This window comes from Alteromonas sp. C1M14, from assembly GCF_018860965.1.
GTDB lineage: Bacteria > Pseudomonadota > Gammaproteobacteria > Enterobacterales > Alteromonadaceae > Alteromonas.
Genome location: NZ_JAHKQF010000005.1, coordinates 57,672 through 173,014 on the forward strand (window position 1 = coordinate 57,672; position 115,343 = coordinate 173,014).

The 115,343-nt window shown below is 45.7% G+C and carries 109 protein-coding genes, 10 tRNA genes and 1 pseudogene (2 of these 120 cut by a window edge); 62 read left to right on the top strand and 58 right to left on the bottom strand.

All coding sequences use genetic code 11. From position 1 onward, the window contains the following. The 3 genes from KO501_RS03970 to KO501_RS03980 all read right to left on the bottom strand — a co-directional run. A protein-coding gene (locus KO501_RS03970; protein WP_216028361.1) for an efflux RND transporter permease subunit crosses the window boundary here: on the bottom strand, positions 1 to 2,423 show its 5' portion. The gene continues 691 nt to the left of window position 1, outside the view; the window shows 2,423 of its 3,114 coding nt (coding positions 1–2,423); the start codon lies at positions 2,421 to 2,423; its stop codon lies off the left edge, out of view. Beyond that, the gene (locus KO501_RS03975; protein ID WP_216028362.1) at positions 2,416 to 3,462 is read right to left on the bottom strand and encodes an efflux RND transporter periplasmic adaptor subunit; all 1,047 of its coding nucleotides are present in this window, start codon (positions 3,460 to 3,462) and stop codon (positions 2,416 to 2,418) included. Before KO501_RS03975 ends, KO501_RS03970 begins: the two co-directional genes overlap by 8 nt. Before the next feature lie 122 nt (positions 3,463 to 3,584). Further along, positions 3,585 to 5,342 carry an ABC transporter transmembrane domain-containing protein gene (locus KO501_RS03980; protein ID WP_216028363.1) on the bottom strand — a complete coding sequence of 586 codons (1,758 nt, stop codon included), beginning with the start codon at positions 5,340 to 5,342 and terminating at the stop codon, positions 3,585 to 3,587. A 265-nt stretch (positions 5,343 to 5,607) separates the two neighbouring features. Between KO501_RS03980 and rpsP the strand changes: the two genes are divergently transcribed. The 5 genes from rpsP to KO501_RS04005 all read left to right on the top strand — a co-directional run bounded on the left by rpsP (position 5,608) and on the right by KO501_RS04005 (position 9,885). After that, positions 5,608 to 5,859: a 30S ribosomal protein S16 gene (rpsP, locus tag KO501_RS03985; RefSeq protein WP_216028364.1), complete on the top strand. Its 252-nt coding sequence runs from the start codon at positions 5,608 to 5,610 to the stop codon at positions 5,857 to 5,859. Between the two features lie 26 nt (positions 5,860 to 5,885). Further along, entirely contained in the window at positions 5,886 to 6,407 is a 522-nt protein-coding gene (gene rimM, locus KO501_RS03990; RefSeq protein WP_216028365.1) for a ribosome maturation factor RimM, read from the top strand. A 1-nt stretch (position 6,408) separates the two neighbouring features. Beyond that, positions 6,409 to 7,170 carry a tRNA (guanosine(37)-N1)-methyltransferase TrmD gene (gene trmD / locus KO501_RS03995; protein WP_216028366.1) on the top strand — a complete coding sequence of 254 codons (762 nt, stop codon included), beginning with the start codon at positions 6,409 to 6,411 and terminating at the stop codon, positions 7,168 to 7,170. Positions 7,171 to 7,188: 18 nt separating this feature from the next. Then, positions 7,189 to 7,548: a 50S ribosomal protein L19 gene (gene rplS / locus KO501_RS04000; RefSeq protein ID WP_216028474.1), complete on the top strand. Its 360-nt coding sequence runs from the start codon at positions 7,189 to 7,191 to the stop codon at positions 7,546 to 7,548. A 195-nt stretch (positions 7,549 to 7,743) separates the two neighbouring features. Further along, positions 7,744 to 9,885 carry a TonB-dependent siderophore receptor gene (locus KO501_RS04005; RefSeq protein WP_216028367.1) on the top strand — a complete coding sequence of 714 codons (2,142 nt, stop codon included), beginning with the start codon at positions 7,744 to 7,746 and terminating at the stop codon, positions 9,883 to 9,885. 115 nt (positions 9,886 to 10,000) lie between these two features. Here the strand turns inward: KO501_RS04005 and KO501_RS04010 are convergent, their stop codons facing one another. From KO501_RS04010 to KO501_RS04055, 10 genes are all read right to left on the bottom strand, one after another. After that, positions 10,001 to 10,684: a tetratricopeptide repeat protein gene (locus KO501_RS04010; RefSeq protein WP_252728154.1), complete on the bottom strand. Its 684-nt coding sequence runs from the start codon at positions 10,682 to 10,684 to the stop codon at positions 10,001 to 10,003. Continuing rightward, a complete protein-coding gene (locus KO501_RS04015) occupies positions 10,684 to 11,544 on the bottom strand; it encodes an SDR family oxidoreductase (RefSeq protein WP_216028368.1) in 861 nt (286 codons plus the stop codon). Before KO501_RS04015 ends, KO501_RS04010 begins: the two co-directional genes overlap by 1 nt. A gap of 1 nt (position 11,545) precedes the next feature. After that, positions 11,546 to 12,217 carry an iron-containing redox enzyme family protein gene (locus KO501_RS04020; protein ID WP_216028369.1) on the bottom strand — a complete coding sequence of 224 codons (672 nt, stop codon included), beginning with the start codon at positions 12,215 to 12,217 and terminating at the stop codon, positions 11,546 to 11,548. Next, a complete protein-coding gene (locus KO501_RS04025; RefSeq protein ID WP_216028370.1) occupies positions 12,214 to 13,686 on the bottom strand; it encodes an AMP-binding protein in 1,473 nt (490 codons plus the stop codon). Before KO501_RS04025 ends, KO501_RS04020 begins: the two co-directional genes overlap by 4 nt. Then, positions 13,670 to 14,359 (bottom strand): thermostable hemolysin, encoded by a 690-nt coding sequence (locus KO501_RS04030; RefSeq protein WP_216028371.1) that lies wholly within the window; start codon positions 14,357 to 14,359, stop codon positions 13,670 to 13,672. Before KO501_RS04030 ends, KO501_RS04025 begins: the two co-directional genes overlap by 17 nt. Before the next feature lie 104 nt (positions 14,360 to 14,463). Beyond that, entirely contained in the window at positions 14,464 to 15,165 is a 702-nt protein-coding gene (locus KO501_RS04035; protein ID WP_216028372.1) for a hypothetical protein, read from the bottom strand. After that, the gene (locus KO501_RS04040) at positions 15,162 to 15,920 is read right to left on the bottom strand and encodes an FTR1 family iron permease (RefSeq protein WP_252728155.1); all 759 of its coding nucleotides are present in this window, start codon (positions 15,918 to 15,920) and stop codon (positions 15,162 to 15,164) included. The genes KO501_RS04035 and KO501_RS04040 overlap by 4 nt, the downstream gene beginning before the upstream one ends. Beyond that, positions 15,907 to 16,272 (bottom strand): cupredoxin domain-containing protein, encoded by a 366-nt coding sequence (locus KO501_RS04045; protein ID WP_216028373.1) that lies wholly within the window; start codon positions 16,270 to 16,272, stop codon positions 15,907 to 15,909. The genes KO501_RS04040 and KO501_RS04045 overlap by 14 nt, the downstream gene beginning before the upstream one ends. After that, positions 16,256 to 17,548: an ATP-binding protein gene (locus tag KO501_RS04050; protein WP_216028374.1), complete on the bottom strand. Its 1,293-nt coding sequence runs from the start codon at positions 17,546 to 17,548 to the stop codon at positions 16,256 to 16,258. The genes KO501_RS04045 and KO501_RS04050 overlap by 17 nt, the downstream gene beginning before the upstream one ends. A 1-nt stretch (position 17,549) precedes the next feature. Beyond that, positions 17,550 to 18,215, bottom strand: coding sequence for a response regulator transcription factor (locus tag KO501_RS04055; RefSeq protein ID WP_216028375.1), 666 nt, complete (start codon positions 18,213 to 18,215; stop codon positions 17,550 to 17,552). Between the two features lie 200 nt (positions 18,216 to 18,415). Here KO501_RS04055 and KO501_RS04060 point away from each other — a divergent pair, with 200 nt between their 5' ends. The 3 genes from KO501_RS04060 (at position 18,416) to tyrA (ending at position 21,416) form a co-directional block, all read left to right on the top strand. Continuing rightward, the gene (locus KO501_RS04060; protein WP_216028376.1) at positions 18,416 to 18,940 is read left to right on the top strand and encodes a maltose acetyltransferase domain-containing protein; all 525 of its coding nucleotides are present in this window, start codon (positions 18,416 to 18,418) and stop codon (positions 18,938 to 18,940) included. Between the two features lie 211 nt (positions 18,941 to 19,151). Beyond that, complete coding sequence (locus KO501_RS04065; RefSeq protein WP_216028377.1) at positions 19,152 to 20,243, top strand: 3-deoxy-7-phosphoheptulonate synthase; 1,092 nt, start codon at positions 19,152 to 19,154, stop codon at positions 20,241 to 20,243. A 27-nt stretch (positions 20,244 to 20,270) separates the two neighbouring features. Then, on the top strand, positions 20,271 to 21,416 hold the full coding sequence (tyrA, locus tag KO501_RS04070; protein ID WP_216028378.1) for a bifunctional chorismate mutase/prephenate dehydrogenase: 1,146 nt from the start codon (positions 20,271 to 20,273) through the stop codon (positions 21,414 to 21,416). Between the two features lie 100 nt (positions 21,417 to 21,516). On the opposite strand, the gene pheA is transcribed toward tyrA, so the two are convergent. From pheA to yciH, 3 genes are all read right to left on the bottom strand, one after another. Continuing rightward, positions 21,517 to 22,701, bottom strand: a complete 1,185-nt coding sequence (pheA, locus tag KO501_RS04075) for a prephenate dehydratase (RefSeq protein ID WP_216028379.1) — start codon at positions 22,699 to 22,701, stop codon at positions 21,517 to 21,519. Positions 22,702 to 22,939: 238 nt separating this feature from the next. Then, on the bottom strand, positions 22,940 to 23,740 hold the full coding sequence (locus KO501_RS04080; RefSeq protein WP_216028380.1) for a response regulator: 801 nt from the start codon (positions 23,738 to 23,740) through the stop codon (positions 22,940 to 22,942). Positions 23,741 to 23,803: 63 nt separating this feature from the next. Next, positions 23,804 to 24,127: a stress response translation initiation inhibitor YciH gene (gene yciH, locus KO501_RS04085; protein ID WP_216028381.1), complete on the bottom strand. Its 324-nt coding sequence runs from the start codon at positions 24,125 to 24,127 to the stop codon at positions 23,804 to 23,806. Positions 24,128 to 24,334: 207 nt separating this feature from the next. Between yciH and KO501_RS04090 the strand changes: the two genes are divergently transcribed. From KO501_RS04090 to KO501_RS04210, 25 genes are all read left to right on the top strand, one after another. Next, complete coding sequence (locus tag KO501_RS04090; RefSeq protein WP_216028382.1) at positions 24,335 to 24,640, top strand: STAS domain-containing protein; 306 nt, start codon at positions 24,335 to 24,337, stop codon at positions 24,638 to 24,640. Positions 24,641 to 24,659: 19 nt separating this feature from the next. Continuing rightward, a complete protein-coding gene (locus KO501_RS04095; protein ID WP_216028383.1) occupies positions 24,660 to 26,309 on the top strand; it encodes a fused response regulator/phosphatase in 1,650 nt (549 codons plus the stop codon). Positions 26,310 to 26,413: 104 nt separating this feature from the next. Further along, positions 26,414 to 26,848: a TerB family tellurite resistance protein gene (locus KO501_RS04100; RefSeq protein ID WP_216028384.1), complete on the top strand. Its 435-nt coding sequence runs from the start codon at positions 26,414 to 26,416 to the stop codon at positions 26,846 to 26,848. A gap of 69 nt (positions 26,849 to 26,917) precedes the next feature. Beyond that, positions 26,918 to 29,011: an EAL domain-containing protein gene (locus KO501_RS04105; RefSeq protein ID WP_216028385.1), complete on the top strand. Its 2,094-nt coding sequence runs from the start codon at positions 26,918 to 26,920 to the stop codon at positions 29,009 to 29,011. Positions 29,012 to 29,216: 205 nt separating this feature from the next. After that, positions 29,217 to 29,480: an EF-hand domain-containing protein gene (locus KO501_RS04110; RefSeq protein ID WP_216028386.1), complete on the top strand. Its 264-nt coding sequence runs from the start codon at positions 29,217 to 29,219 to the stop codon at positions 29,478 to 29,480. 61 nt (positions 29,481 to 29,541) lie between these two features. Continuing rightward, complete coding sequence (locus KO501_RS04115; protein WP_252728156.1) at positions 29,542 to 30,987, top strand: HAMP domain-containing sensor histidine kinase; 1,446 nt, start codon at positions 29,542 to 29,544, stop codon at positions 30,985 to 30,987. After that, positions 30,987 to 31,577, top strand: coding sequence for a hypothetical protein (locus KO501_RS04120; protein ID WP_216028387.1), 591 nt, complete (start codon positions 30,987 to 30,989; stop codon positions 31,575 to 31,577). The genes KO501_RS04115 and KO501_RS04120 overlap by 1 nt, the downstream gene beginning before the upstream one ends. Further along, the gene (locus KO501_RS04125) at positions 31,574 to 32,914 is read left to right on the top strand and encodes a sigma 54-interacting transcriptional regulator (protein WP_216028388.1); all 1,341 of its coding nucleotides are present in this window, start codon (positions 31,574 to 31,576) and stop codon (positions 32,912 to 32,914) included. Before KO501_RS04120 ends, KO501_RS04125 begins: the two co-directional genes overlap by 4 nt. Positions 32,915 to 33,113: 199 nt before the next feature. Further along, entirely contained in the window at positions 33,114 to 34,877 is a 1,764-nt protein-coding gene (aspS, locus tag KO501_RS04130; RefSeq protein WP_216028389.1) for an aspartate--tRNA ligase, read from the top strand. A gap of 2 nt (positions 34,878 to 34,879) precedes the next feature. Beyond that, positions 34,880 to 35,317, top strand: coding sequence for a dihydroneopterin triphosphate diphosphatase (nudB, locus tag KO501_RS04135; protein WP_216028390.1), 438 nt, complete (start codon positions 34,880 to 34,882; stop codon positions 35,315 to 35,317). Continuing rightward, positions 35,314 to 35,832, top strand: coding sequence for a crossover junction endodeoxyribonuclease RuvC (ruvC, locus tag KO501_RS04140; RefSeq protein ID WP_216028391.1), 519 nt, complete (start codon positions 35,314 to 35,316; stop codon positions 35,830 to 35,832). Before nudB ends, ruvC begins: the two co-directional genes overlap by 4 nt. Before the next feature lie 29 nt (positions 35,833 to 35,861). Next, positions 35,862 to 36,479 carry a Holliday junction branch migration protein RuvA gene (gene ruvA, locus KO501_RS04145; protein WP_216028392.1) on the top strand — a complete coding sequence of 206 codons (618 nt, stop codon included), beginning with the start codon at positions 35,862 to 35,864 and terminating at the stop codon, positions 36,477 to 36,479. A gap of 12 nt (positions 36,480 to 36,491) precedes the next feature. Then, the gene (gene ruvB, locus KO501_RS04150) at positions 36,492 to 37,496 is read left to right on the top strand and encodes a Holliday junction branch migration DNA helicase RuvB (protein WP_216028393.1); all 1,005 of its coding nucleotides are present in this window, start codon (positions 36,492 to 36,494) and stop codon (positions 37,494 to 37,496) included. A gap of 381 nt (positions 37,497 to 37,877) precedes the next feature. Continuing rightward, positions 37,878 to 38,279, top strand: coding sequence for a tol-pal system-associated acyl-CoA thioesterase (gene ybgC, locus KO501_RS04155; protein WP_216028394.1), 402 nt, complete (start codon positions 37,878 to 37,880; stop codon positions 38,277 to 38,279). Beyond that, entirely contained in the window at positions 38,269 to 38,949 is a 681-nt protein-coding gene (gene tolQ / locus KO501_RS04160; RefSeq protein ID WP_216028395.1) for a protein TolQ, read from the top strand. The genes ybgC and tolQ overlap by 11 nt, the downstream gene beginning before the upstream one ends. Before the next feature lie 21 nt (positions 38,950 to 38,970). Continuing rightward, positions 38,971 to 39,390 carry a protein TolR gene (gene tolR / locus KO501_RS04165; RefSeq protein ID WP_216028396.1) on the top strand — a complete coding sequence of 140 codons (420 nt, stop codon included), beginning with the start codon at positions 38,971 to 38,973 and terminating at the stop codon, positions 39,388 to 39,390. Between the two features lie 8 nt (positions 39,391 to 39,398). Then, complete coding sequence (tolA, locus tag KO501_RS04170) at positions 39,399 to 40,202, top strand: cell envelope integrity protein TolA (protein WP_216028397.1); 804 nt, start codon at positions 39,399 to 39,401, stop codon at positions 40,200 to 40,202. A 20-nt stretch (positions 40,203 to 40,222) separates the two neighbouring features. Then, positions 40,223 to 41,563, top strand: coding sequence for a Tol-Pal system beta propeller repeat protein TolB (gene tolB / locus KO501_RS04175; protein ID WP_252728165.1), 1,341 nt, complete (start codon positions 40,223 to 40,225; stop codon positions 41,561 to 41,563). 36 nt (positions 41,564 to 41,599) lie between these two features. Next, positions 41,600 to 42,166, top strand: coding sequence for a peptidoglycan-associated lipoprotein Pal (gene pal, locus KO501_RS04180; protein ID WP_216028399.1), 567 nt, complete (start codon positions 41,600 to 41,602; stop codon positions 42,164 to 42,166). Between the two features lie 11 nt (positions 42,167 to 42,177). Beyond that, positions 42,178 to 43,008, top strand: coding sequence for a tol-pal system protein YbgF (gene ybgF, locus KO501_RS04185; RefSeq protein WP_216028400.1), 831 nt, complete (start codon positions 42,178 to 42,180; stop codon positions 43,006 to 43,008). Positions 43,009 to 43,272: 264 nt separating this feature from the next. Then, a tRNA-Lys gene (locus KO501_RS04190) sits at positions 43,273 to 43,348 on the top strand. Positions 43,349 to 43,393: 45 nt separating this feature from the next. Further along, positions 43,394 to 43,469: transfer RNA gene (locus tag KO501_RS04195), tRNA-Lys, on the top strand. 281 nt (positions 43,470 to 43,750) lie between these two features. After that, complete coding sequence (gene nadA, locus KO501_RS04200) at positions 43,751 to 44,812, top strand: quinolinate synthase NadA (RefSeq protein WP_216028401.1); 1,062 nt, start codon at positions 43,751 to 43,753, stop codon at positions 44,810 to 44,812. Positions 44,813 to 44,913: 101 nt separating this feature from the next. After that, positions 44,914 to 45,003 (top strand) — tRNA-Ser (locus KO501_RS04205). A gap of 361 nt (positions 45,004 to 45,364) precedes the next feature. After that, the gene (locus KO501_RS04210; RefSeq protein ID WP_216028402.1) at positions 45,365 to 46,471 is read left to right on the top strand and encodes a Fic family protein; all 1,107 of its coding nucleotides are present in this window, start codon (positions 45,365 to 45,367) and stop codon (positions 46,469 to 46,471) included. A gap of 386 nt (positions 46,472 to 46,857) precedes the next feature. On the opposite strand, the gene KO501_RS04215 is transcribed toward KO501_RS04210, so the two are convergent. The 8 genes and pseudogenes from KO501_RS04215 to KO501_RS18535 form a co-directional block, all read right to left on the bottom strand. Next, positions 46,858 to 47,031, bottom strand: coding sequence for a hypothetical protein (locus tag KO501_RS04215; RefSeq protein WP_216028403.1), 174 nt, complete (start codon positions 47,029 to 47,031; stop codon positions 46,858 to 46,860). 10 nt (positions 47,032 to 47,041) lie between these two features. Then, on the bottom strand, positions 47,042 to 47,833 hold the full coding sequence (locus KO501_RS04220) for a SprT family zinc-dependent metalloprotease (protein WP_216028404.1): 792 nt from the start codon (positions 47,831 to 47,833) through the stop codon (positions 47,042 to 47,044). Then, positions 47,833 to 51,135, bottom strand: a complete 3,303-nt coding sequence (locus KO501_RS04225; RefSeq protein WP_216028405.1) for an HsdR family type I site-specific deoxyribonuclease — start codon at positions 51,133 to 51,135, stop codon at positions 47,833 to 47,835. Before KO501_RS04225 ends, KO501_RS04220 begins: the two co-directional genes overlap by 1 nt. Next, positions 51,128 to 52,177, bottom strand: coding sequence for a PDDEXK nuclease domain-containing protein (locus KO501_RS04230; RefSeq protein WP_216028406.1), 1,050 nt, complete (start codon positions 52,175 to 52,177; stop codon positions 51,128 to 51,130). The genes KO501_RS04225 and KO501_RS04230 overlap by 8 nt, the downstream gene beginning before the upstream one ends. Then, entirely contained in the window at positions 52,177 to 53,424 is a 1,248-nt protein-coding gene (locus KO501_RS04235; protein WP_216028407.1) for a restriction endonuclease subunit S, read from the bottom strand. The genes KO501_RS04230 and KO501_RS04235 overlap by 1 nt, the downstream gene beginning before the upstream one ends. Beyond that, a complete protein-coding gene (locus tag KO501_RS04240; RefSeq protein ID WP_216028408.1) occupies positions 53,414 to 54,943 on the bottom strand; it encodes a type I restriction-modification system subunit M in 1,530 nt (509 codons plus the stop codon). The genes KO501_RS04235 and KO501_RS04240 overlap by 11 nt, the downstream gene beginning before the upstream one ends. 160 nt (positions 54,944 to 55,103) lie before the next feature. Next, entirely contained in the window at positions 55,104 to 55,508 is a 405-nt protein-coding gene (locus KO501_RS04245) for a DUF6088 family protein (RefSeq protein ID WP_216028409.1), read from the bottom strand. 199 nt (positions 55,509 to 55,707) lie between these two features. Continuing rightward, positions 55,708 to 55,794 (bottom strand): annotated as a pseudogene (locus KO501_RS18535) (integrase); the annotation flags it as partial. A gap of 1,344 nt (positions 55,795 to 57,138) precedes the next feature. Between KO501_RS18535 and KO501_RS04250 the strand changes: the two are divergent. Continuing rightward, positions 57,139 to 58,857, top strand: coding sequence for a GGDEF domain-containing protein (locus tag KO501_RS04250; RefSeq protein WP_216028410.1), 1,719 nt, complete (start codon positions 57,139 to 57,141; stop codon positions 58,855 to 58,857). Between the two features lie 183 nt (positions 58,858 to 59,040). Here KO501_RS04250 and KO501_RS04255 read toward each other — a convergent pair whose 3' ends face one another. Together KO501_RS04255 and tpx are read right to left on the bottom strand one after the other, a co-directional pair. After that, positions 59,041 to 59,397 (bottom strand): hypothetical protein, encoded by a 357-nt coding sequence (locus KO501_RS04255; RefSeq protein WP_216028411.1) that lies wholly within the window; start codon positions 59,395 to 59,397, stop codon positions 59,041 to 59,043. Positions 59,398 to 59,754: 357 nt separating this feature from the next. Further along, positions 59,755 to 60,249 carry a thiol peroxidase gene (gene tpx, locus KO501_RS04260; RefSeq protein WP_216028412.1) on the bottom strand — a complete coding sequence of 165 codons (495 nt, stop codon included), beginning with the start codon at positions 60,247 to 60,249 and terminating at the stop codon, positions 59,755 to 59,757. A 161-nt stretch (positions 60,250 to 60,410) separates the two neighbouring features. Here tpx and KO501_RS04265 point away from each other — a divergent pair, with 161 nt between their 5' ends. Then, positions 60,411 to 60,839, top strand: coding sequence for a CBS domain-containing protein (locus KO501_RS04265; protein ID WP_216028413.1), 429 nt, complete (start codon positions 60,411 to 60,413; stop codon positions 60,837 to 60,839). A 56-nt stretch (positions 60,840 to 60,895) separates the two neighbouring features. Further along, a complete protein-coding gene (locus KO501_RS04270) occupies positions 60,896 to 61,507 on the top strand; it encodes a TetR/AcrR family transcriptional regulator (RefSeq protein ID WP_216028414.1) in 612 nt (203 codons plus the stop codon). A gap of 7 nt (positions 61,508 to 61,514) precedes the next feature. On the opposite strand, the gene KO501_RS04275 is transcribed toward KO501_RS04270, so the two are convergent. The 7 genes from KO501_RS04275 to asnS all read right to left on the bottom strand — a co-directional run bounded on the left by KO501_RS04275 (position 61,515) and on the right by asnS (position 71,929). After that, positions 61,515 to 64,673, bottom strand: a complete 3,159-nt coding sequence (locus tag KO501_RS04275) for an efflux RND transporter permease subunit (RefSeq protein WP_216028415.1) — start codon at positions 64,671 to 64,673, stop codon at positions 61,515 to 61,517. A gap of 1 nt (position 64,674) precedes the next feature. After that, a complete protein-coding gene (locus KO501_RS04280; protein ID WP_216028416.1) occupies positions 64,675 to 65,826 on the bottom strand; it encodes an efflux RND transporter periplasmic adaptor subunit in 1,152 nt (383 codons plus the stop codon). Between the two features lie 120 nt (positions 65,827 to 65,946). Then, positions 65,947 to 67,035, bottom strand: a complete 1,089-nt coding sequence (locus tag KO501_RS04285; RefSeq protein WP_216028417.1) for a sensor domain-containing diguanylate cyclase — start codon at positions 67,033 to 67,035, stop codon at positions 65,947 to 65,949. Positions 67,036 to 67,047: 12 nt separating this feature from the next. Further along, a complete protein-coding gene (locus KO501_RS04290) occupies positions 67,048 to 67,626 on the bottom strand; it encodes an ABC-type transport auxiliary lipoprotein family protein (protein WP_216028418.1) in 579 nt (192 codons plus the stop codon). After that, positions 67,616 to 69,268 carry an intermembrane transport protein PqiB gene (gene pqiB, locus KO501_RS04295; RefSeq protein ID WP_216028419.1) on the bottom strand — a complete coding sequence of 551 codons (1,653 nt, stop codon included), beginning with the start codon at positions 69,266 to 69,268 and terminating at the stop codon, positions 67,616 to 67,618. Before pqiB ends, KO501_RS04290 begins: the two co-directional genes overlap by 11 nt. Further along, positions 69,265 to 70,341, bottom strand: a complete 1,077-nt coding sequence (locus KO501_RS04300) for a paraquat-inducible protein A (protein ID WP_354667809.1) — start codon at positions 70,339 to 70,341, stop codon at positions 69,265 to 69,267. Before KO501_RS04300 ends, pqiB begins: the two co-directional genes overlap by 4 nt. 190 nt (positions 70,342 to 70,531) lie before the next feature. After that, positions 70,532 to 71,929: an asparagine--tRNA ligase gene (gene asnS / locus KO501_RS04305; RefSeq protein ID WP_216028421.1), complete on the bottom strand. Its 1,398-nt coding sequence runs from the start codon at positions 71,927 to 71,929 to the stop codon at positions 70,532 to 70,534. A 266-nt stretch (positions 71,930 to 72,195) separates the two neighbouring features. On the opposite strand from asnS, the gene KO501_RS04310 reads away from it, so the two are divergent. Further along, on the top strand, positions 72,196 to 72,570 hold the full coding sequence (locus KO501_RS04310) for a hypothetical protein (RefSeq protein WP_216028422.1): 375 nt from the start codon (positions 72,196 to 72,198) through the stop codon (positions 72,568 to 72,570). A gap of 18 nt (positions 72,571 to 72,588) precedes the next feature. On the opposite strand, the gene KO501_RS04315 is transcribed toward KO501_RS04310, so the two are convergent. From KO501_RS04315 to bioA, 5 genes are all read right to left on the bottom strand, one after another. Next, positions 72,589 to 73,560: a calcium/sodium antiporter gene (locus KO501_RS04315; protein WP_216028423.1), complete on the bottom strand. Its 972-nt coding sequence runs from the start codon at positions 73,558 to 73,560 to the stop codon at positions 72,589 to 72,591. Positions 73,561 to 73,729: 169 nt separating this feature from the next. Beyond that, positions 73,730 to 74,248: a DNA starvation/stationary phase protection protein Dps gene (gene dps / locus KO501_RS04320; RefSeq protein WP_216028424.1), complete on the bottom strand. Its 519-nt coding sequence runs from the start codon at positions 74,246 to 74,248 to the stop codon at positions 73,730 to 73,732. 245 nt (positions 74,249 to 74,493) lie between these two features. Beyond that, a complete protein-coding gene (locus tag KO501_RS04325) occupies positions 74,494 to 74,760 on the bottom strand; it encodes a hypothetical protein (RefSeq protein ID WP_216028425.1) in 267 nt (88 codons plus the stop codon). A 160-nt stretch (positions 74,761 to 74,920) separates the two neighbouring features. Next, positions 74,921 to 75,451, bottom strand: coding sequence for a DUF2937 family protein (locus tag KO501_RS04330; protein WP_216028426.1), 531 nt, complete (start codon positions 75,449 to 75,451; stop codon positions 74,921 to 74,923). A 14-nt stretch (positions 75,452 to 75,465) separates the two neighbouring features. Continuing rightward, entirely contained in the window at positions 75,466 to 76,797 is a 1,332-nt protein-coding gene (bioA, locus tag KO501_RS04335; protein WP_216028427.1) for an adenosylmethionine--8-amino-7-oxononanoate transaminase, read from the bottom strand. Between the two features lie 38 nt (positions 76,798 to 76,835). Between bioA and bioB the strand changes: the two genes are divergently transcribed. From bioB to bioD, 4 genes are read left to right on the top strand one after another with little or no spacing between them, the layout of a single operon-like run. Then, positions 76,836 to 77,936 (top strand): biotin synthase BioB, encoded by a 1,101-nt coding sequence (bioB, locus tag KO501_RS04340; RefSeq protein WP_216028428.1) that lies wholly within the window; start codon positions 76,836 to 76,838, stop codon positions 77,934 to 77,936. Beyond that, positions 77,936 to 79,093 (top strand): 8-amino-7-oxononanoate synthase, encoded by a 1,158-nt coding sequence (gene bioF, locus KO501_RS04345; RefSeq protein ID WP_216028429.1) that lies wholly within the window; start codon positions 77,936 to 77,938, stop codon positions 79,091 to 79,093. Before bioB ends, bioF begins: the two co-directional genes overlap by 1 nt. After that, a complete protein-coding gene (locus KO501_RS04350) occupies positions 79,090 to 79,884 on the top strand; it encodes a methyltransferase domain-containing protein (protein ID WP_216028430.1) in 795 nt (264 codons plus the stop codon). The genes bioF and KO501_RS04350 overlap by 4 nt, the downstream gene beginning before the upstream one ends. A 3-nt stretch (positions 79,885 to 79,887) precedes the next feature. Then, positions 79,888 to 80,562, top strand: a complete 675-nt coding sequence (bioD, locus tag KO501_RS04355; protein ID WP_216028431.1) for a dethiobiotin synthase — start codon at positions 79,888 to 79,890, stop codon at positions 80,560 to 80,562. Here the strand turns inward: bioD and pepE are convergent. After that, the gene (gene pepE, locus KO501_RS04360; protein ID WP_216028432.1) at positions 80,539 to 81,252 is read right to left on the bottom strand and encodes a dipeptidase PepE; all 714 of its coding nucleotides are present in this window, start codon (positions 81,250 to 81,252) and stop codon (positions 80,539 to 80,541) included. The two genes, bioD and pepE, sit on opposite strands and share 24 nt — an antisense overlap. 96 nt (positions 81,253 to 81,348) lie before the next feature. Between pepE and KO501_RS04365 the strand changes: the two genes are divergently transcribed. Further along, entirely contained in the window at positions 81,349 to 81,825 is a 477-nt protein-coding gene (locus KO501_RS04365; protein ID WP_216028433.1) for a low molecular weight protein-tyrosine-phosphatase, read from the top strand. 312 nt (positions 81,826 to 82,137) lie between these two features. Further along, positions 82,138 to 83,478, top strand: coding sequence for a class II 3-deoxy-7-phosphoheptulonate synthase (locus KO501_RS04370; protein WP_216028434.1), 1,341 nt, complete (start codon positions 82,138 to 82,140; stop codon positions 83,476 to 83,478). A 47-nt stretch (positions 83,479 to 83,525) separates the two neighbouring features. Here KO501_RS04370 and KO501_RS04375 read toward each other — a convergent pair whose 3' ends face one another. Both KO501_RS04375 and KO501_RS04380 read right to left on the bottom strand, forming a co-directional pair. Beyond that, positions 83,526 to 83,741, bottom strand: a complete 216-nt coding sequence (locus KO501_RS04375; protein WP_216028478.1) for a DUF3820 family protein — start codon at positions 83,739 to 83,741, stop codon at positions 83,526 to 83,528. A 5-nt stretch (positions 83,742 to 83,746) separates the two neighbouring features. Then, positions 83,747 to 85,534 (bottom strand): ABC transporter ATP-binding protein/permease, encoded by a 1,788-nt coding sequence (locus KO501_RS04380; protein WP_216028435.1) that lies wholly within the window; start codon positions 85,532 to 85,534, stop codon positions 83,747 to 83,749. A gap of 165 nt (positions 85,535 to 85,699) precedes the next feature. Between KO501_RS04380 and moaA the strand changes: the two genes are divergently transcribed. Further along, on the top strand, positions 85,700 to 86,668 hold the full coding sequence (gene moaA / locus KO501_RS04385) for a GTP 3',8-cyclase MoaA (RefSeq protein ID WP_216028436.1): 969 nt from the start codon (positions 85,700 to 85,702) through the stop codon (positions 86,666 to 86,668). A 5-nt stretch (positions 86,669 to 86,673) separates the two neighbouring features. Further along, positions 86,674 to 87,219 carry a GNAT family N-acetyltransferase gene (locus KO501_RS04390; RefSeq protein WP_216028437.1) on the top strand — a complete coding sequence of 182 codons (546 nt, stop codon included), beginning with the start codon at positions 86,674 to 86,676 and terminating at the stop codon, positions 87,217 to 87,219. Between the two features lie 2 nt (positions 87,220 to 87,221). On the opposite strand, the gene KO501_RS04395 is transcribed toward KO501_RS04390, so the two are convergent. From KO501_RS04395 to KO501_RS04410, 4 genes are all read right to left on the bottom strand, one after another. After that, positions 87,222 to 88,850, bottom strand: coding sequence for a response regulator (locus tag KO501_RS04395; RefSeq protein ID WP_216028438.1), 1,629 nt, complete (start codon positions 88,848 to 88,850; stop codon positions 87,222 to 87,224). Positions 88,851 to 89,072: 222 nt separating this feature from the next. Continuing rightward, positions 89,073 to 89,148, bottom strand: a tRNA-Val gene (locus tag KO501_RS04400). 19 nt (positions 89,149 to 89,167) lie between these two features. Further along, a tRNA-Val gene (locus tag KO501_RS04405) sits at positions 89,168 to 89,243 on the bottom strand. Positions 89,244 to 89,266: 23 nt separating this feature from the next. After that, positions 89,267 to 89,342: transfer RNA gene (locus KO501_RS04410), tRNA-Val, on the bottom strand. A gap of 260 nt (positions 89,343 to 89,602) precedes the next feature. Between KO501_RS04410 and gltX the strand changes: the two genes are divergently transcribed. The 10 genes from gltX (at position 89,603) to KO501_RS04460 (ending at position 96,817) form a co-directional block, all read left to right on the top strand. Next, a complete protein-coding gene (gene gltX, locus KO501_RS04415) occupies positions 89,603 to 91,012 on the top strand; it encodes a glutamate--tRNA ligase (protein ID WP_216028439.1) in 1,410 nt (469 codons plus the stop codon). A gap of 90 nt (positions 91,013 to 91,102) precedes the next feature. Beyond that, positions 91,103 to 91,178: transfer RNA gene (locus tag KO501_RS04420), tRNA-Ala, on the top strand. A gap of 65 nt (positions 91,179 to 91,243) precedes the next feature. Further along, a tRNA-Glu gene (locus KO501_RS04425) sits at positions 91,244 to 91,319 on the top strand. A 71-nt stretch (positions 91,320 to 91,390) separates the two neighbouring features. Then, positions 91,391 to 91,466: transfer RNA gene (locus KO501_RS04430), tRNA-Glu, on the top strand. 73 nt (positions 91,467 to 91,539) lie between these two features. Further along, positions 91,540 to 91,615 (top strand) — tRNA-Glu (locus tag KO501_RS04435). A 174-nt stretch (positions 91,616 to 91,789) separates the two neighbouring features. Beyond that, positions 91,790 to 92,701 carry a M14 family metallocarboxypeptidase gene (locus KO501_RS04440; RefSeq protein ID WP_216028440.1) on the top strand — a complete coding sequence of 304 codons (912 nt, stop codon included), beginning with the start codon at positions 91,790 to 91,792 and terminating at the stop codon, positions 92,699 to 92,701. Between the two features lie 123 nt (positions 92,702 to 92,824). Beyond that, a complete protein-coding gene (locus KO501_RS04445) occupies positions 92,825 to 92,983 on the top strand; it encodes a hypothetical protein (protein ID WP_216028441.1) in 159 nt (52 codons plus the stop codon). 71 nt (positions 92,984 to 93,054) lie between these two features. Then, entirely contained in the window at positions 93,055 to 94,005 is a 951-nt protein-coding gene (gene dusC, locus KO501_RS04450; RefSeq protein ID WP_216028442.1) for a tRNA dihydrouridine(16) synthase DusC, read from the top strand. Between the two features lie 116 nt (positions 94,006 to 94,121). Beyond that, positions 94,122 to 95,543, top strand: a complete 1,422-nt coding sequence (locus tag KO501_RS04455; protein ID WP_216028443.1) for an amidohydrolase — start codon at positions 94,122 to 94,124, stop codon at positions 95,541 to 95,543. Further along, positions 95,540 to 96,817, top strand: coding sequence for an amidohydrolase family protein (locus KO501_RS04460; RefSeq protein WP_216028444.1), 1,278 nt, complete (start codon positions 95,540 to 95,542; stop codon positions 96,815 to 96,817). The genes KO501_RS04455 and KO501_RS04460 overlap by 4 nt, the downstream gene beginning before the upstream one ends. A gap of 70 nt (positions 96,818 to 96,887) precedes the next feature. On the opposite strand, the gene KO501_RS04465 is transcribed toward KO501_RS04460, so the two are convergent. Further along, complete coding sequence (locus tag KO501_RS04465) at positions 96,888 to 97,490, bottom strand: arylesterase (RefSeq protein ID WP_252728171.1); 603 nt, start codon at positions 97,488 to 97,490, stop codon at positions 96,888 to 96,890. 83 nt (positions 97,491 to 97,573) lie between these two features. Here KO501_RS04465 and KO501_RS04470 point away from each other — a divergent pair, with 83 nt between their 5' ends. Further along, positions 97,574 to 98,269 carry an ABC transporter ATP-binding protein gene (locus KO501_RS04470; RefSeq protein ID WP_216028445.1) on the top strand — a complete coding sequence of 232 codons (696 nt, stop codon included), beginning with the start codon at positions 97,574 to 97,576 and terminating at the stop codon, positions 98,267 to 98,269. 1 nt (position 98,270) lies between these two features. After that, positions 98,271 to 100,796 carry an FtsX-like permease family protein gene (locus tag KO501_RS04475; RefSeq protein ID WP_216028446.1) on the top strand — a complete coding sequence of 842 codons (2,526 nt, stop codon included), beginning with the start codon at positions 98,271 to 98,273 and terminating at the stop codon, positions 100,794 to 100,796. 14 nt (positions 100,797 to 100,810) lie between these two features. Here the strand turns inward: KO501_RS04475 and KO501_RS04480 are convergent, their stop codons facing one another. Both KO501_RS04480 and folX read right to left on the bottom strand, forming a co-directional pair. Then, positions 100,811 to 101,713, bottom strand: coding sequence for a TIGR01777 family oxidoreductase (locus tag KO501_RS04480; RefSeq protein ID WP_216028447.1), 903 nt, complete (start codon positions 101,711 to 101,713; stop codon positions 100,811 to 100,813). 11 nt (positions 101,714 to 101,724) lie between these two features. Beyond that, positions 101,725 to 102,090, bottom strand: a complete 366-nt coding sequence (folX, locus tag KO501_RS04485) for a dihydroneopterin triphosphate 2'-epimerase (protein WP_216028448.1) — start codon at positions 102,088 to 102,090, stop codon at positions 101,725 to 101,727. An 82-nt stretch (positions 102,091 to 102,172) separates the two neighbouring features. Between folX and KO501_RS04490 the strand changes: the two genes are divergently transcribed. Next, positions 102,173 to 103,216, top strand: coding sequence for an AI-2E family transporter (locus tag KO501_RS04490; protein WP_216028449.1), 1,044 nt, complete (start codon positions 102,173 to 102,175; stop codon positions 103,214 to 103,216). On the opposite strand, the gene KO501_RS04495 is transcribed toward KO501_RS04490, so the two are convergent. The 10 genes from KO501_RS04495 to KO501_RS04540 form a co-directional block, all read right to left on the bottom strand. Then, a complete protein-coding gene (locus KO501_RS04495; protein ID WP_216028450.1) occupies positions 103,208 to 104,536 on the bottom strand; it encodes an ATP-binding protein in 1,329 nt (442 codons plus the stop codon). The two genes, KO501_RS04490 and KO501_RS04495, sit on opposite strands and share 9 nt — an antisense overlap. Then, complete coding sequence (locus KO501_RS04500) at positions 104,533 to 105,207, bottom strand: response regulator transcription factor (protein WP_216028451.1); 675 nt, start codon at positions 105,205 to 105,207, stop codon at positions 104,533 to 104,535. Before KO501_RS04500 ends, KO501_RS04495 begins: the two co-directional genes overlap by 4 nt. Next, positions 105,207 to 105,485 carry a PepSY domain-containing protein gene (locus KO501_RS04505; protein WP_216028452.1) on the bottom strand — a complete coding sequence of 93 codons (279 nt, stop codon included), beginning with the start codon at positions 105,483 to 105,485 and terminating at the stop codon, positions 105,207 to 105,209. Before KO501_RS04505 ends, KO501_RS04500 begins: the two co-directional genes overlap by 1 nt. A gap of 212 nt (positions 105,486 to 105,697) precedes the next feature. Continuing rightward, entirely contained in the window at positions 105,698 to 105,997 is a 300-nt protein-coding gene (locus KO501_RS04510) for a YciI family protein (protein ID WP_216028453.1), read from the bottom strand. A gap of 7 nt (positions 105,998 to 106,004) precedes the next feature. Further along, positions 106,005 to 106,814, bottom strand: a complete 810-nt coding sequence (gene trpA, locus KO501_RS04515) for a tryptophan synthase subunit alpha (RefSeq protein ID WP_216028454.1) — start codon at positions 106,812 to 106,814, stop codon at positions 106,005 to 106,007. After that, the gene (gene trpB / locus KO501_RS04520) at positions 106,801 to 107,994 is read right to left on the bottom strand and encodes a tryptophan synthase subunit beta (protein ID WP_216028455.1); all 1,194 of its coding nucleotides are present in this window, start codon (positions 107,992 to 107,994) and stop codon (positions 106,801 to 106,803) included. Before trpB ends, trpA begins: the two co-directional genes overlap by 14 nt. A gap of 22 nt (positions 107,995 to 108,016) precedes the next feature. Continuing rightward, positions 108,017 to 109,414 carry a bifunctional indole-3-glycerol-phosphate synthase TrpC/phosphoribosylanthranilate isomerase TrpF gene (gene trpCF, locus KO501_RS04525; protein WP_216028456.1) on the bottom strand — a complete coding sequence of 466 codons (1,398 nt, stop codon included), beginning with the start codon at positions 109,412 to 109,414 and terminating at the stop codon, positions 108,017 to 108,019. A 1-nt stretch (position 109,415) separates the two neighbouring features. Then, the gene (gene trpD, locus KO501_RS04530) at positions 109,416 to 110,441 is read right to left on the bottom strand and encodes an anthranilate phosphoribosyltransferase (protein ID WP_216028457.1); all 1,026 of its coding nucleotides are present in this window, start codon (positions 110,439 to 110,441) and stop codon (positions 109,416 to 109,418) included. After that, entirely contained in the window at positions 110,434 to 111,048 is a 615-nt protein-coding gene (locus tag KO501_RS04535) for an aminodeoxychorismate/anthranilate synthase component II (protein WP_216028458.1), read from the bottom strand. Before KO501_RS04535 ends, trpD begins: the two co-directional genes overlap by 8 nt. A gap of 1 nt (position 111,049) precedes the next feature. Beyond that, positions 111,050 to 112,642 (bottom strand): anthranilate synthase component 1, encoded by a 1,593-nt coding sequence (locus tag KO501_RS04540; protein WP_216028459.1) that lies wholly within the window; start codon positions 112,640 to 112,642, stop codon positions 111,050 to 111,052. A gap of 270 nt (positions 112,643 to 112,912) precedes the next feature. Here KO501_RS04540 and KO501_RS04545 point away from each other — a divergent pair, with 270 nt between their 5' ends. The 4 genes in view from KO501_RS04545 to scpB are tightly spaced (at most 22 nt apart) and all read left to right on the top strand, a layout consistent with a single transcriptional unit that may run on beyond the window. Continuing rightward, positions 112,913 to 113,758 (top strand): PHP domain-containing protein, encoded by an 846-nt coding sequence (locus tag KO501_RS04545; RefSeq protein WP_216028460.1) that lies wholly within the window; start codon positions 112,913 to 112,915, stop codon positions 113,756 to 113,758. A gap of 12 nt (positions 113,759 to 113,770) precedes the next feature. After that, positions 113,771 to 114,391, top strand: a complete 621-nt coding sequence (locus KO501_RS04550) for an L-threonylcarbamoyladenylate synthase (RefSeq protein ID WP_216028461.1) — start codon at positions 113,771 to 113,773, stop codon at positions 114,389 to 114,391. Between the two features lie 22 nt (positions 114,392 to 114,413). Continuing rightward, a complete protein-coding gene (locus KO501_RS04555; protein ID WP_216028462.1) occupies positions 114,414 to 115,244 on the top strand; it encodes a ScpA family protein in 831 nt (276 codons plus the stop codon). After that, positions 115,231 to 115,343, top strand: partial view of an SMC-Scp complex subunit ScpB gene (scpB, locus tag KO501_RS04560; protein WP_216028463.1) — the 5' portion only. Its footprint extends 523 nt past the window's final position; the window shows 113 of its 636 coding nt (coding positions 1–113); its start codon is at positions 115,231 to 115,233; its stop codon lies beyond the right edge, outside the window. The genes KO501_RS04555 and scpB overlap by 14 nt, the downstream gene beginning before the upstream one ends.

Here is a 115,343-nt window from a genome sequence, read left to right on the forward strand (position 1 = left end):
ACTTTAATCGCGCGACGTTGAGCTTGGCGTTCTAGTTCTGCCGCCACACCTTCTTCTGTGATATAAGCAACACTAGAAAGGGGGACAAGAGCGCCGGATGTTGACTTAACATACAGGCTAGTAAGATCAGAAGGGGCACTGGTATTACGCTCACTAGATTGCAGCATAATAGGAATGGCTTGGTCACCCACGTTTAAGTCGGCAATATCGTCGCCATTAACGGCCGCTCTTAGGGTCGCGGCGATGTCACTAAGTGGCACCCCAAGCTCTTCTGCTCGTCGTCTGTCAATATTCACCCGCAACTGGGGTTGGGTGGGTTCGTAGCTAATGCGAGGGCTACCAAGTTTAGGCATCTGGGTTTCAATGGCAGCGGCAAATTCCACGGCTGCATCGTAAATTTCATCATAACTGCTGCCGGTGAGAGCGACTTCTAGTCCGCCCCCTTGTCCGCGGAGGTTCAGGCTATTGCCGCCAAACGCGTTTCCTGGCGCACCGGGGATAGCTTGTAACTTGGGACGAATTTGCGACACAATATCTTGTAAGGATTGATCCCGCTCATCCCAGTGCTTCAAAGGCACAGTGACAAAGACAATGTTGGGATCCCAGCGACCCACCACGGTATAAATGGAATCAACGGTGCCGTTTTCTACAAACGGATAAAGCACTTCTTCCATTTTATGGGCCTGACGATCCATAAAATTCATGCCTGCGCCATCGGGTCCTCGGGCAAAAATGCGAATGGTGCCCCTGTCTTCACTGGGCAGTAATTCATTGTTAATGTGCTGCGCGGTAAACCAAGCACCGGCTGCGGCAATTAAACTGAGTAAAACCACCACCACGCCATGCTTTAACGACCATAATAACGAGCGTTGATAAAGGTGAAGGCACCCATTACCGAAGCGCCCCAAGGTTTTGTTAAACGTACTTTCTCCCTGTTTTTTCTTTACCGGAAGCCGCGCTGTCAGCGCTGGAACTAGCGACAAGGCCACAAAGGAAGAAATAATCACAGCCCCTGCTAGTACGCCGCCAAATTCACGGAATAATCGACCTGCTGTGGAAGGTAAAAATGCAATGGGAATAAACACAGAGGCTAAAACCGCGGTGGTTGCCACTACGGCAAAGAAAACTTCCCTTGTACCGATAACGGCAGCAGCACGGGCTCCTAGTCCCATACCTCGACGACGTTGAATATTTTCTGATACCACAATGGCATCATCGACAATCATGCCGGTGGCCAGCACCAGCGCCAGTAACGTAAGAATATTCACCGAAAAGCCCAGTAGCCATATCACGCCTAAGGCCCCCGCTAGAGAAACGGGGATGGACAAGGCCGGAACAATGGTAGCACGCCATGAACCGATGAAAACCAGTAAGGTAAATACCACCAGTATTACGGTAATGCTCAACGAGGTCACCACTTCACTGACAGAATCACGAATAAATTCTGCATCATCGGCGGTGACCACGATGTTCATATCGGTAAAGCGTTTATTTAAGTCGTTGACCATGGTCATGACTTCATCGGAAATTTCAATGGTGTTAGAACTGGCCTGCCGGATGATCCCTAAACCAATTACTGGCTTGCCGTCTAAACGCACAGTACTGGTACTGTCCGCTGGACCAAAATACACGCTGGCCACGTCACGAATTTGAATATCGCCGCTAATCACAATGCTGGCCACATCGTCAGCTGTGACGGAAGTGGCATCGGCGCGCACGATTAAGGATTGATCCGTAGACTGAATGCTGCCCGCGGGAACATCAAAGGGAGCTAATTCAAGGGCCGTGGCCACGTCTGTCATGGATAAATTAAAACTGGTGAGGCGCAAAGGATCCACAGAGACCCGTAAGATCCGTGCGCGGTCGCCAACCAATTGTACGTCTGCCACTCCGGGAATACTTAAAAACAGTGGAGCCAGATCTGTATCTACCCGTTCAGTTAGGGTTTCCATATCGAGGGTATTACTTGATACGGCAAGGCTAACGACAGCCTGTGCATCATTGTCGGCGCGAATAATGGATACCTGTTCTACATCTTCAGGAAGTTGACGCTGGACACGACTGACAGACTCGCGGGTTTCATTGGCGGCATCTTCTAAATTGATGCCTGGACGAAATTCAACTCTTACTCGGGCAGAGCCTTCTTCACTTTGGGCATAAATATTTTTTACGCCACTGACCCGGGCCACGGCACCTTCAAGGCGACTAGTGACTTCCGAGTCTACGGTTTCTGGTGAGCCGCCTGGATATTCGGCCGTTACTGTGACGGTGGGGGTATCTACATCTGGGAGTTCTCTTACTTCAAGACCATTGAGCGCAGCAAAGCCGGCGATAATAATCAGTAAATTAAGAACAACGATGAGTACCGGACGGCGAATGGAAACCGACGGCAAATCGCCGACTTGCTGAGAATGTTTAACCATTTTGTACACCCTGAGCAAGTTCGGTGGTTATTTGTTGCCCTTCGCGCAATCGCTGGATGCCCTCGGCTATTAGCATGTCGCCAGGCGCTAGGTCGCCGGAAACCAGAATTACGCCTCGTAATCGCTGGTGGACATTAACATCTACCCGTTTGGCCTTGTTGTTTTCTGCGATCCATACGTAAGCGCCGGTAGCGCCCCATAGTAAAGACGCTTCAGGGACCGCAGCAAACTCATTGCCATTAATTGCCAGCTTAACCCTAAAGCTCATGCCCGGGCGAAAATTGTCGCTATTATTGTCTAAAATAGCGCGAGCCCGTAAGGTACGATCTACTTCACTAATACGGGAGTCAACTTCTGCAATTTTAGCTGGCAGGGTTTTGGTTCTGTTACTCCAGGGCTCTAAGGTGACGGTGGGTTCATTGAGCAATACATTTAGCGCAGCTTCTGGCGCGCGAAAATCAATAAAGAGTTTGCTTCGGTCATCCAGTGTGGTGATGGCCGTGGTGGTTGTAATGCGGTCGCCCACTTCCACATCCGTTAAGCCAACCACACCGCTAAATGGGGCCGCGATGGTGCGATCTTCTAAATCTGCTTTTGCTTCTTCTAGGGTGACTTTGGCGAGGTCACGAGCAGTTTCTGCAAGATCCAGTTCGCTTTGAGGAATCGCGCCTTTTTGACGACTTTCCTGTAAACGCTTGTACGTGCGCTCTGCATCTAACAGTTGTAGTTCGGCACGGCGTACCGCTACGGCTTGTCTACGATCGTCCAGTTTAACCAGTACCTTACCTTTTTCGACATATTGTCCGGGTACAAAATTAACCGCTGTTACTTCATCGGCTACCGCCGGGTAAAGCACAATAGAACGCACCGCTTCGGCTGTGCCAACGGCTTCCACATCGCGTTTTTCGTATTGAAAAACCACTTCGTCTAACACCACTAATTTGGCTTGTTTATCACCAAAGTATTGGGCATTGGAAAGATGGCTGGCTGTCGCAAAAAGCAATCCTATTGCACAAATTGCTACTGTTTTTAATCGCATTGTATTGTGTTCCACTGGAGGGGCGTAAATTTATCGTCTTCTATTAAGCTGAAACGTAAAATTTACACCGCTATTATTTTATTAACATTATATTTGCCTAAGCCTATACCACCATAGGGGCATCAGGTTAGCAATTGCAGTTCAGCGTACTCACGGTACAGGATATCGTTTTCCATGAGTTCGTCGTGTTTTCCTGTATTTATAACGTTTCCTTTGTCCAGAACGATTATTCTGTCAACGTGTTTTACCGTTGCCAGTCGATGGGCGATGACAATACTGGTTCTACCTTCCATTAATTTATTGAGTGCCTCTTGCACCATTTTTTCACTGCGAGCGTCTAGTGCGCTGGTGGCTTCATCTAACAAAAGGATAGGGCGATCAGCCAGTAATGCGCGAGCAATAGCGATACGTTGTTTTTGTCCGCCAGACAGTTTAACCCCTCGTTCTCCTAGTTGGGTGTGGTATCCATTTTCTAACTCTTCTATGAATTCGTGAGCGAACGCAGATTTTGCGGCTTGTCGCACATCTTCTTCACTGGCGTGATTATTGCCGTAACGAATGTTGTCTAACACCGAAGCGGCCAATACCACGGGTTCTTGGGTGACGATAGCAATGTGGCTCCGTAAGGTGGTTAATGACAAGTCAGTTACCGGCGTTTGATTTAATAAAATGGCGCCGGATTGCACATCGTAAAACCGGAGTAAAAGTTGGAATAAGGTGGTTTTGCCCGCGCCACTTGCGCCCACCAAAGCCACCTTCTCTCCTGGCGCAATGGTCAGTGAGAAGTGCTCAAATAAAGGGGTATGTCCGTAATTAAAGGCGATATCTCGCAGCGTAATTGCCGGAGGGGTTGCGGCTATCTTGTCTTCATTGATGGGGCCAGGTTTAATATCCGGTTCAGCGGCTAACAATGCTAACAGTCGTTCGCTGGCTCCTACTCCTCGTTGTACTTCACCGATCACTTCGCTTACCGTGGCAATACTGCCTCCGGCCATCACGGCGTAAAATAGAAATGCGGATAATTCGCCGGCGGTCATGGCACCAGTAAAAACTTGTCTGGCGCCAAACCAGGCAATCATCACAATGGCACTTAAACTAAATAACATAATAAGACCAATAAGCAGGGCGCGATAATGGATCCGCTTTTTCGCCGTGGACATGACAGACTCCACGCCCTCGATAAAGGCGTTATTTTCTTGCTGTTCGGCGGTAAAGGCTTGTACGGTCATGATTTCATGTAAGGTTTGGTCAATATGGGCACCCAGGTCGGCGATCCTATCTTGGCTTTTTTTCGCGTACAGTCGCACTTGGGGAGCCAACAGGCGGATCGGAATAAGAATGGTGGGCACGGCAAGCACAACACACAAGGTTAACGCTGGGCTGGTAAAAACCATTAGTAATAAAGCACCACTTAAGGTGATAACAGAGCGAATAGCCATGGATAAGCTCATGCCCACAACGGTTTGGATAACCGTGGTGTCGCTGGTAAAGCGAGATATCACTTCACCGGTGCGTAACTGGGCAAAAAAGGAGGGGGGAAGGGTCAATAGATGTTGAAATACCGAAGTTCGAATATCAGCACTAATCCGTTCGCCAAGCCAAGTCATTAAATAAAAACGAAAGTAGGTTGCTATGCTAGCAACGGCGGTAATGACCATAACTAAAATAACGGCGCGGTTTAGCATGTCTGCGTTGTTGTGTATAAAGCCGTTGTCTACGGCCATTTTAATACCTTGGCCAAGCACTAACCATGCGCCGGCAGCAACCAACAGGGCGGCAATGGCGCCCACTACTTGCCATGGGTAATGTGCCAGTAATGAACGCACCCAGCGCAGAACGTCACGTGTTGAAATGGTTGGGGATTCGGTTTCTAAAGACATGCTGTAAATTAGCCTTTTCTATATAATGGTTCGGTTAGCCTTATCTTACGGTAGATACGCTTCTTGGTTCTAAAGATGAGACCATTTTAATATTGAATCGGATCAAAGCCGTGGGCCTCGTTAATTGATGCCTATTTGGTAATCAAACCTTGCAATTCTTATTCTTCTGCGTATAATTCCGCGGCCTCCTAACTGGCGCCTGTTCGCAGTGTGTTTTGGTAGGGGGTAAAGTTAACAGTATCGCTACAACGAGTTTGAGGCACTTATGGTTACTATTCGTTTACAGCGTGGTGGCGCGAAAAAGCGTCCATTTTATCAAGTAGTGGTTGCTGACAGCAGCCGTGCAAGAAACGGTCGTTTCATTGAAAACATCGGTTTCTTCAACCCAACAGCACAAGGTCAAGCAGAACGTCTGCGTTTAGATCTTGAGCGTGTTGAATACTGGGTTGGTGTTGGTGCGAGCTTATCTGAGCGCGTAACTACCCTGGTAAAAGAAGCTAAAAAAGCGGCAGCGTAAGCTGTCCATAATTCTGGTAGGTATAGATGAGTCAAGCGTCTGAGAAAGTGATTATTGGCAAAATCGGTGCTCCTTATGGAGTGAAAGGTTGGGTCAAGATCAACAGCTATACCGATACGCCGGAAGGTATTTTTGGTTATGCACCTTGGCAACTTGGTGATGGCAAAGAATACCAAATTGATCAATGGCGCCCGCAGGGTAAAAACCTGGTTGCGAAAATTGAAGGTATCGAGAGTCGAGATGACGCTGAGCGCATCAAGAATCTGGATGTTTCCATTGACGAAAACCAGTTGCCTGAACTTGAAGAAGGCGAATTTTACTGGCGGGAGCTCACCGGCATGCAAGTGGTAACTACGCAAGGTTACGATTTGGGTGTGGTGAAAGATGTATTCAACACAGGTGCAAATGACGTTTTGCAGGTCCGCGCCAAGGTGAATGATGCATTTGGTCAGAAAGAAAGATTAATACCCTTTGAGATGGATTCCGTCATCAAATCGGTAGATAAAGAAGGCGGTGTGATTACGGTAGATTGGGATCCGGGGTTCTAAAGTGACCGCGGACAAATGGTTCGGCATTATCAGTTTGTTTCCTGATATGTTCGCACCCTTCATGCATCAAGGCGTGGTAGGGCGAGCAGTTAAGTCAGGCATTCTTGATGTCGAGATGTTTAACCCACGTGATTACACCCACGATCGTCATCGTACTGTGGATGATCGCCCTTACGGCGGTGGTCCGGGTATGTTGATGATGGTAAAGCCTTTAACAGACGCCATTACCGCAGCTAAACAAGCTGGCGGTGAACATGCAAAAGTGATTTACCTGTCACCACAGGGAAAGAAGCTTGACCAGGCAGGGGTGAAACACCTTGCCGAAAATGACCGTATGATTTTTATCTGCGGTCGTTATGAAGGAATCGATGAGCGCGTTATCGAATCTCACGTTGACGAAGAATGGTCAGTAGGAGATTACGTATTAAGTGGAGGAGAATTACCTGCACTGGTGCTTATGGATGCAGTGGCTCGACTCGTACCAGGTGTACTGGGTCATAAAGCCTCTGCCATCGAAGATTCCTTTTCTGATGGACTGCTGGATTGCCCGCATTATACGCGGCCAGAAGTACTTGAAGGTAAAGCCGTTCCTCCTGTGTTGTTAAGTGGAGATCACGAAAAAATCAGACAGTGGCGACTCATGCAATCGTTAGGTAGAACCTGGCAACGTCGCCCTGAGTTATTAAACCACCTAGCTCTGACTGAGGAGCAAGTGAGATTATTGGAATATTTCAAGTCGAACTTGCAGCAAGATGACAGTTAACTAGGACGAGAGGATATGATGAGCAAAGTCAGTCAAGATATCATCAAAAAAATTGAGCAAGCACAGCTTAAATCTGATGTTCCTGAGTTCGGCCCAGGTGACACAGTAGTTGTTAAAGTTCGCGTTACCGAAGGTGACAAAGAACGTCTTCAGGCCTATGAAGGTGTTGTTATCGCTAAGCGTAACCGTGGTCTTCACTCGTCTTTTACCGTTCGCAAAATTTCTAGCGGCGAAGGCGTTGAGCGTGTTTTCCAAACACACAGCCCGGCAGTTTCTTCTATTGAAGTGAAACGTCGCGGTGCGGTTCGTCGTGCTAAGCTTTACTATCTGCGTGAGCGTTCAGGTAAATCTGCACGTATCAAAGAAAAGCTTAACTAAGATTACTAATCCTTGCGTTATTGTTAACTTCGAAAGAGCCCGCTTAAAGCGGGCTTTTTTGTGCCTGTTCCACCGTCTTTTCTGTTTGCCTAATACACGAATCTGAATGAAAATAGTTACTATTTAATTTATTGTTTTATTCCATTATACTACCGCAACTTTTTTAGGATTGATTGATTCGTAGTTGGAATAGTAATGATAAACAAAAGACTTTTTGCTCTTTCTCCCCTTGTACTGGCGATGAACCTACATGCCCAGACTGCGCCGACAGACACAGACAGTACACAAAACGCTGAACCTGATGATATTGAGATCATTCGTATTGTAGAAAGTCGAATTCAGCGTATCAGTTCAGGGGCAACAGGCTTAGGGTTAGATAGTTTTGATACCCCTCAGTCAGTCTCGATAGTGGAACAAGATACAATCTCCAACTACAACTTAAGTGATATCAATAGCTTATTTAAACAAGTAACTGGCATCAATATCGACCAAACAGAAACGGATCGTACTTACTTCAATGCCCGTGGCTTTGATATTACCAGTATGCATGTGGATGGCTCCGGTATTCCCTTTGGCGATATTTTCGTAGGAGATCTGGATACTGCCATCTACGAAAAAGTGGAATTTATTCGTGGTTCCAATGGCTTGATTACGGGCTTAGGTAATCCTTCCGGTACGGTAAATTATGTGCGTAAGCGCCCCACCAATGAAACTGAAGCCAGCGTGGATTTTACGTTAGGGCGCTGGGCGAACATGCGTACGGTGGCTGATGTATCTACTCCTTTAACCGAGTCGGGTAGTTGGGCGGCCCGAGCGGTGGTGGTACATCAAGAGAAAGAAAGCTGGTTAAATTTGTATGAGAACGATCGCACCGTATTATATGGCGTAGTAGATGGGCAACTCACAGATGATGTGACGTTGACCTTTGGTTATACCTATCAGGATAATAACAGTGACGGGGTAACCTGGGGCGCGGTGCCTCTTATTTATTCAGACGGAACCAATTTGTCAGCGGATACATCCACCACCACAGCCATGGACTGGACGTATTGGGACACCTTAAACAAAACCGCTTTTGCTGAACTAAGCTGGTATCTCACCGACGATTTAAACTATACCTCAAAGCTCAATTATATCCGCTACGAGGATGACTCCGAACTGTTTTATACCTATTCATATGCTGGCGTTGGAGTAGATAGCGAAACCCAACTCGGTTTGTACGGCTACCCAGGTAAGTTTACCAGTGATGATAAAACCTTGATTTGGGATAACACCTTACAAGGGTCTTTTGAAGCTTGGGGCCGTGAGCATACCTTTAACTTAGGTGTAAGTTTAGCCAATTCCGATACCAACGACTACGATTATGGGGCACTCAGTGGCTTTGACGCTATGCCAGCTCTGCTTAGCTGGACGGGTACAGAAGTGAGTCGCCCTGAATGGGCCGACCCGTATCAAGCGGGCTACACCGATGTGACGTTAAATCGTTTTTACGGGGCGGTACAACTTGCCGTTACCGATAATTTAGATTTGGTGTTAGGAGCCAGTTTCGTGGATTACGAAAACGAAGGGGAATCTTGGGGCGCTTCTACGTCGACCACGGAAGATGGTAGTAGCCCTTATATTGGCTTTACTTGGGAAGCCATGGAAGATCTTAACGTCTATGGTAGTTACAGCGATATCTATCAGCCCCAGTACTACTTAAATGAAGACTTAGAGCCGTTAGGTTCCGCGGAGGGCCGAAGCTACGAGATGGGCGTTAAGAAGCTATTTGCTGATAACTTCTTACTGAGTGTCGCCTTGTTTAGAACAGAACAAGAAAATCTGTACGACTTTATTGGCTATGGCGATGGCGACGGCGTAGATGACGATGATTACTCAGATGACTTTAACTACTCTTTATATCGTGGCGTGAGCGTCGAATCCAATGGTATTGAGGTGGAAGTGTCGGGGAATCTGACTCGAGAAATTATGATCCAAGGTGGTTTTACCGCCTTAACCATGGACGATGAAAACGGGGATGAAGCCCGCACATTTATTCCTCGTAGAACCTTGAAACTGCTAGCGGATTACTCTCCTCAATGGCAAGAAAACCTGAGTATGGGACTATCTTTGCGTTGGCAAAGCGAAACCTATTTAGATACCGACTACGGCCGTATTACCCAAGATAGCTATGGGCTGGTAGGCGGTTATGTGAATTATGCCTTTAACGATAAACTCTCTTTTAGCTTGAATTTAGATAATATCACTGACGAAAAATACTATAGCTCAGTGCGTACCGATCAAAGTTATTATGGCGCGCCCGCAAATTATAGTTTGACCATGCGTTTAGATTACTAATTTTTTTACCTATAAAAGAGGGTTTCCCGATTAGGGAAACACATTACTACCGGCTTTTGCCTGCATTGGCCATGGCCGGTAGCTTTTTATGTTTCTTACTTTCTCCATTTCATGGCTAGACTTTTTCCTTCAGCTTTTTTTCTAACGCCGCAATGTCACTTTGACGTCCCTCATCGGCCAGGGGACGGTTTTGCCGTGGTGGTGCCATTTTCGCTTTTTGAAGATATTTAGCGGCGTTTGCATAGTCTTTGTTATCAAATAAAAACTCGGCATAAAAGTAATTGGGATCAATGCCATGGGGATTAACCTCTAAGGCACGTGTTAGCAATTGGGCGGCTTTTTTATCGTCGCCAAAGCTAATGGGCCAGCCCGGTAATTTGTGATATAGCACGCCTAAGCTTGTCATTGCCGATCCCGTTAATGCATTTTCATCAATATGCATAGCATGTTCAAAACTTTTACGGGCAGCCTTCGCATATTTAAGGGCGCTTAATCCGCCTAATGCCCCTGCAGTACTCGACTGAATAATGCCTTGCCATATCAGTAATTCGGGGTTGTTTGGATCTGTTAATACGGCTGATTTTGCTTGCTTAAGTAAGGCCTTAAAGGCGCTTTCCTTATCTTCCGAGCCATAGTTAATTTGTGCCCACCGCTGTTGTAATTGCAGTAAGGGGGTTGTTTGTGCAATTAAGGCCACCTTAGCGGAATCCACCGTAGCGCCGTCATGGCTCACCTCTGTGGCCTGTGCAGTAACCACATTAAGTAACAAAAATGCCGCGCAGATAGTGAGATGTTTCATCAGGAGGTTCCTTTTTTTTGTTCACCCGCTAGATGCCCGTTGGTGTGCTCTTCCACAGGATGAGGTTGCACACTTTTAGCATGGCTAAAGGTGTATTTTTTAATTGTGTCTAGTTGCTTAGCCAGGGCTTTATCTACTAAGGAAGGGAAGAGGGCGTTGAGTTTCGTAAAAAATCGTTCCGATAGACCGAGTTCCCGTCGCGACACATTATTGGTTAACAAGGTGATAAGTGCATCGGCTACGGTTTCAGGGCTGTCAACGGTGTTTTTAAGTGCTTTATTCATTGCGTTTACCCGACTATCGTTGATAGCGGTATTGGTGGCCCTTGGGGCGAGGTAATGAAAATGGAGCTGGGTATTGGCGTGTTCCCGAATCATGGCTTCCGTCCATCCCTTAATACCAAATTTGGTCGCGCAATAGACGCTGTGGGCGGCAAAACCAATACCACCTAATGCGGAGCCTACGTTCACTACATGGGCTTGGGGCTGGGCGCAAAGTTGCGGCATCATTTCCTGGGTTAATAGCATGGGGGCGGTAAGGTTGGTATTGATAATCTTAGGGATGGCCGCTTCACTAAATTCTCCCACTTGGGTAATCCCAGCATTGTTAATGAGTATGCTGATTGGTAGGCGCTCACAAACATGACTGATTTTTTTGCGCCCACAGGGGGTAGTAATATCGGCTTGTATAACCTTGTGGGAATGATTTAGCAGGGCGCTTAGCTGTTGAAGTTTTGCCTCATCTCGCCCGGTTAATACCAATTGTCCCCCCTTTTTATCAATGGCTTTTGCCATTGCGGAGCCTATGCCGCCGCTAGCACCGGTAAGTAGCACGACCTGATTTTCCCAATTTATCGCCATATTAAGCCACCTCGCTCAGGCCATGATGGGGAGACAAATCGTAAAAAATGTTGCCATATAATCGATAAAACATGTTGGCGCTATGGATGATCATGGCTTGTTCTTTGGGGTCGGTGATCTTGTCCATTAACCCTTGGAAAAAAACGATATGGTCTTGATCTAGGGCACCATGAGAAGTGAGGTAGCTAAACGCTTGTGGCGGTAACGCCAGTTTTTGTCCAATGTGTTTCGCTGCATTGTCAGCAAGGGCGATGCTCGTCCCTTCGAGTACAAACACCATGCCAAAAAAATAGAGGGGGTGTTTTCGGGCAATGGCATCAAAGGCATAGGCGACCATCAGCTCGGTGGCGTAGGAGGGCTGGCTTGTGCGGACCTGGTTTTTATCTATGTTGCATGCAGCGAGATCATTGAGGATCCATTCCTGATGTCCCATTTCTTCTTCGATATATTCACCGACGGCTTCCCGCAGCCATTCTTTTTCATCATCGAGTTTTGCGCCGGTGGCCATCATAAGGGGTACGGTGTATTTCACGTGGTGAAACGCCTGTTGCAAGAAGGCAATATAGTCATCAAGGGTGATGTCGCCGTGAAAGCAGCGCCGAATAATCGGGGCATCAAGGAGATATTGTCGGGCGGTTTGGGTTTGCTGTTGTAATTGGTTGTAAAAACTCATCGTGATTCTCCATCAACGGAATATTCTTTGGCATAAAGGGCGGCTATTTGGGCATGATAAAAAGAAAGGGTGTGGGAACGTTTTATCTTTCCCGTTTCTGTTAGCAGCCCGTTTTGGGCGGTGCAAGGGGGGATCACAGTGAATCCCTGAATGTGAGCGTAATCAGGTAGCCCGGTATTGACTCGGGCAATGGCGGTGCGGATTTCCTCTGTTGTCATAGAGGATGTCCGCGGACATATCAGTGCCACACAGTAAGGCTGGGCTTCACAGTAAACCAGTACTTGATGAAAGCTTCCTATGGCGAGTAAAGCCGACTCGACCCACTCAGGGGAAACATTGCGGCCAAAACTATTTACCATGATATTTTTCTTGCGCCCATGTAACCACAGTACGTCATTTTTTATAACGCCGAGATCGCCGGTTTTAAGCTCCGTTGGGTAAAAAGAGTCAGGTTCATTTAAATAGCCAAGAAAATGATTGCCCGTAATAACAATTTCTCCCTCTTCTATGCGTAATTGATTGTGTCCTATGGCTTTACCCGCACTGCCTTGCAAATTGTTATCAGGGGTATTTAAGGTGGATACGGATACGGCTTCAGAAAGGCCATAGCCTTCATAAACCGGTAACCCAAAATGGTGGGCCTGTAGGAGTAAACTAGGGGCAACGTGGGCGCCACCTACCGCGATAAACAAAAGTGACGCAGGGGGTTGCCAACCGGTTTGGCAGGCATGCAACAGCACCATAAGTAGGTCGGGTACAAGGATCAGGGAATGGGCACAGCTGCTTTTTATACAATCAAGTAATAACGGGGGATGCAGGAGTCTGCTGCCTTCAAACCCCAGTTCTTTTAATGTGGGTAAGTGAATGGTTCCCCCTCGCAATAAGGGCACATAAATACCTGCAATATTCTCAAGTAGGGTAGAAAAGGGCAGAACACTTAAGTGGATTTTGGCTTCAGGGGTGATGGTTTCATTTATCCCTTTAGCCACCTGCCATTGGGACTGTGTCGACAAGCAAACCCCTTTGGGCGTGCCGGTAGAGCCAGAGGTAAAGGTGATTTTGTGTGTGCCTTTGGGTATTTGTACGGCCAGTGTGGGCTGCAGGGCAATGGCAACAATGTTGTCGTACGGGGTTGGCCTATACTCTGTGTTGCTGACGTTGGCGGCGTTGATGGGCGACGTTAGTAAGTAATCGCATTGACTCTCTTTAAGGATATGTTGCTTTTGTGCTTGGCTAAAAAAAGTGGGAATTGGCACACAGCAAATATTGGCCTGCTGGCAAGCAAGATCACACATTATCCATTCAGGGCTGTTGTCAAAAGCAATGGCAAGTCGGCGGACGGGTTGCGCCTCTAGCCACCGGGCAAGGGTTGATACCGCAATTTTCAGTTCGCCATAGGTTAGTGACGATTCACTCGTGGTGATGGCGAGAGTGTTGTCGTGGGTATGGGTATTAAGCCACATAAGCATTGATTTCTCTATTTGAAGAAGACAGGGTTGGGATAAGCTGTGACACCTGATGCAGCCGCGGGCATGTGGCGATACGATGTTCGATGTCTGTGAGCAACAGGGCACACACTTTAGGCTGGGTATGGTAGTAGCGTCCCCAGTGGTCTTGGGTGGTTGCTAAGCGCTGGGGATCGGCCTGTGCCAGTACAATGAGATTTAGCCCTGCACCTGCAAAGAGTTGTTGAAGTTGTGTTGTGGCACTAAATATGAGGCATTGAGTACCTTTTTCCTTGAGAACAAAATAGAGCGAGAGCAATAACGATAAGGTATACCGCGGCGCGCGACTAAATAGATTACCTATTTCCGTAATCTGTTCACGGCAAAAGGTCATGCCCTGTACCTTCAGTAAGCTTTCTATGGGTAAATCAAGGTATTGTTCAACAAAGAGTGGGGTGGGGGTTTTGTGCTTAGGATCCGCGCCATGGCGTATGCCTAATGCCCCATTGAATGTGTGTTTTTTTATCGCAAATAGCACAGGCATAAATTGGCTAATACGAGCACCATAATGGTTAAAATAGCCATGGGTGATAAACCCTTCGATATCCTGCCTGAGTGAATGGGTTTCACTGGCCACCAATAAAGTGGCGGCGTTTGCTTGAACCGACGGTAACGGATAAGCCGAGAATGTTGTCATTGTGCTACTCACCATTAAATTCATAGGGTGAGTATGGGGTGACAACCTTAAGAGAACCTTAACATCTCGGTGAGCTTACAAAATAAATGGTATTTTTGCGGGCATTAAAACTCATATTCTAAAGACATGCGCAATGTATGATCTTTGCTGTCACCATTTAATCCTGTGATAAAACCGAGTTCCCATTTTAACTGCTCTTGTTTGTCGAAGCGCTTGATCCCCATAAAAGCAGGGCCGACACCGATATAATCTTCGGCGATGTACACTTCGACGGCAGGCTGTAATTCGGGGATCCAGCGATAACGAAATTTGGCTTTAAATTCACTTTCCCATTCATTGGGTACGGTTTGCCCCCATTCGTACAAAATATTCACATTGGTGGTGAGACTGAATTGGCCGAATTCTTTTTCTGTGAGTAAGCCCGCTTTGGCTTCCCAGTCATCGGAGTCTGGTCGTTTTTCTATTTCAAACAGGGTGCCCCAGTCTGCCCAGTACTTTCCTTGTTCCGTCATCATCCAACGTAATTCGAGTTCGTAGCCTGAAACGCCAAAGTCATCATTTTCATCTCTGGAGCCTACAATGTAAGCCTCTAAAATCAGGTATTCCGACAGGGCATGACCAAAGGAGAAACGCTGCAAGAGGACATTTCCGTCATCATTTTGGCGGGATGTGAGACGCCACTCGAACTCTCTTTCAAAGGGTAAAACGTAGGGGTGGTATACCTTATCGACGGTGAAGTTATCTGCCCGCACGAATGAAGAAAATAATATCAGCATGGATATGAAAAGGGTTAAAAGGGACTTCATGAGGCCTCCTTGTCAATGGAACGGACAGATAGCGGGGTAAGATGACGTATGACATAGGGGAGTAGCAATGCGATAAAGAAAACGCAAAGGTAGCTGATAGAAGGCGTTGCTTCGTACCCAAATAATGCATTGAGCAAGTGGCCATATTCACTTTCGTCACTGAGCAATTGGCTTGTGTCCCAAGCTTGGACGGGCGCAGGTAACAAATCAATTTGTTCAAATAGGGTAGCAATACCTGCGGTTTGTGCTGCCACAAACCAGGTGGTGATAGGGAAGGTGAACTTTTGCTTAAGCAGGGTAAAAAGCACCACATGAAGCAAGATGGCGATACTACTACTGATCCCCAAACCAAGAATACTGCCAATGAGTAATTTGCTGTCTGTGTAGGATGACAATGCGGAGAAAAAATACACCATAAAATGCAAACTGTTAGGGACTCCGATACCCAGCACGAGTAGGTTAAGCCCCCAATGCCGCGCGAAACCTTGATGATGTGACATCCATGCCATGGCACACATGCCAAGCCAAGCCCCGGCAAAGAAAGCCACTTTAAGTAATTCAAAGCCAGTGCCTTGGGCGAATTGAGAAATAAGGCTCAGGTAATTGTAGATGGCAAGGGCCACGGCCAGGGTAATGGTTAAGCGCCACAGCAGTGGTTTAATGGAAATCCCGGGCATGGCGAGTAACAGGCTGATTAATAACCCGATGGGGAGCATGTCTCTTAGGAACAGTACAACGGTATTAATTAACATCATTTATCCCGTTATCAGGTTTTACAATGACTTTGCCCACCGCGCTATTGGGGTGAAATTCACCAAAAAAGGGGTAGTCACCGGGTTTGAGCGGGCCTATGTATATCGAGCCTGAACTGTTTTGGAAAATGACTTTTTCTCTATTAAGAGAAAAGCTATCAATTTCTTCTGGGGTAGGATCATGGTTGATAAAATAAAGTTTTACTTTTTGATTAGCAGGCACCGTTACTTCTCTGGGAAAGAAAAGATGATCCCTAATGTTTATGGTGATTTCCGTCATCCCAAACACCGTTCGTGTTAAGAGCCCCAAGATTAGAAAAAGATAAACTTGCGTAAGTTTAGTGTGTGTTTTCATGTGCAAAAATCATGTTCACTGCTAACCCACCCAGCGCGGATTTGTTCAACGTTATTTGCCCATCGTGTAACGCCACTATTTGCGAAACAATGGCGAGCCCCAAGCCGCTACCTGTGGTATTGCCGGTATTTTTTGCCCGTTGAAAACGACCAAGTACTTTTTCCTTATCCTTGTCGGCGATGCCAGGCCCCGAATCATCAACGGAAAGTTTAATGCCCTGTTCATGGGTGGTGATAGAAACCACGATTTGTGCCCCTTCAGGAGAGTATTTACTGGCATTGGCAATGACATTTTGCAGCAAAGTGTAACTGGTGAAATGGGTGCTCTTTAGCCAGGTATCTTGCCCTTCTAAGGAAATCTCCTGCTGCTTTTTCTCAATTTGGTTGTAAAGGTCGCTAATGACCTCTTGTGCGAGATGATAGAGGTTTACCTCTGTCATTTGCTCGGCAAAGGTATCAGGGCTGGTGCGACTTAATAGTAAAAATTGATTCACTGTGTGGATCATACGATCGGTATCGGCTTGTAAGGGTGAAAGTAGCTCCCCTTTTTCTTCTAAGGCGTTGGCAATATTGTGAATGCTGATTTTCATGACACTTAACGGAGTGCGCAATTCATGGGCAGCATTTGCGGCAAATTGTTGTTCTCGTTCAAATGCCAAATGCAGTCGCTTAAACAAGGAGTTTAGGGTTGTCATCACCGGCTTTAGCTCGTTGGGTGTTTGCTTAAGTTGTATTTGAGAAAGATCTTGCCGATTCCTTTTGGCCAATTGTAAGGAAAGCTTTTTAAGGGGCGCGAGCCCCCAGGTAATGCCAAAAAAGAGTACAGAGGCCAGAATAGGTACGCTGATAATAAATGGGTATATGGCTGCGGTTGTTAAGGCGTCGGTTATGGTGAAACGATCTTCTTGTGGTTGAGCAATCATGTACCAGGTGGCATCAGTGGCGTTTTGATAGGTATAAACCCGCCAGCGCTTTTCTAAAAAATTCTTCTCGGTAAACCCGGGTTTAAAGTCGGCTAACGGATGCTCATACGCGGGGGATGAGGCGTTGATTAATGTGTTGTGTTGCCAAACCTGGAAGAAAAGCCGACCGTGTGCCGTTGATTCGCCGTCGCCGTGAATAGTAGCGATGGCTTGGGTTAATTCTATAAGCTCGTCATCCAGCAATTTGTTTGACAATGCCAGTGTTGCCCGATAACCATGAAGGGCAGCGCTAAAGATAACAAGAACCAAGGAACTCACTAGCGTTAGGGTGAGAAAGCGGCGAATAGATAGCAAATCAGTGTCCGTTGTTTTGAACGCAATAACCCACGCCGCGGACGGTTTTGATAAAACTATCTGGCAGTTTTTTTCTGAGATTACTAATATGCACTTCTATTGTGTTACTGGCCACTTCTTCTCCCCACTCATAAAGCTTACTTTCAAGTTGATGCTTGCTTAATACACGACCTGAATTTTCTAACAATGCTTTCAAAAGCATCATTTCGCGGCGAGACAAATGCAAAGGCTGACCGTCAAGGGTGACATTGTTGTGCGCGGTGTCAAAGGCGATGGCATTTATTTGGATAATACTGTTAGATGCCGTATTCACGCGCCTTTCTAATACACGCAATCGTGCAAGTAGCTCATCCATGTCAAAGGGCTTTGCCAAATAGTCATCTGCGCCAGCATCAAGGCCTGAAATTTTGTCCGAGGTTTTATCCCGTGCAGTTAAAATTAAAACTGGGATGAAATTATTTTTTTGTCTGATGTGGGCCAGTACTTTGCGCCCGTCAATATCGGGAAGACCAAGATCGAGAATAACCAAGTCGTTTTGGTTTGAAGCAATGGCATTAAGGGCGCTTTTGCCATCGAATACACAATCTACAGCATAGTTTGCATGCCTTAAAGATTGGGACAATGCGGCAGAAAGTGGGCCATCATCTTCTACTAACAACACTCTCATGGGTGGCCTTCATCAGATATCAGTAAGATTAAACTAGCACTTTAACCTTAAGGCAGTCTTAAGAAAATGCAAAGATCATGTTACTTATACTCTGCTATTTGCAAAAGTCGAGAAGTAAGCTCGCGCTAGCAGGCTATTCAGACCGGAGCACGGGGTTCTATGGTAAAATACTAATAGACAGCTAAATGCACCGAAGAAGCATGAATACACAGACACAGGAATGGGAAAATATTCCCGCATTCAAAGCAATGGTGAGTGCTCAGTGGTATTGCACTCAAGATCCTCAGCTTAAAGCGTTACGGAGCACCGCTAAGGGGCGTTGCTACGAATTAAATAAAGCACACGGCAATGCTAAGGCCCTTTTATCATCCTTATTGCCTCGGGTTTCTGATGTTAACCTCGGTGAGCACTTTCATTGTGATTACGGTTTTCAAATAATTTGTGATGATTTCTTTACCGCTGGCGATTATTTGACCATCCTTGATGGTGCAAGGGTTGAAATAGGGCGGGGATGTACTATAGGTAATGGCGTTGTCATTAGTACTGTGAGTCACCATGAATTACCTCAAAAACGGTTACAAGGCTGGCAGAAGGCCCTTAACGTGATGATAGGTAATCATGTAACTATCGGAAATGGCACGAGTATTTTACCTGGCGCCCGAATTCCAGATTATCAGGTGATCCCTGACGGGGCCGTCATTACGGCTAATAGTTTTTCTGAATGAGTCTGATAGAGCCCTAGAAGGGAAAAAAAAGCATTTCTTTGTTGCGTCTATTATCAAAAATTGATAAAAAGTCAACGAGTTCGGCTGATAAAAAATAATTCAGTGTGTACATAAAAGTTTACATGGGTGGGAAGCCAAATAATTTCTACCTTTCTGTTGTATGAAGGACGTCACAGGCCGGCCTTCAGATTAAGTAAAAAAAGAGAATTTCATGATCAAGGACACCGTTAATAACGTTCATGTCAGTGCCGAAAAAGTATTGATAACCCCCGATGACCTGGCAAAAGAACTGCCCGTTTCCGAAAAAGCGTTAAGTGCGATTTCAGAATCGAGAAAGGTTATTTCTGACATCATACACGGGCGAGATCACCGTATGCTGGTGGTGTGTGGCCCCTGTTCCATTCACGATATTGATGCCGCAAAAGATTACGCCCTGCGTTTAAAAGAGCTGCATGAATCCTGTAAAGACACCTTGTTTATTGTTATGCGGGTGTATTTTGAAAAGCCTCGTACCACCACCGGTTGGAAAGGGTTAATCAACGACCCTCATATCGACGGAACCTTCGATATTGAAACCGGATTACGCAAAGCCCGCGAATTACTGATTTGGTTGGCCGAGCTTGAGATCCCCGTGGCTACAGAAGCGCTGGATCCTATCAGCCCTCAATATCTGGCTGAATTATTTAGCTGGAGCGCCATTGGCGCTAGAACTTCTGAGTCGCAGACGCACCGTGAAATGGCCAGTGGTCTATCTATGCCCGTAGGCTTTAAAAACGGTACCGATGGAAGCTTGGACATTGCCATTAATGCATTGAAATCAGCTGCATCTGGCCACAGTTTTATGGGCATCAATAAACAAGGTCAAGTGGCAGTGATCACCACTAGTGGTAACCCAGATGGGCATATCATTTTACGGGGTGGTAAACAGCCTAACTACGATTCTGTTTGTGTGTCTGAATGCGAGGTAGACTTGGAAAAAGCCGGGCTTACCGCTGGTTTAGTGGTGGATTGTAGTCATGCTAATTCGAGCAAAGATTATCGCAGACAGCCCCTGGTGGCACAAAATGTGGTAAATCAAATCCTTGAAGGAAATCAGTCAATCATTGGGATCATGCTTGAAAGCCATGTTAATGCGGGCAATCAAAAAGCGGAAGGGAAAACGCCGGAAGAGTTGGATTACGGAATTTCGATTACCGATGGCTGTATCGACTGGGCGACCACCGAATCTTTGATCACACAAGCCAGAGATAAATTGATTACTGTGTTACCATTACGTCAAAATAAACGTACCGCTGTTGCCTGATTAAACAGCGATTTTTAGAGTCGCACTATGACGGATCATTCCAAACGCCTAAGTGAAATAAGGGCAGACATTGACGAGCTCGATTCCGAGCTCGTTTCTATTCTAGCTCGTCGCGCTAAGTTAACTACCCAAGTGGGACAAATTAAAGCTCAAACCGGTATGCCTGTTTATGTGCCTGAGCGTGAGCGAGAGCTTATTGCTTCAAGGCGGAATGAGGCGGAAAAAGCCGGGGTGTCTCCTGAGCTGACAGAAGATTTGTTACGCCGGATCATGCGGGAATCTTACCATACCCAAAATAATCGCTATCGCTGTATTAACCCCGCCATCGAGCAGGTGGTTATTGTTGGTGGTGCAGGGGCGTTAGGTAAGGTGTTTGTGAGTCTTTTTGAAAAATCCGGCTACCCTGTTGCCGTTATCGAAAAAGACGACTGGGGCAAAACAGAAACAGAAGCATTACTGGCACGGGCCAACCTCGTGGTGGTGGCAGTGCCTATTACTTTAACTGAATCTGTGATTGCAACTTTGAATCATTTACCTCAAACCTGTGTGCTTGCCGATATCACCAGTGTAAAGGTTAAACCTTTACAGGCCATGCTGGCACATCACAAAGGCCCAGTAGTTGGGCTTCATCCTATGTTTGGCCCAGATGCGCCGGGCATGATTAAACAAGTTGTGGTGGTGTGTGACGGGCGAGGGGAAAGCCATTATCAATGGTTGGTAGAGCAAATGCGTACTTGGGGGGCGACCATTCATCATAGCAGTGCTGAAGAGCATGATAATGCCATGGCGTTTATTCAAGTGATGCGTCACTTCAACACCTTTGTCTACGGCGCGCACCTGCAAAGCGAAGCTCCCGATTTAGAGACATTAACGGTGTTTAGTTCTCCGATATACCGTTTGGAACTGGCAATGGTAGGCCGGCTGTTTGCCCAATCCCCTCGGTTGTATGCTGATATTATCTTTAATAACCCCGATAATTTTGCCCTTTTACGGCGTTTTCACACCCGTTTTGGCGAAGCGCTATCTCTACTTGAAAATAACGACAAAGACGGTTTTATTCGTGCTTTTGATAGTATTGGCGAGTGGTTTGGCGATTACGCAAAAAAATGTTTGGTAGATAGCAAGCAACTGCTGCTAAAAGCTGACGATGGTCAAATGCTAAGAAAGCCTTAAAACCGCAACCAACTTGATATACGGGCACGTTCGCTATACTTAAACCGGTAACAATAAACGGAAAGTGAAAGCAAACGTGCCCAGTGTTAGGGCGACGTGGTTAGTCTTCTGCCAAAGCGTTAGCCGCAGCCACTTTGGTGGGGCTTACTTCTTCGCTTGGATAACAACCTAATACCTGAAAATGGCGGGTGATCTTCTTCAAGCTTTCAATGGCATTTTGCACTGGGCCATCGGCTAAATTGCCATCAAAATCGATATAGAACATTTCTTCCCAAGGGTTTCCTGGAATAGGGCGAGATTCTAATTTCGTCATATTTAGTTTGTTATCTTTTAACACCGTGAGGGCTTCTACCAAGGCCCCCGGCTTTTGCACGGTAGACATGATCACGGTGGTTTTAGCTGGCACTTGCAGCGGTACCTTCACCGGCGTGCGAGAAACCACAAAAAAGCGACTGTGGTTTTCTTTTTGGTTGGCTAAATTTGATTTGATTGCCATCAGACCATACAGGTTACCTCCAGCTTCGCTGCCAATGGCGGCAATATCATCACGTTGAAGCTCACTGACTGTCAGCATAGCCGATGAGGTACTGTCCATGGTTTTGACTTCCACATTGCCTAACTCGGCCAAAAAATGACTGCATTGAGCAAACACTTGAGGGTGGGCATACAAGGTTTTGATATTGGCCAAATTGGTTTCTTTTGCCACCAATAAGCTGTGTCGAATTGGGTGGGTAAGCTCGCCAATAATACTTAACTGGGTGTGCTGTAACTGGTCGTAGACTTCATTGATACTGCCAGAGCTGGTGTTTTCAATGGGCAGTACGGCATAGTCGGCTTCGTTCTTCTCTACTTTTTGCACGATTTCAGCAAAGCTATGACAGCCCATTTCCATTAACTCGCCGGGCCGACGAGAGAAGTATTTTTGTGTGGCCAGGTAGCTATACGAACCTTTGGCACCTAGAAAAGCGACTCGATTTAGGGGTAATGTGCTACCCGGGTTGGCGCGTTGTGCCAACATGGCTTGCTGATTAAGTACGCTATCTTCAATAATTACGTGGAAGATTTGAGTTACATAGTGGGGGTCTAAACCGGCGTTTTTGCCTTCTTTAATAAGACGTACCAGCAATTGCTCTTCACGTTTTACATCACGTACGGGAATGTGTTCACGAATTTTGGTTTCAGCAACTTCATTGGTAAGTTGGCGTCGCTCGGCTAGCAAGGTCAGCAGCTGGCTGTCTAGCTCAGTGATACGGTTTCTGATAGCACCTAAAGGGGTTTCTGACATAGTTTTACACTCATATTCATGGCAAAAAAAAACCTCCCGAGGGGGAGGTTTATACACACAAGGCATCCTCCCTCAATTGAAGGTGATAAAACCAAAAAAGAATGCAAACGTGTGATGGATATTCATTATCATACCCCGACTTTAAGGCGCTACCTTATAAGTGTCAATGATTTTTTACAGGTTGGCTGAACATTTTTAAGGGCAAAGCGTTCAACCAAACTGTGTTTCATGCTAGGTCTTATTCGCCTAACAGTGCCGCAAGCATTGCTCTTACTTCTGTGGGTTCAAAGGGTTTGTCGCATAATGCGTTAACCCCAGTTTGCTGAATATTGGCCATGTGCACGCTGTCTGCGGATTCTGACGTCACCATGATAATAGGGATATGGGCAGTGTCGGGGTTAAAACGAATAAATTCAGATAGTTCTCTGCCATCCATTTCCGGCATATTGTAATCGGTCACGACTAAATCATAAGGGGCGTCTTTGATATAGGTTAACGCCATGGCACCGTTTTCAGCTTCGGTGATCTTTTGCAACCCCATGGATTCAAGCACTCGTCGAATGTGATTACGGGCCAATCGACTGTCATCCACTAACAGTACCCGCACTTCATTGACGTCAAACAATTCCAGTTCTAGTTCGTCATGATTAATAAGATCAACGCTGGCGTTAAGGGCGCGATTTAAATGCAGTGGTTCAAAGGGCTTGGGCAATATTGCCGCCACTCCCGCTTGTTTAAATTCTTCTAACTTACTCATGCGGTTTTCACTCGAAACCAGCATAAAAGGAATCGATGCTAATTGGCTTTGTTCCTTGATGAACTTAAGCAATTCTATCGCGGTGCCGTCTTCAAAATACATGGCACTGACAATAAGATCAGCGCCATGGGAGGTAATGGCTGATTGCGCCTCGGCGAGGGTGCTTGCAGTATCAATCTCTTTGACATCCTCATTCAGCAATAAGTTAGTTATAATTTTTCTTTGCGTATCTGAAGGCTCGACTAACACAATGTGCAAATCTGAGATTGATAGCTTTTCCATTTTTGGTTTCTCACTTAAAACATCACAAACAAAACCCGTGATCTAGTGTAGTCAAAGATTTCGCTAACCACCGGCAAGTTTAACGGTAAATTTTTTTTGTTGCAGTAAGGCTTTCAGTTTTTCTCTGTCATCAGTTTGTACTTCTATGAGGCCGTCTTTCACTGCGCCACCACATCCACACTTCTTTTTAAGTTCTGTACAGAGTGTTTTTAACGCTTTGGCGTCCATGTCGAGACCGTGGATCACCGATACCCCTTTTCCTTTTCGGCCCTTGGTTTCACGATGAATACGTATGATGCCATCATTGGATACTGAACGGGTTTCAGCGTTACTTTTTTGACTGATACGGCCGCCGTCGGTGCTGTAAACTAATTTAGAATCTTGCATGGCTTGTCGACATCTCCTGAATAAATGGGGTATTTGTGAACTAAATTATTATATCAACTTGCGATTATCGCAAAAGTCAGCTTAGTTCTAATAGGGTTAGTATCAAAAATTAAAATTACCCTTGTTGTCGATACATGTTTAAAAGCGCTAACTTTAATAATTAATGTGGGCGACGTAAATAAGAAGCACACCACAATGGAGACTGCTATGGCAATATCAACCTATCTAGCTGACGATAACGTAACATGGGTCATTCAGCTAGATGAGAAATTCGATTTTGACAAAGTCCAAGCATTTCGAAGCGCTTATTCCACGTTACCTGAGGGGATCACTACCATTGATGTGGATCTAGGTAAAACGGAATACATGGACAGTTCTGCCCTTGGCATGCTGTTAAATATGCAAAAGTCTTTAGGTGAACTTGGGTTGACCTACAACATTTCTCATTCTCGGCCCCAAGTGGGACGAATTTTGAAGATTTCCCGGTTTGATAAAAAATTCAATATTGTATAACGCCAACGACTAGCCTTGTATGCGCATATTAATCGTTGATGACGAATCTCTAAACCGCTTCTTGTTGCGCCATATGTTAGAGCAAGAGGGTTACACAGATTGTTTTGAGGCAAGCGACGGACAGGACGCAATCAATAAAGCGGCAGCACTACAACCTGATCTTATTTTGCTTGATGTGATCATGCCTGGTTTGTCAGGCTATGCGGTTGCGCCGCAACTAAAACAAAATAACGGTAGCATGTATTTACCGATTATTTTTATCACTTCCTTAGACGATAAAGCCAGCTTAGCCCGTTGTTTAGAGGTTGGCGGTGACGACTTTGTTTCCAAACCTTTTGACCGGGTTATTCTGGCCGCGAAAATTCGCGCACACGGGCGGATCCGAGAACTCAGCCGTGAAGTTGAACAACAAAATGCGGTACTTCGCTATCACAGACAGGCTGTGGATAGAGAGCACGCCATTGTTGAGAATATTTTTAATAATGCGGTGGTGAACAACCCCCAGGTTGAGCATTTTTTCGATGTTATTATGTCGCCCGCCGCCAAGTTTAATGGCGATGTGTTTTTGTGTGAAGTTAGCCCCGCTGGTGGTGCTTTCTTTTTAATGGGAGATTTTACCGGCCATGGTTTAGCGTCGGCTATTGGCGTATTGCCCGTGTCTAATGTCTTTAAAAACATGGTAAAACACGGCATGTCGGTAGGCGAGGTGGCAACTGCTATAAATAAAATTCTACTTGGACTTTTACCCGCCGACATGTTTTTAGCCGCAATTATCATGGAAATTGATGTTAGCGGATGCCGTTTTTCCGTGTGGAGCGGTGGCATGCCTCAGGTTTTACTGAAAAATCCAGACACTGGAGCAATACAGTGTTACCCATCTCGTCATATGGCTTTGGGTATTCTTGAGGTGGCAGAATTTGACGACGGGCACGATGTTATAGAAGCTGAGCAAGGACAACAATTACTGGTGTATACCGATGGCATCATGGAAGTGATGGACGCTAACGGCAACATGGCAGACGAAGAAGGAGTGAAGCGTTGGTTTAGCGAAAGCGCACTGGCTTCAGCGACGGGACTGTATGAAAAAGCGGTGCAGTATCGAGGAGAAGGAGAGCAGGCAGACGATATGTCCATTGTCTTGTTTACCTGTAAAAGCCTAAAAGCCTTACATGATCAACACAAAACTAATGAGCTGCCATATACAATCACATTAAACCTTTGCGGTGCAGAATTACAAAATAAGCGGATCATCGACTCTCTTATGGACATGTTGAGCACCCAAGTGGGTATTTGTCGAATTCGCTCTGATTTATTTACAGTGTTGTCTGAATTATTTAATAACGCCCTTGAACACGGGGTGCTCGCGCTAGATTCATCCATGAAGCATGATCCTAGTGGCTTCGCAGAGTATTATTCCGAAAGAGAAAAGCGCCTTGCACGGCTTGAGATGGGCTGGATTTGTTTTGTTATTCGTTTTTTACCTCAGCAAGATGCGCTAGAAATTAACCTAAGAAATAGTGGCGAAGGCTTTGATACCCGCTCGGCCCAATCGGTGGGCTCTTTTGCAAGCTACGGACGGGGTATTAGCCTGATCAGAGAGTTGTGTGATGACGTTACTTATTCAGAAGGGGGGAGTCAGGTTCAGGTGAAAATGTCGATGAAAAAATGATCGTTTAGTCGTTTTATCTTTTATTACTAGGGGTTTTATCTCATCACTGCAAACGTTTGACGCTAAATGGCGTATAAACAACCGTATTGTGTATGGGAGAGATCATGTTTAAATCTGTTTTTGAATTATTTCGCAATAAAACAACGACTCAGGAAGATCCACGCGCGCTTGAACTGGCCACGGCTGCCTTAGTCAGTGAAATTATTCGCGCCGATAGAGAAACGGATCCAAGAGAAATCTCCGCTTACAAAACACTCCTGGCCAACCACTTTTCGTTAAGTGATCAAGAACTCAAACTTGTGATGGACGAAGGACGGGATAAGGCAGAGCAAGCTGTTGACTTTGTTCAGTTTACTAAGGTTGTTAATCAAAAGTGTAATAATGATGAAAAGCAGGCTATTCTACTGGGCTTATGGGAGGTCGCTTACGCCGATAAGTCCATTGCGCCTATCGAGGAGCATATGATTCGACGTATTGCCGACTTGTTGCACATACCACACAGCCAGTTTATTAAGGCAAAGCTATCTGTCACTGAATAGCAGCCGAACCAGCACCTGGGTGCCATATACTGGTCTTAACAACATAAAAGGATTGTTTTGTTTAGATCCATGAAGTTGCCCTTGGCACTGAGTGTTGCAGGCGCGATTGCCGTATCAGCCATCATTATCTTTTTACTGACGTTGAAAGAACATGAAGAACAAGTCGTTGCGCTGCATACTGAGCAAATTCATGCTCTCGGCGAGCTTATTTCTGAGCATATTGGGATCACCATGGTCTCAGACTCATATCATAGCGCCGATATTGATAATGAAATTAAAATGTTGGCAGCCAATAAAAATTTGTTGTGTGCCCATGTTCTTGATGGACGCAAACAAATACTTGCCGGTGCCTTCTTTCAGATCGATCATCCATCTTCTTCACTGTCTGCCCAAAGTCTCGAATCGTTCTTAAAATTGCCAACGGGTATCTATGAGCGGGAAGGTAAGCTGATTGCCGTTAACGATATTGGCGATGTCGCGTTAGGCTTAGGTAGTGTGGTACTAATTAGTGATCTTGCCCTGTATGTTAATAGCAGCCGTAGCGCTATGTTAAAGCACATCTTGCCCTATGTTATTGCCATTACGTTAGTGGCGATTATTGCCACAGTATGGCTGCTAAGTTGTTTTTTAAGACCTCTTCAAATGTTAAGTCAATTTACTCAGCAAATTGGCCAATCAAAAGACTACACTCTGCGTTTTCTTAATCAATATAAATATGAAATCGGAGCCTTAGGCAGCCGTATTAATAGCTTTCTTGACACCATAGAAGTCGAACTCACCATCAACCAAGAGCAAAATGCCACCTTGGTAGAGCAACAACAGACCATGATGCGTCTGGCAAATTATGACAGTTTAACCGGTTTGCCCAATCGCCAGTTCGTGGTGGACAATTTGCGACTAGAGTTGGCGCGGGTGCGCCGAACCAATGACGATTTGGCGTTGGTGTTTTTTGACCTTGATGGGTTTAAAGGTATTAATGACTCGCTGGGTCATGAAACCGGTGACCTTATTCTTATTGAAGTGGCGGATCGGGTTGTAAATTTATTGCGAGAGGGCGATCTGGTAGCCCGACTTGGTGGTGATGAGTTTTTAATTATTCCTGACAGAGAAGTGTCTGCAACCAGTCTAAATAATCTCGCTTCTCGCCTAGTGCAAGCCTTTTCTGAACCCTTTATGTTACGAGGTTTGGCGCTGAAAGTTGGAGTGAGCGTGGGGATCGCAAAAGCCAGTGATGCCGATTATGAACTCAGCCAACTTATGAGCAATGCGGATTTAGCCATGTATCGCTCGAAAGCTAAAGGCCGCGGCACCTATACCTTGTTTACGGTAGACATGGTGGAATCCTATAAACGAAAGATGTCCATTGCCAACAGCATTGATAGTGCTATTCGTAGTGACGAGTTCTTAGTGTACTACCAACCTAAAATAGACCGGAATGGAATGATCGTGGGTCTTGAAGCCTTGTTACGATGGCAACATCCGGTATTTGGGTTGGTGATGCCGAGTGAGTTTATTCCCATTGCTGAAGCGGGCGGTAAAATTTCCGCCATCACCCAATGGATGCTTGAACGAGTGTGCATGGAATTGCCTGATTTACAGATGCTGCTAACACATAAGTTTAAAATAGCGGTAAACCTGTCAGGCCACGATTTACGTCATACCGCGTTATTTGATGATATTTACGAACTGTTCGAGCGGTATCAGGTTAATCCTGATTATTTTGAGTTTGAAGTTACAGAGTCGGCTTATTTGCAAAACTTCGCCATTGCCGATAAGTTTTTCAAACGCCTGACTAACTTAGGTTGTACCGTGGCTTTGGATGATTTTGGCACCGGTTATTCTTCGCTAAGTTATCTGACTCGCATCACCATTGATACCCTCAAGATAGACCGCCAGTTTATCCGTGAATTGGAATCTTCAGAGCGTTCTAGGCTGGTTACTTGCACCATCATTGATTTAGCCAAACGTCTTTCGCTTACTGTGTGTGCCGAAGGCATAGAGCAAACAAGCCAATGGCAGTATTTGAATGAGCATGGGTGTGATCATGTGCAGGGCTTTTTGTTCAGCAAACCCATCCCTTTATCTGAATTATTGTATATATCTCAGGATTTCGGCGCACTACTGCACACGCCACCGTTAGAAAACGATGAAAAAAATACCTAGGTGGTGTTCTTATTGTCGGTTTTTAGATACAACTATATTCACCTCCCCCTAATCTATAGTCTTAAGTGATTGATATTTAACTGTTATAAATTTTGGCATTAGTTGTGCTTTGTTAGCTGTGATTATCGTGAGCTAACACATCATACAGACGACTTTTTTATGATTGCCTGTGGTTCACGCTTTTATAGACACAGGAGTTATCATCATGAAACCCGTCAAAAAAGTTTTTTCTATGCTGCTTACCATTATGGCTATTCAAGCCGGAGCTATGGTTTCTGCCTATGCAGATGAATCTCTGCTGGCCGCTTTGGATGATGACATGGATGGCTACATTTCGTTGAAAGAAGCCGTGGCAGACACCCGCCTGTTACGTATATTTAGTCGAATCGATAGAAACGCTGATGGGATGATCAGTGTGGAAGAACTTGAAAAAAGCGACTATTCAGAAATTATCACGATGAATCAATAGAGTATTCCTCTTTTCACCGACTGTACTGGACAATTAGTACGGTATTCTATTGCGACAGACTATGGGGTGTGCGATCCTGAAAGACCGGATTTTATTTAGTGATCGAATTGTGCGTGTTGGCTCGCTTAGACAACTGACCTTAGGCAGTTTTATTCTTGCGCTTGTTCCTCTTATTACTCTGCTATGGCAGAGTCAGAGCGATCTTGCAAAAGTAGGTCGAATGACCACTGTTGAAACCCGTTATGTGGTTTCTGTGGTGGGGCACTTGCAGAGCCTCGATGGCGCGGCCATCGATTTAGAGCGCACACTGCGACAATACGTGATCATTCAAAATGCCACGGTGGCCGACCTCACTGACAATGCCATTTCTCAATTTGCCAGTGCAAAAAATAAGTTGTGTAGCAAACTGTCAGCCAGCGAAAACTGTGAATTGCTAGAAAAGCAAATTGAACAGTTACGCAACTTTAGAACCATCAACGACAAACTGTTACTTAATGCGTACTTAGCCTCCCTTAGTAATGGCGTTCAAGCCATGCGTACCGACGTAGAAAGCGCGATTCAATCTCGATTAAGTGAACAGCAAGAAGACATGGCCAGTATGCAAGCCAAGCAAGCTTGGTCCACGGCTATCTTGGTGAGTATTTCCTTACTACTCATTTTGTTGGGTAGCCAGTTAATTGTTAATCCGGTCAGAAAAGTAAAACAAATCATTCAAATACTTGCTCATCAACGAGGTGAACTACCACCGTTGTCCACCCGAGCTCCCCACGAACTCATTGGCGTTGAGCGTGATCTACATTGGCTAGCTGAACGATTACAACAACTAGAGCACATTCGTACTGCATTATTGCGCCATGCCGCCCATGAACTGAAAACCCCTTTGGCGAGCATTAAAGAAGGGTGTAGTTTGTTGTCAGAAAATGTTGTCGGAGAGCTTAATCCACAGCAAATTGAGGTATTATCTTTACTCACATCAAGTACCCAGCGTTTAAATACACTGGTGGAAAAACTCCTTGATTATAATTTGCTGCTGCAACAGGCCCAGCCAAGCTTCACTAAAGTTAATCCTGGCGATTTGGTGCGAGATTGTATTGAAGATTACGCCCTTGCGTTACAGGACCGCGAAGTTTCTGTGGACGTGCAGGCAGATAGCATTGTCGTAGATGTGGAACTTTACCGACGTATTTTGGATAATCTAATTTCCAATGCGGTGGCCCACGGTGCAGTGGGTAGACCCATATCAGTCAATATTTATATGCGTGAAGACATTGCCATTCTTGATGTGGCAAACCGAGGTAAGAAGATACCTGAGGAAAAAGTCACCAAATTGTTTGAACCTTTCACTCGGGGAGACGATCCGAGAAATGATAATGTCATTGGCACTGGATTAGGATTATCCATTGTGTCTGATTGCGCACGGTTAATGCACGGCGACGTCGCGGTGGTGGAAGTCGAGGATGCAGACGTGTGTTTTAGAGTGAGTATTCCGCAAAAGGAACGGTATTAATGAGAATAAAAATATTGCTGCCCGTGGTCTTTGTACTAGGCGGATGTGCAGCGATAGACAATAAAAGCGATACATCTGTTCAACCTGTTGAGACGAATGTAATTTACCAGCCTAAGGATGATGAACCACTGTGTTTAGTGAACGAAGCTTCACAAACCTTTGAACGCGCATGCGATCTGTCCTACTGGATAGGTATGTGGGTAGAAGCGGCTCATGCGCCTTGGCCACAAAGAAAGGAAAGAATAGCTGCATTGTCAGATTCTACCGAGGACACCATCACAAAAGTGGTGTTGTCGTTACCGGTAGATACACCTTATCAAAGTCGTTTACGTGCTCAACATTGGCTAGGCACGCTTACTGACGTGCTGAACCCTGATATTGCACCGGTTATTAATACCCTGGTTAAAGATCCTAACGGCGAAATGCTAGAGCTGGAATCTGCCATGGTGATATTAAATAGAGTGAATACGGACAAGCAAAAGCAGTTAGAGATGTTAGAACAAGAATTGAAATTACAAACCGAAAAGATGGAAGAGTTGTTAAAAATAGAAGCAACGCTAATGGATAAAAACAGGAGTAATCAACCATGAGCGAATCGACAGTACGACATGCCCGATTATTGCTGGTGGATGATGACAAAAGCTTGTTGCGTTTGCTTACGATCCGTCTGGAAGGTGAAGGATATCGCGTCACTGCTGTAGAAGATGGCCAGGCGGCTTTAAGAAAAATCCGCAGCGAAGATTTCGATGTAGTGTTATCTGATTTAAGAATGCCGGGCCTAGACGGGCTGAGTTTATTTGAAGAAATCATGGGGGTGAGAAAAGACATCCCGGTTATTTTGATGACCGCCCATGGTACGATTTCAGATGCGGTGGCAGCCACCCAACGGGGTGTTTTTGGCTTTTTGCCAAAACCGGTGAATCACGATGAGCTAAGAACCCTGTTGCAAAAAGCACTCAGTCAGTCTTTAAGTGTGCAACCTGAAGAATGGTGTAAAGACATCATTACCCGTTCGACCGATATGTCCAATGTATTGGATCAGGCGTACCGTATTGCCCAGCGTGAAGTAAGCGTGTTGATCAGCGGTGCCAGTGGTACGGGTAAAGAACTGTTGGCCAACGCTATACACCGAGCCAGTACACGTAAAGACAAGCCTTTTATTGCTATTAATTGCGGTGCGTTACCAGAGAACTTACTTGAGTCTGAGTTATTCGGTCACGCCAAGGGCGCCTTTACCGGCGCCGTGCATGCCAATGCGGGTCTATTTAGAGAGGCCGATGGCGGTACGCTGTTTTTAGATGAAATTGGTGATATGCCAATGACATTACAGGTTAAACTGCTGCGGGCGTTACAAGAGCGGCAAATTCGCCCTGTCGGCAGCGGTAAACACATTGATATTGATGTGCGAATCATCTCGGCTACCCACAAAGATCTGCAAAAAGAAATGGAAGAGGGCACCTTTAGGGAAGATTTGTACTATCGGTTAAACGTGGTTAATCTGCAGCTTCCGTCATTAAAAGAGCGCAGTGAAGACATTCCACTCCTTGCCCGCTCTTTATTGCAACAAAGCGGTCAGCGTCATAATGTGAACGTAAGTCAGTTTTCCGATGATGCCATGCAATTATTGGTTAAATCAGAATGGCCAGGGAATGTCCGACAATTGGTTAATGTGGTTGAGCACTGTGTGGCATTAACTCAAACCCCCGTTATACCGCTTCATTTAGTCGAGCAAGCTTTATCTGCTTCCCGTCAAAGCTGGCCCACGCTGACCGAAGCAAGGGATGCCTTCGAGCAAAAATACCTGCATAAATTACTGAAAATGACAGATGGCAATGTAACCCGTGCCGCCGAATTAGCAGGAAGAAACCGTACAGATATGCACAAGCTAATGAAGAAGCATGAGCTTGATGCCAGCGATTTTCGATGATCGCACCGTCAAAGCCTTAATTGTCATTGGGCTTTACTCCGCATTTGTTTATACTATGCGACCTTAAATTTAGTCTCAAAAACTAGACAAGCCGGTAGCTGAACTGTAATGCCTGAACACACAAGTACACTTGGTTCAGGTTGTTACCCATGGTACCGGCGTCATATGTCTTAAATATATTATTCAGAGGTCAGGGACCATGCGCACAGATTACTGTGGGAATATCGATTCATCTTATGTTGGCCAGGAAGTAACACTTTGTGGTTGGGTTAACAAGCGTCGTGACTTAGGCGGCGTAATCTTTATTGATTTACGTGACCGTGAAGGTCTTGTACAAGTCGTATTCGACCCTGATTTGCCTGATGTCCTAGACGTCGCCAATACCTTACGTAGCGAATTTTGCGTCAAGTTAACCGGTAAAGTCCGTCCTCGTCCAGAAGGGCAGATTAATAAACAGATGCGAACCGGAGAAATTGAAATTCTCGGCTTGTCGCTAGAAGTTATTAATAAGTCCGCGGTGCTACCCCTTGACTGGAATCAGGAAAACTCCGAAGAACAGCGCTTAAAATATCGCTACTTAGATTTGCGTCGTCCGGTAATGACCGAGCGGTTAAAATTTCGTGCCCGGGTAACCGGTGCAGTTCGTCGTTATTTAGAAGACGTGGGCTTTTTAGATATTGAAACGCCAATCCTGACAAAAGCAACCCCTGAAGGGGCGCGGGATTACTTAGTGCCAAGTCGTACCCATAAAGGTGAGTTCTTTGCGTTGCCCCAGTCTCCACAATTGTTTAAACAATTGCTGATGATGTCGGGCATGGACCGTTATTATCAAATCGTAAAATGCTTCCGTGATGAAGATTTACGTGCCGACCGCCAGCCAGAATTCACCCAAATCGATATCGAAACCACCTTTTTAGACGCCGATGGCGTGATGGCCATCACCGAAGGTATGATCCGTGATCTGTTCCAGAAAATGCTGGATGTGGATTTAGGGGAATTTCCTCGCATGACCTATCAAGAGGCCATGACGCGTTTCGGTAGCGACAAACCGGATTTGCGTAACCCATTAGAATTAGTCGACGTGGCTGACTTACTATCAAGCGTAGAGTTTAAAGTATTCAGCGGCCCTGCAAACGATCCTAAAGGCCGTGTGGCGGTGATCCGCGTGCCAGGTGGTGCCAAGTTATCGCGTAAGCAAATCGATGAATATACCAAGTTTGTGGGTATTTACGGCGCGAAAGGGTTGGCATGGTTGAAAGTGAACGAACAAGGGAAAGGTCAAGAAGGGCTACAATCGCCTATTTTGAAGTTCCTATCAGAAGATATCACCGATGCCTTACTGAACCGCACTAACGCTGAAGCCGGCGATATTTTGCTGTTTGGTGCAGACTCGGCCACCGTGGTGACTGAAGCCATGGGTGCATTACGTTTAAAATTGGGAGAGGATTTCGAGTTGCTAGAAGGCGATTGGAAACCTTTATGGGTAGTAGACTTCCCCATGTTTGAAGAAGTGGATGGCGCACTGTACGCATTACATCATCCCTTTACTTCTCCCCGTGGCGTCACAGCAGATGAACTGCAAGAGGCGCCTCAAGGTGCGTTATCCGATGCCTATGATATGGTGTTAAACGGCGTGGAATTAGGTGGTGGCTCGGTGCGTATCCATGATGAAAAAATGCAGTCTGCTGTGTTTAGCGTCTTGGGTATCGACGAGGAAGAAGCACAAAACAAATTTGGCTTCTTATTAGAAGCCCTTCAGTTTGGTGCGCCGCCTCACGCCGGTCTTGCTTTTGGTTTGGATCGCTTGGTCATGCTAATGACAGGTGCGAGTTCTATTCGTGATGTGATGGCATTCCCAAAAACGACCACGGCAGCGTGTCCGCTAACCAATGCGCCTAGTCCTGCTAATCCACAGGCATTGGAAGACTTAGCGATTGCCACTATTAAAAAATCCGCCGAATAAATATGGCGTTAAAACGGCCTGAATCGGTTCTGGTGGTGCTCTACGACGAGCACCACCGGGTGTTGTTATTACAGCGCGACGACGATCCGGATTTTTGGCAATCGGTCACCGGAACCATCGAAATCGGTGAAGCGCCCAAGCAAACCGCTATTCGTGAAGTGGCTGAAGAAACTGGCATCGTTTTGTCGCCTTTGCAGCTTAAAGATTGTCAGCACATAAACCGCTATTTAATACGTCAACGTTGGCTTCATCGCTACCCTCCTGGTACCCGCTTTAATACTGAGCATGTATTTTGCGCTCAAGTGTCTTGCGAACATCCACTTATACTCACAGAACACCTTGCCTATAAATGGGCTGATAAAGCGCAAGCCATTACGCAACTTTGGTCACCATCTAACCGATTGGCCGTAGAAGCATTTGTGCCGAGGGGGAGAACATGATTATACTGGGTATAGATCCAGGTTCTCGGATTACAGGGTACGGTGTGATTGCCCGAAAGCAGGGTAAGCTTGTTTATTTAGGCAGTGGATGTATACGTCTAAAAAGTGATGTATTAGCTGAGCGTCTTGCGCAAATCTTTGCTGGCGTTAGCGAAGTTATTCGCGAATTTTCGCCATCGCAATTTGCCATCGAACAAGTTTTTATGGCGAAAAATCCAGATTCAGCATTAAAGCTGGGTCAGGCAAGAGGGGCTGCGATTGTGGCGGCAACTCAGTCGGCCATGCCCGTAGCGGAATATTCGGCCAGACAAATTAAACAAGCGGTGGTGGGAAAAGGCAGTGCCGAAAAAACGCAGGTACAGCATATGGTAAAACATCTGCTGAAATTGCCCGGTACACCCCAAGCCGATGCAGCCGATGCATTGGCTGTTGCATTATGCCATGCTCATACTCAGCAGAGCCTGATAAATATGGCCGGACAGGTCAGCAAAACAGTACGTGGTCGGCTTCGTTAGCCGCCCACTAACCAAGGTATAAGATACGTATGATTGGCCGAATTGAAGGGCGTTTGTTAGAAAAGCAGCCACCGGAAGTCCTTATAGATGTTCAGGGCGTGGGGTATGAAATCCACATGCCAATGACCAGTTTTTACCAGTTGCCAGCCGTTGGCGAAAACGTCGCTGTGTATACCCATTTCGTGGTACGTGAAGATGCACAACTGCTGTTTGGCTTTGCCGACAAAATGGAACGGGGTCTTTTTCGGGAGCTGATTAAAGCTAATGGCGTAGGGCCCAAGTTGGGGTTAACCATTTTATCGGGAATGTCGGCAGCACAATTTTTAATTAGTGTACAAAATGAAGATATTTCTGCCTTGGTGAGTTTACCAGGGATAGGTAAAAAGACCGCTGAACGGTTGGTGGTTGAACTGAAAGATCGACTCGCCAAATTTGGTCAGCAGCAAGCCATTGCCGTTCCATTTGAAATGGGAAATAAACAAACCGATGCCATTGTGCCGTTAAATGATGCCAGAGAAGAAGCGCAAAGCGCGCTGGTTGCGTTAGGTTATAAACCGGTACAGGCAAACAAGCTTATTACAGCGGTGTACGAAGAGGGTATGGAAAGCGAAAATTTGATCCGCGAAGCATTAAAGGCGGCTATTTAGTGAGTAACTTATATGATTGAAGCGGATCGCCTTATCGCCCCTGTGGCAACCACTGAAGATGAAGTCATCGACAGAGCCATACGGCCTAAAATGCTGTCAGACTATACGGGGCAGCCCCATGTCTGTGAGCAAATGGAAATATTTATCCAAGCTGCCAGAAACCGAGAAGATGCGTTGGATCATCTGCTTATTTTTGGTCCGCCAGGATTGGGTAAAACTACCCTTGCGAATATTGTCGCCAATGAAATGGGGGTGAATATAAAAACCACCTCTGGCCCAGTATTAGAAAAAGCAGGGGACCTAGCGGCACTGCTTACAAACCTAGAAAAAAACGATGTGCTTTTTATTGATGAAATACACCGTTTGAGCCCAGTGGTAGAAGAAATTCTTTATCCGGCGATGGAAGATTATCAATTGGACATCATGATTGGGGAAGGGCCGGCTGCGCGCAGTATCAAGCTTGATTTACCGCCATTTACCTTAGTAGGGGCGACAACACGCGCCGGTTCATTGACCTCACCGCTACGAGATCGCTTTGGCATTGTTCAGCGGTTAGAGTTTTATTCTGTAGCCGACCTCACCACCATCATTCAGCGCAGTGCCAGTTACTTGAATCTCGCCATGGATTTGGAAGGAGCGAAAGAAGTTGCGAAACGCTCTCGAGGCACGCCACGTATTGCTAATCGTTTACTTCGACGTGTACGGGATTATGCTGAAATAAAAGCCGATGGCAAGGTACACGGTGATATTGCTGCAAAAGCGCTGGATATGCTGGATGTAGATAAAGAAGGCTTTGACTACATGGATAGAAAGCTACTGACAGCAATTATTGATAAATTCGATGGTGGCCCGGTAGGTCTGGACAATTTGGCGGCAGCCATTGGTGAAGAAAAAGAAACCATTGAAGATGTTATTGAACCGTTTTTAATTCAACAGGGTTTTTTACAGCGTACGCCAAGAGGACGAATTGTTTCACAGCGGGCTTACTTGCACTTTGGTTTTGATCCGGCTTCTTAGACGGCTTTAACTTTTGTTTAGGCATAAAAAAAGCCCGCTCAAATTGAGCGGGCAAAACAACAAGTGTTGAAGGAAATAAATCCAGGGAACTCATGTCAATCAGGAGAGAACTCATGTGAGTCGTTGATAAAACGAATCACTCTGTTCGACAGATGGGTGCATTATATACACGCTTTGACCGCTGGCAATTGAGTTAAATTTGTCTTTTGGATTAGAAAAACTAATTCGTAAATAGAGTGTTAAATTGTGCGCTGAATATCTATCTCTTACCGCAGAAATAGTGCGTTTTGGCGCTAAAAGCTGACCATTTGGATATCTCATGGGTGACCATTAATTAGGACGCAGCTAATTATATTTTCACATTAAAGGTTTTTTTCAAAAATGAAGCATCGTTTTTCTGTTCGGGTTTATTATGAAGACACGGATGCCGGTGGTATTGTCTATTACGCAAACTATTTAAAGTTTATGGAACGGGCTCGCACCGAGTGGTTACGTGACCTTGGTTATGAACAAGACAGGTTAATGGAACAATCCGTGGCGTTTGTCGTCAAACGGGTTGAAATGAATAATCATGCTCCTGCTCGATTCAATCAATTGTTGAGTATTGAATCGCAAATTGTAGAATTGAAGGGTGCGAGTATGACATTCAGACAAGAAATCAAAGATCTGCAAGGCCAGCGCTTGGTTTCTGCAGATATAAAAATTGCATGCGTAGATCCGACGGTAATGAAACCGCGGAAACTGCCCGCCACTTTGTTAGGGGATTTATCTAGTGGACTCTGATTTAACGTTTATTGGTCTTTTTCTACAAGCGAGCTTTGTTGTTCAGCTTATTATGTTGTTGCTATTGGGCGTGTCTGTGGCTTCTTGGACGTTTATTTTTCAACGCACTAAAGCCCTTAGTGCCGCCGAAAAAGAAATGCGCCAATTTGAAGATAAGTTTTGGTCGGGGGCCGATCTTAACAAGCTTTACCAAGAACTCTCTGCCAGAAGCGGTATTAGCGGTATGTCCAGCATATTTTGTTCTGGATTCAAAGAATTTGTGCGTTTGCGCAAAGGTAACACAGCGGTGGAAGGAATTGTCGATGGTACGTATCGTGCTATGAGAGTCTCTATGTCTCGCCAAGTTGAAGAGCTAGAAAATCGTTTACCCTTTTTAGCCACTGCAGGTTCAATTAGTCCATATATTGGTTTGTTCGGAACGGTATGGGGTATCATGAATGCCTTTATCGCCTTAGGTAAAGTGCAACAGGCCACATTGGCCATGGTGGCACCAGGTATTGCCGAAGCTCTGATTGCTACCGCTATTGGTCTATTTGCTGCAATCCCCGCGGTGGTGGCGTATAACCGCTTTAGTTACAAGGTGGAAAAAATAGAAAATAGCTACGGTAATTTCATGGAAGAATTCTCTGCGATTCTTCATCGTCAGGCTTCGTCTGCGCAAGCTCAGTAATTTACCTTTCGGAGGCAAGCCATGTATATACGTAAAAGGCGTCGTCCAGTATCTGAGATCAATGTCGTACCCTACATTGACGTGATGCTGGTTTTGCTTGTTATCTTTATGGTAACAGCCCCGCTCATTTCTCAAGGCGTGAAGGTAGAATTACCCAAGGCCAGTGCGCAGCCCATAGATCAAGAAGATATTCCACCGCTAATCGCTTCGGTGGATGTGCAAGGCAATTATTTTCTTAATTTGGGTGATGAAGACACAGCACTTGGCACACAGGAGCTGACCGAATTAGTAGCGGCAAAACTTGAAAAAGAGCCTAATACACCGGTTGTCGTAAAAGGCGACGGTCAAGTGGCATACAATGAAGTTATACAACTTATGGTATTGTTGCAAAAAGCAGGTGTCCCCTCAGTGGGTTTAATGACAGACCCAGTGGATGAATAAAAATCACTATGTCTAAACTCTCTTCTGACCAGCAGGCTATTGTCAAAGCGGTAGGCGTGCATTTGGCTATCGCTGCGGTGTTGCTGATTAGCGTCACTTTCTCTCCAGAACCGGTTATGCTTTCCAGTGAAAGCAACGCCCCTGTGATGCAGGCGACGTTTATTGACGCCCAGGCCATTGCGGATAAAAAGCGGGCTGAACAAGCGGCGCAGGCACAGGCCCAAGAAGCCCAGCGACAGCGTCAAGCCAAGGAAGCTGCGGCGAAAGAACGTCAGCGTAAAGAAACCGCAGCGCGACGGGCCGCAGAGAAGAAAGCGGCGGATAAAAAACGCCGTCAAGAAGCCGAGCGTAAGAAGCAATTGGAGCTGAAACAATTAGCCGCTCAGCAGGAAAAAGAACGTAAAGAAAGAGAAGCCAAAGCCAAAGCCGAGGCCGCGCAAAAAGCAAAAGAAGCCAAAGAAAAAGCAGAGATGGACAAGATCCTGCAAGAGCAACTGGAAGCAGAGCGAGCAGCGCAGGCTAAACGACGGCAACAACAGGTATTATCTGAGGTTGACCGGTACCGGGCGTTAATTACCGCGACCGTTCAGCGTTATCTTATTGACGATGATAGCTTTACCGGTAAAGAATGTCGGCTGAATATACGTTTGGCGACATCAGGGTTTGTAACCCAAGTGACCCGCTTAGAGGGTAATGACGCACTATGTCGTGCAGCAGAAAGTGCCGTACGCCGACCAGACAAACTGCCTATGTCTGATGATCCGTCGGTTTACGAGCAAATAAAAGATATCAACATAACGGTGAGATTGTAGTGACGATGAGACCAATCAGGATGTTTGTTGGCGTGTGTTTATTAGTGATAACTAATATGGCACAGGCTTCGTTAGAAATTGTAATCACCGAAGGCGTGGACAGCGCACGCCCCATTGGTGTGGTGCCCTTCAAGTGGGAAGGGAGCGGAACAATGCCAGAAGGTATTGCTGATGTGGTAATGGCCGACTTAACACGCAGTGGTAAATTTAGTCCCATAGCCCTCAATAAAATGCCGCAGCAACCTGCCACTGACAAACAGGTAAACTATTCGGCCTGGGCGTCCTTAGGGGTTGATACTATCTTAGTGGGAACGGTTGCCCAAACTGGTGCCGATAAATATCGGGTTTCTTTCGAACTTATCGATGTGCTTAGAGGCCAACTTACGGGTGGCAGCACTCAGGGTATGCAAAATGGCGAATTAGTTAATAGTGCAGACCATATTATCGATGCTCGCCAAGCCATTATTAGCGGCAACGATTTTCGCCAATATGCGCACCGAATTAGCGATGTTATTTACGAAAAATTGACAGGCGAGCGAGGTGCTTTTTTAACCCGTTTGGCGTATGTTGTTGTGCGCGATAGGGAAACCAATGCGTTGCCCTATCAACTGGTTATATCGGACTATGACGGTGAGAACGAAACGCGGTTATTGTCTTCGCCCGAACCATTGATGTCACCCTCGTGGTCACCGGACGGAGAAAAGCTTACCTATGTGAGCTTTGAGAATAAGCGTCCACAAATTTTTATCCAAGACATCTATACGATGGAACGGACAAAAATAACCGATTTTCCGGGAATAAATAGTAGTCCTATTTTCTCTCCCGACGGTAAAAAGCTAGCCATGGTACTGTCTAAAGACGGGAATCCGGAGATTTATGTGATGGATTTGGCAACAAAGAAATTGCAGCGAATCACCCGTAACCGCTCAATAGATACTGAGCCAGCATGGACGCCAGATGGGAAGAGCTTAATTTTTAGCTCGGAACGGGGTGGTAAACCACAGATTTATAGCGTAAATTTATCATCAAGGAAAGTGAGACGACTTACTTTCCAGGGCGAACAAAACCTTGGTGGTACCATTACACCGGACGGTAAACAGATGGTTTTGGTAAACCAGACCCAAGGTAATTACCATATCGCTAAACTTGGATTGGAAAATGGCGGTATACAGGTGCTGACGAAAACCTATTTGGATGAGTCACCCAGTATTGCCCCGAATGGAAGCATGATTATATACAGCACCCTTCATAATGGCACTCAGGTATTATCCCTTGTGTCGCTGGACGGTCGCTTTAAGGCTAGGTTGCCAGCCACAAATGGACAAGTTAAGTCGCCGAGTTGGTCACCATTTTTGTTTTAATACAGATTTACATTAAAAAATATAAGGATTAAGAGGATGCAAATGAATAAAGTGATGAAAAGCTTCATTATCGCCTTGCCAGTGGTGACTATGATGGCTTGTTCATCTGGTCCATCTGAAGAAGAATTAGCGGCTGAGCGTAATCGCGTAGCCCAAGAACAAGCTGAAGCAGAACGCCAAGCCCTTGAAGCAGAGCAAGCCCGTGTTAAAGCGGAAGCCGCTCAGCGTATGGAGCGTCAACAAGAAATGGTTGAAGAGCAAATGGCTGCTTTGAAAAAAGAGCAAACCGTTTACTTCGACTTTGACCGCGCCACCATCAAAGGTGAGTTCCAGTCTCTTTTAGACAAGCATGCCGAGTTCCTTGTTCAGCATCCTGATCAAAAAGTGGTTATCGAAGGTCACACTGACCAACGTGGTACACCAGAATATAACATTGCCCTTGGTGAGCGTCGTGCACAAGCGGTAGAAACTTACCTGATGAACGCGGGTGTAAGCAGCAGCCAAATCTCAACGGTTTCTTATGGTGAAGAAAAACCTGCTGTGATGGGCTCAACTGAGTACGCGATGGCGCAAAACCGTCGTGGCATTGTTGTTTATCAATAAGGGCCAACGTTTTGGTTAAGCCATATTTCCAGGGCGTCACCTTGTGTGCCGCCCTTTGTGTTTCAGCATCATTGCAGGCGCAAGCGCCAGTTTATGATGTGGGCGATACACCCACTCAGGCTCAGGCCGCGGTGGGAGTAGATGGACAAAGTTCACTGGAACAGCGCATTGTTGTTTTAGAACGCATCGTAGAAAGCCGTACGCAAATGCAGCATCGCTTGCAACAACATCTCGATACCATGCAAGGCGAGATAGACGAGCTTAGAGGCGCGGTTGAAATCAATACAAACCAACTTGAAAAAGTGTTGGAGCGCCAACGGGAATTGTATCTTGAGATCGACAAGCGTGTTGAAGCGTTAAAGCAGGGCAGTGTAGCGAACAACGCGGTGAGTACGCCTACAAATTCGGGGATGACACCTTCGCCAGCGCCTGGGGCAACACAGAGTAGCTCAGCGAGTAGCGTTACCCAAGATGAGGGGGAAGCTTACGAGGCAGCGGTAAACCTGATTTTAAAATCCAGAGAGTATGACAAGGCCATTCCAGCCTTTCAGTCTTTCCTAGGTGAATTTCCTAACAGCGAATATGCACCAAATGCACATTACTGGTTAGGGCAATTACTGTTCAATAAACAGAAATGGTCAGATGCATCAGAACAATTTAATATTGTTATAAATAAATTTTCTGATTCTGCGAAACGACCCGACGCGTTACTTAAACTTGGTGTTATTTCTGAGCGACAAGGAAATAAAACCGAGGCGCGAACACTTTTTGAACAAGTGATTCAGGAATATCCCAATTCATCAGCCACTAAATTAGCGCAATCTAGATTAAGTGGATTATAAAAAAACCTCCTTTACGGAGGTTTTTTTTATTTTTTTATAAATTTTAGCAACCGGCGAAACCAGCTGATTACTAAAAATTGTTTTATTTTGTGGGTGAGGGCATCGTTTTCCAGGTGGTTTACTGAACGAATTGCTTTCATTTTGAGCGTTTAAACAAGAAATTAGCGAAAAGTGAAAATAAATGCTGATTTTGGGTTGCGCCGCCTCAGAATATGAGTAATATATGCCGCCGTTGCCACAGAGTGGTAACAAACGAAAAGCAATGGGTCGTTAGCTCAGCTGGTAGAGCAGTTGACTTTTAATCAATTGGTCGCTGGTTCGAATCCAGCACGACCCACCACTTTTCTCAAGTCTTTGAGAATACGCTTTTCACGCAACCTAAGATGGGTCGTTAGCTCAGTTGGTAGAGCAGTTGACTTTTAATCAATTGGTCGCTGGTTCGAATCCAGCACGACCCACCATCTTAGAATGCTTCTACTGCAGATTATCAAATAGCAATCGTTTCATCTTCGTTCTAAATCATCCCATTGCATTATCTTCCACGTTTATACTTTGTCTATCCCATAGTAAATAGTCTTTCTTAACAAGTGATCGAAAGAAAGGTACGCGCAGGGCGAAAACCCAACTTTCTGATCTGTAGCCCTTGAAACATAAATTTCTATTCCTATCTCATGGCTATGTAATTTTTATGACAGTGGGGTATAATCCGCCACCTTATTGTCGATAATTCAGGCTATTTGTTATGTCTATTGCTTTCAGAGTCGATCAAGTCGATTATCCGTTTCCAGCGAAACCTGCGCCGTTAAGTGCCCAGCGTAAAGCCGAACTTAAAAACGAGATAAAACAACTTCTACAGGATCGTAACGCCGTTCTGGTAGCACACTATTATACCGACCCCGAAATCCAGGCTTTAGCGGAAGAAACCGGCGGTTGTGTGGCAGACTCGTTAGAGATGGCCCGATTTGGCCGTAATGCACCAGAACAAACCCTTATCGTAGCGGGTGTTAAGTTTATGGGCGAAACAGCCAAAATTTTAAGCCCAGAAAAAACCGTGCTAATGCCTACCTTAGAGGCAACCTGTTCTTTAGACCTTGGATGCCCTATAGAGGTCTTCAGCGAGTTTTGTGACGCTCACCCCGATCACACGGTGGTTGTGTACGCTAATACTTCAGCAGCAGTTAAGGCGCGTGCAGACTGGGTGGTAACGTCTAGTATTGCATTAGAAATTGTTGAACACCTAGATGAACAGGGTAAACCCATTATCTGGGGGCCGGATCGTCATCTTGGTTCTTACATTGCCAATAAAACCGGTGCTGATATGCTGATGTGGCAAGGTGAGTGTATTGTTCACGATGAATTTTCTGCACAAAAGCTTAGCGACATGAAGGCGGTATACCCTGACGCCGCCATTTTAGTACACCCTGAATCACCCGCTAGCGTGGTAGATTTAGCCGATGCTGTAGGTTCAACCAGCCAGCTAATCAAAGCGGCTGAATTAATGCCTAATAAAACCTTCATTGTGGCAACGGATAAAGGCATTTTTTACAAGATGCAGCAATTGATGCCAAACAAAACCTTTATTGAGGCTCCAACGGCCGGTAACGGTGCTACGTGTAAGAGTTGTGCTCATTGCCCTTGGATGGCAATGAACGGCTTACAGGCCATCTACAACAGCCTTACAGAAGGGGTAAATGATCACGAGATCCATGTGGATGAGCAATTGCGCCAAAAAGCGTTAATTCCATTAGATCGAATGTTGTCGTTTTCTGAACAGTTAAAGCAAAAACAACCGGCAAACGCTTAATATTGCAGCAGTTGGGAATTTTTTAACGGTGAGTACTTGATTCAACGTGAGACTTTCCCTACTATACGCGCGCTTCAACGATTTAGCGAAGCAAAGAATTTGGAGAGGTGGCTGAGTGGCTGAAGGCGCACGCCTGGAAAGTGTGTTTAGGGTTAAACCTAACGAGGGTTCGAATCCCTCTCTCTCCGCCAAATAACAACAAAGCCCCGCATGTCGGGGCTTTCTTGTATCTAAATCTTAGTAAAGAGAATCACTCTGTCACAGAACTCTGTCACATAATTGAAAAAGGTGGCAGAAACCCCTGCAAAAATCTCACTCTACCTACCTTTATAAATACAAAAACTCATCAAATTACTTTTACGACAAGCCAATCTGGTTAGCCATGCTGAATATATCTGAGGCCTAGGGTAATAGCTACTAAGACAGGATGGTAATATCGAAATATGATATGAATATCTGCATTATTCGCATCATAATTGGATGTGATTGTGGGTTTTATTCGTATCATGCTATGATTTGAATAGGCTGTTATTTAAATCAAAAGGCGACAAGATGTGGATCTGGCAACAAGCTGACTGGCCAAACTTTACCTGGGATGCAAACGTCGTTGACCCCAAGTTACGAGACATTCGCTTTCACCAAGGAATGTTGTTGGGCAAGATGTCGAGCCAACCTAAAGACCAAAAGCAAAGTCTGTTAGACACGCTATTGGCGAACATTATTCATTCGAGTGCCATTGAAGGTGAGAAGCTCAATGCTTTTTCTGTTCGCTCGTCCTTGGCGAATAAGCTCGGTCTTGCTGAAGAAAAACCATTTCCAACCACTGAACGCACTGATGGCCTTGCAGAAATAATGTTAGATGCGGTGGAGAATTTAGAGTCGCCACTCTCACTTGAGAGAATATTACAATGGCATAAACGACTGTTTCCTGAAGGTTACACCATGTTTAATTCTGTGATAGGGGGGCAGTTGCGCGGCGACGAGCCTATGCAGGTTGTGTCGGGTAGGGTTGATAAACCCACGGTACATTTTGAAGCGCCTAGCCGAGATGTGCTTGAGTCCGAACTAGGCGTGTTTATTCGATGGTTTAATGACTCTCGTGAGGATCCAGCTTTAGATCCATTACTTAGAGGCGCCATAACACACCTTTGGTTTGTGACTCTCCATCCTTTGGATGACGGCAATGGCAGGATCACCCGCTTACTTACTGATTTGGCGCTAGCCCAGGCTGAGCGTCAATCTGTCCGTTTTTATGCAATGTCAGTGGCGATTTTAGCCAACCGTAAAAGCTACAACAAAATATTAGAGCAATCCCAGAAAGGCGAACTTGATATTACCGCTTGGCTTATGTGGTTTTTAAACACCTTAGGCGAATCATTCACTAATGTGCTCGAAGAAATCGACCAAACGGTTTTTAAAACTAACTTCTGGCGAAATGTCGAGCAAACGCGACTGTCCTTAGAACAAGTAAAAGTGCTTAATCGAATGCTTGATGGTGATTTTGACCAAGGCATTAATACGTCGCAATACCATAAAGTGGCGAAAGTGAGTAAGCCAACCGCATCTCGTCATTTAGCGGCGTTGGTCGAGCTTGGTTGCTTGGTAAAAAGTGAAGCCGGGGGCAGGAGCACTCGGTATAAGCTCGCGCACTTGAGTTAAAAAAACACGAACATTAAGAGAATATGCCAATAGAACTAGCGACAGTTTTCAACTAGCTGTGCGAGTACTTTAATGTATGAAACTAAAACTACTTGAGAAGCACGGTTTTGCGTACCTTCATTTTCCCCAGTTTTTTGACGTTTGAAACTAAACTTGTCAACGCCAAACAACTTTTCTGGCTGTATTCAATGTACCAATAACTGCCGTTCACGTTTTGAAATTTGAATGGCAGCTGTGTACGTTAAGGAGACGGTCGCTTTAACTCATTTTTGGATATTTATTGGTTAGATCAAACATTCAAATCAAGTATATCTTCACTGGTAGCTTTACAATAAAAAATACTATAAATGAATATATATTTAAGATCTGAGTGCGGTCAGTTTCACCTAATTATCCACAACTTCAATCGTTATATGTTGAGCACCAAGATAGGTGCCTTCATCTACTTCATAGCGCAAGGTTTCATCGCAATGTGGGCAATCAAAGGATTCATTTGGCTCAATACATTCATCTTCTAGCCAGTCCCAGCCAATATGTTTTTCACAAGTCGGGCATCTCATTTAGCAATATTCACTCATTCAAATACAACTCCGCCATCCCATCTAAGCGGGCTTTCACTTCTTTCCAGTTTGGCATCACGCTGGTTAACAAGCGCCAAAACTTATCGCTGTGGTTGTGCTCTGCGATATGGCAAAGCTCGTGCAAGATGACGTAATCAATACACTCTTTTGGGGCTTTAATTAGATGAGGGTTTAGCATTAAATTGCCTTTAGCCGAACAACTTCCCCATTGCTTCGTCATGGGCAAAACTCGAAAGCTTGGAATGCCTTTAACCCAAGTTGCTTGAGGTAATAACTCGCATAGTCGTTCATGGAAGATCCGCTCTGCACGTACTTTGTACCAATTGCGCACCATGGCGCGAACCATTGCAGTTTTATCTTGGTTAAAGCGGGTGAGCGTGACCAGTAATTTGCCTCGGGTCATTTTAATGGTGGGCAAGGCTTCGGCATCTTCTACAATTTTTAGTACGTAACGACGGCCAAGGTAGAATTGCATTTCACCACTCACATAATGTTTAGGCTGAACATATTCTAAATGCTCTCTAAACTCTTTTAGCGCAGCATAAATCCATGACGCACGTTTCATCACCGCATCGTGAATATCCGCTCTTGCTGCATCTTCTGGCGCATTAACCACGACTTCACAATTAGGGTGAACCTTTATCGTGATTTTCCGTTTTTTCTTGTTTCCATTCGCATCTAATGCATGAGGCTTGCGGATAACTTCATAGCTCACCGCTTCATCACCATAGACAAAACTGTACGATTCAAGGTTACTTTCGTTAGCGTTAACTGACGTCATTAATGATGTCCAGCAACGCCTAAGCGAGTAATTTGGATCACTTCTGTGATAATCAATTGCGCTGCATCCATTCCCACCACTTTAAACAAAATAGGCAATAATTGACGACGAATTTGGTTCTCAATTTCTTGTGGGTTAATTGAGTATTCAGCGACCGCGGCAGTGACCACTTGGTCGATCTCAACCGCATACTTAAATCGATCATCTTCTGATAAAGGCGTGCTTTGTGTGCCACTTTTCAAGGCAGAATCGTGTTTTAAGAACAAACCAAAATAAGACTGAACGTGACGCTTTACCTTCGGGTCTAGATGTTCAAATCGATCGTTAGGTATGCCTTCTACTTTGCGCTCTTTCACTTGCTCTTCAAAATCTGCAAACAGCAGGTATTGCTTTACAGGTGCATCGAACATTTCTTTGGTTTGAGCGATGGCTTTTTTTAAGAGCTTAGAAAAGTATTCCTGTGCGTAGGGGTCATCCGCTAAGTCTTGCTCAATCATTTTAGTGATACGGCCAGTGATCTGATCTTTTTTATTGCGGGCTTCATCGTCACTCATTTCCTCCGGCTTATTAGGCGTTTTACCCATATTGCCAACAAGATAAGCCCCTTTCGATTCTTGAATGTCTACACCACCAATATGTTTATTTAACATGGTGCGAATACTTTCTGCATACTCATCATAATCAATGGTTTCTTCTGCATCTTCTCTGACTTGTTTGCGTAACTCTGCCATCGATTTCAGCGTTTTTTTGTATAAGTCGCGCTTATCATCAAAGCTCTTATCTTCAAAATAAGAAGCCGATTGCAGTGCTACTTTTAAGCAGTTAGAAAAGGCAGTTAAACAGTCATAAAAATCTTGTCGTTTCTTAAGGTTGGTATCGGTTAATTGACCATCGATCGTATCAATTTTTGGCGCGAGCACTTGCCTTAATGCTGGGCCATCTTGCTTGTTCGCTACCGACGAGAATATGTCCCACAACTCACTGTATAAACCGGGCAGTTTTTTATACTCGGTATCCATACGGCTATATAAACCTTTCAGATCCTCAATATCAAAACCACCTTGAGTACGCTCTGCTAAATCTTGATAATCGGCAATGGTGGCGTCTAATTCTTTCAAAATGCCACGATAATCAATGAGGTAACCAAATTCTTTTTTCTGGTGTAAGCGGTTCACACGAGCAATCGCTTGAATAAGGTTATGTTGCTTTAATGGTTTATCGATATACAGCACGGTGTTACTCGGCTCATCAAAACCCGTCAGAAGCTTATCGACCACGATCATAATATCTGGGCCATCATCTTTAGCGAACTCTTCAATAATGTGCTTGGTATAAGCTTTTTCATCTTGCCCATAATCCGAGTTAAGCACATTGTCTTTCCACCAATTTTGTACAATATCTTTGGTTTCACCATCGACGCTTTCATGGCCTTCACGTGTATCTGGAGGCGACATGGCAACCACCGATGTTACTTTGCCAATCTGATCTAATAGCTTTTTGTATTGAATGGCTGAAGCTTTAGAGTCACAAGCCAATTGGCCTTTTAAACCTTGTTGCTTGAAATTTTGGAAATGGTCAGAAATATCATGCGCAATTAACTCAATACGGCCTTCGGTTTGATAAATTTGGCCTTTTTGCGCGAATTTCTTCTTTAAATCAGTGCGTTGTTTTTCCGAAAGGGTATCGGTAATGCGATCAAACCACGCATCTAGCGCTTTATCATTGGTGCTCAGTTCAGGTACGCGCTCTTCATACAATAATGGGGTGACGGTTTTATCTTCAACCGCTTGCTGCATGGTATAGGAGTGAATGATTTTTCCGAATTTATTTTCCGTTTTATCATCTTGCAGTAAAGGCGTGCCCGTAAAGCCAATATACGCCGCTTTAGGCAAGGTTTGTTGCATGCGGATGTTGTTCTCACCATTTTGGCTACGGTGTCCTTCATCGACCAATACAATGATATCTGGACTGTCGTTATAGCATTCTGGCATTTCTACCGCAGTACCAAATTTATTGATGATAGAGAAGATAATGCGTTCGTTGCCTTTGCCAATTTGCTGTGCAAGACGGCGACCTGTTGTTGCCATGGCCGTTTTGCGGTCTTTTTCTGATAGTGCGCCACCAGAGGCAAAGTTACTAGCCAATTGGTCTTCTAAATCAACCCGGTCGGTTACCACGACCACTCGGCACTTAGCTAACGCTTTAATCCAAATGAGCGCTTTAGATAAAAACACCATAGTGAAAGATTTACCAGAACCCGTGGTATGCCAAATTACACCACCGTTACGTGCGCCTTTCTCATCAAATGAAGTGACTCGTTCAATTAAGGCTTTAATGCCGAAAACCTGCTGATAACGGGCAACAATTTTGCCTGCTTTTTTATCAAACAAAGTGAAAAGTTGCGTCATTTCAAGTAAGCGGTCATGACGAAGTAAAGACACCAGTAATCTATCTTGGTCGGTGACAGCCAAATCACCGCCTGCAATTAACGATAAATACTCAGAACGGACTTTATCTGGGCGATGAGCAAACAATTTATCGAGTTGTTGCAATGAAAGGGGCGTATTTTTTAAGCGAGAAAACGTACTTTCGGTGATCTCTTCTTCTTTCCACTTTGCCCAAAATTTACTTGGTGTGCCGCAAGTACCGTACAACGCATCATGGCCATTCACAGAGATTAACAACTGGCTATAAGCAAATAAATGGGGAATTTCATCCACTTTTTGGTTACGTATGTTTTGTGAAATGCCTTCTCCAACGGTGGGCTTTCCTTCATGGGAGGAATCGGGTCGTTTCGCTTCAATCACCACCCAAGGAAGACCATTTACAAAACAAACAATATCGGGAATGCGTTTGCCTGTGCCATGTGTATTTTCAACTTCCAACTCTTCAGTGAAGTGGAACTGGTTATTTTCAGGGTTATCCCAATCAATCACTTGAATGGTTGGAGTGGCTTTTTTGCCATCAACAAACTCAGTCACACCAATGCCGTAAGTGAGCGCGTTATACAGCTTTTCATTGGCGGCTTTTAACCCTTCATTCATGGCTGGGTTGGCCAGTTCATTGACGATTTTATCAATCGCAGATTCTGATAACAGACGCTCTTTTCCCATAAACGAGTAAGTCTTGTGTTTGAGCACACCACGCAATACATCCGCTAAAATCACGGTAGCAAGGTTGCCTCGCTTAATAACACATTCATTGGGTGGAATGAATTGATAGCCAAGGTTAGTTAACACCGTTAATGCTGGGATTTTAGCGCTTTGTTCTTCGCGGAAATTGGGTAAATGTGTTTTAGTCATTTGAGCGTCCTTGTTGCTCGAGTAGGTGCTGACGTTCTTTTTCTAATTGCTGGCTAAGTTCTTCTTCACTTGGCAGCTCTGTCATGTATTTAGAGGCAAACAAATGTTCACTGCCATTTAATACAGAATATTTTGCGACGGTATGGTTATTCTCGGTACAAAGAATTAAGCCGATGGTTGGGTTGTCATCAGTGCGGCGTTTTTTCTCTTCATACATGCGCACGTACATATCCATTTGGCCAACATCCTGATGGGTGAGTTTGTGCATCTTCAAATCAATTAATAAAAAACATTTTAGGTGAAAGTTATAGAACACTAAATCAATGTAATAATCACCATCATCGGTGCTAATACGTTGCTGACGCTCAACAAAAGCAAAGCCTTTACCCAGTTCGAGCAAGAATTTTTGTAAATTATCAATCAAGGCTTGTTCTAATTCACTTTCTTGTAAACCCGCACTAGGCAAACCAAGAAAATCAAATATATATGGGTCACGCAAATAATCTTTAGCGCTAAGGGCAAGCTCGGAGGTCTTTTGCTTAGCTTCATCAAGTACTGGTTTTAAGTCTTGCTCTTTTGCTTGAGTGGCAAGTAAGCGCTCATAATAAAGCGTACCGATTTGACGCTCTAAGGCACGAGCTGACCAAGCTTGTTCGACGGCTTCTTGCATATACCACAAACGTGCTTGTTCATTTTTAATGCGGATTAAAGTGCGGTAATGCGTCCAAGATAAATTGTGACGCAGTGCGTCACGATTTGGAAATGCAAGATAAAATAAACGCATATTACGCAAATTTGAAGCATCAAATCCTTTACCAAACTCTTGCGTTAATGCAGTCGAAAGTTGCTTTAAAACTTGTTTGCCATATTCTGCGCGTGCTTCACCTTGTTGTTCATCTTCCACAATCAAGCGGCCTATTTGCCAATAGGTTTGCACCATGGTGCTATTAACCGTTTGCAATACTTGTTTACGCCCATCACTTAGCAGCTCACGAATATTGCTGATCAATGCATCGTTAGAGTGTGAAAGCGGTTTTGTCATTAAGCCACTTCCTCTGTGTCTATTTTTACTCGGCGTTTACCTGTCAATAATTGCTGCATCAAGGCTTTTTTCTCTTGCTTGAAGTGGGCAAGTTTGGATTCCAATAATTCGATTTCTTTATCGGCAGCCGTTAGTACAGAAGCGATTTTTTGTTGTTCTTTTAAAGAAGGGACTTGAACTTTGATCTGAAGTAGGTCTTTTGGATTTACTCTTCTAGCCTTTCGTCCGCCATTCGCTAAGCCAAGATTAGAAGTGTAAAAATCGTCTCTTGAGACAAACTCGATAAACCACTTAGGTTCTACAGCTTCGGAAAAGTCAAAAGCAGGTAAATCGAGGGTCGATTCAAATCCATCCAAATGTTCAGGAATGATTCCAAAGGCTCCATTCAAAAAGTCTAATTTGCTATAGATAAATTGCCCCGATTTTCTTTTGTAGTACTTAGTTGAAGAACTGCCCAAACGCTTTTCTTCTTTCTGCGTAACGCCGCGACCGTAAAGCTTTACTGTGAGCTTTCTCGCGAGTTCACCGTTAGTACCTGCAATACGACTTTCAGTTATCAACTTTGATATAGGTTGGGAGTTCCATTCCCCCTCAAACTTCTTACCAGTCTCAGGCCCATCTTTTGGTGAAGAGTACAAACGCTTCTTACCCGTCAAAAGCTGCTGCATTAAGGCTTTTTTCTGCTGCTTGCTGGTTTCAATCAGCTTTTCTGTGGTGGTGATCGCTTTATCCCAAGTTGAGAGGATTTTGGCGATTTTTTGTTGTTCTGGGAGGGGCGCCAAAGGCAACTCTATAGAATAGAAATCTTTATGATTCAGATCTGGAATTGTACTTGCTCCAGCCTTAGTCAGGATTAAATGCTGAACCCGATTAGTTCTTAAATAATCGACTAAAAAGTATTTATCGAGTTTTTTCCTGTCAAAATCCATCAGAAAGAAGTTATTGTGAAATACACCATCAACATCAGTAACAATTATCCCTGTATTGCCAGTACGAGTCATAAGTACATCATCTTTACAACAAATAACTCTCTGCGAAGGAGTCTCTACGTACTCACGAGCTTGTTGTTGATTTTTTATAGATTGAATTGTTATATATTCTCTCGATGTCACCGTAGGCGTTGTTAAACGATCCGAAATAGCGATTTGTAGGCCTTGTCTTACTTTCATCACATCAGCAAGCTTCACTCTAATCCAATCGGTAGGAATTTCCCCGAGGTGTGAGGGCAAATATTTATTACTTGCCATAACCCAACTCCTCTAGGTAACCCGCCATTTCCGCTTCCAATTCAGCTAGCTCACTTTGCAAGGCCAAACGCTCTGTGCGTACTGCCACCAAATCAATTTCTTCCTCTTCTTCAAAGGTATCGACATAACGTGGAATGTTGAGGTTAAAGTCGTTTTCGGCAATTTCTTCTAACGTGGCTAAATAAGCGTACTTATCGACATTTTCACGGGCTTTATAGGTATCGACAATTTTTTGAATATTGTCAGGCGTTAACTGGTTTTGGTTTTTACCTGACTTAAACTCGCGAGAGGCATCAATAAACAGCACTTTTTTATCGTCTTTTTGTTTTTTGAACAACAAAATCGCCGCAGGAATGCCAGTGCCGAAGAAGAGTTTTTCAGGTAGGCCAATCACGGTATCAAGTAGGTTTTCTTCAATCAATTGTTTACGTATTTTGCCTTCACTGGATGCGCGGAAAAGCACGCCATGAGGCACTACCACGCCCATGCGGCCACTTTCTGGTTTAAGCGTTTCAATCATGTGAGAAATAAACGCGTAATCCCCTTTAGTTTTGGGCGGAACACCACGGCGGAAACGGCCAAAGTGATCGCTTTGTGCATCTTCATGGCCCCATTTATCAAGGCTAAACGGAGGATTAGCGGTGACGATATCAAAGTGTAATAAACCACCATCTTGTGCCAGTAATTTAGGGTTGCGAATAGTATCGCCCCATTCAATGCGGTGGTTATCTTCCCCATGCAGGAACATGTTCATTTTAGCCAGTGACCACGTAGAGCCAATCGCTTCTTGCCCAAATAAAGCATATTGCTTAGAGCCTGAGTTTTTCTGAACTTGTTTGCCACATTTCATTAATAATGAGCCAGAGCCACAAGCTGGGTCGCAAATGGTATCGCCTTGTTGTGGCTCTAAAATAATCGAGAGTAAGTCCGATACTTCTGGTGGGGTATAGAATTCGCCTGCCGATTTACCGCTACTGGCAGCAAAGTGTTTAATTAAGTATTCATACGCATTACCAATCACATCCAATGAACCGACACGGCTAGGGCGTAGGTTTAAGGTGTCTTTGCCAAAATCTTCAAGCAGGTGACGCAAAATGTCGTTCTTTTGTTTTTCATCACCCAGTTTGTCGGTATTAAAGCTGATGTCTTGAAACACGTTTTTCAGTTTGCCACCGTTGGCTTCTTCAATGGCGTGTAGGGCTTGATCGATACGTGAACCATTACCCGCTTCAAAGCGATGTTCGTACAAATCCCAAAAGGTGGCACCCGTTGGAATTTTAAATGACTGGCTTTCCATCATGGCGGCAATTAATTCAGGCGAATCACCATATTCAACGGTAAATTCATCCACTTTATCTTGGTGTACATCCGAGATGTATTTTAAGAACAACATGGTCAGAATGAAGTCTTTGTAAATCGATGGGTCAACGGTGCCACGGAAGGTGTCACAGGCAGACCACACGGCTTTGTTTACTTCTGCTTGAAAAATTGGGTCTTGATTGATTGGTGCGTTTGGCATGAATGGTACTCAAATAGATTACATTGTTTTAATTAGTGACTCTGCTACGCGTTTAAAAAAGGCAAAACAGGTATCAAAATCATGAGGTTCGGTGTTAAACACCATTGGCGTGACAAAGTCTTGAAAGCGTTGGCGAAATGTTGTTTTAGTTTTTTCATCGTTAACTCGGCGAATTCAGTACTCGATTGCCAACTACCAGCTTGCGATTAAACTGTTTTGGATCCCAAGAGTAATGAATAGATGATGGGATTTGGGTACTTTCTCCTGACAAGCTTTGCAAAGATAGGCTGTCTATTTCAAAATCGACGCCTTTCATTTTTAAGATTTCACGCATCAGGGCATCGCTGCCACCTGGGTTGGTGGGCATAGGTCTTCCGGTTAGGCTGTTCATACGGGCTTTAGTGTACAGTCCATAGCCAAGTTTTATCAACTCGCCTTGCTTAACCAGTTGCCTTAATGCACGACCGATTTGATCGTAGCTAGCAAAACCATCAAAATCTTTGCGTTCAAAAACATAGCGTCTGGAACGCTTTATTTTTTGATAAACACGATCAACAGCCGTCATTTGAACCTCCTAGCTATTTACAGTTGATTCAATATAACTCAACACGGTAACAATAGGAATAAATACGGCAAACAACTCAATATAGATACGGCATAATAAAGAGAAACATTTAAATTAACTTATTGTTTATAATGGAATATTAAAGAATTCAATTATTATGACATATAAAAAATGTGACTAATCACCTATATTAAACTCCGATTTCAAGCCGAGTACGAATACGCCAGATGTCTTCGAGCTTGAAGGGCTTTTTCTGCCCAGTTAGATGACCTTTCTTCGTCCACATCATTGACCTCCAGTCTAACTTAGAAGTGGCCTGATTTTGGGGCAGAAACGAGCTATATTTGAACGCCCTTTTTTGTCTCAAGGAGCCTCTAGCGCTGTTAGACTGCTCCGTACGTAAAGCTGCGGTTGGCTTAGAGCGATTTTTTCATAGCCATGAGTCACTGGTTGGCACTCTTCATATTTTTCTAATATTGCAAAAAATGCCTATGTCTGGTCTGACAGGTTAGTAGTTATTCTAATGAAATGACACTGAACTCTATTCTGATAAACCGCTATTCGAGGCTAAGGATAGCAGTGTTTGAGCGATTTAATTCCAGCTATTTTTTTCGCTAGTGGCATTCTGATCATTGCCTTTCTTACATATTTTAGTTCAGATTTTACACGTACAGGGTAGTATTTGGGCTCGCGTTTTTGCAAAGTAATTCCATCTAATTTCGATGACGGAACAGGAAAAAAGGAGAAATACCTTATGCGTGAATTAAAGGCTAATGATATTCAGAAAATTAGTGGCGGTGAATTTACCGCAGAACATGGGGTTGGTATTGATTCATTTTCTTATGCACTAAAATAAGATGCTTGTCTTAATATTATTTTAAGGGAATGTAAAAAGTGATGGCGCGCTCCGTATTAAACGCATTATGTTGGGCTCTCATACTTAGCTTACTACCATTTAGCTTTTTTTTCTGGGTGTTAGGGTCGTATTTAGGGCTATTGGCGGTACCTGTTTTTTATCTTGTCGTAAAAAAGCAGCCATATATTTATACAAAAAACGGGGTTTATTATTTTCGTAATAAACCCTTTAAAAAGCCCCAAGATGTACTTGCTTTAAAAAGCATTAACGATCTCGATATTGTTTTTGACTCTGAAAAAAACGTTAGCCAGGTATGGGAGGCGATTAAAAAAATACAGGCCAACGGAGGGGCTGTAACCTAATTTCTATTTGTTGGTGTACTTTATAAGGGGCTGCTACCTATACGGCGTGTCTTTTTTCTTGTATCTGACACGTAGGTGAATACATTCTAACTGTGTACCATACAAACTGGCGCTTGAGGCAAAAACAACTAAACTGTATGAAAAACATATGCGTTTTTCATTTTGATGTTGTTAAAGCCGTGATGCCATAATGGGTAGTTCTGCGTTACGTGTATCGGCTTTTTTCTAAATCTTACTGCAAACGCTGAATTGGAGTAGTAATTTATTGCGTGTTGTCCTATCGTTAAGTTCAACGAAGTTTGGGCAAGTTTACCGGCTTCTTTGTCACTTTTGGCTAAATGTGAATATTTACTAATCTCGTATCTGTCTATGGTTACTCGAGGCGTTAAACTTGTTTGCTTGTAAATGGAATATGAAAAGTGGATCGCTAGGTGCGGGAATAATAATACTGTTAATGGCTGTGCTGTTAACCCCCGTGGTTTATGCCGATACCAATGATACACTTGAGGTTGCCTTCAAATTACGCAGTGCAGATCCCGCAGAATCATCAAAGTTGCTGGGCACCTTAAATCGTGACTCATTGACCAACGCTCAGCGCGACAAATACGATTTTTTACAAGCCTATTCCAAGTATATCAATAACGATTTTGAAGGTGCCGTTGCGGCACTTGAACAATTAGCCGTTAATGCATCGTCCATGGATATGACAATGACTGCTAAATCGTTTTTACTGGCGTTAAGCGGAGGGGTACAGCAATGGGAAAGAGCCTTCGACTTAATCGAAGAAATATTACCTAATATCGATAAACTAGAAAGCATTGATGCACAAGAAAGTGTGCATATCGGCATCATTAATTTTTATTTGCAAGCTGATGAGCACGAAATGAATGCGCAATACATCAAGCCTTTGCTGAATAAACCTTATGGCCTTAGGTTTAAATGTAACGCCTATTTGCAATATTTTGGCTCGCTGCTTGAGTCCGTTCCCTTAACGATCACCGAGCAAATGTTCAAGGAAGGGATTGCTGAATGTACCGACCTAGAAGAACCGGTTATCAAACTTGCATTACAAGGAATGCTGGCCCGTTTTTATTTTTATTCAAAAGATTATGATAAAGCTATCGCGGTGATTGACCGTTATTTACCTGCAAGTGAAAACCTGGTTTATAAAGCTGTTGTCCATGAGTTTTACGAGCTGAAAAGCCGTCTTAGTGTTGTCGATGGGGATACAAAAACAGCCCAATTCTATGCCCTTAAAATCATAAAAGACTCACCGCCTGATGCCATATCCATCTCTATTATTGAAGCGCACAAAGTTTTGTATGAAGTCGCTCAGCAGGAATCTCGTTATAAAGATGCTTTGTTCCATTTCAAAAATTATTTTCAAGCTAAATCACGGAACATGAATAGTGAGAACGCAAAGATGTTAGCTATTCAGAAAGCGAAACAAGAACTGAATGATAAGTCGTTGCAAATTTCATTGTTAGACAAAGAAAATTCATTATTAAAAACCCAAGCTTTACTGGCTGAACAGTCGGCAAATAACAGAACGTTAGTAATCTTTTTAATGTTGCTTGTTTTGTGCTTCATGGGCGCGTGGCTATATACAAGACGCGTTAACTATCGAGTATTACAGAAAATGGCGAGAACCGATGGTTTAACCGGTATCGCAGATCGGCGCTATTTTACTTCGGCAGCAAACCAAATTATCGAGCGGGCTAAGCTCGAAAATAAGGTGGTGGGGTTTATCATGTTTGATTTAGATGATTTTAAATCCATTAACGACCAATATGGTCATGCCGCCGGAGATAAAGCACTCACGTTATGCGTAGAGGCGGTAAAAAAGGTTCTCCGTGAAAACGATTTATTTGGTCGTTTAGGGGGAGAAGAGTTTGGCATATTGCTATTAAGTTGTGATACCTCGTTGGCGTTTATACTTGCAGAAGAGTGTCGGCAAAAAATAGTGGTATTGTGTGAGCAAGAAAACATCGAATATCCATTGTCTGCTAGCTTTGGGATCAGTTGCTCTGATAAGTGCGGTCTTAGCTTTAACTCACTGTTTGAATGTGCCGATAAGGCGTTGTATCAGGCGAAACATTCAGGCAAAAATAAAGTGAAAGCTCACCACTAAACGCATGCCCATTTGTGGGAATCTATAGGGAATCTTTAAGATTTGCAGCCCTGTGGTAAACCTAATTACATCGCGCTGAATAAATCAAAACCCACCGTATTTACGGTGGGTTTTTTTCTGCCTTGTGATGGCTTTTATCTAACAAAATTATTCGATAAGCGCCCTATAGAGGCAAGAATGTGATTAAAGAATGGAAGAAGAACTGTCAGTTTGGTATGCCTTAAGCAGTTTACCGTTCTCATCCCATTCAAACACCGTGTCTTGATTAATATTTTTTTGTGTAGGTAGAGCAGGGATCAAAACATAGTGGTAGCGCCATACTTCAACATTGCTGTAGTTTTCTTTTTTGCTGGGTTCGCCTAATTGTTGAATAACGTCAAGTTGCTTCGTTGAGCTTGTATTGAAGGCGTCTAATTGAGCCTCGCTAACGTTCATACCAGTTTCATAATCAAGTTTACTTATTGCGCTACAGCCAGAAAGGATTGAGGAAGACAGTATTGCAGTAAGCAGAAGTATTTTTGGAGAAAATGAAGATGACATAAATTATTCCATTATAGATATAAAAAAAGAGCACAAAAAATGCCCTAAAAGTTCAATTTAGTGCTTATCTAGCACTAAAATAGTATTAAATAGCATTTCTCTATATGAAACAATCAAGGTTATTGTAAAGACGTGCTTACAAATCTGTTCTCAACCCTAAACAAAGCGAACTTTCTACATACTCCACTAAAAAGTTAACCGGTATTATTATCGTTATTCCGCTAATCATAGGCCTGCCAATGGCGTCGCCGGATCACACACAAAAACAATACCTAGTAATCATGGCGGCAGTTAAAAATAATGGATAAAAAAACCGGCGAGACGCCGGTTTTGTGATTTAGCGGGTTACTTGAACGGTTAGAGCGCGGCTAATGCGGCGTCGTAATCCGGTTCGTCTGTGGTTTCAGCAACTTGTTGGGTATAGATAACTTTACCGCTGGTGTCGATAACCACAACGCTACGAGAGAGTATGCCGGTGAGTGGTCCAGTCGCAAACTCAACGCCATAGTCTTTACCAAAAGATGAGCGGAAAGTAGAACCGGTTGTTACGTTTTCGATGCCTTCAGCGCCACAAAAACGACCGGCTGCAAAGGGGAGGTCTGCCGACACACAGATAACAACAGTGTTGTCTAAACCGGCGGCTTTTTCATTGAATTTACGAACTGAGGTGGCGCACGTTCCCGTATCTACAGACGGAAAGATATTAAGTACAACATTCTTTCCCGATAACTCACTTAAGCTTACGGTTGAAAGGTCGGCGCTAACCAGTTGAAAGTCGGGTGCTTGACTGCCCACTGCAGGAAGTTCACCGAGGGTTTCAAACTCATTGCCTTGAAGCGTAACTGTTGCCATGAATATTCCTTCATAGATTGATGAATGTATATTGTATATGGATGGTTAAGTAATGAATTTCAACCTGAAATGTCTAAAATTTAAAAAAAACCGTTTTTTAACGGCTCTGTGTTTGTAATTATATAACCAGGGTAACTGTGTGGCATGCTAGGAAAGCATTTATGAGCGTCAACGAAATCATGAGCAAGCGTGTGGTCAGTGTTAGGATGGATGACAGCCTGCATACGTTAAAAGAACTTTTCGAAGCTACCGGCTTCCACCATCTTTTGGTGGTGGAGGGGAAAAAGTTAGTGGGTGTTATTTCAGATCGGGATTTATTGAAATCATTAAGCCCTTTTATCGATACACTTTCAGAACGCACCAAAGATAGAGCGACCTTAGAGCGTCGAGCTCACCAAATAATGAGCCGTGATATCGTTGCCATTAAAGAACACAGTAGTATTATCACTGCTATCGCCTTTTTCAATCGTCGCACCGTTTCCTGCTTACCTGTGATCAATCAGGCGGGTGAGCCTGTAGGAATACTCTCATGGCGGGATATTTTGCAGTATATGGAAGAGATGGTGCTGAAAAAGAAAACGCTCTCGTAAATATAATATTACCCGTTGAAGGTTTTCAATCGAAGCAGTATGGATTTGCATTACAGATGACAAACATTAGCCGAACGCGTACAGATATTAATCGAGATGCGATTTTATGTGCGGCCCGAAGTGCTTTTCAGACTTATGGCGTAACCGGTACCAGTATGGATAAGCTTGCGGAAATCGCTCAGTTATCTAAGCGCACGGTATATAATCACTTCGCGTCGAAAGAAGAAATTGTCATGCATCTTATTCGGGCTCTGTGGAGCAAAAGCATGGCTGCCGTGCCCGTTGTTTATAACGCCAATACCGACTTACATCAGCAGTTGTCTGAAATCTTACTTGCTGAAATTAATCTATTGACGACTAATGAATATCTGGCGCTGGCCCGGGTAGCCTTTGGGCACTTCTTTTATCATCCTGCAAAGTTAAAAGAAGAAATTGAGCACCTTAGTGCCCAAGAAACCGTTTTAAAACGTTGGTTGTTGGCCGCTACCAACGACGGGCGTTTACAGCTAACGGATATTTCTCGTGGCGTGACTATCTTAGCCAGTCAAATTAAAGGTCAGTGTTTTTGGCCGCAGATGATGCAAATTCAAGATCCCTTAAATGATAACGAGAAGCAGAAAATTGCCAACCAAACCGCGGCCGTGTTTTTAAGTTACTTTGCCAGCTAACTCACCGTTATTTACTTGCCGGTATCACCGTATTATCTGGTTTAGCCTTGCGTCGTAAACGGCCGATTGTGTGTCGAAAAACAAAAACGAAGCCGTTACCTATATCAATCAAGATCAGGTATAAACAGGGCACAAGCACTAACGTAACGATGGTGGCGTACAGTACGGCAAAGCCCAGCGCAATGGCCATAGGGATCACCAGTGATGCTTGCAAGCTCGTTTCGAACATAATAGGCAGTACACCGGCAAAGGTCGTAATAGAAGTTAGGGTTATGGCCCTAAAGCGCGCGGAACCGGCATCTTCCACAGCCTCTCGAGTACTGTATCCTTGGGCTCGGCGTTGATTAACGAAATCGGTCATCACCAGTGAATCGTTAATGACCACGCCGGCAGCGGCTATTAATCCGAAAAACGACATGGTACTTATATCGTAGCCCATGATGAAATGCCCAAATGCAGCACCGGTAAAACTAAAGGGGATCACTGACATAATGATCAAGGGTTGTCCGTAACTTTTAAGAGGGACAGCCAGTAGCACATACACCATGATCATGGCAGCAACGAAGAAGAACATTTGCTCGTTTTGTTGGGCCATTTGTTCTTCAATATCTCCACCAAGTTCTGTCATTACCGAGGGATATTGGGCTTTAAGCTCAGGCAGTAGGGTGTCTTTAATTTCATCGACAACAGTGCCAGGCTCTACTTTTTCTTCGTCAATATTGCCCCAGATGTAAACGCTGCGATAGCCTCCTTCTCGGCGTATATAGCTGATACCCGGTTTCTCTTCTAAATTCACCACATCGCCAAGCATAACCTCTTTACCGCCAGGGGTTTTTATCACGCTGTATTTTAGATCCGCCAACCGCTCTCGCGTAAAGGCGGGGTATCGCACCATTACTTTCACTTCTTCGCCGTTACGAATAACCCGTTGGGCTTCGCCACCATAAAAACTGGCGCCCACCTGGGCAGCCACATCTTGTAATGTGATCCCCAAATCATAGGCAACGGGTAACAAGGTCATTTGAATTTCTTTATTGGTTGGGTCAATGGTGGAGCTAATATCAAATAACCCATCCTTTTGTTGCAGCATGGCAATAAATGTACGTCCGGCGGCGTTCAATGTGTCCAAATCCGGCCCGAAAAGTAAAAAGCCAAATTCACCATCATCTCCATTACTGTTGATATCATCCAGTACCACGAAGGATTTCATCCCTGGGATTTCAGGAATGGCCTCCCGCCAGCGTCGGGCCAGTTCGAAGGTATCAAATACCCGTTTATCTTCATCCACAAGGGGGACAACGATTTTTCCACTGGTACGCTCTTCGTTAAAGGCAAGGACATCACGGATCATGCCATCACCACCAAACTCCCGTTTAATCTTGTCTTCTTCAGACAGGATCACGCTTTCGATGGTTTTGAGCGCATCGATAACCGCGGTATCAGAGACGTTTTCGTTCATCTCTATTTCAATGGAAGGAAAGTCGTGTGGTACTTTGGAATTTGGCACAATACGTACATGATCGCCAGCGACTAAGCCGCAAGCCAACATAAACATCGCCACAAATAGCATGAGCACCGCCCAGCGCCACTCAAGGGCCTTCTTAACCGTATTCCGATAGGGGCCATTTACAAATCCATTAAATCTACTGTTGAAGCGTGCACGCCAACTGTCCGGTTTTACGGGACTGAACCGAGTATGGGCAATGTGAGCAGGAAGAATAAGCTTAGATTCCACTAGGCTGAAAACCAAACAGCAGATAACCACAATAGAGATATTGTAGAAAAACGGGCCTTCCATTCCGCTACTCATAACAAAGGGAGCAAATACGGCAATGGTGGTTAATACGCCAAATGTTGCTGGCGTGGCGACCCGTTTAGCGCCACGAATGACATTGTCAACGCCACCCCCTTTACTTTCTATTTCTGTGTAGGCACTTTCGCCGATGACAATGGCATCATCCACCACGATCCCTAGCACCATAATAAAGGCAAACAAAGAAAGTAAATTAATACTGACACCGAAAATCGGCATCATCATGACCGCGCCTAAAAAGCAAATAGGTAAACCTAGCATTACCCAAAACGCCAGCCTGAAGCGTAAAAACAAGGTAAGCATCAAGGCCACCAAAAAAGCCCCCTGCAATAAGTTTTTAAGCATCATGTCTAATCGAGCATTGAGGTAGTACGTTAAGTCCACCATGGTTTCTAGGGAAACACCTTGGGGCAGTTCTTTGTTTTTGACTTCCATGTACGCTTTTACGGTTTCTGCCACAGGAATAATATTTTGCGATTTGGTGGCACGCACAGAAATGTAAATGGCATTATGGCCTGAGTACTTAAAGTATCGCTCACCTTCGGTAAATGCATCTTTGATGGTGGCAACGTCTCCTAATTTCACTTGGGAGCCGCCAGTGCCTATTTTCACCGGGATCGCCGCAAACTCGTCGCCGTTGTAATATTGATTTTCCACTCGCACTGAAATAATGCCTGAATGGGTACGCAATTGTCCGGCGGATATATTGGTGGAGTAGGCGCGAACGGCGGTGGCAACATCATTAATGGATAAGTTATATTTGCGCAGCATATCCGGTTGGATTTCGATGGCAATTTCGTCATCGGGGTAGCTCATTTCAACAATTGAAATGGTATCCAGTTGCAACAACTCGTCTTCTACTTCTTTGGCGATATCTTTTAATTGGCCTAAAGGAAGATCGCCTACCAGCGGGATCTCAATGACCTGTTGATTAAATTCTATCTGGGTAATATTAACCGGTTCCATGTCGGCAGGAAATGTGGCGATGCCATCCACTCTGGCTTTGATTTTATCCAGAACCTTTTGTAGATCTTCGTTTTCATCGATATCCAGATGAACATGGCCAGAGTTGCGAAAGGCACGAGATACAATTCGGTCGATTTCAGAAACATCTTTTAATGCCTCTTCAATTTTTATCAATATACCTTCTTCGATTTCTTGGGGAGATGCCCCAGGATAGCTAACATTAACGCGAACATAATTGGTTTCGATATTAGGAAACATTTGCCGCTGAACGGACGCGTAAGCAAACAGGCCCATAATAATGATAAAGCCCATAAGCAGATTGGCAGCCACGGTGTTACGGGCGAACCATGCAATAATTCCGCTGTGTGTATCGTGTTCTTGATGCATGTTAGCCTCTTTGATCAGCTAGGGTAGTTGCAACCAGTTTTGAATCGCCTGCAATCACTTTGACTTTCATGCCATCAAGAGGATAATCGGGAGGAGTCATGACTATTTTTCTGCCATTAATATCGCCCCGAATAAACATGTATGTCCCTTCTTCACGGATAACCTGAATCTCACTGGTCACCAAGTCGCCTTCTTCATCAAGCAACCAGATCTTTGAATTGTTCACCAGCTCTTGGGGTACACGAAAAACGTTTTCTAGGGTTTTTCCGGCAAATTTTATATTGGCGTAACTACCAAATTTCACCAAGGGTTTGCCAGAACGCATTCCGTAGGGGTCGTCAATACGTGCCACAAGGTGGCTCATTCGCGTAGCTTGATCAACCACCCCTAAATCTCGATTAATGGTGGCGGCAATGGCTCTGTTATCGACGGTAACCACCGCTGAGGTATGGGCGAGATTACTGGGCAGGAAATGCTGGTCAAAACCGGCCACCGGAAAATTGATTTCTGCGCTTTCAACGTTGTTGAGCGTCGCTGCAATGGTGCCGGTGGTCACAAAGTCGCCCGTTCCTATGTCTCGACTGATAATCAAAGCATCGTAGGGGGCGGTAATGGCACAATTATCTAAATCTCGCTGAGCGATACGTAACTGGGCCTCAGCCGACTTAACCGCTGCTTGGGCACTCATCACTTGTGGTTTACGTAAATAAAGGTCTGTGATGCGGTTTTGCGGCATACTTTCGGCTTCTTTTTTGGCCACTTCTGCTTGGGCTTGTTCTTGAATTAATTGGGCTTGGGCAGATGAAAGGTTTGCCTGAGCCTGCAACAGCGCTGCTTCATAGGCATCTTTCTCAATGGTGAAAAGTACGTCGCCCCGTTTTACGAGGCCGCCAGGCACAAAGTTTGGGTTCCAGGAAACCACTTCACCTGATACTTGAGCGGCTAAATTGGTACTTTCTAACGGAATGATTTCGCCGTACGAAGTAAGCGAAACAGTATAGTTAACGGGTTGGAGTTGTTGCACTGTAACCAGTGGCCGAGTATCAACCTCTTCTGCTTGAGTTTCTTCTTTACCTGCTGCGGCGATGACTTCCATGCCTGCATATCCGCATACTAAAACGACAAATGGGACTACGATTTTTTTCCATTGCATAGCGTTGCTTCTTCCGGTTTATCACACGGCATCATCATAAAGGGAAGGTTATGAAAAGTCTGATGTGATTTGTAACATTCTATTTATTATTATCGGTAACGCATTGCAGCAAATTTAATTTTATTGCTTACTGACTACCGTGTTCCGCCCGAGGTGCTTAGCCTCGTAAAGGGCATTATCAGCTAAAGTTAATGCTTGATCCAGTGACACATTTTCATTTATTTCACATACACCAAAGCTCGCGGTGATGGTGACTTCAACATCATTTAGCCAAAATGAGGTCTTAGATAAGGTAACCCGAAGTTTATTGGCCAAGTATACGCCGTCAGACTCAGTGGTTTCCGGCAGAATAATCAAAAATTCTTCGCCTCCCCAACGAGACACCATATCTTGCTGGCGAATATTTTGCCGTAACAAGGACGAGGTGCGCTCGAGTACAATATCGCCATGAGCATGTCCGTAGGTATCGTTAATTTGCTTGAAATGATCCACATCGGCAATGACTAATGTCATGGGTTTGCCACTGCGCTGGTGGCGCTTTAATTCGTGCACGAGCAATTGGTTAATACCGCGTCGGTTAGGCAGGTTGGTTAATGGGTCGTGCAAGGCCTGCTGTTCAAATTGTTCGCTAATGGTACGCATCATCTTGTATGTGCGCTGGCGGCTATATTCGTAGAAGGCAGAAAGAAATGACACGGTAATAAAAGAGTAGATTAGCCGAGTTTTGAATGCATGATCATACTCGGTAAATAATAAGGCATCGTTGGGAAACAGAAGAATAATGGCAATTAATAGGGTGAAACAAGTCATAATGATTATGCCTCGTTTAAAACCACCGAAAAACATGGCTACGGGCGGTAGGATATATATCCAAAGTGGCCCCGTGTTATTTACCCCGCCGGTGACAATCAGAAAGGTTTCAAGCATCATCAAACACGAAGTAAGTACATAAATAGCGATGACTTGGCCGTATTTATTGCGGTAGTGCGCTTGGATCTGCCCAGACAACATAAATAGAAATGAGGCGACCAATAAGCTTGCGCCCAATAACCAGGCAGCTGCGGCCATGGCAGACAACCCTAAAATCAGGGTAATGCTGAAACCTACCAACGAAAATAGATTCATCACTAAAATTCGACGATTCGTTTCTTCATCAAATTTTGGGTCACAACCACGATGTAATATCTTGGTAGCCGACAGTTTAAACATAGCTTACATTTCTCAGTTTTCTGTTTGCATGTCCTTTGCAATCGCCGTGGCAACATCAAGGGTTAGGGCTCGCATTTGTTCCACAGTACGAGCAAACCCATCAGCTTGTTGCGGGCGACGAAAATCAAAATTTTTGATTTGCGGGTTCTGATGCATATCATTCCACCAGTATTGACCCTTAATCATTACATTGCCATCAAATGTAGCCACAAAATCGTCAATTCTGATATGTAAGCTTATTACAGGGTACATTTCTGAATACATATCGTCGGGCATAACAAAAATCTGCCCCGCTTCCCACAGTGCATCTCGTAAGGCGTGGGCAAAGCCCGTGCTCATTGGCTCAGCCCAAACATGGTTTTGAGAAAAATAAAGGGTGGACGGGCCGGTTTGCATGGTAAGAGAGCGCTGTTCGAGGTAATCAGGTAACAGTATTTGTTGTATTTGCACGTAATGTTTTGCTGTTGTTATTGACGGTGCAACAGACGACGAAGGCGAATGTAAAACATAGTACTGCAAAGACACCGGCGATGAACTACAGCCAGCTAACAACGTAATGCAAAAAATAAGCGAAAGAGTTTTAATTGTCATGATGTTGGCCTTTTGCTGCTGCCCGTGGTTGCCGATCTTCGGTGCTGTTGTCTGAGAAAATTAACCCATTGGGTTTTTGGTTAAGCTGTAATAGCAGGGGCTGGATATTACGTAAGGTTTCTTGCATGGCATCCACCGTTTCTTTTATTTCGCCTTTGCTCAAGCCCCCTTCTGAGTAGTTTTTCACTAATGCAGACACATTGACTAATACGGCATTTAAATTCTCGTTTAGCGCTTTGGCATCGATATCAGCCATAAGAACATCAAAGTCGTTGCTGGCTGTTTCAACCCGATTAGCAGCCCCTTTAATGTCGGTGATAACGCTGGTTACGCTGGTAATGAGGTCATCAAGGGGCAAACTGTTGATCTTATCTAAGATTGCATCGGCTTTTTGGGTGATCTGAGTAAATTCATTGGAAACCGTCGGAATAACTTCAATTCCGTTAATCGAGGCCACTTGAGAGGGGAGGGCATTGTTATCGTGTTGTAGGTCGACAAAAAGGCCACCGGTGAGAACATTGCCCATGCGTAGGGTTGCTCTAAGATCTCGCTGTATCCACTGATGAATGGTGTCTTTTACAGCATCGAGGCTTTGTTGTGTGTCTTGCTGAGTGACTTTTCCTGGATAGATTCGAATGAGCACAGCGATGGGGTAGTTCTCATCTAGAATATTGCCGTTGATCAAATCGATTGGGTTGATTTTGGCCACTTCACCGACTTCGATGCCACGGTATTCTACCGGCGCGCCTTTGGTTAATCCTCGCACGGTTTCGTCAATTAGCAATAAATACTCTGCATAGAGTTTATAGCGGGCATTGGACGCTTCAATGTTGTCAGAAAAAATACTAAATGATGCATTTTCACCCACCGGCGAGCCAGAATCCGCCCCCGCAGGGATGCCAAAGGTTACTCCGTTAGCTAGCAAGGTTTCCAGCGAGCCGGTTTCCACTTTTACCCCGCTGGATTTTAAGTGTAGCTTTACGCCACTGACATTCCAAAAACGGGTATTTTGGGTAATCAGTTTGTGATAGGGCGCTTCAATAAAGGCACTGTAATAAACAACCCGTTCATCGATATTAAATTTCGCCTCTTCAAACTCACCCACTTTAAAGCCTTTATAGATGATGGGATCACCGGGCTTGTATGCAAATTTGTCATTACTTTTTAAGGTTACATGTAATCCGGGTGTGCCAGACGGTGTGACTGGAGGGCGTTCTAGGGCGGTAAAGTGAAACTGTTCCTGGCCGGTTGCATCGGCGGTCATGGCAATATAAGAGCCTGAGAGCAGGGTGTTTAGTCCCGATACCTCAGAAAAACTGATGCGCGGTGCAACCACCCAAAACTGGGTGTTTTCCGTAAGCAATCGCTCTGCACTGGCATCAATACGCGCGGTTACCAAAACGCCGTCTAGATCGGGCTTTAAGGCAATTTTTTTAACTTGCCCGATTTCTAAATCTCGTACTTTAATTGGGGTTTTATTTACCTCAATACCACTGGCCGATTTTAATTCCAGAGTAATGAGTGGACCCTGATTTTTCCATTGATACCACACCATCCAACCGCCAATGAGAATAGCAACAATGGGAATGATCCAAACTTTAGAGATATGTGTTGTTGATTTTATATTGGCCTCTAGGCTCATGTAATTTCTTTCCTGTTCTGCCAAATCAGGCGGTTATCAAATGTCATAGCCGCAACCATTGTCACAAACACAACCCCGCAGAATGCTAATGCGGCGGGGCCTGGGTGAATAGAGATGGTGTTCCCCAACTGGACTAATGCAACCAGTACGGCGACCACAAACACATCGATCATCGACCAGCGTCCAATCCCTTCTGTCAGCCTATATAGGCGGGTTCGTACCCGAGAACCCCGTTCAAGTCCTTTTTGAACGCTAAGATTCAACCACGTTAGAATGAGTATTTTTGCTACAGGAATCAATACGCTGGCAAAAATTATAATCATAGCAACGGGGTAATCCCCCGACTCCCATAAGGTAATTGCGCCGCCTACTATGGTACTTGGTTCGTCACGGCCAAATAACTGTGTATGCATGATGGGTAAAAGATTCGCTGGAATATAAAGCAAGGTAGCGGTGATCAGTAACGCCCAGGTGCGTTGAATACTTACCGTAATACTGCGCTCTGTGATGGGTTTAGGCGTAGGTACCTCACCATACAGCCAGTAGGCATAACGGTTAATATCAAAATGAATAACACACGCTGTCATGCAGGCTGAGAATGCCACAAACGCATAAAAAGACAGGCCAATGGTGATATCGGCCATAGAAGATATTTTAATTAAACTGACCAGCGTGCCGACTAAAAAAATTTCCGCCATGCTCCAAGGAAGCAGCAACTTTACCCAAAAAAAGACATGGGTTAAGAACCGGGGTTTCAGGTTCATTTTGCGAAAATGACTTAATACGATCATGCCCATTAGCACCATGCCGGGGAACACCAAGGTGGCCAGCCCCGTTATAATGGCAAGAGAAAGGTAATCTTGATTGAATAAGGCTGCAAAGCTATCTGGCAGGGCGATTTGATGTTGAATGCCGCTGCTTCTAAAAGACAGAAAGTTAAAGGGCAAAGAAAGCCCTAGAAATATTAACGCACTAATCGCCAGCGCCAGTACCGATTCATTCTGGTTTTTTCGGTAGGTCAGTAAAGTATGACCACAGGTCGGGCAAACGGCACGCTGTCGATGCGTTAACACAGGTACGTCCACCTTTGTTAAGCATTGTTCACATTGAATGGTAGTAAAAGCGACATCGTGCATAAATGGTTAAATTGATTCCGTGAATGGTCCAATGTACACAATCAGTAGTTGGGCTTCAATCTTTACCTAACGGGAATTCCGCTTTTGGGGGGCAACAAAAAAGCGGCTAAGTAGCCGCTTTTATTGATTAATAATTGGCGTTCCCTGGGGTGCGAGGGAAAGGGATAACATCACGGACGTTCTGCATGCCGGTGACGTATGCCACTAAGCGTTCGAAGCCCAAGCCAAATCCTGCATGGGGAACGGTGCCATAGCGGCGCAAATCTCGGTACCAGCTGTAGTCTTCTTTACTTAGGCCCATTTCTTCTAACCGGCGGTCGAAAACATCCAGTCGTTCTTCACGCTGAGAGCCGCCAATGATTTCGCCAATACCCGGCGCTAGAACATCCATGGCCGCCACGGTTTTTTCATCATCGTTAATGCGCATATAGAAGGCTTTAATGTCCTTCGGATAGTTCTGCATAATGATAGGCGCGCCAACGTGCTCTTCGGCAAGGTAACGTTCATGCTCTGAGGACAAGTCCACGCCCCATTCCACAGGAAACTCAAACTTTTTGCCGCTATTTTGTAAGATTTCAATGGCGTCGGTGTAATCCATGCGTACAAAGTCAGAGGAAACTAACGCTTCTAAACGATTGATGACATCTTTATTAATACGTTGGGCGAAAAACGCCATATCATCTGCCCGTTCTTCAAGTACAGCCTTACAAACATACTTAAGCATGTCTTCTGCTAATTGGGCAACATCGCTTAAGTCGGCAAAGGCGACTTCGGGCTCAATCATCCAGAATTCGGCTAAATGACGTGAAGTATTGCTGTTTTCCGCGCGAAACGTTGGGCCAAAGGTGTAAACTTTTGACATAGCTGCGCAGTAGGTTTCTACGTTAAGTTGGCCCGATACGGTTAAGTAGGTTTCTTTTCCGAAGAAATCCTCTTTGTAATCTACATCACCTTTGTCGGTGCGAGGTAAGTTCATCATATCCAAGGTGGATACCCGGAACATTTCGCCGGCACCTTCAGTATCGCTGGCAGTAAGGATAGGTGTGCTTATCCAAAAATAGCCATGCTCGTGGAAGAAGCGGTGAATTGCCTGTGACAAGCAGTTACGCACACGAGTAACCGCACCAATAACATTGGTACGCGGGCGAAGGTGAGCGTATTCACGTAAATATTCGATGGAATGACGTTTAGCAGCCATGGGATAAGTATCAGGATTCTCAACCCAGCCAAGAATCTCTACGGCGATGGCTTCTAATTCAACAGCCTGGCCTTGGCCTTGTGAAGGTTTGACTTTTCCTTCTACTGAAAGGGAACAGCCGGCAGTAAGGCGCTGGATATCTGCGTAATTTGACAGAGAATTTAACGCGATCACTTGAACGGGGTTAAAGCAACTACCATCGTGCAGAGCAATAAAAGAAAGTCCGGCTTTTGAGTCGCGGCGAGTACGCACCCAACCTTTGACCGTCACCGTTTCGCCAACTGCGTACTTACCATCAAGCACGTCGACAACGGGCGCATGCGTCATTTGAATGTCTCCATCTTACCTATTGAAATATTGTATGTTTTTTGAGTAATGTGAAAAAATAACTCAAAATTGCTAAAAGACACGTTAAGATTGCCGTTAATAGATTTACGCCACTGCCCATGGCAATACAAGGGGAAATCAGTGAAATTCCTCTTGCCGCAACGCAGTAGGTATCCAAAGTGTCTATTCGTATGTATAAACGAAGGGCTAGTATACTGATTCAGAAACGGGATACCAGCGAACTTTCTTTAACCAAGAGCATATTTATGGTGAATCCGGCAAATCAAGACAGGCGTCAAAAGCCCCGAGGAAAAGATGGGCTGTATCGTTTTATCGTGACGATTAATCTAACTTGCTGGCTGCTTTTGGTGTGTGCACTGGTGGTTTTTCATTTTGCTCGGCCAGATTTTGTCTCTGGTGTGCAAAACTATTGGGGGGTAGCAGGCAGAACAACGTGGTCGGCGCAGCACGTCAATGCATTGATATGGTTGCTGCAGATCAGCTTAGGTCTAACCTTATTTACCATGCTGATGCGGGCGCGACGCACCCGTCGCCAAGAAGACCATTACGGCATTAATCTATTTATACTGGCAGGCATTTCTGTCATTAGCTTGCTTACCCTAAACCTGAATGTGACCTAATGGGTAACCTCACAGAGTCTAACTAATAAAGGAAGATTGAATGAGGTACCAGGTGTATATCAGGTAACCTAGCACCAGCACACCGCCTTCTACGCGGTTTAGTCGGCCTTGTCTTTTTATACCAATACAAAATACGAACAGCGCCACCGAGGTGCCTACCATAATAAGCACATCACGATAGAAGAAACTCGGTTCCACTACCATAGGTTGGATAGTACCGGCAATGCCCACAACGGCAAGGGTATTGAACATGTTCGAGCCGATAACATTACCCAAGGCCATTTCGTGTTCGCCTTTTTTTACCGCCATCAAGGATGATGCTAATTCGGGTAGCGACGTACCCAAGGCGATAATGGTTAAACCGATAATGGTATCGCTAACGCCAAAGTGTGTGGCGACTTCTACGGCTCCCCATACTAAAATACGGGAACTGGCTACCAATAAAGCCAAGCCGGCTAATAACCAAATAATATTGGTTTTTACAGAGGTTTCTTCACTATTAATTTGTTCACTGTATTCAGCGGCAAGATTGTCCCCGTCGCCTTTTATGCCTGTCCATATGCTCCAGCCCATCAGTAAAATAAACAACCCTAATAATGAAAATGCATCGTCTTTTGACACATTTAAATCAATTAATTGCCAACTGGCGAAAAATGTCAGACCAAGCAGAATGGGGAGTTCTCGCTTAATAATATCCGAGCGCACAGCAATAGGACTGAACACAGCGGTTAAACCCAACACTAAGGCGATATTAGCAATGTTAGAGCCGTAAGCATTGCCCAGGGCTATGCCTGAATTGTCTTGAAGGGCGGCGAAAACCGAAACAATGATTTCCGGTGCTGATGTACCAAAGCCGATGATGAGCATACCAATGAGCAAGGGCGACAAGCCAAAGTGTTTGGCCAAACCTGCCGCGCCATCGACAAACTTTCCTGCACTCCATAATAAGACAGCTAATCCCGCGATGATGGCAATTGAAGCTAGGAGCATAGGGTTTCCTTAGATAGAGCAGTAATTTCTGGTGGCTAAATTACCATAAATCTGCACAGTTTTGATAGATAATTGCCCATAAGTAAAAGCGCCACAAAAGCCAATCATAAGCTTTTGTGGCGCTCCACCGTGTCCTGAGTTTTTACCGCAAGGCCTGCTTGCGATGCGACTACTTATCGTTTTTTAACGATCCTGACGCTGATTCAATGTGCGCTCTTACAAACCACTGGAATTGCTCTAATTCAGCCAATTGACCGGTGATCATATCTTCTGAAACCGCATCGATTTCTGAGAGGGTTTCAATGGCTTTACGGTGATCGCCATTGACACCATTGTAAACCGCATCAAGGGCTACAAGATGGTCAGTGACCATACCTTTACCAATGTTGTAGTCGTCCCAACTGCGGCCATCAACGATAGCCTTTGGCGTGCCTTTAGGTACGCCACCAAGGGTAGCAACTCGCTCAGCAATGGTATCTGTCATTGCACGTACCGCATCAACTTGTGGGTCCAGCATTTCATGAACACCAATAAAGTTAGGACCTACCACATTCCAGTGAATGTGTTTTAATGTCAATTGTAGGTCGAGCAGGGCGACCAAACGTTGTTCTAAAACCTGTACCGTTTTTTTTGCATCATCGCTACTTAGACCCGGAGCGGTGAATTCAGCCATAGTACTGTTGCTCATAATTCCTCCTAAGATTGTGAATATCTGCAGTCGTTAAAAAAACGACAATGTCAGTAGAGTAGAAGTTGCAACGGTTGTGCCAGCGGTTTTGTTGGGTGATTAAGTTATTATATATCAGTGGGTTGCGTGTTTTGTTTGAGCGAAGGTTAATGTAATTTGCGCCATCGTTTTAGGTAAAAATTGCAAAACCCTGTAATAAATATAGTGGGGTATCGGCAGCCCATGGTGGCGCTGCCAAACAACTATTAACGACTCAGCTTTTGATTAAAAGCGCGTAAGGCATTAACCAAGTTAGCCAATTCGTTAGCACTGCCTTCAAACATATTTGGCTTAGCAAACGCGGCGCCTTTTCTGGCCGTGTTAAAGGCTTGGCGAATATCAAAAGCGGACGTGCGCTCTACCAACCGATGCCATTCATCTTGCAGTGACGAAGGGATTGCATGCCGTTTGGCGAGGATATTGTCTCTTATTTGCAACAGTTGACCAATGAGTAACGTATTTTCATTCAACATAACAATCACCTATTTTCGGTTGTTGATTAGAAAAATCCTTTAATATCAGGTGCAAATCAAATGTTAGTGTCGGCGCCTAAGACATAGGATTGGTATCGTAATAGGAATGTTTGCAACTTGAATGCCAAACAGAAATCTCACGGCCACAAGGCTTCTCTGTTTAGCTAAATCGTAGCCGACCTTGGCGGTGTTTATGCCATTGGTACACTCGTTTGCAACCCCAAAAAGGCGAAGCCAACACGATGTTTAATAGCAGGGCTAACAGTAAGCTATAAAGTACCGAGGGGATGGTTAGCGGCAGTGCAGGGGTATAATTGTCCAGCACATTCGTCAGGGTTTGATAGCGCTTGGGTGAGAAAATATAGCTGACACGCTGAAAATAATGCCCGTGATTAAGGATGTTAAGCCCAGCCTGAGTATCACTGAGGGTGACAAGCAGTTGGGCTTTAGCTTGGGCATCTTGGCGTACAATAGCATCCCTATTGCCACTTAAATAGGCCACAAGTTCCTCGGCGGAGTCGAAGCCATATTGGGTAGCAAGGGCGTTTAATCCTTCCACTTGCTGATAGGTAGCGTCATAAAATCCAGTAAGATATTGGCGATAGTGGTCAATCAGCACGGGTATTTGTAAGCAGGCTACGAACAGAGCGGCAAAGAATAGTTTGTCGATGAACCGTGTAAGCCATTGCATGAAAAAACCTCGCGCTATAGGTTTGCCAAAATGTCATAAATGCCGGACGTTAGGGTGCTAAGTTGCTCTTGAGTAATAATGTAAGGGGGCATAATGTATACGAGCTTGCCAAAGGGCCTTATCCATATCCCTTTTTCTACGCATTGCTTTTGAATACGGCCCACATCCACAGCCGAGCGTGTTTCCACCACGCCAATGGCACCGAGTACTCGCACGTCCTGTACCGCCGATAAAGAGCGACAGACCGTCAATTCTGCTTTTAGTTGGGTTTCGATGGCGGCAACCTGATTGCGCCAGGCCCCTTGCCCAATAATGCTTAAACTGGCATTAGCCACGGCACAGGCTAGGGGATTACCCATAAAAGTAGGACCATGCATAAATACCCCAGGATCACCCTGGCACACTCCTTGAGCCACGTCTTCGGTACACAAGGTTGCCGCTAAAGTCATGTAGCCACCAGTGAGGGCTTTTCCTAAACACATAATGTCAGGACTGATTTGGGCATGGTCGCAACCGAATAATTTTCCCGTTCGACCAAACCCTGTGGCAATTTCGTCACAAATTAACAGGACATCATAAGCATCACACAGTTGGCGGCAGCGCTTTAAGTATTCAGGGTGATAAATTCGCATGCCTCCGGCACCTTGAACAACGGGCTCGATAATGAGGGCGGCTAATTCATGATGATGACGTTCGAATAGCTCTTGCAGCGGCAGAATGTCGTCTTCGCTAAAGGTTTGATCAAAACGGGTTTGCGGAGCCGGCGCAAATACCTGTTTATTTAGAACTCCGCTGAATAAACTGTGCATGCCATTGATAGGATCGCATACCGACATCGCTGCAAAAGTGTCACCGTGATACCCATTTCGAGGGGTGAGCACTTTGTGTTTTTCTTTACGCCCCTGACACGCCCAGTATTGCAGCGCCATCTTCAACGCCACTTCTACCGATACTGAACCCGAATCGGCCAGAAAAACACGATTTAGGCCTTCTGGCGCAATAGTTAATAAGGTGCGACAAAGTGACACCGCCGGTTCATGGGTTAGTCCCCCAAACATGACATGGGAAAAGGCATCCACTTGTTGTTTAGCGGCTTGATTAAGCACCGGATGATTGTATCCGTGAATGGCGGCCCACCAACTCGACATACCATCAATTAGGGTTTTGCCGTTTTTCAGTTCAATGGTAGCGCCCTTAGCACCGGTAACTTCATAACAGGGCAGCGGATCAATTGCAGAGGTATAGGGGTGCCAGATATGTTGGCGATCAAATTCGATATTGCTCAAAATATAACCATTAGTAAATGTTGAGAAGTGGTCAGGGTTGACAACTACGATGTCACGCATAGACTAAGCCAGTATTTATTAATAGTAAAGGATAGGGCATGACCATCGCTGCCAACGTACCACACCTCTCGGCGGATATTCGGCATAATTGGACTTCTGATGAAGTTCAGCAACTTTTTTCTATGCCATTCAACGATTTACTTTTTAAGGCGCAAACTGTTCATCGGCAGTATTTTGATCCAAATGAAGTGCAGGTAAGCACACTGTTATCGATTAAAACTGGCGCGTGTCCAGAAGACTGTAAATATTGCCCACAAAGTGCCCGTTACGATACAGGGCTAGAGAAAGAACGCTTACTGGAAATTGAAAAAGTAATAGAGCGGGCCAAAGAAGCAAAAGCCACAGGCTCCACCCGTTTTTGTATGGGGGCAGCTTGGCGTAACCCTCGTGAAAGGGATATGCCTTATGTCACCAAAATGGTTGAAGAAGTGAAAAAACTGGGGCTTGAAACCTGCATGACCCTGGGGATGCTTAGCCGTGAACAGGCCATTGCTCTTAAACAAGCGGGTTTAGATTATTACAATCACAACCTTGATACATCGCCGGAATTTTACGGCGATATTATTACTACCCGAACCTATGATGATCGCCTAAACACCTTACAAAACGTACGGGATGCCGGCATGAACGTATGCTCTGGTGGCATTGTGGGCATGGGCGAGTCTGCCTCTGATCGCGCGGGACTATTAATACAACTGGCGAATTTGCCTGAGCACCCTCAAAGTGTGCCTATCAATATGTTGGTAAAGGTAGAGGGAACGCCGTTAGATAATGTGGACGATCTTGAGCCTTTTGAGTTTATTCGTACCATTGCTATCGCCCGAATTATGATGCCTGCGTCACACGTTCGCCTTTCTGCTGGTCGTGAAAACATGAACGAACAGATGCAGGCACTGTGCTTTATGGCCGGCGCAAACTCTATTTTTTATGGCTGTAAATTACTGACTACCTCGAACCCCGATACTCACGAAGATGTATTGTTATTTAAAAAATTGGGGATCAATGCTGAACGCACCCGTGATTTTTCTGATGAAGCCCATGAACAAGCCTTACAGGAAGAAATCGCCGCCCAGCCTAGTGCTGCGGATTTGTTTTATGACGCCACAGCAACGAAAACGCCGTCAGTGACGGAGGTGTAATGGCATTTGATTTTATCAGTGCCAGGGTAGCGGAAAAAAGTGCCGCAGGTTACTTGCGTGCTCGCACCTGTGTCGAATACGAAAAAGACGGCATTATTTGTGTGGATGGTGCCCACTACCTCAATTTTGCCAGCAATGACTATTTGGGCATGCGACAACATGAAGGTGTGTTGCAAAGCTGGGTAGAAGGCTTAGCCCAATTTGGTGCTGGTAGTGGCGCTTCACCGCTGGTAACGGGCTATACCCAGGCTCATGCTGCGTTAGAAGGCTACCTTGAAAGCCATTTAAACCGCGACGCGGTGTTGTTGTTTAACTCGGGGTTTGCCGCTAATCAGGCCATTTGCCAGGCGTTATTAAAAGACAATACCCGGGTGCTCGCCGACAAATACATGCATGCCTCTTTTATTGATGGGGCGTTGGCTTCCCAAGCCCCTTTTCGCCGTTTTGCTCATAACGATATGTCACATCTTGCTACCTTGTTAGAAAAAGGGGAAGGCGACTGTTTAGTGGCAACCGAAGGGGTATTTAGTATGGACGGCGATGTGCCCCCAGTGTCCGAGTTGGTTTCATTGTGTCAAACGCACAACGCTTGGCTGATGCTAGACGATGCACACGGTTTTGGCGTGTTGGGCGAAAACGGGTTAGGCACAGCCGAGCTCGATGGACTGTCCCAGCATGCGTTACCTGTTCTTATGGGCACGTTTGGTAAAGCGGTAGGCACTGCCGGTGCGTTCGTTGCTGGTAGTCAGGCTTTTATTAATTATCTAATTAATGAGGCGCGGCATTATATTTATTCCACGGCCATGCCGGCGGCACAAGCCGTGGCCACCTTGTATTCTCTTACGGCCATCGCCGCCGGAGATGAAAGGCAAAAGCTGTTTGACAATATCGCTCTTTTTCGTCGGTTAATTAAAGACAGTGGGTTAACGGTAGCTGCATCTGACAGTGCCATACAGCCCGTACTAACCGACGGGCCAATGCAAGCCATGGCACTGTCGAAGGCCCTTCGGGAACGAGGCATTTGGGTACCGGCTATTCGTTATCCCACCGTACCTAAAGGCACCGACCGCCTGCGTATTACCTTAAGTGCCAGCCATAATGAGCAGGATATTCGCGCCTTGGTCGACGCATTACAATTAGCTCGAGATACCCTATGAACCTGCTTCAAGGTAGCCAACCCCAGGAGCATGATCATCGCCGACAAGCCATTGCAAAACGTTTTGGTCGGGCGGCACTAAGCTATGATGAAAATGCAACGGTACAATCGAAAATAGCCCAGCACACCCAGTCGTTAATGGTAAATTTGTGTGACCAACGCATTGTAGATATAGGTTGTGCCACCGGGCGTGAAACCGTAAAACTTGTCGCGGCCAACAATCAGGTGGTGGGGGTGGATATTTCCCCGGCCATGGTAAGCGCGGCAAGCCAGCGTTATCCGCAACTGACTTTTGTACAGGGTGATGCCGAGAGCTTGCCGTTTCCCGCCGGCTCCTTTCAATGTGTGTATTCTTCCATGGCTTTGCAATGGGTTGCCTCACCGGCTCAGGCGATCAGTGAAATTTCCCGAGTGTTAGGTGCCGGTGGAACGGCTCACCTTGCCATCATGGTTGCTGATTCTCTGCACGAGTTAGTGATAGCAAAGCAACGGGCCAATATGGCACCTACGGTGAATCAGCTGTTTACGCCGCAACAGTGGATGGCAGCGCTGCTAGCCTCGCCACTTGCCGTTCACTTTAATCAAGTGCGGCAATACGAAGATTATCATCGCAATATTCGCAGTTTGTTACGCTCCATCACAAAGGTAGGAGCCGGACTGTCGTTAGGGAACACCCAAAGCTCACCACTTCGTCGCCAGCAATTACAACAGTTAGAGCATGTTTTTGCCAAAGATGAACAGGGTAACTTAAAGGTGACCTACCAAGTTTTACATTTAATATTGGAAAAATAATTCATGGCCAGTTATTTCGTCACCGGTACCGATACTGAAATCGGTAAAACATTTGTGACATCTCAATTATTGCGCACTGGCGCAGACGCGGGTTTATCCACATTAGGCTATAAGCCAGTTTCTGCCGGTTGTGAGTTAATTGATGGGGTTTACAGTAATGAAGACGCCCGCGCCATTAAAGCAGCATCGTCTGTGTCTGCGCCTTTAGAGCAGATTAATCCCATTGCCTTATTGCCGCCCATTGCCCCTCATATTGCTGCACAACAAGCCGGCGTGACCATCACCGAAGACGCCATTGTTCAAGGTTATCAGCAATTGCAAACCTACCAGCCTGACTTATTGCTGATGGAAGGCGCGGGGGGCTGGAAGTTGCCTTTAGCCGAGAACCTGTGGATGCCTGAGGTTGTCAAAGCCTTGTCGTTAGAGGTGATCTTAGTGGTGGGCATGCGCTTAGGGTGCCTTAATCATGCACTGCTTACCGCCGATGCCATTTTACGTGATGGCTTGAAGCTAAAAGGCTGGGTGGCTAATCAGCTTGATCCGGCCATGCCGGTGTATACAGAAAACCTACAAACGCTAAAAAACAGTATGCCCGCGCCCTTATTAGCCGAGCTACCGTTTAATCCGTCGAAGGAAAGTCTGCAAGGACTTAGCTCACTGGTGCAAAAACTCGCTTAAATCGTCACCCTCGTGCATGTCCTTTTTATGCTCGCCCAAAAAAATCACACCGGACTTTCCTTTTAGCGATAAGGCATTGTCACTCAATAGCAGCGCACTGCCTTCACGAATTCCCAATACTGGGGTGAGGGGGTTTAATGCGGTGAATTCTGCTAACCGTTGATCGCGGGTTTCGCCATTAAACCCCGGCGGCTGATAATTAGAGTAGTGAGGGTTAATTTGGCACTGCACAAAGGCCAAGCTGTCGAAAGAGGGCGGTTGGGTAATGGGCATATCGTTAGTGGTACGTATTGTGGTGCCACAGATATTCGAACCGGCGCTCCAGCCAATATAAGGAAGCCCTTTGGCCACTGCCTGTTTGAGGGGGGCCATTAATTCAAATTGATACAAGGTGGCCAGCAGATTAAAGGTATTTCCTCCCCCCACTAATACAGCTTGTTTGTTTTCATAGGCAGCATGAATTGCTTGCACCGGATCACTTAATGTATGTAGCCCTGTTATCTTGCACTCAGGTAGCGCATGGCGCACTTTTTGTGTGTACTCATCCCAGCTGATGGTAACACCGGCGTATGGAACAAATAGAATGTCGCGAATAGTGCCTAAGTGTGTAAAAATGTGCGGCCTTCCGTGGGCAAGGTATTCTTCATCATCGGCTCGCGAGCTGCTGAGCATAAGAACATGTGCTGACATTGGGGCTCCGTAAATCAAAAAAGACACCTATAATACGCCATTGGATCGCCAATGTTTAGTCTGGGTGATTGTGTATATTGTTTATAAAGGTTAGCTATGACTAAAAAAACGTCAGTATTGTTTGTCTGTTTGGGCAACATTTGTCGTTCTCCCACTGCGGAAGCTGTATTTCGACATAAAGCGCTTGAGGCAGGTCTCGATATCGACATTGATTCGGTAGGCACCCACGGATACCACATTGGCAGTCCGCCGGATAAACGATCTCGGGCCACCGGAGAACAACGGGGATATTCTTTTGATGGTCTTAAATGTCGCCGTTTAGACGATGAAGATTTCGTCAAATTCGATTATATTCTAGCCATGGATAGCAGTAATTATGACAACCTGCTAAAGCTTTGCGAAGACGACGAAGCGAAGCATAAAATACGTTACTTCCTTGATTTTGCACAAGGCGATGAAAAAGAAGTGCCAGATCCTTATTACGGCGGTAAGCAAGGGTTTGAACTGGTGTTAGATCTTATCGAAAAAGCTTCGGACGGATTAATCAAACACTTACAGTCTCAGTCTACATAGGCAAGGGAACGTATAGGTAAACGGTTTGGCCGCAATTGAGTACAATTTAACAGCACGACCCTTGGGGACGGCTATTTTTGTGTTAATATTCACTTCGGTGTTTGAAGTGATACAACGAAGCAGAAATGCACTCTTATCGGCGCGGGCCATGAGTACTTAATCCAACCTTTCTAGGCCAGTCGTGACAACTTCCAACCAACACCCTACTTTTTATAGGCCTAGTGCCTTTGATACCAAGGAGATGGTGTCACTCAATCGTCCATGGGACATTTATCTGTACGGGCCATCGCTGTCAATTAATGAGGAGAAAGCGTGAACAACTGGCAACCCGACAGCTGGAGAAGTAAACCAATTCTGCAGCAACCTGAATACGACAATCAGGAACAAGTAAACGACGTTGAAAATAAGCTAAGTTCTTATCCACCTTTGGTATTTGCTGCGGAGACACGAGAGCTACGTAGACAACTTGGCGAAGTGTGCCAAGGTAAAGGCTTTTTGCTACAGGGTGGCGATTGTGCCGAGTCGTTTTCTGAATTTAACGCGCCAAAAATTCGCGACACCTTTAAAGTTTTGTTGCAAATGGCCATTGTGATGACCTTTGCTGGGCGTTGTCCAGTCACCAAAGTGGCGCGTATGGCAGGGCAGTATGCTAAGCCCCGTTCTTCAAATTTTGAAACCATTGATGGTGTGACCTTACCAAGCTACCGTGGCGATATTATCAATAGCTTTGAGTTTACCGAGCAAGCCCGTCGCCCTGATCCATCACGCCTGTTAGATGCTTACCATCGTAGTGCGTCCACCTTGAACTTATTACGGGCCTTTGCCCAAGGTGGATTAGCAGATCTAAACGAAGTGAATCGATGGAACATGGCGTTTGTTGAACACAACCCGTTAAAAGATCGCTACAAGGATATGGCCAGCCGTATTCAAGACGCCATCGAGTTTATGAAGGTTATCGGGCTAAATGCATTAAATACGCCAGCGCTCCATGAAACAACCTTGTTTACATCACATGAAGCCTTGTTACTGAATTACGAACAGGCTTTAACGCGCACAGACACCCTTACCGGTAAGCCTTATAACTGCTCTGCCCATATGGTGTGGATTGGTGAGCGGACCCGTCAATTGGATCATGCGCATATCGAATTTTTCCGTGGTATTCACAACCCCATCGGGGTAAAAGTGGGGCCGACCATGGATGAAGATGAACTGATCAATCTAGTTGATGTATTAAACCCATTAAATGATCCTGGCCGTCTTACCTTGATCACCCGAATGGGTGCCGATAAGTTAGAGAAAAACTTACCCCGTTTGCTGCGCCGCGTGAAAGCGGAAGGCCGAGAAGTGGTGTGGAGTTCTGATCCTATGCATGGCAACACATTTAAAGCATCTAGTGGCTATAAAACCCGTAACTTCGATGCCATTTTAAGTGAAATACGCCAGTTCTTTGCTGCCCATAAAGCAGAAGGCACCCATGCAGGTGGTGTGCATCTTGAAATGACCGGTCAACACGTCACCGAATGTACCGGTGGTGCGTATGCCATTTCAGATGATGATCTTAAACAAGCTTATAAAACCCAGTGTGATCCCCGTTTAAACGCCGATCAAGTACTGGAAATGGCCTTTCTTGTGGCCGATCATTTGCGCAAGTAAGTGTGACCTACCCAATACGCTGGTGATTTACATCGCCAGCGTATTGTTCAATCGTCTGTAAGTAACGGCGACGCAAGTGCTTCTAAACCATTCAATTTAATTTCATAAATCAATGCCAACTGTTTTCCTAACGTTCCCTGGGGAAAGCCTTGTTTGTTAAACCACACTAAATAAGGCTCTGGTAAATAAAATAGTTTTCGGCCAGCGTATTTGCCAAAGGGCATGGTGGTATTGACCGCTTTTTTTAATGCTGCGGGATCCATCATCGCTATTCCTTATTACTTTGTTGCATGTGCCACAGTTTTGCATAATCGCCATGGGTGGCAAGCAAGTCAGCGTGAGTACCTTGCTCGGTAATTTCACCGGCGTTCATTACCAGTATGTTGTCAGCGTCGGTAATGGTGGATAACCGATGCGCAATAACTAAGCTGGTATGGTTGGATGCTAGTGCCGTTAAGGCATGTAAGATTGCGTGTTCAGAGCCGCTATCTAATGACGAGGTAGCTTCGTCGAACACCAGTATGGGGGCGTTTTTTAACAGTGCCCGGGCAATGGCGACCCGCTGCTTCTCGCCACCGGATAGTTTTAATCCTCGCTCGCCCACGCGAGTATTGGCTTTGTCGGGTAATTGGGCAATAAACTCAGACAAGTGAGCCGTGTTAATGGCATTTTCGATGTCAGCATCGCTGGCATCAGGAGCGCCATAGCGAATATTTTCGTAAAGGGTATCGTTAAACAAGACGGTGTCTTGAGGCACAATGCCTAGCTGCTTTCGAACGGAAGCTTGATTTACCTGCGCTATGTTTGTACCGTCAATAAAAATGCTGCCTGCGGTGGTATCGTAAAAGCGAAATAACAATTTGATGATGGTGGACTTTCCTGCACCGCTGGCACCCACAATGGCGGTTTTTTTCCCTGCGGGCAGGGTAAAGTTTAATTTTTTCAAAATTGGGCGCTCGGCAGAGTAGCCAAAGCTAACATCACGAAATTCGATTTGTGCGCGGGTGACGGTTAGGTCAGGGGCTTGGGGATCATCTTGTACACTTGGCTTGGTGGCCAACAGGGTAAACATGTTATCGATATTGGCCATGGCGCCACGGATTTCTCTGTATACAAAACCAAGAAAGTTCAACGGCATGAATATTTGCATGGTAAAGGCATTAATGAGTACAAAATCACCAATGGTCATTTCGCCTTGGGCCACGCCGTTTGCAGCATTTGCCAACATGGCGGTCATGGCACTAGCGATAATAAAAGCCTGTCCCCCATTTAGGGCAAACAATGACAGCCTGTTTTTACGTCGGGCAACTTCCCATTGTGCTAACTCCTGATCGTACCGACCGGCCTCATATTGTTCGTTGTTAAAATATTTTACGGTTTCAAAATTCAGCAAGCTGTCTACTGCTCGTGAATGGGTTGTTGAATCGGCTTCGTTCATGGCTTTGACAAACCGTGTGCGCCAATTGGTGGTTTTCATCGAATACAGCACATACGCAATGACCGAGCAGAGTATAATGGCCGCATAAGACACGCCGTATTTTACCAGCAACAGCCCCACGACTACGGCAATTTCCAATAGAGTCGGGCCAATATTAAACACCAAAAAGCGCATCAAAAAACTGATGCCAGTGATACCCCGTTCTATATCTCGGGAAAGCCCGCCGGTTTGACGATTAAGGTGAAAGGTAAGATCTAAACTGTGCAGGTGATTAAAGACGTTTAAACCCATACGCCGCATCGCACGTTCTGTTACCCGGCCAAATAAGGTATCTCGAATTTCGCCGATGATCACGTTTAATAGCCGTAACGTGCCGTAGGCTACTATCAGGGCTACGGGTACAGCTACCAGGCCCGTTGAAGGGTCTTGGGTGTTAAGGTCATCGACCACGTGCTTAAGTACAAAGGGCAAGCCAATCCCCGCCATTTTTGCTAATACTAGGCAGCCTAGGGCAAATACAATTCGGGTTTTGAATTCCAATAAATAGGGCCATAACTGCCCTAGAGCGTGCCAGCGAACAGGGGTATCAGGTGGCACAGTAAAACGAGACGGTCTCATAAAGTGTGGTGCTGTATGCTTCAGTGTAAGCATGGTATCCTAATCAGGCAGTTAAACAAAATGACGTATTTGAAAGTTTGATCTGTTTTAACTGGTCTATGTCGTTATTATCGTTTTTCCTTTGGCATCGTTTTATTTTCAGTGTCACCAGATTGGAGTGTTTTATTGTTACAAGATAGCTTCGGCCGGAAGTTTCATTATTTGCGACTGTCAGTAACAGAGGCTTGTAATTTCAAATGCCAGTACTGCTTGCCTGACGGTTATAAAGGCCCCTCTGAAAGCAGTTTCCTTTCTGTACCTGAAATTCGTACTTTGGTGACAGCCTTTGCGCGCCTTGGGACGTCGAAAGTCAGGATCACCGGTGGCGAGCCTAGTTTACGTCGGGATTTTCCTGACATCATCCGTTTGTGCCGACAAACCGAAGGTATTAAAACCATTGCTACCACCACCCATGGCGGTCGTTTGGCTAAAGATGCTTTGGCTTGGAAAGAAGCCGGTTTAGATCAGGTCAATGTGAGTATCGATAGCCTTGATCCCCGTTTGTTTGCCGATATCACCGGGCAAAATAAATTAACAGAAATTTTAAAAGGGGTAGACCGGGCGCTGGAAGTAGGGCTGCGGGTGAAAGTTAACACTGTGCTGCTCAAAGGGTTTGCCGGTAAACAGTTGCAAGAATTTAAAGATTGGTTAGTGCAAACCCCTGTGACGTTGCGTTTTATCGAATTGATGGAAACCGGCGATCATCCTCAGTTTTTCAATCAACAACATCTATCGGGCTTACCGTTTAAATCTCAGCTACTTGATGAAGGCTGGTCGCCCGTGATCCGCACGCAAGATGCAGGCCCGGCTGAAGAATTTCATCACCCGGATTTCGCCGGCCGTATTGGTTTAATTTTGCCGTACAGTAAAGATTTTTGTAGCACATGTAATCGCCTTCGAGTGGCGGCAAACGGTAAGTTACACTTGTGTCTTTTCAGCGAACATGGTCTTGATATTCGCCCTTGGCTGAAAGAGGGAGATGTAGATGCGCTGATGGTGCATTTGCAAACGCTACTCGGTCAAAAACACGCTACTCATTACCTTCATGATGGCAACACTGGGGCAACTTCCCACTTGGCAATGCTAGGCGGTTAGCCAGCGTGAACATTCCCCAAAGTGCACGTCTGCAGTACCATTTTGTCACCGATAATGACGCCCATTTCCTTTGGTCTATCGATCAAGATCCTGCGGTAATGACTTACCTTAATGGTGGCAAGAAAACCCCATGGGAAGATATTCAACAGGTGTTTTTACCACGCATTAAGGCCTTTTCTGAGCAATCCAAAGGGTGGGGATTATGGCGGGTTTCTACCTTGTCTTCGCCCAGCGCAGACTTAGGCTGGATCCTAGTACGTCCTATGGGGTTTTTCACGGCTGAACGCAACGACAACAACCTTGAACTAGGCTGGCGCTTTCACCAACACGCCTGGGGAAAAGGTTACGCCACAGAAGCGGCGACACAGATCAAAAATACCCTAGCGAAAAGCGGAATTGACCAATTTTCGGCCATGGCATTGCCACAAAACAGGGGCTCCATTGGTGTAATGAAAAACTTAGGGCTAACTTATGCGTATGATTTTCGTTATCGAGATGCGGTTTTTGACGATGATGTTGTGGTGTACAGTCAAATTATTCATCAAGAGTAACGTTAATTCAGTACTTCCATCGCTGATTTAATACGCGCGTACCGTTTTTCCTGATGTTCCGTTAAGGAAGACGATTCAATAACATTCATGCATCGACGGATTAATTCTTTGCGATTCGTGCTGTCCTGTAATGGGGCTTCCCGAAGTGCATTGGCGGTGGCTTGTAATAAATTAAGCGCGATCGCTGTGTTTTTCGGCATCACCTGAAACGCTTGTTGCAAGGTCGATAAGGCTTGTTCATGTTCACCAAGTTGAAATTGGCTAACCGCAATATTATTCAACGCTTTTGGACTGGATGAAATCGCCTTTTTCTCGGCTTTTTCCTGCTTGATGTAATGCAGCAATAGCGGGTTATTCTCGCTATCGGCCGTATAGCGGCGCTCTACCTCGTCTAAAATGGTTAATGCATGTTCTTGCATTCCCACTTCATGGAAAGCTTTGGCTCTGTCTATCAGGGCATCAGTACTTTCGCCATCCCAATTGGTTTGAGACAGTTGGGTAAGCAATTGCCGTGCTTTGTGTGTTTCATCTTCAAGATAATAAAGCCTCGCATCAATCACTTTGAGTTCAGCGCTATCCTTCGATTTGGGAAAAGCGGTTTTCATTTGCTCTAAAAATGACGTGGTTTGCTCAATAAGCTGCTTGGCTTGGCGGCTATCGGTTGTCATTGCGAAGTCAATGCCCGCTCTGGCGACGTTGAGGTAGTTTTCTGGCTTATCGTGTATGGAGTTATGGGCGTATTTTACAATGCGTTTTGCAGCTAAAAATTGTGCTTCATAGTCGTGGGTGATGCGGGCTAAATCCCAGGCTTGTTGATGGCGCTTAATGTTATTTGGCGAAATCTCACCGGCAATCATCATGGCCTCTAAGGCATCGTCAAATTCATTTTGTTTAATTTGCAGCGCTGCTAGCAAATCATAAGCGCTTAACATTGTGTCAGGGTGAAAAGCGAGACGTAGAATGTGCTTTTCTGCTTCCTCGTCACGGTCTAAATGCAGCAAGCTGCGCACTAAACCTAGTTGTGCCCATGTAAAATTCTGTACATTTTTAATGTTTTCGTAGAAGGATAGGGCGTCGGTAAAGTGCTCACATAACAATAAAAGTTCGCCTTTTGTGCGCAACGCGAGGGGAATAAACTCGGCATTTTCTGTGTTGGCCAATATTTGTTCTACCGCTATCAAGGCATCGGGAAAGGCTTGTTTTTCCATTAGCACGTAGACACCGTGAAGGGCATGCTTTCGTTCTAATACCCGTTCTAGCCGTTTATCAAGTTCTTGGTTAGAAAACGGTTTCGCTAAAAACTCATCAGGCTGGAGTTCTACAATAGAATGGACAATTTCAGCAGAGGTATCGGCAGAGATAAACACAAAACCGGTTGTAAGGGGAAGTTGTCGATGGTCTTGCAATTGCTGATAAAGAAAATAGCCTTCTTTTTCGTGCTTAAGATCATACGCACAAATAACTAACTCGAAATGGGACGTTTTAATATGCTCAACGGCTGTTTCAGCATCATCTGTGTAGATAATATGCTGAAAACCCAATTCCTCTAATGTGTATTTGAGGTAACCTTTTGCGAGAATTTGATCGTCAATGATCAATACGCGCGCCTGCCTTGCTAGCTGATTATTCATCGTGATGTTGTTATCTGTCCGTAGTCATGGGGCTTTGCACTTGTTATCGGCTACAGTGGACAAATAAATAAGGTTTTATTTCACTGCATGACACCGCATTTTCGAAACAGCCCTAAAAGCCTAAGATACAAAAGGTTATTTTGCTGCTTAAAGAAAAAGATAACACGAAAATACAATTGAAGATAATGGATGAATTATTGAACAAGTAGAAGATAGAGAAGATGGTGGACGCTACTGGACTTGAACCAGTGACCCTCGCCTTGTAAGGGCGATGCTCTCCCAACTGAGCTAAGCGTCCTAAAGAACTGGTATGTAAGTGGTGGATGCTACTGGACTTGAACCAGTGACCCTCGCCTTGTAAGGGCGATGCTCTCCCAACTGAGCTAAGCATCCAATGTCTTACATGGTAACAAACGTGGTGGACGCTACTGGACTTGAACCAGTGACCCTCGCCTTGTAAGGGCGATGCTCTCCCAACTGAGCTAAGCGTCCGCTGTTTGTTGTACTTGCCATGCTTGGCAAGTGGGGCGGTATTATAGAGTTGCTTACGTCACTGTCAACAACAAAATTCAAGAAAAAAGCGCGTTTGAATGAAAAGCAGTCAATGAAGCCGAATTTAGCCCTTTTTATTCGGGGGAAACAGCAATTCGACCTCTGATGGGTTTTTATCGACTGGCTGTTCTTTTGCCGAATGGCTTTGACTGATAGAATAGCGGCAAAATTTTTTAACCAACGTTTGATAGAGAAAAAGAATGTCTGTGGTAACACGATTTGCGCCCAGCCCGACAGGGTACCTTCATGTAGGCGGTGCCCGCACCGCTTTGTATTCCTGGTTATATGCGAAAAGCCAAGGAGGGGAGTTTGTTCTGCGTATTGAAGATACGGATTTAGAACGCTCTACGGAAGAGGCTAAACAAGCGATTTTAGATGGCATGCAATGGTTGGGACTAACTTGGGATAAAGGCCCTTACTATCAAACGGAACGGTTCGACCGGTATAAAGCCCTTATTCAGCAACTGCTTGATGAAGGTAAAGCGTATAAGTGCTTTATGAGCTCAGAAGAATTGGATGCCATTCGGGAAGAGCAAAAAGCCAAAGGGGAAAAGCCCCGTTATCCTGGTACGTGGCGAGAGCGTACGGATCATCCAACCGACCAGCCTTATGCGATTCGTTTTAAGAACCCGTTAGAAGGTACGGTAGTGATCAACGATCACATTCGCGGAAAAATAGAAATCAGTAACAGTGAGCTGGATGATTTAATCATTCAACGTTCAGATGGTTCACCTACCTATAATTTCTGTGTGGTTGTGGATGACTGGGATATGGCGGTGTCGCACGTAGTACGGGGCGAAGACCATATCAATAACACGCCACGACAAATTAATATCTTAAAAGCACTGGGAGCGCCTATTCCTGAATATGCCCATGTGTCTATGATTTTAGGTGATGACGGCAAAAAGTTATCGAAACGTCATGGTGCAGTTAGCGTTATGCAGTATCGTGATGACGGTTTTCTGCCACAGGCGGTACTTAATTATTTAGTGCGTTTAGGTTGGTCTCATGGTGATCAGGAAATTTTTTCTGTGGATGAAATGATTGAATATTTCAGCCTTGATGACATCGGCCAGTCTGCATCGGCATTTAATACCGAAAAACTGATTTGGCTGAACCAGCATTACATGAAATCGCTACCGGCCAGCGAAGTGGCGACCAGAGCCAAGTGGCATTTTGATCAGATGAACGTTGATCTTGGCGGCGGTCCGGCATTAGAAGCGGTAATAGCGATTCAGGCCGACCGTGTTAAAACGTTAAAAGAATTGGCGGAAATCAGCACCTATTTTTATCAGGACTTTGCCGATTTTGATGAGAAAGCGGCGAAAAAGCATTTGCGCCCAGTGGCAAAGCAAGCCCTTCAAACCGTAAAAGAAACGCTAATGGCTGTGGAAACCTGGTCGCCAGAACACATTGGTGCTGCCATTAACCAAGCAGCTGATTCTTTAGGTGTGGGCATGGGTAAAGTGGGTATGCCTTTGCGGGTGGCAGTAACGGGCAGTGGTAATTCACCTTCGTTGGATATTACTTTGAATTTACTGTCAAAAGAGAAAATTGCCGAGAGAATAGACAAAGCGCTCACTTTTATAGCAAACAGAGAAAATTCTTAAAAAAAGCGTTGACAGGACAGTGGGGTATGCCTAGAATGCGCCCCGCTGTCAGGGAACAGTCATATGACTCAATATGATTAGTTCGATGATGGGGCCATAGCTCAGCTGGGAGAGCGCTTGCATGGCATGCAAGAGGTCGGCGGTTCGATCCCGCCTGGCTCCACCAAATCCTCCTTCTCTAAGAAGTTGATTTGATAGGCTGTAGGTTAACACCTACGGACAGAATTATCTGTCCCCTTCGTCTAGAGGCCTAGGACACCGCCCTTTCACGGCGGTAACAGGGGTTCGAATCCCCTAGGGGACGCCATATTCATCGCGTCACAGTCGATTAATACTGTGAAATAGGCTGTAGGTTAAGTCCTACGGACAGAATTATCTGTCCCCTTCGTCTAGAGGCCTAGGACACCGCCCTTTCACGGCGGTAACAGGGGTTCGAATCCCCTAGGGGACGCCATATTTATCGCGTCACAGTCGATTAATACTGTGAAATAGGCTGTAGGTTAAGTCCTACGGACAGAACGTTTTCTGTCCCCTTCGTCTAGAGGCCTAGGACACCGCCCTTTCACGGCGGTAACAGGGGTTCGAATCCCCTAGGGGACGCCAAATAAAAAGACCAGCATTTGCTGGTCTTTTTTTTAATTCAAAAAGTCACGCACAAGACCAATTCGGTTATTCCATCGATTTTTTCACCAACTGCAACACCGATAAACACCACCATAGTGAAGGCATGGCTAACCGTGGTAAAATGCGCGTTCACACATAATAACTAGGTGAAGTATGCACAACTATTTTATCGGCACTCCCGGCAAACCATGGACACCGTCAGAAAAAGAACAATGGTTTGAAGCACAAACGGTAAAGCGCAGCTATCAAAACGAAGTACTTGACCGTTTACCCGAAGCGCCACAAGGCTACCAGTTGTCGCAATACGGCGCGCTGCCATACGACGCTCAGCGTTACCCTTTGATGATGTATTGCCCTAAAAAATTCAATACCCAATTGCCCACGGTGCTAATTACCGGTGGCGTACATGGATACGAAACCAGCGGTGTCCAAGGGGCGATTATGTTTGCTCGTGAGCACCTGTCAGATTGGATTGAAAAATGTAATTTCATTATTGTGCCCTGTGTAAGCCCGTGGGGTTACGAAACCATTAATCGGTGGGATCCTTATGCGTTAGATCCTAATCGTAACTTTATAGCGGGTTCTGCGGCGCCAGAGGCAGCACAATTAATTGCCATGCTGGAACAAGTAGAAGAGCCAGTGCACATGCATATTGATTTGCATGAAACCACCGATACCGATAACTCTGAATTTAGACCCGCATTATCGGCCCGAGACGGGGTTAGCCACGATGTTTGGGATATTCCTGATGGCTTTTATTTGGTGGCAGACAAACACAAAATCGAGTTAGGCTTTCAACAAGCCATCGTGCAATCTGTGTCGGCAGTTACCCATATTGCGCCAGCGGATGCGAGCAGCCAGATAATTGGCGAAGAAGTGCTGTCTGATGGGGTAATTTGTTACGACAAAAAGGCGCTGCATTTGTGTGGGGGGGTAACCGATGCCCCTTACGTAACCACAACTGAAGTCTATCCCGACAGCCCAAGTGCCACTCCCGCCATTTGTAACGAAGCTCAGGTGGCAGCCATATTAGGCGCTTTACACTATATCGTTGAAGGCAACTAATAACACCGTGATGGCCCTATCGATGATCGGTAGGGCCAATAATCATCATGGAAAATAGTTTAGATGTTTGAAAGCATAGACGTCTAGATGTATAGTTTTCTCGCTGATATGTGAGGAAACACTATGATTGTATATACTGCCTTAATTTACGACGGGCGAAAGCAACACCTTGTCACCCAACCATGTGCCAACGATGCCGCTTTTTCAACGTACCTAATGGCACGGTTTGGGGTTCACGTTTGTTTGTGGCAACAAAAATCCACGGGCAAAGTGAAGGGGTAAACCTTTTAAGGTTATTCTTCCATGTAGGTTCGTTGTGAATAAATACGGCAACATCTAATAGAGATTAAGCGATGCGAATTTTACTGGCTCCCATGGAAGGGGTTGTTGATCACCTTATGCGTGACATGCTCACCCGAGTGGGTGGCTTTGATTTGTGCGTTACGGAATTTGTCCGGGTGGTCGATCAAAAATTACCCAAAAAGACCTTTTTCAAGATTTGCCCAGAACTGCATCACGGCAGTTGCACGCCTGCTGGCGTGCCGGTGCGCGTTCAGCTACTTGGACAAGAGCCAGGTTGGTTAGCTGAAAATGCGCAAACCGCGGTGGAATTAGGCTCACCAGGGGTAGATTTAAATTTTGGTTGCCCGGCTAAAACCGTCAATAAAAGCAAGGGTGGGGCAGTACTGCTTAAAGAAACCGAAACCCTGTATAGCATTGTCAAAGCGGTACGCGAGGCCGTGCCGTCCTCGCAACCCGTGACAGCAAAAATACGTCTGGGGTTTGAAGATAAATCCTTAGCGATAGAAAACGCCGTGGCGATCACAGAAGCCGGAGCAGACCAATTGGTGGTGCATGCCCGCACTAAAACCGAAGGTTACAAGCCGCCAGCTTACTGGGATTGGATTGACAAAATCCGGCAACATACGTCTATCCCTTTGGTGGCCAATGGGGAAATCTGGCACGCCCAAGATGCCAAACAATGCCAAGCGCAATCAGGATGTATGGATATTATGTTAGGGCGGGGGGCACTGGCGATGCCTAATTTGGCTCGCACCATTAAACACCAAGAACCCATTATGCCCTGGCATGAAGTGGCCGATTTACTTATTCGGTATTCGGGCTACGAGATATATGGTGACAAAGGGCGATATTATCCCAACAGAATTAAACAATGGTGCGGTTATTTAAAACGTCAGTATGCACAGGCTGATGTTTTATTTAACGATATTCGGCGAATGCAGAAGGCTGAAGATATCGTGGCAGTACTACAACGTCAGTCCTCGCAAGGCACAGAAGATTAGTCTCACCTCAACTTGCTTGTTTATGGTTTATTGTTTACGTTGAAATGGGCAGTTCTATAAAAACTAATAGCGCTGTCACAACACGATAATAAAATAATCCAAAAACGGAAGTTAACATGAATCACACACCATCAAAGCTGGCCATTGCGCTGGCTTGCTTATGTTCTTCTGCGCTTGTAGCCTGCGCAAGCACGGCTTCGACGCAAAATACACAAGCGGCCCCCCATGTTTCAATACACACCGATCCTTACCCTAGTACCTACGCACCCATAGCCGGTAAACCTACTGTGATCACTAACGTGACCATTCTCGATGGCGTAGGAAATAAAATTGAGCAAGGAGAAATCTACTTTGCTGATGGCAAGATCGTAGCCGTGGGCCAGTCGGTAGAGTATCCGGCGGATGCCATCGTTATTGACGGCACTGGCAAATGGGTCACGCCCGGTATCATCGATAACCATAGTCACTTAGGTGTCTATCCTTCTCCTTCGATTGGCTCAACATCAGATGGAAATGAAGCCACCAGCCCTGTGACACCTGGGGTGTGGGCAGAACATTCTGTGTGGCCTCAAGATCCTGGTTTTGGCAGAGCCTTAGCCGGTGGCGTAACCGCGTTACAAATCTTACCCGGTTCGGCCAATTTGTTTGGTGGTCGCTCGGTGGTGCTTAAAAATGTCCCTAGCCGCACGATGCAAGACATGAAGTTTCCTGATGCACCATATGGCATGAAGATGGCGTGTGGTGAAAACCCTAAACGGGTTTATGGTAAACGAGGCGGCCCGGCTACTCGCATGGGTAATGTAAAAGGCTACCGCCAAGCATGGGCAGATACCCAAGCATACATGCGGGATTGGGAAAAATACGAGGCAGATTATAATGCCGGCAAAAACCCCAAAGCCCCGAAACGCGATCTAGATAAAGAAACCATGGCCGGTGTACTCAATGGCGATATTTTAGTGCATATGCATTGCTATCGGGCCGACGAAATGGTGGTGATGATGGACATGATGAAAGAGTTTAATTACCAGATCTCGTCATTTCATCATGCGGTAGAAGCCTACAAAATTGCCGATAAGTTGGCAGAAAATAATGTTTGTGCCTCCCTTTGGGCAGACTGGTGGGGCTTTAAGTTAGAAGCTTACGATGGCATTCGTGAAAATATCCCAATGGTTCATCAGGCAAAAGCGTGCACCATTGTGCATTCCGATGATGATCTTGGTATTCAAAGACTCAATCAAGAAGCGGCTAAAGCTTGGTCTGACGGTAAGCGTGCCGGTATTGATATCGACATGGCTGATGCGTGGCAATGGTTAAGTGCAAATCCGGCAAAGTCTTTGGGAATTTTCGACCAAACAGGCTCTTTAGAAACAGGTAAAAACGCCGATGTTGTGCTTTGGACCGGGAGTCCATTTTCTACCTATTCAAAAGCAGAACGGGTGTATATAGACGGTGGTGAAGCATTCACATTAGAGGATAAAGACAACTGGCCATTAAGTGATTTTGAAGTAGGCCAGGTCGGCGAGGGAGACGCAAAATGAAACGTATTTTATCATTAGCCATTGCGGCGGCGTTAAGTACGTCAGCCTTTGCAGAAAACATCGCCATTGTGGGCGGTAAAATCCTCACCCAGACCGAGCAAGGTACCATTGAATCTGGCACCGTGCTTATTCGAGATGGCAAAATTCAAAGTGTTAGTGAACAAGGTGAAGTCCCTGACGGCTATACCCGTATTGATGCCAGCGGCAAGGTGGTAACGCCAGGCTTTATTGGTGCGCTGACCTCACTGGGTTTAGTGGAAGTATCAAGTTGGGCGGGTGAGGTAGACTCATCAGTGGGCGATTCTGCCATTAGCCATACCGGCGCGGCGTTGGATCCTTCCTATGCCATTAATCCAGATTCTTCATTAATTGATATTACCCGCATTGAAGGGTTTACCACGGCAGGCACGTCAATAGAACGTACCGATTTGCTCTTTCGCGGGCAAGGCGCGGTAATTAGCCTGGATGATGATGGGCAAATCGTGAAAAACCATAGCTTTATGGTGGTAAACATGACCGGTAGCGCCGCCGATGAGCATGGTGGCTCGCGCACTGCATTGTGGGTGCTATTAGAGTCGGTGCTTAACGAAGCCAGCTCTACTTCATCTGTACCATCGTTAACCACAACCTGGGAAGGCATCAATACACGGGCCGATTTACAGGCATTAAAAGCCGTTATCGACGGTTCTGTACCGCTTTTTATTCAGGCCGATCGCAGCGCGGACATTCGACAAGTATTGGCATTTAAAAAGCGTCATCCTGACATTAAATTAGTGTTGGTACATGGTGCAGAAGCTTGGCGTGTGGCCGATGAGCTAGCCGCCGCTGATATTCCGGTTATTCTTGATCCCCAAGCAAATTTACCGAGTAACTTTGATCAAGTGGGATCCACGTTGCATAACGCAGGGCGTTTAGAGAAAGCCGGAGTGAAGGTCGCTATCGGTATTGAAACGCACAATATTCGCCTTGCGAGCCAACATGCCGGAAACGCAGTGGCCAATGGCTTATCCTACGAAGCAGGCATAGCCAGCTTAACATCAGTACCTGCCCAAATTTTGGGGGTTGACGATAAAGTCGGTGCGTTAGCGCCAGGGCTACAAGCTGATGTGGTGATCTGGAGCGGTGATCCTCTAGAAGTAACCGAAGCGGCCGAGCAGGTCTTTATCGACGGTGAAGCCATCGATATGACATCTCGGCAGACCAGGCTGCGAGACCGATACCTTAAAGTGCAGGCAAATCCTAACGGCGAGACCTCTCATTACGTTAAACCCTAGTTAAAGTAAGCTAGCACAACAAAAAGCCCCCCAGCGGTGTTGCACCGCTGGGGGGCTTTTTTGTGACAAATTAATGGATGATTAACGGCGTTAGCTGCTCATACATGAAGTGAGCTATTTGGGGCTGGGCAGTGCCGTTTGGGTGAATACCATCCCGTTGCATCAGGGTTTTATCTAGGGCGATGTCAGCAAGAAAAAACGGGATCAGCACAATGTTATTTTCTGCCGCGACAGTGTCGAAGGAGTCTGCAAACATTTGGGTATAACGTTTACCGTAATTGGATGGGATCTCCATGTCTTGGATAAAAACCGTTGCCCCTGCATCTCGGGCAAGCTTAACCATAGAATTTAAGTTTTTTTGGGTTTTAGCCACTAAATGACCTTGTAAGCCGTCATTTCCCCCTAATTCTATGAGCAAGTGGGTTGGATGGTGTTGCTCAAGCAAGCGTGGTAGACGGGCTAAACCACCGTCGGTGGTTTCTCCGCTTATCGCAGCATTTACCACTTCAATCGGAATAGACTCTTCGTTCCAGATATTTTGTAACACACTAACCCAACTTTCTTCTTGCTCAAGACCATAGCCTGCGCTTAGGCTGTCACCAAGAACTAACAATTTGAATTGCGCCGAACTTTGTGTGTCTCTTGTAGCGGCATAAAGATGATCTGAAATCAGAAACAGCGGTAAAAATACTAAGGCCAGTGTGTATATCCCACGGCGATATCGTTGCAATAAATACACGACAGTGACTACTCCTTATGATAAGTACCCAAAAAGTTACAAAAACAGTTTCTACGAGTGAAGGTGAACTTCAGATCCTTCAGCCTATTTCCTTTGAAGTCAAGGCTGGCGAGTCTGTTGCCATTGTTGGTGCGTCAGGTTCCGGTAAATCCACTTTATTGGGTTTACTCGCAGGGCTTGATGAGGTGTCCTCCGGTGAGATTTATCTTAATGACGAAGGCTTACACAACATGAATGAAGAAGCCCGCGCTCGCCTACGGGGAGAGAAAGTTGGCTTTATTTTTCAAAGCTTCATGTTAGTGCAAAGTTTAACGGCCATTGAAAATGTGATGTTGCCGGCAGAAATCGCAGGGCTTAAAGACGCCAAAGCCCGAGCAAAAACCATTTTAGAACAAGTTGGTTTGTCTCATCGTGCTCATCATTACCCTAACCAACTTTCCGGTGGCGAACAGCAGCGGGTAGCGGTTGCCCGTGCTTTTATCAACCAACCCAAAATACTTTTCGCCGACGAGCCCACCGGTAATTTAGATGCTGCAAATAGTGAAAAAATAGAGCAGCTGTTATTCAAAATGAACCAAGAATTAGGCACCACATTAATTTTAGTTACCCACGATAGTAAACTGGCCAAGCGATGCCAGCGTCAGCTAAATATGCAAGGTGGCGCTTTAACTGAAACCACCAGCAGCGACACTGCCACCGAGCAGGGAGCATAGTATGGGTATTGTTTCTAGTTTGGCATGGCGGCTGTTCAAACATGAAGCCAAACGCGGTGAATTAACCATTATTTTGCTGGCCATTGTATTGTCTGTTGCCTCGGTGCTGTCGTTGTCATTATTCTCAGAGCGTTTGCAAGGGGCGTTGCAAGAGCGTTCAGCCAGTTTTTTAGCCGCCGATACCCAATTGCGTGCTTCCCAGCCCATCGAAGGGGCTTGGGTACAACAAGCCCATGAGGATGGCTTAGATACCGCTAGTCAGGTTGCCACCCGTTCTATGGCCTTTGGTGAAACGCAAATGTCGTTGGTAGATTTACGAGCAGTAAATGAGAACTACCCACTTAAAGGCACTATTTTGGTGGCGGATGCGCCTTTTGGCGAAGCGCATCCGGCAGATAACTTGCCCCAGCCCGGTGAAGCCTGGATAGACTCACGACTTTTTCAGCTGCTAGATGTGTCCATAGGCGGCACTATTTATGTTGGCGATGCCAGTTTTCGGGTGTCAGGGGTACTGAGTGAAATACCCGACGCAGGGTTTAGTTTGTTTACCACCGAACCCATTGTGTTGATCCGCCAACGCGATGTGGCAAGTGCGGATATTACCGGCCCAGGTAGCCGAGTGACGTACAAAACCTACTTTACCGGTGATGAGCAAAACTTGAGTCAATTTTATGATTGGCTTCGCCCACAGTTAAACGATGAACTGCATCGTTGGCAAGCCGCGTCTGACGATGACTCGCCCATTGGACGGTCGGTAAAACGTGCCGAACGGTATTTTTTATTGGCCAGTTTATTGGCCATTATACTTGCTGCTGTTTCGATTGCGGTGGCGGCCCAGCGCTACAGTCAGCGCCACTTCGATCCCGTGGCCATTATGAAAACCTTAGGCGCCAGTAAAACAACCATTCGGCGCATTTACACATTGCAAATTTGCTTTATCACCCTGTTAGGTATTGTGCTGGGGGTTATTGCCGGCATGATTATTCAGCAGGTTGTGATCACCGTGCTTGCGGCAAACGTGGAGGTGTCACTTGATGTTTGGCACTGGCGACCTATTTTAATGGCAATTTTTACCGGTGTTGTGTGCGCCTTGCTATTTTCACTTTACCCTTTGTTGCAGCTGTTTTCGGTTCCTCCATTACGGGTACTACGCCGAGATATGAGTACCAATTTACAGGCTAAAAGCTTGCAGTTTTTGGCCGCAGGTGGCGCGATATTTGCCCTGATGTGGACCTACAGTCAGGATTTAAAAATCAGTGCTATTTTGTTTATTTCGGGCATTGCCTTAGTTGCCGGTTTAATGGTGGTGACCGTAGGGCTTATTCGTATAGGGCGTAAGCTTGGTAGTGGTTCTATGGGGCCATGGCGTTTGGCTTGGGCGCGGATCAGCCGCCGTGCGATGGATAACAGCGTGCAGCTCATTAGCTTTTCGGTAACCTTGTTGTTATTGCTTGTGGTTCTGGTGATGCGCAACGACATGGTGGAGCAGTGGCGTGCCCAACTGCCCGAAGGCACGCCTAATTATTTCCTTATTAATATTACCGAAACCCAAAAGCCAGAGTTAGAAGCGCACTTTGCACAAAACGATGTACAAACCTCAGATTTCTTCCCCGTGGTGCGAGGGCGTTTTGTGGCGGTAAACGGCGAAAGAGTGAATACCGAGGTATCAAAAGACGATGATGACGGAAGCCGAGAAGGGCGCACAGGATTAGGCCGAGAAGCTAACCTTACCTGGAGCAATACCTTACAATCGGGCAATGAAATCGTAGCCGGAAACTGGCAGGGTAATCAGGTAGAAAAGCCAACGGATGGTATTTATCCGGTGTCGGTGGAATCTGATGTGGCCGAACGTTTAGGCATTGAGTTAGGAGATCTATTAACCTTTAACATTGGCAGTGAAGAAGTGCAGTCAAGGGTAACCAGTTTGCGTAAGGTCGACTGGCAAACCATGCAGCCAAACTTTTTCTTTGTGCTTTCACCGGCGGCGATGCAGGATTTTTCACCAACCTATATCACTAGCTTTTATTTACCATCAGAACGTAAACAAGCGTTAACTGCGTTATTGCAGCCCTTTGCCTCAACCACGCTGTTTGACGTGGACGCACGGATAAATCAATTACGCGACATTGTGGAACAAGTGTCGTTGGCCGTTGAGTTTATTCTTATTTTGGTTCTGGCCGCCGGCGCGTTGGTGCTGATTGCTCAGGTACAAGCGTCTATGGATGAACGTCAGCAAGAATTGGCCATATTGCGAACCTTAGGTGCCAAAGGCAGCCTAATACGCCTTAGCGTGGTTTATGAGTTTATTATCATTGGCATCGTGGCAGGCTTTATGGCGGCCTTGGCCAATGAATTAAGCCTTTATATGCTGCAAACCGAAGTGTTTCAGATGCAAGCCTCATTGCATCCGCAGTTTTGGATCATTGCACCAACAGTGGGGGCAATTGTCGTGGGGGCGCTGGGCGCCATTGGTTGCTGGCGATTACTGTCGTTAAACACCACAACCTTATTGCGTAAGATGATTTAAGGCCCAAAAGGGGTTTAGGCTTTAGCGTAAATCTGACTGAGTGCGTTAGGCAGCGAAGGATATTGAAATGAAAACCCTGCCTGACGTAACTTTTGTGGTTCGACATATTGGCCGGTGGTAACCAGTTCTGCCGATTCTCCCATCATTATGGATAACACAAAGGTGGGCACGGTGAAAAACGCCGGTCTGTTTAGCACAGAAGCAAGGGTTTTAGTAAAGTTTGCATTGCTTTGTGGATGTGGTGCAGTCAGGTTATATGGGCCTTGGCAGTGGGGATTTTGCAATAAAAATAGAATGGCGCTAACCATGTCGTCGATATGGATCCACGATAAATACTGTTTACCGTGGCCTATTTTTCCGCCTAACCCCAATTTTACCGGTAGCGCCATTTTCGGTAGTGCGCCTTGAGCTTTGTCTAACACGACACCGGTGCGCAAAAGGCATACTCGGGTGCTATCTGACGCCGCTTCTGAGGCTATTTTTTCCCATCGTTGGCATACCTCATGAGAGAACTCTGGGTGTACCGTGTAGGTGTCTTCGGTGACTTTTTCATCGCCTTGTCGGCCGTAAAAGCCAATGGCTGAACCTGATAAAAACACCGAAGGCGGCTGCTTACAGTGCGTTATTCGGTCTACCAGTTGGGTGGTTAAATCCCATCGGCTTTGGCAAATACGTTGTTTTTGCAGTGATGACCAACGTTTATCGGCAATAGGTTCACCGGCTAAATTAATAACCCCATCAAAGACAGAAAAATCGGGTACTTCATGTAAGGTCGTGATGAAGGTTACCGACTCAGGCAGCACCGATGCGGCTTTTTCCGGATCACGGGTTAGCACCGTACACTGATGATCAGGTTGTAGCGCGGCAATGAGATGCTTGCCAATAAGGCCGGTACCACCGGTGATGAATATATTCAAAATGGTCTCCGTTACTCTTTTACGCAGGACAGTGTTAATGAAACAGAGTCGGCAAAGCGTAATGCATGAGGTTTATCGACTTCGACTTCAGCATAGGTTACCCAAGGATGTTCGGCGGCAATCGATAACACTTGAGCAGTGAGTTTTTCTAAAAGCGCAAAGCGGTTTTCTTCGACTAATTTAATGATGGCTTTAGTCACCGTTTTATAATTTAACGCGTCGCACATGTTATCGGTATCGGTGGCGCGGCCTGCATCGTAATGCAGTTTGGCGTTGATAATGACATCTTGCATGTTAAGTACTTCATCTTCGTTAATCCCAATGTAAGTGCGTAATCGAAGATTTTTAATGCGAATAGTAGCCTGATTTAAGTTCATGACCTTTCTCGTTATTTTCGTTGTATCTATCAGGAGGATAATTTGTTAATTTGGTATCAGAACCGGTTTTATAAAGTACATTATGGATCTTAAATCTCCTACTGCCAAAGCAATGATCATGTTGGCGTGTCTGGTTGTGGTTTTAGCGGGCGTAAAAGCCGCAAGCGCAATCATGGTGCCTTTTTTCTTGTCAGCATTTATCGCCATTGCCTGCAGCCCCTTGATAAATTGGGCAACTGCCCATCGGATCCCCAGGTGGGCGTCCATTACATTAGTCATACTTATTATTCTAGTCTTTGGATTCCTCTTAGCAGGGCTAGTTGGGCAATCATTAACAGATTTTAAGGAAAACCTGCCATCCTACCGTGAAAAACTCGATAATGAGTTTGCATGGGCCATAGACAGACTCGCTGGATTTAATATCAATGTGAATCGAGAGCTTTTCACCCAGCACTTCGACCCAGGAATGGCCATGTCGGTGGCAACCAACTTTTTAAGTGGTATGGGTGGCGCGCTGTCTAATTTGTTTCTTATTTTATTAACGGTTATTTTCATGCTATTTGAAGCCGACAGTATGCCTTCAAGACTGCATACCGCGCTGGCTGATCCCGAAATGAAAATGAAGCAAATCGACCGCTTTATTTCTTCTGTAAATAGCTACCTGGCCATAAAAACCGTGGTCAGTTTAGCCACGGGGCTGATTATTGGTACATGGCTTTATATCATGGGGGTGGATCACTTCCTATTATGGGCAGTGTTGGCCTTTTTACTTAACTATATCCCCAATATTGGCTCTATTATCGCCGCGGTGCCCGCTGTTCTTATTGCCTTGGTGCAATACGGTTTGGCCTCTGCAGGCTTGGTTGCTTTAGGCTTTGTGTTAGTAAATACCATTATGGGTAACATGGTAGAGCCTCGATTAATGGGGCGGGGCATGGGCTTGTCTACCTTGGTGGTGTTTCTTTCGTTGATATTCTGGGGTTGGCTATTCGGGAGCGTGGGCATGCTTTTATCTGTGCCGCTAACCATGGTGGTGAAAATAGCCTTGGAATCTAGAGAGGAAAGCAAGTGGTTGGCGCTCTTGTTATCAAGTAATGCCGAGCGGGATGCTAACCGGTTAAGTTAGCGGAAACGACAGTAAAATACGCGCGCCGCCGAGTTCGCTGTCGCTGATTTCTAAACGTCCCTCGTAGATGGCGATTAAGTCGGATACCACCGCCATACCAATGCCTTGGCCTTCCACGTAGGTGTCTAATCGGGCCCCTCTGGCTAGCAATTGGGTTTTAAGGTGAGCCGGTATACCGGGCCCGTCGTCATCTACGGAAATATAACTCCAGGTTTGTGAGCCCGACAAGGTAATACGTACTTGGTTATTCGCGGCCTTGCAGGCGTTATCTAAGATGTTTCCTAGCATTTCCATTAGATCGGTTTTATCACCTTTAAATTGGCAGGTTTCACTGCCTGCGCGAGTAAGTTTTAGGTGTTTATCTTGATGGACTTTAGCCATGGCATTTAACAGTTTGTCGGTTAAAGGTACTGCATCGATAGTCGCCTGCCAGCCAGATTTTGACGCCGCTGCCCGTTTTAGCTGCCGTTGAATAATATTGTCAATTTGCGCCAGTGCTTCTTGGGTTTCGTTGGGAAGGCCGGTGGTGCCCATGGCTACCGCCAGTGGCGTTTTTAAACTATGGGCAAGATCACCTAAGCTGTTTTTATAGCGGCTTCGTTGCTCTTCTTCGCTGTCTAAAAGGCGATTAATGCTGTGCTTTAAGCCGGTAAATTCCATTGGATAATGACGGGATAAATGGCGCTGTTTACCCGACGCGGTAAGGCTAATTTCTTTGATCAGTTCGCGCACTGGGCTTAACACCACATTAATACCCAATATCAGCAACACCATAAGTGCGCCGGCCAACAGTAGCATCCAGCGCCACAAATTATTCATAAAAGCGGTGCGTTCACGATCGAACTCTTGGCGATCGTTTAAAATATAAAAGTGTACCGGTTCAAAATTTCGTTCGGCGGCAAATTCAGCGGTAAAGGCATAGGTAAAGTAATGGTTAATATTATCAAGGGCACCGGTGTCGTTGGTGACAAAGTTCTCATCGCCTACCGCAGGCGGTGATGGCGGCGAAATCACCTCGCTATGCAGGGCTGAGGCCGACTTCCATACCACTTTACCTCGAAACACGATAAGCCCAATGTAGCCAGAATCGGGCAGGTTAAGTTGTTCTTCGTACAGAAGTTCGGGCATGTAGGGGATATTGCCGTCTAGCTCAAATGCCGAAACCAGTGCGAGGTTCATCAGCTTTAATTCGTTGTGTTTGGCTTGGGTTAGGCTATCGACAAAAGCTTTGTCTAAGGTAAATACCGTAACGGGAATAAAGATCGCCAGTGCAATTAACGTAAGTAAAATACTGCGTAATCGCAAAGACAAGTTGGTCATAGCTCTCTATTGAGGCGATAACCCCTGCCGCGTAAGGTTTCTATGGGCTTAAGAATACCGTTAGGATCCAGTTTCTTTCTAAGCCGACCGACAAACACTTCAATGACATTGCTGTCGAGATCAAAATCCTGATCGTAGATATGTTCTGTGAGTTCGGTTTTAGATACCACCTTTTGCGGGTTTAACATCAGGTATTCCATCACTTTATATTCGTAGGCGGTAAGGTCTAAACGTTGGCCGTCAACGGTGATTTCTTCGGCTACCGTGTCTAAACGAATAGGCCCTAGCTGAATGGTCGGATTCGCCTGACCAGAAGCGCGACGAATAAGGGCTTTTACTCGGGCCAGTAGCTCTTCGTTGTGAAACGGCTTGGTGAGGTAATCGTCGGCGCCGGCATCGAGGCCTTCCACTTTTTCCTGCCATCGGTCTCTGGCAGTAAGTATAAGAATAGGGGTTTTTACATTGGCTTGTCGCGCTTTTCGGATAACGTCAAAGCCGTCCATTACCGGTAAGCCAATATCAACAATGGCTAAATCGTAGGCGTATTCTTGTAGTTGAAACAGTGCGTTTTCGCCGTTATCTGCAAGATCAACACTGAAGCCGTGTTGCTGTAAAAAGGTGTCTAGTTGCGTCAGTAAACGGCTGTCGTCTTCGGCAATAAGCATGCGCATTAGTGATTTGTATCCCTGTTCTTCGTGGTGTTGATTTTGCCGGTGCGTTTATCCACATCCACCAATACCACTCGTCCGTTTTTCTTCAGCACTTTTACTCGGTATTTTGTGCCAGTCTGGTCCACCCGCAATACCCGGCCTTTTTCGTATTGCTTAGCGCGGGCAGCAGCTTGTGCTCTATCGACGGGGGTGTCTTTATGATCCTGACCTGCCAATGCTTGAGGGGCCAGCAGGCTCATCAAACATAACGGAAGTATCAGTCTCTTAAGTCTTTTCATATGATCTCTGGTCGCAGTGCACCGAATAAAAATGTTAACGGTTTAAAACCGAATATTATCCTAGCATACCGGTGACAAATGAACATCGGCTGAATGTATGCCAACGTTCAGTTGTCACGGCAATGGTCGGGGTGCCTACGTTTTTTATCGGCAATGTGGCCGCTAAATACATCTTGGACAACACTCGCCTCACGTATAGAGCAGTAGAGCAGTTAGGGAAGCACTTTTTTATAAGGCTTAACCACAACGCTCTCGTAAACCCCAGCATCCACATAAGGGTCGGCATCAGCCCATTGTTGGGCGTCTGCTAGTGAAGCAAAGTCTGCCACCACTAACGAACCGGTAAAGCCAGCAGGGCCTGGATCGTCGCTATCAATGGCAGGGAACGGGCCCGCAATCAGCAAACGGCCTTCTTCGTTCAAAGCATGTAAGCGAGCCAGGTGGTCAGGACGGGCCGCCAAACGTTTTTCTAAGCTATTCGCTACATCGGTAGCGCAAATCATGTAGTACATTGTGTTACTAATCCTTTTTAGTGGCTGCTTTCATTTTACCGACGAATTCATCTAACGCCTTGGTCATGGCGTTAATATCGTCTAAGTTGTCTGCAATGAGGTTAACGGTTGCGGAGCCGCTAATCGCCCCCGCCGCGCCAGCCTTAATGGCCGTTTTTACCTGCTGGGGGGTAGAAATACCAAACCCGAGTAAAGGCGGTGCACACTGGTATTCCGTTAGCTTGTTAATGAGTGCATCTGCCGGCGTGTCGGCGGCGGTTTCAACACCGGTGACCCCAGCGCGCCCCAGTAAATACGTGTACCCATGCGAATGTTCACCAATCTGAGACAAGGTTTCTTCGGTGGCATTGGGTGGCGCAATGAGTATTTGCGCAACGCCTGTAGATTTAGCAACCTCAAGGAAAGGGGTGGCTTCTCGTAACGGCACATCCGCAATCAGGATAGAATCGACACCGGCTTCTTTGGCTTGGGTATAAAAGTTATCAATACCTTTTGCCATCACCAAGTTACTGTACAACAGTAAGCCAATGGGCGTGTCTGGATAACGCTGACGCAACCGTTTTAGCAAAGAAAAACAGCTATCGGGGGTAACATGACTGTCTAACGCACGAATACTCGCTGCCTGAATTGTGGGGCCGTCTGCAATGGGATCACTATAGGGAATACCTAATTCCAAGGCATCAGCGCCACTATCGATAAGCTGACTGATAATGCGCTCTGAGGTGTCAATGTCGGGGTCACCCAGCATAACAAAAGGTACAAAAGCACCTTGATTATCGGCGTCTAGCCGGGCAAACATGGCTTTATAGCGATCCATTAAAATCTTCTCCTAGAATCTTGATGACATGCCCTAAATCTTTGTCGCCTCGGCCAGATAAATTCACCACTATGATGGTGTCATCTTCGGCGGTATCGGCCATATTTAACGCATGGGCTAACGCATGGGAGGACTCCAGCGCAGGGATAATACCTTCTTTACGGGCGAGTAACTGAAAGGCATTTAAGGCTTCTTCGTCGGTAACCGACACATACTCTGCGCGACCAATATCGGCCAAGTAAGCGTGTTGTGGCCCTACGGCTGGATAATCAAGCCCGGCTGATACCGAATAGCTTTCTTCAATCTGCCCTTGTTTGTCTTGCATGATGTACGTATAGGCACCATGTAAAATGCCTTTTGTGCCCGTACAGATGGTGGCGCCGTGCTCTTTGGTATGCAAGCCTTTACCGGCCGGCTCTACACCAACCAGTTTCACCGATGGCTCATCAATAAAGTCGGCAAACATACCAATGGCGTTAGAACCACCGCCTACGCATGCCACCACCGCGTCAGGTAGGCGGCCTTCTTTTTCTACAATCTGTGCCCGGGTTTCTTCACCAATCATACGGTGGAACTCGCGAACAATATGGGGGAACGGATGGGGGCCGGCAGCAGTGCCCAGTAAGTAATGGGCTTTTTCATAGTTGGCAGACCAATCACGTAAGGCTTCGTTTACGGCGTCTTTTAGGGTACCTGAGCCTGCGTGAACGGGGATCACTTCGGCTCCCATTAAGCGCATTCTAAATACATTAGGCGCTTGGCGTTCAACGTCTTTTGCACCCATGTAGATACGGGCTTTCAGGCCTAAAAGGGCACAGGCTAGGGCGGTAGCTGTACCATGTTGGCCTGCCCCTGTTTCGGCGATAACTTCGGTTTTGCCCATGCGTTTGGTCAATAAAGCCTGACCCAGCACCTGATTGGTTTTATGGGCACCACCATGAAGTAAATCTTCCCGTTTTAGGTAAAGTTTCACTTTGGGGTTGCTTACCAAGTTGCGAGTAAGGGTCATAGCCGTAGGCCGTCCCGCATAATCTTTTAGCAGACTGGTAAATTCTTCCTGAAAGGCAGGATCGTCTTTGGCGTCTAAAAAAGCCTTTTCCAGCTGGTCGAGTGCTGGGATGAGAAGTTCGGGCACATACATGCCGCCGAAATCTCCGAATTTAGAATCAAGTTGGTTCATGAATAATCCTGTTGATTACCAATTAATAGCGTCGCGCTTGCGTAAACAGCGCCGCCAGCTTTTCAGCAGATTTTTCGCCCGGTGCATCTTCGACACCGGAATTTACGTCAACGGTTGCCACTTTGGTTGATAACGCTTGGCAAATATTTTGTGGCCCAATACCGCCCGCAATAATTAGCTTCTCGGTATTTGTTAGGGGAGCAAGTAGCTGCCAATCGAATGCTTGGCCGGTACCGCCTTTGGCATCGCCCGACTGACAGTCTAGAAGCACCCGATGGATATCGGGGTTGCTAAGCAAGGCTTCTAGATTATCGGGCAGTTGGGAGGTGACACCAAGGGCTTGCCAAACTTGGCAAGTGTCGGGCAATTTGGTTTTTAGATCTTGGCGATATAGATCATCTTCGTTGCCGTGTAACTGAACCGCGTACAGCCCTAACGTGGCGGCTGTTTTCGCCACAAAGTCTACCGGTTGATTAACAAATACCCCTACATAGTGACCGGGCACATCATCAACAATGGTGGCCGCCCGTTCTACACTGATGTAGCGTTTTGATTTTTCGGTAAAGATAAGGCCACCGTAATTAGCCCCGTAATTAAAGGCGTTTCTGGCATCTTGGGGGCGGGTAAGTCCACATACTTTGATATCACCGTAAATAAGGCCCCGTACCGCCATAGACAGGTTTTCTTGTGCCATTAATGCACTACCTACCAAAAAGCCCTGACAAAGGGGCGCTAAGCGTCGAACGTCACTGTGGGTATAAATGCCTGATTCGGAAATTACCACATGGTCGTGGGTGGCCTTTTCAAGCAAAGGCACCAGCTGTTCTGTGGTGGCTAGGTCGGTGGATAAATCCCGCAGGTTGCGGTTATTAATACCAATAATTTTGGCTTTTAGGGCAATCGCGCGATGCATCTCTTCTTCATTGCTCACTTCGGTGAGTATATCAAGGCTTAGGCTATCGGCGACGGCGGCTAGTTTGGAATAAGTCGCATCATCTAAAACACTTAGCATCAACAAAATGGCATCGGCTTGATAATAGCGAGCAAGATAAACCTGATATTCGTTGATGAAAAAGTCTTTGTTTAAAACCGGTTGGCTTACCCGGGCCGTGACGTATGACAGATAATCATAGTTGCCCTGAAAGTATTTTTCGTCGGTAAGCACAGAAATGCCTGCCGCATAGGGCGAATAAGCGGTAAGGATTTCGTCTAAATCAAATGCCGAACGTATCAGCCCTTTAGACGGTGAGGCTTTTTTACACTCGAAAATAAAGCCTGCATTGTCTTCATTTAACGCATCAAACAAGCTTTTGGTAGAGGGGGTTAAGTCGTCTTTAAACGTACTTAAAGGTTTGTCCGCTATTCGCGCCTCTACTTCTATGCGTTTATCATCAACGATGCGAGTTAACACATTACTCATTTTAATTTGCCTCCCGATGGCTTACACAGGCGACCTGAGTTAAAACAGATAAGGGTTTGGCTGTTCGCATGGCTTCCATTGCCATTTCAGCCCCATCTTTAAAGCCGCTGGCGTGACCGGTAAGGCTAAGCAGGGCACCACAGTTCATGGCAATGGCCGCTCGATGTGCCTCTTTACCTTCTCCGGATAAGGCCGCTTCTATCATTTTACGGTTGTCATCTGGCGTACCCCCTTCAATGGCACTTAGCGGGTAACTGGGTAAGCCAAAATCTGCCGGTGTCACGGTGAGGTTGCGAATATCGCCGTGCTCAAGATCGAGAATGTGAGACTCGCCATGTAAGGCCAGTTCGTCTAGGCCATCACCATGAACAATCATGGCGCGATGCTGGCCAAGTAACATTAGCGTTTCGGCATAGGGTTTAAGTAACTCTGGCGAATACACCCCAAATAGCCCGTGGGTTGGTCCCGCAGGGTTAGCAAGGGGGCCGAGAATATTAAATATGGTACGTGTTTTTAATGCGGCGCGAATAGGTGCAGCGTGGCGCATACCGGCATGATAAACCGGTGCAAATAAGAAGCAAAAATTGGTTTCGTCGAGACATTGGCGGGCAATATCGGGGGTGATATCTAATTTGATACCAAACTGACGAAACAAATCTGCTGAGCCTGAACGACTAGAAACGCTACGATTACCGTGTTTGGCAATTTTTACACCACAACTTGCCGCGACAATGCCCGCCGCACTGGAAATGTTAATGGTATTGTGGCCATCGCCTCCTGTGCCTACGATGTCGGCAAAAGGGTAATCTGGCGTGGGAAACGGCAGGGCGTTAGACACCATAGCGCTGGCGGCCCCTGCGATCTCGTTAGGCGCTTCACCGTTGAGCTTTAAGGCGGTTAACACGGTGGCCAGCACAACATCGGGCTGTTCGCCGCGCATAATACTGTTAAACAGCGCGAAAGCCTGAGCCTGAGTTAAGTGTTCTTTTTCAAATAAAATGTCTAGCAGGGGAGTGGCATCATACATGCGCTGACTCCTTATTGGTTAAATATTGAATGCTTTGAAGCAAAAGACGGCTGCCTTGAGCTGTAAGAATAGATTCTGGATGAAACTGAAACCCCAACATACGGTCGGCAGGATGATAAACCGCCATGGCCATGTCATCAAAGGTGGCAATGGTTTGTAATTCTGCTGGCAAGGTAGTCGCCACTAAAGAGTGGTAGCGAGCAACATGCAAGGGTTGGGGCATGTGGGCAAACATGGCTTGCTGTGAATGTGTGATTGCTGAGGCTTTTCCGTGCATGACTTCCCGTGCTCTATCTACGGTGCCACCGTAGTGTTCAACAATAGCTTGATGGCCAAGACAGATGCCAAGAACGGGAAAACGGCCTTGCACTTGTTTTAGCAATGCGGGCATACAACCCGCTTCGTGGGGGGCACCTGGTCCAGGCGACAATAACAGCAATACCGGCCCTTGTTTAGCTTCTTTTTCCATGCGGGCAAAAAGGATATCAGCACTGACCGTATTACGGTATACCAAAATATTTAAATTAAGCGCCCGTAACTCATCCACCAAGTTGTAGGTGAATGAATCTACATTATCAAGGAGAAAGACGGTAGTAGAATTGCTCATTTTATTCTCCTGAGTTTAGGGCGCGTTGTACGGCATTAATAACCGCTTGTGCTTTAGTGCGAGTTTCGTCGGCTTCTGACTGTGGATCGGAGTCGTAAACAACGCCGGCGCCAGCTTGAATGTAAGCGCGATGGTTTTTCACAAAAGCTGACCGTATTACAATACAGGTATCCATATCACCATTACCGTTTAAATAGCCAACAGCGCCACCGTAACTGCCCCGTCTTTTTTGTTCTACCTGACGAATTAGGGTAGCGGCACTGACTTTAGGCGCACCCACTAGCGTGCCCATATTCATACATGCCTGATAAGCATGCAGTGCATCAAGATCGTCTCGCAATTGACCTACTACCCGCGAAACCAGATGCATAACATGAGAATAACGATCTACTTTCAGCAAATCTTTGACGTAGCGACTACCAGGCTCGCTGACCTTCGCCACATCGTTACGGGCTAAATCCACCAGCATGATATGTTCCGCTTTTTCTTTGTCATCTTCCCGTAGGTTGAGTTCAATACGACTGTCTAAATCGTGATCTATCTCGCCATTGTCACGCTTGCCTCTAGGTCGCGTACCCGCAATAGGATAAATCTCTACCTGATTGGATGATGCCTCGTATTTAATGGCAGATTCGGGTGATGCGCCGAATATAGTAAAGTCTGCGTCCTGCATATAAAACATATAAGGGCTAGGATTACTGATTTTTAATTGTGCATAGGCTAAAACAGGATCAGGACAAGGCAAAGAAAAGGTTCTTGATGGCACCACCTGAAAGATATCCCCGCTAAGAATACGGGATTTAAGGGCAACGACATCTTCGATAAAGGCGTCGTCGTCTTTATCGGTGTCGACGTTTGCGGTGTCAGCAAGGTGGGTGGATGAGGCCAAAGCACGAGCAGGTGGCACGTCTTTTAACTTGGTTTGCATATGTTCAAGGCGTTGGGCTACATCGAAATAGCTTTGTGCCACATTAGGACCACTAAATACGCTTCCAACCAACTGGGTTTGCTGGGTTTGGTGATCAACAATCAGTAAGGTTTCTGCCAAGTAAAAAACATAATCTGGGCAGTCGTTTTCGCCGTCGGGTACCGCAGGCAATTGTTCAAAGGTTGCCAGCAAGTCGTAAGCAAACACGCCGCCAAGAAAAACCGCATGGGGATGTTGGCGAATGGGTTCAATTTGGTTTACTAAAACCCGCAAGCCATCAAAAATACTTGCCGACTTTAAGCGGGTGTCTTCATCCAGTGAGGCATCTTCATCGTGAAATGTCAGCGTAATGGATGTGTCTTGTTGGGTAACATTGGCAATGTTACCTAGGTGCTCGGCAAATAAAGGCAGTACTGACTCGCCGTTTGGCGTAAGCGCGGTACAGGTTACTTGGTTGCCCCGGCATACGATACGCATGGCGGCGTCAACCATGAGTAAACTCTGCAAGTCATCTTTACTGTCTATTTCTGCTGATTCTAACAGTAAGGCATTGGGGTGATTGGCACACAGGTGGGTGAACGCAGCCAGGGGATCGTTAAGATAAACGCCCGTTTGCTCTATTGTTTCCACTTTACCTGGTTGGGTGCCCAGTTCTGCTAAACTCATTGTCGCAAGATCTCCTGCTGCGATTAAAAAAAAAGGCCCGTTAAACGGGCCTTTATTGTGTTTATAAATACGCACTAACGCATACACCGCCCGTTAATTCAGGGAGTGCCACCACCAAACAGCGTTCATTGTTACGCCTGTTGCTTGTTGATTTTGCATTATCATCGCTCTGTTAAACTTCGATAGGCATCGAAGACGTTAATCCGTATACTGTGCCCTATAGAAGAAAACAAAAACGTATCTGTGTCAACCGGAATTTTAAATAAGCCATTGAAAATTGATCTTCACAGCCATACCCGTTACTCCGATGGCCACCTAACGCCAGAAGAATTAGTGTTGCGGGCACACAATTTACAGCTAGATGTACTAGCGATTACTGATCACGATACCCTCGCGGGTTTGCCTGTGGCTCATGCTATGCAGGCCACGCAAAAGCGTAAGCTTACCCTTATCGATGGCGTAGAAATATCCACCGCGTGGCATGGGTTTGATATTCATGTGGTGGGATTAAACGTAGACACAAATAACCCAGCCTTGTGCCGCTTTTTGTCGCAACAAGGTGAAATTCGTCGACAACGTGCTCTTAAAATAGGGGAAAAGCTGGTAAAGTGTGGTTTTGAAGGAGTTGCAGAAAAAGCCTTCTCTCTCGCCGGCGTGGGTCAGGTTACCCGTGCACATTTTGCCCGCATTTTAGTGAAAGACTACGGCGTATCTTCTATGGATACGGTGTTTAAAAAGTACCTCGGGAAGGGAAAGCGGGCTGCTGTTAAGGCCGTTTGGCCTGAAATGCAAGCCGCCATCTCTCATATTCAACAAGCCGGAGGCCGCGCTGTGCTGGCACATCCAGCCCATTATGACATGACAGCCAAATGGTTGCGGCGCTTAGTTGAAGATTTTGCTGATAGTGGCGGTGATGCCATAGAAACCGCGTTTCCGGGCTTAAACAAAGACAAGCAGTTATTAATTAACGAGCTTGCGTCTACCCACCAGTTGTTGGCTTCTGCAGGTTCTGATTTTCATTTCCCGTCCCGATGGACGGAATTAGGACGCAATCTGGGCATAGCGTCACAGCTCACGCCGGTATGGCATGACTGGCCGTTAATCGCTCACCCATAACAGGACAAAGCAATGAGTCAGTTTTTCTATATTCATCCAGACAATCCTCAGCAGCGCTTGCTTAATCAGGCGGTGGAATTAATTCGCCAAGGCGAAGTTATTGTTTACCCAACGGATTCCGGTTACGCCATTGGCTGCCAAATGGAAGATAAGCGCGCGTTAGATCGCTTGTGCCAGATACGCCGTATTGAAAAAGATCATAACTTTACGTTGGTATGCCGGGATATGTCAGAATTATCCAATTATGCCAAAGTGGATAATACGGCATTCAGGCAGGTAAAAAACAATACGCCAGGGCCTTACACCTTTGTGTTTAAAGCCACCCGTGAAGTGCCCCGTCGTTTACAAAACCCCAAAAGAAAAACCATTGGTATACGGGTACCTGACAACATCATCGCGTTAAAGCTATTGGAAACGTTGGATGAGCCGTTGATGTCAACGTCGCTTATTTTACCCGGTAATGACATGGCCGAGTCGGATCCTGATGCCATTCGGGATAAACTTGAAAAGCATGTTGGTTTGATTATTCACGGTGGTTTTTTGGCCGAGCAACCCACAACCGTAGTGGATTTTTCCGATGGCGAAGCGGTGATATTACGTGAAGGCAGCGGTGATCCAACGCCATTTTTGTAAAATTAGGTAGCGAATGTAGTCGATGGCTCAGAAGGAAGACGGATTAAATAACGGGCCGGTGCAACAACCCTTACCGCTAGCGTTTATTAATGGTGAAGCGATTGTTGAGAAGCCGGAAGATCTGTATATTCCGCCGGACGCTCTGGAAGTCATTCTGGAAACCTTCGAAGGGCCATTAGATTTACTGCTTTATTTAATTCGCAAACAAAAAGTAGACATTGTGCATTTGCCGGTGGCCACCATTACTCTTCAGTACATGGAATACGTTGAGGTGATGAAAAGCCTTAAGCTGGAGTTAGCCGCCGAATACTTGCTGATGGCAGCCATATTGGCAGAGATAAAATCGCGATTGTTACTTCCTAGGCCTGATAGCGTAGAAGACGACGATGACGACCCACGGGCCGAGCTTATTCGTCGCTTAAAGGAATATGAGGCGGTGAAAGTGGCCGCAGGGGCGTTGGATGCGCAACCTCGGTTAGAGCGGGACGTTTTTGCGGTGAAAGCAGATGTGCCGCCTAGCGTTGCGCCTGTGCGTATTGAGCCTGATGTGTCATTGCAGGATTTGGTAATGGCATTTAGTCATGCCATGAAACGGGCGGCTGCCTTTGAGCATCACACCATTGAAGCTGAAGCACTAAGTACACGAGAGCGTATGAGTCAAATTCTCAGTATGGTCAACGACAAGACGTACACCCCTTTAGATGCCCTATTTACTATAGATGAAGGGCGAGCGGGTGTGGTGGTGTCGTTTTTAGCTATCCTTGAACTGGTAAAAGAACAACTGTTATTGTGTGTTCAGGCAGGACCCTACGCCAGAATTCATGTAAAATTGGGTTGTCATGGCGAAGATTAACAAAACCCAACTTAAGCAGCTGGTAGAAGCGGCGATATTTGTTGCTGACTCTCCGGTGTCTAAACTGACATTACGGGAAACCGTTTTAGCAGAGTTTAC

Coding starts and splice junctions, on each gene's coding strand:
- KO501_RS04250 (WP_216028410.1), top strand. CDS start 57,139: ATGAAAAGTGGATCGCTAGGTGCGGGAATAATAATACTGTTAATGGCT.
- KO501_RS04065 (WP_216028377.1), top strand. CDS start 19,152: ATGATCAAGGACACCGTTAATAACGTTCATGTCAGTGCCGAAAAAGTA.
- KO501_RS04265 (WP_216028413.1), top strand. CDS start 60,411: ATGAGCGTCAACGAAATCATGAGCAAGCGTGTGGTCAGTGTTAGGATG.
- trpA (WP_216028454.1), bottom strand. CDS start 106,814: ATGGATCGCTATAAAGCCATGTTTGCCCGGCTAGACGCCGATAATCAA.
- KO501_RS04020 (WP_216028369.1), bottom strand. CDS start 12,217: ATGAGTTTTTACAACCAATTACAACAGCAAACCCAAACCGCCCGACAA.
- KO501_RS04290 (WP_216028418.1), bottom strand. CDS start 67,626: ATGACAATTAAAACTCTTTCGCTTATTTTTTGCATTACGTTGTTAGCT.
- KO501_RS04120 (WP_216028387.1), top strand. CDS start 30,987: ATGAGAATAAAAATATTGCTGCCCGTGGTCTTTGTACTAGGCGGATGT.
- KO501_RS04040 (WP_252728155.1), bottom strand. CDS start 15,920: ATGATGTTAATTAATACCGTTGTACTGTTCCTAAGAGACATGCTCCCC.
- KO501_RS04125 (WP_216028388.1), top strand. CDS start 31,574: ATGAGCGAATCGACAGTACGACATGCCCGATTATTGCTGGTGGATGAT.
- tolA (WP_216028397.1), top strand. CDS start 39,399: ATGTCTAAACTCTCTTCTGACCAGCAGGCTATTGTCAAAGCGGTAGGC.
- tolB (WP_252728165.1), top strand. CDS start 40,223: ATGTTTGTTGGCGTGTGTTTATTAGTGATAACTAATATGGCACAGGCT.
- KO501_RS04315 (WP_216028423.1), bottom strand. CDS start 73,560: ATGCTCCTAGCTTCAATTGCCATCATCGCGGGATTAGCTGTCTTATTA.
- bioA (WP_216028427.1), bottom strand. CDS start 76,797: ATGCGTGACATCGTAGTTGTCAACCCTGACCACTTCTCAACATTTACT.
- KO501_RS04060 (WP_216028376.1), top strand. CDS start 18,416: ATGAATACACAGACACAGGAATGGGAAAATATTCCCGCATTCAAAGCA.
- KO501_RS04550 (WP_216028461.1), top strand. CDS start 113,771: ATGAGTCAGTTTTTCTATATTCATCCAGACAATCCTCAGCAGCGCTTG.
- KO501_RS04375 (WP_216028478.1), bottom strand. CDS start 83,741: ATGGATCCCGCAGCATTAAAAAAAGCGGTCAATACCACCATGCCCTTT.
- KO501_RS04270 (WP_216028414.1), top strand. CDS start 60,896: ATGACAAACATTAGCCGAACGCGTACAGATATTAATCGAGATGCGATT.
- KO501_RS04510 (WP_216028453.1), bottom strand. CDS start 105,997: ATGTACTACATGATTTGCGCTACCGATGTAGCGAATAGCTTAGAAAAA.
- KO501_RS04460 (WP_216028444.1), top strand. CDS start 95,540: ATGAAACGTATTTTATCATTAGCCATTGCGGCGGCGTTAAGTACGTCA.
- KO501_RS04455 (WP_216028443.1), top strand. CDS start 94,122: ATGAATCACACACCATCAAAGCTGGCCATTGCGCTGGCTTGCTTATGT.
- yciH (WP_216028381.1), bottom strand. CDS start 24,127: ATGCAAGATTCTAAATTAGTTTACAGCACCGACGGCGGCCGTATCAGT.
- KO501_RS04240 (WP_216028408.1), bottom strand. CDS start 54,943: ATGCCAAACGCACCAATCAATCAAGACCCAATTTTTCAAGCAGAAGTA.
- KO501_RS04490 (WP_216028449.1), top strand. CDS start 102,173: ATGGATCTTAAATCTCCTACTGCCAAAGCAATGATCATGTTGGCGTGT.
- pepE (WP_216028432.1), bottom strand. CDS start 81,252: ATGTCAGCACATGTTCTTATGCTCAGCAGCTCGCGAGCCGATGATGAA.
- ruvB (WP_216028393.1), top strand. CDS start 36,492: ATGATTGAAGCGGATCGCCTTATCGCCCCTGTGGCAACCACTGAAGAT.
- KO501_RS04095 (WP_216028383.1), top strand. CDS start 24,660: ATGCGCATATTAATCGTTGATGACGAATCTCTAAACCGCTTCTTGTTG.
- rimM (WP_216028365.1), top strand. CDS start 5,886: ATGAGTCAAGCGTCTGAGAAAGTGATTATTGGCAAAATCGGTGCTCCT.
- KO501_RS04535 (WP_216028458.1), bottom strand. CDS start 111,048: ATGAGCAATTCTACTACCGTCTTTCTCCTTGATAATGTAGATTCATTC.
- KO501_RS04350 (WP_216028430.1), top strand. CDS start 79,090: ATGAACCTGCTTCAAGGTAGCCAACCCCAGGAGCATGATCATCGCCGA.
- KO501_RS04025 (WP_216028370.1), bottom strand. CDS start 13,686: ATGCTTATGTGGCTTAATACCCATACCCACGACAACACTCTCGCCATC.
- dps (WP_216028424.1), bottom strand. CDS start 74,248: ATGAGCAACAGTACTATGGCTGAATTCACCGCTCCGGGTCTAAGTAGC.
- nudB (WP_216028390.1), top strand. CDS start 34,880: ATGGCGTTAAAACGGCCTGAATCGGTTCTGGTGGTGCTCTACGACGAG.
- ruvC (WP_216028391.1), top strand. CDS start 35,314: ATGATTATACTGGGTATAGATCCAGGTTCTCGGATTACAGGGTACGGT.
- asnS (WP_216028421.1), bottom strand. CDS start 71,929: ATGACGCATGCGCCCGTTGTCGACGTGCTTGATGGTAAGTACGCAGTT.
- KO501_RS04285 (WP_216028417.1), bottom strand. CDS start 67,035: ATGTTTAAACTGTCGGCTACCAAGATATTACATCGTGGTTGTGACCCA.
- bioD (WP_216028431.1), top strand. CDS start 79,888: ATGGCCAGTTATTTCGTCACCGGTACCGATACTGAAATCGGTAAAACA.
- rpsP (WP_216028364.1), top strand. CDS start 5,608: ATGGTTACTATTCGTTTACAGCGTGGTGGCGCGAAAAAGCGTCCATTT.
- dusC (WP_216028442.1), top strand. CDS start 93,055: ATGCGAATTTTACTGGCTCCCATGGAAGGGGTTGTTGATCACCTTATG.
- KO501_RS04220 (WP_216028404.1), bottom strand. CDS start 47,833: ATGACGTCAGTTAACGCTAACGAAAGTAACCTTGAATCGTACAGTTTT.
- KO501_RS04395 (WP_216028438.1), bottom strand. CDS start 88,850: ATGAATAATCAGCTAGCAAGGCAGGCGCGCGTATTGATCATTGACGAT.
- KO501_RS04225 (WP_216028405.1), bottom strand. CDS start 51,135: ATGACTAAAACACATTTACCCAATTTCCGCGAAGAACAAAGCGCTAAA.
- KO501_RS04005 (WP_216028367.1), top strand. CDS start 7,744: ATGATAAACAAAAGACTTTTTGCTCTTTCTCCCCTTGTACTGGCGATG.
- pheA (WP_216028379.1), bottom strand. CDS start 22,701: ATGTCAGAAACCCCTTTAGGTGCTATCAGAAACCGTATCACTGAGCTA.
- KO501_RS04255 (WP_216028411.1), bottom strand. CDS start 59,397: ATGTCATCTTCATTTTCTCCAAAAATACTTCTGCTTACTGCAATACTG.
- tolR (WP_216028396.1), top strand. CDS start 38,971: ATGTATATACGTAAAAGGCGTCGTCCAGTATCTGAGATCAATGTCGTA.
- KO501_RS04090 (WP_216028382.1), top strand. CDS start 24,335: ATGGCAATATCAACCTATCTAGCTGACGATAACGTAACATGGGTCATT.
- KO501_RS04365 (WP_216028433.1), top strand. CDS start 81,349: ATGACTAAAAAAACGTCAGTATTGTTTGTCTGTTTGGGCAACATTTGT.
- aspS (WP_216028389.1), top strand. CDS start 33,114: ATGCGCACAGATTACTGTGGGAATATCGATTCATCTTATGTTGGCCAG.
- KO501_RS04235 (WP_216028407.1), bottom strand. CDS start 53,424: ATGGCAAGTAATAAATATTTGCCCTCACACCTCGGGGAAATTCCTACC.
- tpx (WP_216028412.1), bottom strand. CDS start 60,249: ATGGCAACAGTTACGCTTCAAGGCAATGAGTTTGAAACCCTCGGTGAA.
- KO501_RS04100 (WP_216028384.1), top strand. CDS start 26,414: ATGTTTAAATCTGTTTTTGAATTATTTCGCAATAAAACAACGACTCAG.
- ybgC (WP_216028394.1), top strand. CDS start 37,878: ATGAAGCATCGTTTTTCTGTTCGGGTTTATTATGAAGACACGGATGCC.
- gltX (WP_216028439.1), top strand. CDS start 89,603: ATGTCTGTGGTAACACGATTTGCGCCCAGCCCGACAGGGTACCTTCAT.
- KO501_RS04115 (WP_252728156.1), top strand. CDS start 29,542: ATGGGGTGTGCGATCCTGAAAGACCGGATTTTATTTAGTGATCGAATT.
- nadA (WP_216028401.1), top strand. CDS start 43,751: ATGTCTATTGCTTTCAGAGTCGATCAAGTCGATTATCCGTTTCCAGCG.
- pal (WP_216028399.1), top strand. CDS start 41,600: ATGCAAATGAATAAAGTGATGAAAAGCTTCATTATCGCCTTGCCAGTG.
- KO501_RS04440 (WP_216028440.1), top strand. CDS start 91,790: ATGCACAACTATTTTATCGGCACTCCCGGCAAACCATGGACACCGTCA.
- KO501_RS04540 (WP_216028459.1), bottom strand. CDS start 112,642: ATGAGTTTAGCAGAACTGGGCACCCAACCAGGTAAAGTGGAAACAATA.
- KO501_RS04080 (WP_216028380.1), bottom strand. CDS start 23,740: ATGGAAAAGCTATCAATCTCAGATTTGCACATTGTGTTAGTCGAGCCT.
- KO501_RS04275 (WP_216028415.1), bottom strand. CDS start 64,673: ATGCATCAAGAACACGATACACACAGCGGAATTATTGCATGGTTCGCC.
- KO501_RS03975 (WP_216028362.1), bottom strand. CDS start 3,462: ATGCGATTAAAAACAGTAGCAATTTGTGCAATAGGATTGCTTTTTGCG.
- KO501_RS04500 (WP_216028451.1), bottom strand. CDS start 105,207: ATGCGCATGCTTATTGCCGAAGACGACAGCCGTTTACTGACGCAACTA.
- KO501_RS04555 (WP_216028462.1), top strand. CDS start 114,414: ATGGCTCAGAAGGAAGACGGATTAAATAACGGGCCGGTGCAACAACCC.
- KO501_RS04245 (WP_216028409.1), bottom strand. CDS start 55,508: ATGACGGCTGTTGATCGTGTTTATCAAAAAATAAAGCGTTCCAGACGC.
- KO501_RS04015 (WP_216028368.1), bottom strand. CDS start 11,544: ATGGCGATAAATTGGGAAAATCAGGTCGTGCTACTTACCGGTGCTAGC.
- bioB (WP_216028428.1), top strand. CDS start 76,836: ATGACCATCGCTGCCAACGTACCACACCTCTCGGCGGATATTCGGCAT.
- folX (WP_216028448.1), bottom strand. CDS start 102,090: ATGAACTTAAATCAGGCTACTATTCGCATTAAAAATCTTCGATTACGC.
- KO501_RS04010 (WP_252728154.1), bottom strand. CDS start 10,684: ATGAAACATCTCACTATCTGCGCGGCATTTTTGTTACTTAATGTGGTT.
- KO501_RS04505 (WP_216028452.1), bottom strand. CDS start 105,485: ATGAAAAGACTTAAGAGACTGATACTTCCGTTATGTTTGATGAGCCTG.
- KO501_RS04495 (WP_216028450.1), bottom strand. CDS start 104,536: ATGACCAACTTGTCTTTGCGATTACGCAGTATTTTACTTACGTTAATT.
- KO501_RS04330 (WP_216028426.1), bottom strand. CDS start 75,451: ATGCAATGGCTTACACGGTTCATCGACAAACTATTCTTTGCCGCTCTG.
- KO501_RS04045 (WP_216028373.1), bottom strand. CDS start 16,272: ATGAAAACACACACTAAACTTACGCAAGTTTATCTTTTTCTAATCTTG.
- KO501_RS04445 (WP_216028441.1), top strand. CDS start 92,825: ATGATTGTATATACTGCCTTAATTTACGACGGGCGAAAGCAACACCTT.
- rplS (WP_216028474.1), top strand. CDS start 7,189: ATGAGCAAAGTCAGTCAAGATATCATCAAAAAAATTGAGCAAGCACAG.
- bioF (WP_216028429.1), top strand. CDS start 77,936: ATGGCATTTGATTTTATCAGTGCCAGGGTAGCGGAAAAAAGTGCCGCA.
- pqiB (WP_216028419.1), bottom strand. CDS start 69,268: ATGAGCCTAGAGGCCAATATAAAATCAACAACACATATCTCTAAAGTT.
- trpB (WP_216028455.1), bottom strand. CDS start 107,994: ATGAACCAACTTGATTCTAAATTCGGAGATTTCGGCGGCATGTATGTG.
- KO501_RS04030 (WP_216028371.1), bottom strand. CDS start 14,359: ATGACAACATTCTCGGCTTATCCGTTACCGTCGGTTCAAGCAAACGCC.
- KO501_RS04210 (WP_216028402.1), top strand. CDS start 45,365: ATGTGGATCTGGCAACAAGCTGACTGGCCAAACTTTACCTGGGATGCA.
- KO501_RS04105 (WP_216028385.1), top strand. CDS start 26,918: ATGAAGTTGCCCTTGGCACTGAGTGTTGCAGGCGCGATTGCCGTATCA.
- KO501_RS04230 (WP_216028406.1), bottom strand. CDS start 52,177: ATGACAAAACCGCTTTCACACTCTAACGATGCATTGATCAGCAATATT.
- KO501_RS04380 (WP_216028435.1), bottom strand. CDS start 85,534: ATGAGACCGTCTCGTTTTACTGTGCCACCTGATACCCCTGTTCGCTGG.
- KO501_RS04325 (WP_216028425.1), bottom strand. CDS start 74,760: ATGTTGAATGAAAATACGTTACTCATTGGTCAACTGTTGCAAATAAGA.
- KO501_RS03980 (WP_216028363.1), bottom strand. CDS start 5,342: ATGTCTTTAGAAACCGAATCCCCAACCATTTCAACACGTGACGTTCTG.
- KO501_RS04470 (WP_216028445.1), top strand. CDS start 97,574: ATGATAAGTACCCAAAAAGTTACAAAAACAGTTTCTACGAGTGAAGGT.
- tyrA (WP_216028378.1), top strand. CDS start 20,271: ATGACGGATCATTCCAAACGCCTAAGTGAAATAAGGGCAGACATTGAC.
- ruvA (WP_216028392.1), top strand. CDS start 35,862: ATGATTGGCCGAATTGAAGGGCGTTTGTTAGAAAAGCAGCCACCGGAA.
- KO501_RS04055 (WP_216028375.1), bottom strand. CDS start 18,215: ATGAGAGTGTTGTTAGTAGAAGATGATGGCCCACTTTCTGCCGCATTG.
- KO501_RS04280 (WP_216028416.1), bottom strand. CDS start 65,826: ATGCAATGGAAAAAAATCGTAGTCCCATTTGTCGTTTTAGTATGCGGA.
- KO501_RS04475 (WP_216028446.1), top strand. CDS start 98,271: ATGGGTATTGTTTCTAGTTTGGCATGGCGGCTGTTCAAACATGAAGCC.
- KO501_RS04310 (WP_216028422.1), top strand. CDS start 72,196: ATGGTGAATCCGGCAAATCAAGACAGGCGTCAAAAGCCCCGAGGAAAA.
- KO501_RS04110 (WP_216028386.1), top strand. CDS start 29,217: ATGAAACCCGTCAAAAAAGTTTTTTCTATGCTGCTTACCATTATGGCT.
- KO501_RS04035 (WP_216028372.1), bottom strand. CDS start 15,165: ATGAAGTCCCTTTTAACCCTTTTCATATCCATGCTGATATTATTTTCT.
- trpCF (WP_216028456.1), bottom strand. CDS start 109,414: ATGAGTAATGTGTTAACTCGCATCGTTGATGATAAACGCATAGAAGTA.
- KO501_RS04215 (WP_216028403.1), bottom strand. CDS start 47,031: ATGAGATGCCCGACTTGTGAAAAACATATTGGCTGGGACTGGCTAGAA.
- trpD (WP_216028457.1), bottom strand. CDS start 110,441: ATGTATGATGCCACTCCCCTGCTAGACATTTTATTTGAAAAAGAACAC.